The sequence below is a fragment of the Xanthomonas sp. AM6 genome, assembly GCF_025665335.1.
Taxonomy (GTDB): Bacteria; Pseudomonadota; Gammaproteobacteria; order Xanthomonadales; family Xanthomonadaceae; genus Xanthomonas_A.
On sequence record NZ_CP106869.1, the window covers coordinates 2,511,175 to 2,626,517 of the forward strand.

Sequence of the window (115,343 nt, forward strand, 5' to 3'; positions counted from 1 at the left end):
TGATCGGCGCGCAGGTGCGGGTCAGCCCGGCGGCGATCTCGCACGGCTCGCTGACCGTCACCATCAGCGAAGGCAGCCAGGTCAGCCAGCCCAACGCGCTGAGCAACGGCCAGACCGTGGTCGCGCCGAAATCGACCATCACCGCCACCAACGAGGGCAGCCGCATGTTCAAGTTCGAGGGCGGCACCTCGCTGGACCAGATCGTACGCGCGGTCAACGAAGTCGGCGCCGCGCCGGGCGACCTGATCGCGATCCTGGAAGCACTGAAGCAGGCCGGCGCGCTGAGCGCGGAGCTGGAGGTGATCTGACATGCGTATCTCGGCCTCTCCCATCGAACTGAACCCGACCACCCAGACCGATCCGGCCCGGATCGACAAGGTGTCGCGGCAGTTGGAAGGACAGTTCGCGAACCTGCTGGTCAAGAGCATGCGCGACGCCAGCTTCGGCGATTCCCTGTTCCCGGGCGAGAACCAGACCTTCCGCGACATGTACGACCAGCAGATGGCCAAGGCGCTGACCGACGGCAAGGGGCTTGGCCTGGCGGCGATGATCGCCAAGCAGCTGGGCGGCGGCAAGAGCGCCGAGGCGCCGCCGGTCAACACCGCGATCGGGGCCGCGCAGGCGGCCAAGGCGTATTCGCTGGTGTCCGGCCAGGGTGGCGGCGCTGCCGGCAACACCGCGGCCGCCGGCGCTTCCGCGCTGCCCGGGAGCGGCGCAGCGGCGGGCGCCCGCGCCTGGAACGGCACCGATGCGGCCGATGCGTCGCAGCAGCAGGTCGCGCGCGTGCTCGACATGATCGCCGGCCGCGAGACCAGCGCGATGCACGAGGCGATCGGCAGCAATCCCGCCGACGGCAGCGCCGCTGTGGCATGGACCGGCGGCGACGACCGCTGGCCGGACCTGGCCACTGCCGCGGCCGACGACGACAACGGCATCGACGCCAGCGCCGCCGCCGCGGCCAATGCCGCCGCGGCCAGCCTCGGCACGCGCACCCCGGAAGGCTTCGTCGCGCAGATCTGGACCCATGCGCAGAAGGCCGCCAAGGAACTGGGCGTGGACGCGCGCGCGCTGGTCGCGCAGGCCGCGCTGGAAACCGGCTGGGGCCGCCGCGGTATTTCCCGCGGCGACGGCGCCAGTTCCAACAACCTGTTCGGGATCAAGGCCACCGGCTGGAGCGGCGAGCGCGTCACCACCGGCACCCACGAGTACGTGGGCGGGGTCAAGCAGTCGCAGACCGCCGATTTCCGCGCCTACGCCTCGCCGGCCGAAAGCTTCGCCGACTACGTGCGCCTGCTGAAGACCAATCCGCGCTACCAGCAGGCGCTGAAGGCCGGCACCGACATCCGCGGCTTCGCGCAGGGCCTGCAGCGCGCCGGCTACGCCACCGATCCGTCCTACGCGGCCAAGATCGCCGCGATCGCCGGCGGCCCGACCATCGGCCGCGCCGTCGCCGCGATCGGCACCGCCGCCGCCAGCGGCATCGAGCGCGCGTTCGCCAGCACCTCCGATCCATCCAGCAGCGCCCTGCGCTGAGGTAGCCGTCCATGTCCGTCCTCTCCACCGGCACCAGCGCCCTCATCGCCTTCCAGCGCGCCCTGGCGACGGTCAGCCACAACGTCGCCAACATCAACACCGACGGCTACACCCGCCAGCGGGTGGCGTTCGCGACGACCACGCCGACCCGGTTCGGCTCGGACTACGTCGGCAACGGCACCAAGATCACCGACATCTCCCGCGTCGCCGACCAGCTGGCGATCTCGCGGCTGCTCGACAGCGGCGGCGAACTGGCGCGGCTGAAGCAGCTGTCGGCCCTGTCCGACCGCGTCGACGGGCTGTTCTCCGACACCGCCACCAACATCTCCGGCCAGTGGTCGAAGTTCTTCGACGCCAGCACCGGGCTGTCCGCCAACGCCTCGGCCACCGCCAGCCGGCAGAACCTGCTGGACAACGCCAACTCGCTGGTCACCCGCTTCAAGCAGCTCAACGGGCAGATGGACGCGCTCGGCAACGAGGTCAACAACGGCCTGCTGTCCGGCACCACCGAAGCCAACCGCCTGGCCGCCGAAGTGGCCAAGATCAACGGCCAGATCGGCAGCAACGCCGCCGCGGCCGCCCCGGACCTGCTCGACCGCCGCGACCAGCTGATCACCCAGCTGGTGGGCTACACCGGCGGCAGCGCGATCCAGCAGGACGGCGGCGCGATCAACGTCTATACCGCCGGCGGCCAGGCGCTGGTGGTCGGCACCACCGCCTCCACCCTGACCACGGTCACCGATCCCTACCAGCCCGGGCGCCTGCAGGTCGCGCTGCAGGCGCAAGGCAACACCATCACCCTGAGCAACGGCGCGCTGGGCGGCCAGATCGGCGGCCTGCTCGAGTTCCGCAACGACGTGCTGGATCCGACCAAGGCCGAACTGGGCCGCCTGGCCACCGGCCTGGCGGTCACCTACAACCAGCAGCACAAGGCCGGCGTCGACCTGTACGGCAACCTGGGCGGCGATTTCTTCTCGCTGTCGGCCCCCAGCGTCAACTCCAACGCCGCCAACACCGGCAGCGCCAGCTTCACCGCCGGCGTCGGCGACCTGAGCAAGCTCGACGGGCAGAACCTGCTGCTGAAGTTCGACGGCACCACCTGGACCGCCCGGCGCGCCGACACCGGCGCCAGCGTGGCGATGACCGGCAGCGGCAGCGGTGCCGATCCGTTCGTGGTCAACGGGGTGACCTTGCAGGTGTCCGGCACCGCGGCCGCCGGCGACAGCTTCCTGCTGCAGCCCACCGCCAACGCGGTCACCAACCTCGGCGTGGCGATCACCGACCCGTCGCGCATCGCCGCGGCCACGCCGATCACCGCCAAGACCGACCTGGACAACCTGGGCACCGGCAAGGTCAGCAACGTGCGCGCGACCGACGCCGCCAACCCCAACCTGCTGACGCCCTCCAGCATCGCCTTCATCGACGCCAACCAGTACACCATCGACGGCGCCGGCCCGTTCGCCTACACCGCCGGGCAGACCATCAGCGCCAACGGCTGGAGCCTGACCCTGGACGGCGCGCCGGTGGCCGGCGACACCTTCGCGGTCGGCCCCACCGGCGCCGGCTCCAGCAACAACGGCAACGCGCTGACCCTGTCCAACCTGGACGACGCCAAGGCGTTCAACGGCGGCACCATCACCCTCAACGGCGCGGTGTCCGGGCTGACCACCACGATCGGCTCGGCGGCGCGCCAGGCCAAGTACGCGGCCGACGCGCAGGACGTGATCCACACCAACGCGCAGGACGCGCGCGATTCGGTGTCCGGCGTCAACCTGGACGAGGAAGCCTCGGACATGTTGCGCCTGCAGCAGGCCTACCAGGCCGCCTCGCAGCTGATCTCCACCGCCGACACCATGTTCCAGTCCATCCTGGGTGCCATCCGATGAGCAACCGCATTTCCACCGGCATGATGTTCAGCCAGTCGGTCAACACCATGCTGGGCAAGCAGGCCAAGATCTCGCACCTGGAGGCGCAGCTGGCCAGCGGCAAGCGCCTGGTCACCGCCGCCGACGATCCGGTCGCCTCCGGCACCGCGGTCAACCTGGACCGCGCGGTGGACGAACTGAAGCGCTTCGGCGAGAACGCCAACAACGTGCAGAACCGCCTGGGCCTGCAGGAGAACGCGCTGTCCCAGGCCGGCGAGCTGATGGCGCGGGTCAGCGACCTGACCGTGCAGGCGAACAGTTCGGCGCTGACCACCGACAACCGCAAGGCGATCGCCTCCGAACTCAAGTCGCTGCACGCCAGCCTGCTCAGCCTGTCCAACAGCACCGACGGCAGCGGCCGCTACCTGTTCGCCGGCGCCGCCGACAGCACGGCGCCGTTCGCGGTGGTCAACGGCCAGGTGGTCTACAACGGCGACCAGACCCAGCGCAGCGTGGAGGTGGCGGCCGACACCCTGGTCGCCGACGCCCTGCCCGGCAGCGAGATCTTCATGCGCATCCGCACCGGCGACGGCACCGTCGACGCGCACGCGGCCGCCGCCAACACCGGCACCGGGCTGCTGCTGGACTTCAGCCGCGACGCGGCCTCCGGCACCTGGAACGGCGGCAGCTACAGCGTTGCCTTCACCGCCACCGACACCTATGAAGTGCGCGACGGCAGCGGCACCGTGGTCAAGACCGGCACCTACGCCGCCGGCGAGGACATCAGCTTCGACGGCCTGAAGATGCGCCTGGACGGCGCGCCGGCGGTCGGCGACAGCTTCCAGATCGGCGCGGCGACCAACAAGGACGTGTTCTCCACCATCAGCGCCCTGGCCGATGCGCTGAGCACCGACCCGATCACCGCCACCGACAAGGCCGCGTTGCAGAACACCCTGCAGTCGTCGATGCGCGACATCAGCCAGGCCTCGGCGAAGATGATCGACGCGCGCGCGTCCGGCGGCGCGCAACTGTCGGCGATCGACAACGCCGCCGAGTTGCGCGCCTCCAACGAAGTGACGCTGAAGACCACGCTGTCCTCGCTGCGCGACCTGGACTACGCCGATGCGATCGGCCAATACCAGCTGGAACAATCCGCGCTCAAGGCGGCACAGACCATCTTCACCCAGATGCAGTCGATGTCGCTGTTCAACATGATCCGCTGATCCCGATCAACGCTTATATAAGGTAAGGCCCGGAACGCGGCGGCGCTTCCGGGCCTTCGCCTTTTATACTGAGTTCGTCATCGCCGCCGGTCGCGCGCCGCGTCTGCGCCAATCCCTAAAGTTTGGCAAACCGCGGCCGAAACAACCTCTTCGCCGCGGGCGCCACAGGCTTGCGGTTCGCGCAATCGCGATAATTCTGCAGCGAATCGCTAAAGGTTGCTGGCCTCTCGCCGTTATTTATCTCAGCAGCGGCAACGGCCAATTGATGGCCCCCCTGCGGAGGCTCCAGGCACCGATGGGTTGCCGGATAAATCGCTTAGAGGAGATATCAAAATGGCACAGGTAATCAACACCAACGTAATGTCGCTGAACGCTCAGCGTAACCTCAACAGCACCAGCTCGAGCATGGCGACGACGATCCAGCGCCTGTCTTCGGGCCTGCGCATCAACAGCGCGAAGGACGACGCCGCCGGTCTGGCGATCTCCGAGCGCTTCACCACCCAGATCCGCGGCCTGGACGTCGCCTCGCGCAACGCCAACGACGGCATCTCGCTGGCCCAGACCGCCGAAGGCGCGATGGTCGAAATCGGCAACAACCTGCAGCGTATCCGCGAGCTGTCGGTGCAGTCGGCCAACGCCACCAACTCCGACACCGACCGCGAGGCGCTGAACTCGGAAGTCAAGCAGCTGACCTCGGAAATCGACCGCGTCGCCAACCAGACCAGCTTCAACGGCACCAAGCTGCTGGACGGCTCGTTCTCCGGCGCGCTGTTCCAGGTCGGCGCCGACGCCGGCCAGACCATCGGCATCAGCACCATCGTCGACGCCAACGTCGATTCGCTGGGCAAGGCCGGCTTCGCCGCCACGCAGACCGGTTCGGCCGCCCTGGCGTCCGGCACCGCGACCGCCAGCGGCAGCTTCTCCGGCATGTCGGTCAATGGCGTCAGCGTCGCTTCGGTCTCCGTGGCCATCGGCGACACCGGCACCGACATCTCCAAGAAGCTCGCTGCCGCGATCAACGACAAGCTGGACCAGACCGGCGTCTACGCCTCGGTCGACAAGACCACCGGCGCGCTGAAGCTGGAATCGCTGAAGGCCGGCAAGGACTTCTCGTTCACCGCAGGCTCGGCCACCGGCGCCACCGGCGTCACCTTCAGCAGCGCGGGCATCGCCACCTCGGCGGCCGTCACTGCCGGCACCACCAGCACCCTGACCAACCTGGACATCTCCACCTTCTCCGGGGCGCAGCGGGCGCTGGAAATCGTTGACAAGGCGCTGACCTCGGTCAACTCCTCGCGCGCCGACATGGGTGCGGTGCAGAACCGCTTCACCTCCACCATCGCCAACCTGAGCTCCACCTCGGAGAACCTGTCGGCCTCGCGTAGCCGCATCCGCGACACCGACTACGCCAAGGAAACCGCCGAACTGACCCGCACGCAGATCCTGCAGCAGGCCGGTACCGCGATGCTGGCGCAGGCCAAGTCGGTCCCGCAGAACGTGCTGAGCCTGCTGCAGTAACAGCCAGCTCGACACCAGCAACACCAAGAAGGCCCCTCCGCAAGGAGGGGCTTTTTTGCTTGGTCGCCGCGCCGGCACGGGATTTGCATCGGCGTCGGGACATTCCCGACGCGCGCAGCCGGCCTCAAGAACCGCCCTGCACCGCCGATACCCGTATCAACCGCTGGCCCTCTTCGTGCCCGCTACCGTAAGGACGCCCTTCCATGGCTACTTCATCGCTGTCTGCTGTCGGTTCCGGTATGGACGTGGCCGCAGTCGTCAAATCGTTGGTCGCCGCCCAGCGCGCGCCGCAGGAAAACCGGATCAACGCCGACGGCACCGCGTCCAGCGCCAAACTTTCGGCGCTCAGCACGATCAAGGGCGCACTGTCCAACCTGCAGACGGCGATGAACGCGATCGCCAAGAGCGCCGACAAGAGCGCGGTCAAGGCCACCGTCGCCGACGGCGCCGGCTACACCGCCAGCGTCACCGAGAGCGCCACCGCCGGCAACTACAGCGTCGAAGTGGTGAAACTGGCCGAACGGCAGAAGCTGACCTCGGCTGCCTATGCCGACAAGGCCGTGGTCGGCGACGGCACGCTGACGATCGGCTACGGCAGCAAGTCGCTGAACGTCACCGTGGCCGAAGGCAGCACGCTGAGCGACGTCGCCGCGGCGATCAACAAGGCCGCCGGCGGCAACGGCGTGACCGCCAGCGTGGTCAGCGCCGACGACGGCGATCACCTGGTGCTCAACGCGGTCGATTCCGGGACCAAGGGCGCGCTGACCATCACCAGTTCCGGCGGCAACGGCGGACTGAGTGCACTGACCTACGGCAGCGGCAACAGCGGCGGACTGACCCAGACCGTCGCCGCGGCCGACGCGATCGTGCGCGTGGACGGGTTCGAGCGCACCTCCAGCAGCAACGCGATCGCCGACCTCGTGCCCGGCGTCACCCTGAACCTGACCAAGGCGGCCGAAGGCACCAAGTACAGCCTGACCATCGCCAACGACAACACCAGCCTGAAGGCGAACATCACCGCGTTCGTGACCGCCTACAACACCACCAATACCCTGCTGAAGTCCTCCAGCGCCTACGACGCCGCCAACAACAAGGCTTCCGCCCTGACCGGCGACTCGATGGTGCGCGGGCTGCAGCAATCGCTGCGCAAGCAGGTCAGCGACAACGTCTACGATCTCAAGGCGCTCGGCGTCACCATCGACAAGAACGGGACGATGAGCTTCGACAGCGCCAAGTTCGACAGCGCCGCGGCCAGCGACCCGGCGGCGGCCAAGGCGATGTTCGGCACCGACGGCGCGTTCACCTCGGGCATGAGCACGCTGCTGAACAGCAACCTGGACGCCACCAGCGGCACCCTCACCCAGCGCACCGCGACGATCAACAAGCACATCACCGACTTGACCGACCAGCTCAGCGACCTGGACAAGCGGATGGAGACGTTGACCACCCAGTACACCGCCAGGTTCACCGCGATGGACACGATCGTGGCGAAGATGCAGTCGATCAGCGAAAGCCTCGCCAAGCAGTTCACCTAGCGGCGCCGGCAGCGGAATGAAAGGCGCCGCCGCGCTCAAGTCCGACCGGGCAGCGGCCGATATCTTCACCATCGACAGTCATTCCGGACTGGCAGCACGTCCCGCCGCCGCGGCGCCTTCGCCGATCGGCGCGGCGACGCGGCACCAGGCCACCCGAGGGAGTTTTCCATGCACGGTTCCAGCCGCCAATACGCCGAGCAATACCGCAAGATGAGCGTATCCACCAGCATCACCGATGCCGATCCGCACAAGCTGGTGGCCTTGCTGTTCGCCGGCGCGTGCCAGCGCATCCGCCAGGCCCAGGCCTGCCTGGCGCAGGGCGACCAGGCGCGCAAGGGCAAGGCGATCGGCGAGGCCTGCGCCATCGTCGGCCACCTCAACGGCTCGCTGGACCACGAGGCCGGCGGCGAGATCGCCAACAACCTCTCGGCGCTGTACGACTACGTGATGCACCGCCTCACCGAAGCCAACCTGCACAACGACGAAAGCGCGCTGGTCGAGTCGCTGGAACTGCTCAGCGAGATCGATGCGGCCTGGAACGCCATTCCCCTGCAGCAGCGCGAACTGGCCCCGGTCGCCGCGCTATGACCGTCAGCCTCGAATCGCTGCACGCCGAGCTGCGCCAGCTGCAGCAGGTGCTGGACACCGACGAGCACGCGCTGGCCGAACGCATGGTCGCCGAGCACGAGGAGCATCTGCGCGCCTACCTGCAGCAGGCCGGTGCCGACGCCGCGCGCGATGGCCTGGGCGCGCTGCTGCAACTGCAACAGGCGGTGATCGCGCAGATGCTCCAGGCGCGCGACGAAGCCGGCAACTGGCTGCGCGCCAACCGCCAATCCAACAATGCCGCCCGCGCCTATTCGCAGGCCGGATCGCTGAGATGAACGGCGCGCCCGACGGCACCGCGCACCATCCGGCCGACACCGAGCTGTTCCACGACACGCTCAGCTGCGAACTGGCGCTGCCGGCCGACTTCAAGCTCGGCAACGGCGTCGGCCGCTTCGGCGCCGGCGAGGCGTTGCTGCGCGGCCTGGCCCAGATCGAGGACCTGCGCAGCGACGACGGCAGCGAGGAACGCGGCGACCTGCCGCTGCAGCTGCAGCGCATGGACGCCAAGCTCGACCTGATGCTGGTGCTGCTCGGCCGCCTGGCCCGGCAGCACGAGGACAGCCTGCCGCTGCGCCCGCTGCGCTGGTCGCGACGCGGCCTGAGACTGGAACTGGGCTCGCGCTCCGGCGCCACTCCCGGCGCGGCCGGCCTGCTCCGCCTGCAACCCTCCGACTGGCTGCCCGACTACCTGGAACTGCCGGTCCAGGTGCTGGCCGAAGCCGCCGGCGGCGGCGGTTTCCACCTTTGGCTACGATTCGAGACACAGCCGGCAGGCATGGAAGAAGCCCTGGAACGGCACCTGTTCCGCCTGCACCGGCGCCAGATCGCCGACAACCGGCGCGCGGCCGAGCGGGCGCCGCCCGCGCCCTGAGCCGCGGCGAGGTTGGCGGCAGCGGCGCGCTCGGCTAAGGTGCGGGACTAGTAGAGAGGGACTTCCACCGTGCGAGTCATCATCGTCGACGATCACACCCTGGTTCGCGCGGGCCTGAGCCGGCTGTTGCAGGCGTTCGCCGACGTCGACGTGGTCGCCGAGGCCAGCAACGCGCAGCAGGCGGTGGACCTGACCACCCTGCACCGCCCCGACCTGGTGCTGATGGACCTGTCGCTGCCCGGGCGCAGCGGCCTGGACGCGCTGAGCGACGTGCTGCAGACCTCGCCCAAGACCCGCGTGGTGATGATGTCGATGCACGACGACCCGGTGCACGTGCGCGATGCACTGGACCGCGGCGCCACCGGCTTCGTGGTCAAGGACGCAGCGCCCCTGGAACTGGAACTGGCGCTGCGCGCGGCCAGCGCCAACCAGGTGTTCCTGAGCCCGCAGATCTCCTCGAAGATGATCGCGCCGATGCTCGGCCGCGAACGCCCGGTCGGCATCGCCGCGCTGTCGCCGCGGCAGCGCGAGATCCTGCGCCAGATCGGCCGTGGCCAGAGCAACAAGGAAATCGCCTCGGACCTGGGGATCAGCGTCAAGACCGTCGAGACCCACCGCGCGCGGATGATGGAGTCGCTGGGCTGCCGGCGCGCCAACGACCTGGTCCTGCTGGCCGCGCGCCACCAGAACGAACTGACCTGAGACGCGCGCAACGGAGACCCGACGCGCCGTGCTGGCATGGCGCTTGCCTTAACCGGTCAGCTGGCGCCGTGAACCCGTCGAGGCCCGCCAGCATTGACGCTGCGGCGTCGGCCTACCGGCACTCCCTACACGCATGTAGGGATTTTCCCGACAGACTGTCGGGAATTTGACTACCCCGCTCAGGAACCTCCCGATTCTGTTACCGTCGGATGGCAAGCACTATGCATTCCACGGGCGCCAGAGGCTTGGCGCCAAACCGAGGAAGTTCGCATGAAGCCGACCGTCTCCGCCCAGCTAGGCCAGCACCTCCACCTGACCCCGCAGTTGCTGCAGTCGATCCGGTTGCTGCAACTGGACGGGATGCAACTGGAACTGGAAATCCGCCGCGCGCTGGAAACCAATCCGCTGCTGGAACTGGAAGAGCCCGAAGGCGTGCTCGAGCCGGTGGTCGATCACGGCGACGCGAACGCGCTGGAAACCGCCGCGTTCGACGAGCTGCCTGAATCCTCGATGTGGGACATCCCCGCCGCCGGCTGGAGCGAGGGCGAGGACGACCGCATGCAGCGCATCGCCGCCGGCGAATCCACCGATCCGCAGGTGCGGGTGCTGCAGCGGCTGGCGCTGGAACTGGACGAGCGCGACCTGGAAGTGGCCGCGTTCTGGCTGGAGCACAGCGACGATGCCGGCTACCTCGACGGCGCGCTGGACACGCTGACCCTGCTCGCCTGCGCGCGGTTCGACCGGACCGCCGCGCAGGTGGAGGCGGTACGCCAGCGGCTGCTGCACGGCGATCCCACCGGCCTGGCCGCCTGCGACCTGCGCGAATGCCTGAGCGTGCAGCTGGCCGCCCTGCCCGGCCGCGTCGCCGGCCGCCACCTGGCCGCGCGCATCCTCGCCGGCGACCTGAACCTGCTCGCCAGCCACGACTACCCGCTGCTGGCGCGCCAGCTCGACGCCGAGGCCGACGACGTGCGCGAGGCGGTGCGGCTGATCCTGTCGCTGCAGCCGCGTCCCGGCGACAGCCTGCTGCCGGAGAACCTGGGCCACGTGATCCCCGACGTGGTCGCCTGGCACAGCGACGGCACCTGGCGGGTGGCGCTGAACCCGGCCACCACCCACCGCGTCACCGTCAACCCGATGCACGAGCGCGCCCTGGCCGAGGCCGGCGAGGCGGCCGCGCCGCTGCGCGAGATGCTGCAGGAAGCGCGCTGGCTGACCCGCGGCCTGTCGATGCGCTACGAGACCCTGCTGCGCACCACCCGCGCCATCGTCGAGCGCCAGGCTGCGTTCCTGGTCAAGGGCGAGGAAGCGATGGCGCCGCTGACCCTGAAGGAAGTGGCCGACGCGATCGGCATGCACGAATCCACCATCTCGCGCATCACCACCGGCAAATACCTGCAGACGCCGCGCGGCACCTTCGAACTGAAGCATTTCTTCGCCGTGCGCCTGGAAGGCGCCGCGGTCTCGGGCCAGGCGGTGCGCGCGATGGTGCGGCGCCTGATCGAATCGGAACCCGCCGGGCGGCCGCTGGCCGACGAGGCGATCGCCGGGCTGCTGTCGCGACAGGGCGTGAACGTGGCCAGGCGCACCGTGGCCAAGTATCGTGAACAACTGGATATCGCCCCCGCCCGCGAACGCCGTCGCGCCAAACCGCTGCTGGCCCGCGCAGGCTAAGGAAACCACGCAAATGAACAATAAATTGTCCGTGCTTCTGGTCGACGACCACGAAGGCTTCATCAATGCCGCGATGCGCCACTTCCGCAAGCTCGACTGGATGGAGGTGATCGGCAGCGCCGCCAACGGCCTGGAGGCGATCGAGCGCTCCGAGTCGCTGCGCCCGCAGGTGGTGCTGATGGACCTGGCCATGCCCGAAATGGGCGGCCTGCAGGCCACGCGCCTGATCAAGACCCAGGACCAGGCCCCGTACATCGTGATCGCCAGCCACTTCGACGATGCCGAGCACCGCGAGCACGCCATGCGCGCCGGCGCCGACAACTTCGTCAGCAAGCTGTCCTACATCCAGGAAGTGATGCCGATCCTGGAGGGCTTACGCACAGAGGGAGTACCGGCATGAGCGAGTCCCGGATCCTGGTGATCGACGACGACGCGGTCCGCGCCGAGCGCACGGTCAGCCTGCTCGAGTTCATGGACCTCAACCCGCGCTGGGTGACCGACGTGGCCGACGTCAATCCCGGCCGCCACCGCCAGAGCGAGTGGATGGCGATCCTGGTCGGCGGGCTCGACGACCAGGCCCAGGCCGACGCGTTCTTCGGTTGGGTCGCGCGCAGCCCGCTGCCGCCGCCGGTGCTGCTGCTCAACGGCGAGGCGCAGGCGTTCGCGCAGCGCCACGGCCTGCACGAAGCCAACGTCTGGCAACTGGAGGCGCCGCTGCGCCACGCGCAGCTGGAGACCCTGCTGCGCCGCGCCAGCCTCAAGCGCCTGGACGCCGAACACCAGGCCGGCGCGGTGCAGGACAGCGGTCCCACCGGCAACAGCGCCGCGGTCGTGCGGCTGCGCCGGCTGATCGACCAAGTCGCCGCGTTCGACACCACCGTGCTGGTGCTGGGCGAGTCCGGCACCGGCAAGGAAGTGGTCGCGCGCGCGATCCACCAGCAGTCGCCGCGCCGCGACGGCCCGTTCGTGGCGATCAACTGCGGCGCGATTCCGCCGGACCTGCTGGAAAGCGAGCTGTTCGGCCACGAGAAGGGCTCCTTCACCGGCGCGCTGTCCGCGCGCAAGGGCCGCTTCGAGATGGCCGAGGGCGGCACCCTGCTGCTCGACGAGATCGGCGACATGAGCCTGCCGATGCAGGTCAAGCTGCTGCGCGTGCTGCAGGAGCGCAGCTTCGAGCGCGTCGGCGGCAACGTCACCATCCGCTGCAACGTGCGGGTGATCGCCGCCACCCACCGCAACCTGGAAGAGCGCATCGCCGGCAACCAGTTCCGCGAGGACCTGTTCTACCGGCTCAACGTGTTCCCGATCGAGATGCCGGCGCTGCGCGAGCGCAGCGACGACCTGCCGGCGCTGGTCAACACCATCGCCGCGCAGCTGGCGCGCACCGGCCGCGGCGAAGTGCGGTTTTCCGAAGAAGCCTTGCAGGCATTGCGCGGCTACGACTGGCCGGGCAACGTGCGCGAGCTGACCAACCTGGTCGAACGCCTGGCGGTGCTGCACCCCAGCGGCCTGGTGCGGGTGCAGGACCTGCCGGCACGCTACCGCGGCGACTTCGCCTCCTCGATCGACGTGGCGGCGCCGCCAGCGCCGATCGCCGCGCAAGATCCGCGTCGCGTGCCCAACGTGGTCGACCTGCACGTCGGTCCCAAGGCGCTCGCCGATCCGTCCGAGTCCGCCGCGCAGGCCGCGGCGACGCTGCCGGAAAGCGGGTTGGACCTGCGCGGGCACATGGCCAACATCGAGCTGGCGCTGATCAACGAAGCGCTGGAGCGCACCCAGGGCGTGGTCGCGCACGCGGCGCAACTGCTGGGCCTGCGCCGCACCACGCTGGTGGAGAAACTGCGCAAGTACGGCATCGACCGCGACCAGACCGAACTGGCCAGCTGAGCGCGGTCGCCGCCTGCGCCGCAGCGCCTTCGCGTGCTGCGCTACGGAACGACCGCGGTCGGAAACTGAAGTACCCTCCTCTTGCATCGCTGGGCTTGCTGGACGCGCGTCCGGTCGGCCGGATGCGGCTGCGTCGCGCGCGTTGGGGACGTGCGCTCGCGTTCACTCGCGACGCAGTGGACACCTCTGTTGGCATATGGCTTGCTTTCAGAAATCCGAACCGCCGCAACGCTCCGCGTCGCGGACTCTTCACAGGCATCCACGCAGGCCACCATGCCCATTCCCGTCACCAGTCCGCTGCTGCCTCCCCTGGATGAGTTCGTGCCGTACCTGGAGAAGATCTGGAGCAGCCGCATCCTGACCAATGGCGGCGACATGCACCGGGCGCTGGAAAAGGCGCTGGCCGAGTATCTGGGCGTGGGCCATCTCGCGCTGCTGACCAACGGCACGCTCGCCCTGCTGACCGCGCTGCAGGCGCTGCGCATCACCGGCGAAGTGATCACCACGCCCTATTCGTTCGTCGCCACCGCGCATTCGCTACTGTGGAAAGGGATCAAGCCGGTGTTCGTCGACATCGACCCGGTCACGCTGAACCTGGATCCGCACAAGATCGAGGCGGCGATCACCCCGCAGACCACCGCGATCATGCCGGTGCACTGCTACGGTACGCCCTGCGACACCGCCGCGATCGAGCGCATCGCCGACACCTACAACCTCAAGGTCATCTACGACGCCGCGCATGCGTTCGGGGTCAAGGACGAAGGCGGCTCGATCCTGCGCCACGGCGACCTCAGCGTGCTGAGCTTCCACGCCACCAAGGTGTTCAACACCTTCGAGGGCGGCGCCATCGTCTGCCCGGACGAGAAGACCTACCAGCGCATCAGCCGGCTGAAGAACTTCGGCTTCGTCGACGAGACCACGGTGGTGGCCACCGGCATCAACGGCAAGATGAGCGAGGTGAACGCGGCATTCGGGCTGCTGCAGCTGCAGCACATCGATCGCGCCCTGGCGCAGCGGCAGGAGATCGACGCCGACTACCGGCGGCGCCTGGCGCACGTACCCGGCGTGCGCTGCCTGGCGCCGCGGCCGCCGGCGCTGGCCAACTACGCCTCGTTCCCGATCCTGATCGAGGACGGGTTCGCGCTGAGCCGCGACGGCCTGCACCAGCTGCTGCGCGAGCACGGCATCCTGGTGCGCCGCTACTTCTATCCGCTGATCAGCGACTTCCCGATGTACCGCGGCCTGCCCTCGGCGGCGCCGGCCGGCCTGCCGGTGGCGCGGCAGGCGTCCGAGCGGGTGCTATGCCTGCCGATCTATCCGGGCCTGGACGCCGGCGACGTGGCGCGCATCGCCGACCTGATCGCCGGCGCCGCCAACGCATCGGCGCCCGCTCCCGACCAAAGCCGCACTGCGGCGCTCCCCTCCTCCGCCCATCCCGTGGAACAAGAATGAGCCAAGACACGTTTATCGAGAACTTCCTGTCGGCGACCGACTTCCAGAATCCGGTCGAGGTGACCGCGGAGACCGTGCTGCGCGAGCTGCCCGAATGGGATTCGCTGGCCGCGCTCGGCGTCATCGTGATGTTCGACATGGAGTACGGCAAGACCATCACCGGCGAACACCTGGCCGCCGCCGTCACCGTCGGCGACCTCTACAAGCTGACCGAGGCGTAGCATGCCGACCTCCACGCTGCACAACGTGCGCTTTGCCGGCATGGCGACCTGCGTGCCCAAGCGCGTCGTCTCCAACCTGACCGATTGCCGGCCGCAGATCCGTTCCGAGCGCGAGCGGCTGGTGCGCAACATCGGCATCGAGACCCGACGCATGGCGCCCGAATGGCAGTGCTTTTCCGACCTGGCGTTCGATGCCACGCAGGTGCTGCTGGAACGGCTGCAATGGCAGCGCGAGGAGATCGACGCGCTGATCGTGGTCACCCAGTCGCCGGACTATCCGATCCCGGCCACCGCGATCATCCTGCAGGACCGCCTGGGCCTGTCGCACGCCACCGTCGCCTTCGACGTCAACCTGGGCTGCTCGGCCTACCCGTTCGGCATCAACCTGCTCGGCTCGATGATCGCCGCCGGCGGAGTCAAGAAGGGCCTGCTGCTGGTCGGCGACCGCAGTGCCACCCTGGACGACCCGATCTTCTCCGATTCCGGCACCGCCACCGCGCTGGAATTCAGCGCCGATGCGCCGCCGATGTATTTCGACCTCAACAGCGACGGCAGCGGCTACAAGGCGATCATCCTGCCGGTGGGCGGGCACCGCGAGCCGGTCGGCATCCAGCATCTGGTACCGTTCCGTGCCGACGAGAACGATTACTGGCACCGCGGCGTGGATCTGCAGCTGGACGGCGTGGCGGTACTGAGCTTCTCCACCCAGCGGGTACCGCCGGCGGTGCAGAAGCTGCTCGACTACACCGGTGTGCCCAAGGACCAGATCGACTACTTCGTGTTCCACCAGGCCAACCGGATGATCAACGAGACCATACGCAAGAAGCTCGGCCTGCCGGCGGAGAAAGTGCCCTCGACCCTGTCCGACTTCGGCAACACCAGCGGCGCCTCGCTGCCGGTGACCATGACCGCGCGCATCAACAAGGAACTGGAGTCGGGACGCAAGCGCGTGCTGCTGTGCGGCTTCGGCATCGGCCTGTCGTGGGGCAGCTGCCTGGTGGATATCGAGGGTGCGGTGTTTCCCGATCTGATCGAATCGTGACGATGGCGGCTTCCACCGAGGCATTCAGTCTGACGGACAAAGTCGTGCTGGTGACCGGCGCCTCCTCGGGCATCGGCGCCGCCACTGCCAGACTGTGCGCGCGCCTAGGTGCCAGACTGGTCATCACCGGTCGCGATGCCACGCGCCTGGCGGCCGTGGCCGACTCACTCGAAGGCGCCGGCCATGGCAGCGTGGTCGGGGATCTGACCGACGCGCAGACCCGGCAGCAGTTGCTCGATGCCGCCGACGGCTACCATGGCATGGTGTCCTGCGCCGGGGTCGCCGCACTGGTGCCGTTCCGCATGGCCGCTGAAGAGCATCTGCAGCAAATGCTGGCGGTCAACTACCTGGCGCCGATCACCTTGACCCAGCAGCTGCTGTTCAAGCGCCGCCTGCGCGACAACGCCTCGCTGGTGTTCGTGTCCGCGTTGTCGGCACGCGCCGCGCCGCAGGCGGCGGCGGGCTATGCGGCGTCCAAGGCCGCGCTGGAAGCGGCAGTGCGCACACTGGCGCTGGAGCAGGCAAAAAATGGCATCCGCGCCAACTGCATCGCGCCGGGCTATGTCGCTACGCCCATGCTGGAAAAACTCGGAACCGCGGCGGACATGGACGACAAGATCGGCCTGACCCCGTTGGGCCGCATCGATCCGGACGACATCGCCAAGGGGGCCGTGTATCTGCTTTCCGCCGCGAGCCGCTGGATCACCCGCAGCACCTTGACCATTGATGGCGGGATCTCCCTGCCGATCCGCCTATGACAGACCAAGCCTCTATGCCTTCCTTCGATGCCGCCTCCGCGCTCTTGCGCGGCATGTATGGCCTGCAGGGCAAGACGGTGCTGGTGACCGGCGCGTCCAAGGGCATCGGCCAGGCGGTCGCGCGCAGTTGCGCCGCCGCCGGCGCCAGCGTGCTGCTGGCTGGGCGCGATATGGCGCGCCTGGAAGCGGTGCTGGCGTCGCTGGACGGCAGCGGCCACCGGCTGTTCGCCGGCGACCTGAGCGATGCCGCCACGCTGCAGCGGCTGGCCGCGGAGAGCGGCAAGCTCGACGGCCTGGTGCACAGCGCCGGCATCCGCGGCCTGGCGCCGATGAAGCTGGTCGGCGAAGGTTTCCTCAAGGAAGTGCTGGACATCAACTACGTCGCGCCGATGATGTTGACCCGGCATCTGCTCGCGCGCCAGTCCATTCGCGCCGGCGGCTCCATCGTCTTCATCTCCTCCATTGCCGCGTTGACCGGAACCGTCGGCGTCGGTCCCTACGCCGGCTCGAAGGCGGCGCTGGTCGGCACGCTGCGGCCGCTGGCGCTGGAGCTGGCACGGCGCAACATCCGCGCCAACGCGCTGTGCCCGGGGCTGGTGGAGACCACGCTGATCACCGAGGACAAGAGCTGGTTCGAGGAAAGCCGCAAACGCTATCCGCTCGGCATCGGACAGCCGGATGACGTGGCCCTGGCCTGCCTGTACTTCCTGTCCGATGCCAGCCACAAGGTCACCGGACAGGCGTTCAGCATGGACGGGGGCGTGGAATTCGCGTGAACAGACCATCCTCGTTTGGCCATGTCTTGATCGTGGGCGCCGGTGGCTTCGGCAAGGGCGTTGCGGCCATAGCTTTTCACGACGATCCGGCGTTCGGCCGGGATTGGGACATCAAGGGTTTTCTGGACGATCGCGCCGAACTGGAGCAAACGACGCGATGGCCGATCATCGGTAGTCCGCACACCTATCAACCGGTAGAAGGCGACATTTTTGTTTGCGCGCTAGGCGACCCCGCAGTGCGCCGTCGCTACACCCAGGCCTTGCTTGAAAAAGGTGCGTACTTCATGGTGCTGCGTCCAGGCCTGCGCGAGGCATCAGCGACCCGGATCGGGCGCGGCAGCCTGTTCGAGCCAGGCGTGTCGATCGGCGCGGACAGCCAACTCGGCGAATTCGTCACCGTGCTCTCAACCACCATCATCGGCCACGACGTGACGATCGGCGACTACGTGCAGATCGGCAATTTCGTGTTCATCGGCGGGGGCGTCCGCATCGGCAGCGATGTGGTCATCCATCCGCATTCCACCCTGATCCCGGGGATCACGGTCGGCGACGGCGCGGTGATCGGTGCCGGCAGTGTGGTAGTCAGGGACGTTCCGCCCAACGTCACCGTGGCCGGCAATCCCGCGCGCACCATCTTCAGCAAATAGCAGGCCCCGCACCATGCCCCGCCATGCACTCGATGCCGAGCACTACATCAGCGAGCACAGCCTGCGGCTGGAACAGCAGAGGCTGTTCGGCAAGCTGTGGAACTTCGTCGGCTTTTCCTCGATGGTGCGCGAACGCAACCAGTTTTTCTCGCGCCAGGTGGGCGGCGTGCCGGTGTTGGTCCAGCGCACCGATGCGGGCATCCGCGCTTTCCTCAACCAATGCCCGCATCGCCAGTCGGCGATCCAGATCGAAGCGCAGGGCAAGCGCCCGCTGGTCTGCCCCTATCACGCTTGGTCGTTCGGCCCCGAGGGCGAGTTGCGCGGGATACCCAACTCCGGCCTGTACCAGTTCAGTGCCGAAGAGAAAGCCGGCATCTGCCTGACCCGATTTCACTTGGAACAGGTCGGCCAGTTGCTGTTCGTGAATTTTTCCGACGACCCGCTGCCGCTGGAGGAACAATTCGCGCCGGACTATCTGGAGAACCTGCGCAACGCGGCCTCGCACCTGGATACGCAGATCATCTACAGCTGCCACCGCGTGCGCTACAACTGGAAGTTGAACATGGAGAACGTCAAGGACTACAACCATGTCCCGTTCGTTCATCCCAAGACGTTCAGCCCACTGATGATGGAGGCGAGCAAGCCCTCCGCCGGCGTCGAGCGCGCCGCGGACGTGCCCTCCGCAGTGGTGCAGCTCCTACAGGCGTCTGCGTGCCCGGCGTTGAGCGAACTGAGCTTTCCGGTCAAGGCGCCAATCACGCCGCAGGACAACTGGTTCCGCGCGCTGTGCGACGTCTACGGCGAGGAATCGGCCTACTACAACTGGTTCGTCTATCCCAACGTGAACTTCTGCAGCGTGCGCGGCGAGTACTTCCTGCTGCAACAGTACGACCCGGTGTCGGCGCACGAAACCGACTACCACCTGTGGGTAATGACCGCGCGCCGAAAGAGCGAGCACACTGATTTCACCGCGCTGTTGAGCAACTTGATCCGCGGCGAGCGCACCGTCATCGCCGAGGACACGGTGCTGCTGGAACGCATGCAGGCCGGCTTCGGCGCGCATTCGCCGCGCTTCATGCACGGCGACTACGAAACGCAGCTGGTGCGGCAGCACCTGTGGTATCGCGCCAACGTGCTGGGAGAGCCGGCATGAAGTCGCTCGTGTTGCTGGGCGAAGGCGCCGCGTTGGAAGAGGCGCAGCGTACCGCGCACGACTGCGGACTGGCCCATGCGTGTCTGCAGCTGACCGCAGCCGACCACTACAACTTCGATCTCGGCGAATTGCTGGCGGGCTACGCCGCCGACGCCACCGAGGTATTCGTCGCGCTCGACGAACGCGCGGTCAACCATGCGCGCCACAAGTTACTGGCCGACGTACGCCTGGCCGGCTACCGCGTGATCGATCTGGTCTCGCCGCATGCCCACGTCGATGCCGGCGTGCGGCTGATGGGCAACGTGCATGTCGGGCCGGGCTGCAACCTGGCGTCCGGCACCCGCATCGGCCCCGGCAGCTGGCTGGAGCGGCAGGTGATCGTCGAACGGGACGTGCGCCTGGCTGCGTGCGTGACGCTGCATGCCGGCGTTCACCTCGGGCACGGCGTGGAGGTTGGCCAAGGCAGCACGCTAGGCCGCGGCAGCATCGCGCGGGATAAGGCGAAAGTGGGCCGGCACTGCGAATGGCTATTGCCTGGCGAGCTGCCAGACCTGTTGCCAGACCGCTGTTTCTACGACGCCCTGATGCCGCAGGGCGCGCAGATCCTGACTTGAGGACACCATGAATATCCTGACCCACCGTTGTAGCGAACCGGACCTGCTCGATGCCTGCACCAAGGCCGACGGCGTCTTGTTCCTGGCGCCCAGCTCCCATCTGGGCCGGATCTATGCCACGCGCGTGGCCACCGCGCTCGCCAGGTTGTCGCCGGGTACCAGGATGATCGCGCTGGACGACACGTTGCATGCGCAAGGCGCGGCGGCCGCAGGCTTCGACGAGGTGCTGCCGACGCAGGCCTACCGGACCGAGGCAAGGTTCGCGGACCTGCCAACGGTGAACTGCGCAAACTCACTTTCGGTCTGGCTGCACTTCGACGAGTTGTCGAGCGGCGGCAACGGCCGCCAAATCGACCTACCTGAACTGCTGTATGCGCTGGATATCACGCTTGTCTATCAGACCGGCCGGGTGACGCGCGAGCAGACGCTGGCGCATGCAATACAGTTCGCCGCCTTGCGCGGACGTTTTGCCGATGCGCTGAGCGCGCAGACGCTGGACGCATTGCTGCAGCTGCGGACGAACGGCGATCGACGTGCCTTGCTCGACGTCATCTGTCCGCTGGAGCAGGAATACTTCTCGGTATTCCGGGCCGACGCGCATCCGATCCGGCTCGGCGTCGACGAACACTATGTGGATATCGGCGCTTACGACGGCGATACGGTGAAAAAATTCAGGATCGCCAGCCGCCACGCCTACGCCTCCATCCATGCGTTCGAGCCCGACCCGGCCAATTTCGTCGCCATGCAGCGCAATCTGGTTGCCGATGGCGGCCGCACCGTCCTGCACAACCTCGCCGCGTCCGACTCCGGGCACCCGCTGGCGTTCTCGGCTAGCGGCAACATGGGCAGCCGCGTCGAAGCCGGCGGCAGCGTCCAGGTCCCAGGCGCGCGCCTGGACGATGTGCTCGACCAGGTCACTCTGCTGAAAATGGACGTGGAGGGCTTCGAGCCGCAGGTACTACGCGGTGCGGCGGAGTTGATCGGCAAATGCCGTCCGCGTATGGCCATCACCTGCTATCACCATGCCCTGGACCTGCTGGACATCGTCGCCGTGCTCGACCAGATCTATCCGAACGCGCGCCTACGGCTGCGCCACTACTCGATGTTCTTCTACGACACCATCCTCTACGTGGAGTGAGCCACCGTACAAGCCGACAGGTCTGGGGCCACCGGGCTGGAATGACCATCAGCAAGCTTGCGGTCGCATCGACTGCAACGCGGTGAACAGGCGGCCTCCCTAGGTGGATGCATTTGCCCTGAGCCGACACAGGCGGCGTCGCGCGGCGCACCATCTGCGGCATCCCAACAAACCATCGACAGGCATGAATCCTGCATCAGGGTTGCAGGCCCGCCCTCCATACCTTGCCCTGCGCCATTCCTTGAGCTTTCGGCAACATCGCAACACACTGCGGTGCGCCATCCACAATGGACCACCACGGATGACATTGAAAATTGTCCTGCTGCCAGATCTGATCAGGGAAACGCGCGCGTTCCCCGACGCATTCTTTGATCTAATCCGGGAGCCGATCCGCCAGGGCTGCGGCGTCGATATCGGCGCCCCCCCTGGCGTTGCGACGTCGGGCGGGCTGGGGCATGGGTTCGACGTCACCCGGTTCCGGCAGCTGGCACTGGAAGGCGGCGGCAACTGGCCCACGCGCTATCACCAGATCACCGTGCAGGCGCGCGACTACTTGTTGCAACACTTGCACGGCAGCGACCTGGTGCTTTCCTTCGAAATGCCGCCGTGGCTGGCCGACCTGTGCACGCAACAGCGGATCGCCTTCCTCGATATCCGCATCTCCCCGCTGCGCTTCGGGCGCGATCTGTACATCGCGCTGCGTGGCGCCGATCCGGCTCTGTCCCGACGTATCGCCGAGCATGTGGTGCTAGCAGAGGAGCTGCGCATGGAGGCCGCCGTGCTGTCCGCCAACGTGCGTATGCATCAGCGCAGGATGCGGGAACAACGCGGCTATGCCTTCCCCGAACTGGACGGGGCCATGCTGTTCGTCGGCCAGGTCCCTTACGACGCGTCGCTACTCACCACGGACGGCCGCTCGCTGCGTTGCGAGGATTTTGCCGAGCAGCTGAAACAGCTGTGCGCATCGCGGCGCTTGCTATACAAGCCGCACCCCTTCGCGGGTGAATTCGCCCAGCAAGAACGTACCGCGCTTGAGCGTATCACCGGCAAGGCCGCGAGCGTTTGCCTGCAGAATGCCTACCAGGTGCTGAGCACGCAGGACGATCTCGAACTGGTCGGCATCTCGTCCGGACTGCTCCAGGAAGCGGTTTGGTTCGACAAGAAGGCACATACCTTGTTCGAGCCGTTCGTGGCGCTTGCGCCAGCCGACGCAACCAGTACGCAGGACTACCAACAGATCCACTTCAAGTCGTTCTTGTCGCCTGGTTTTTGGCACCAAATCCTGGCCCCCGAGCGCGCGCCGCCGCGATTGAGCGAGCTGCCGGCGCTGATGCACCATCACGCGCGCGAAACCTTGGACCATTGGTGGGATTACTCCAAGGTCCTGACCTGGGAGCGTAGCTTTCCCTACGAGTCGTTCACTCGATCGGGCGGCGGACTGGTCCAACAGCGCGTCGAGCAGATCGAACAGGCGCTGGAAGGCGGCGCGATCGGCAATCAAACAAGCTTCAGGAAAGGCGCACAGCAGGAAGTAGAACTGCACAAGAAGCTGTCGATCGCACTCTATTCGCGCCTCGCCTCGACGTATCCATCCATCGACCAGGCGTTGCTCGAGAACAGTGCTCCCGCCGAATACATCGACAAAGTCCTGGATGCGGCGTATTACCAGAGCCTGCACGAGAACAACGCGCTGTTCCAGCGCAACAACTGGCTGATGCCGTATGCGAGCCTGCTCGCCGAACGCCGCTTCGCGCACGTGCGTGAGGTTGGTTGTGGTAACGGAGCCTTCGTTGCGGAGATCGCCAAGTCGGTGCCCCGCGTCATCGGCTTGGACTGGGCCAGGTCGCCGGATTTTCCGCAAGGTCACAACATCGAGTTCTGCCAACAGGATCTCACCAGTTCCTCCTTGGAACACGTCGACCTGAATTGCTCGGCAGACGTGCTGGAGCATATCCAGACTCGCGAGCTACCCACGTTGATACGTTCGTTGCACGACACCGCCCGTTTCAACTTCCACGTGATCGCGTGCTACGACGATGGTCACAGCCATGTCTCGATATTTCCGCCTGACGTGTGGCTCTACCTCTTCAGGCAACAATCGCCCGACTACCGGATCCTGGATCTTTCGATCCGGCACGGAAACGTCAGCCATGTCGTCTGTGCGATCACCAACCTATGAACGCGCCAAAGCTGCATATCGGCTGTGCCTCGATACGACTCGACGGCTACATCAACATCGACTCCCGGCAGACGCAGGCAACCGATCATGTCTGCCATGCCGGGGCTATCGCGATCGTCGCCCCCGGCAGCGTCGCCGAGATCTATTCGCGGCATATGCTGGAACACCTCGACCCGAACGAAGCGCGAGAAACACTGCGGCACTGGCACCAACTGCTTGCGCCGGCAGGCGTGCTTCACGTGGTGGTCCCTGACATCCTGTTCCACGCTCGCCAGTTGCTTGGCCTGGAGCGCAGCACCCTGGCAGACCAGAACTTGCATGCCTTCGCTGGTTTCTGGGGATGGCGCGACGAGGCGCGCGGCGGCGACCGGGAGGATGCGCATCGTTGGGGCTACAGCGAGCAATCCTTGACTGCCGTCCTCACTGACGTCGGCTTTGCCTCGGTGCGCAGGCTGCTGGACGGCCCGGACAGCGATCCCTGGCACCTGAACTTGATTGCGCGAAAGGACGCTGATCCTGGCGTTCGGGAAGCCGACGTTCCGGAAGCGTGATGGCGCGAGCGACCACTCGTGATCGTCGTCACGAGAGCGGCACTGACCGGTGGCGATGCCGCAACCTCGCAAGCGCTTGAGCTCGACCTGACACCTCCTCCGCTGCTGCACCGATGACACCGATGCCCGACGACGCCCCCTCTCTTCCAACGCCCTGGCCAGCATCGTCATGCTGACTACAAATTCCGCTACTTCAAGCGGACGCTGGACAGCGTGCTCGGGCAAACCTATCCGGCGCTGGAACTGGTGATCTGCGACGACAATCCCCATGGCACGATCGTCGCGGCGGTGGAGCACCGGCGCGGCGACGCGCGCTTCCCGATCCGCTACACGAAGAACCCGGTCCGCCTGGTGAGCTCGGCAGGACCATCAAGGGCATCGCCCTGGCCGAGGGCGAGTACGTCAAGTTCCTGCCCGATGATGACGTGCTGGGGCCGGCCTCCTCGCGCCGGCAGTACATCGACGGCGACGATGCGCCGCTGGCGGACATCCATGCCCCCCAGTTTTCCGTTCGCCGGCGATGTGCTCCTCGACGGCCCCGAACTGCCGTCCTTCCTCGCCGACCACACCATCAACTTCATCGGCGAGCCCAACTGCGTGCTGCGCCGGCGCCAGGCGTGCTGGACCTGGGCGATTCAAGTCTTTATGAGACCGAATAGCCACCGCGAGGTATGAATATCAGGAATAACTCCCGCCAGTATTAACGTTCCCGGCCACGCTTCCTGGAAATACATTTTGGCCTTTCCCGTTAACCCAAATCACCCCATTCGTATTGACTCCATACCGCTGGCCCGTGGCCGCTCCGGAGAACGTAAATACGAAGTCACCGCCATTTATGCTACCCAAACGACCAACGCTAGCGAAAGAACCAGTAAAAGCCGGCGTACCTATCAAGGTAACGTTAATGCCAAAATTAATTAGTTGACCGCCATCGACTACCAAATAATGGAAAGAACCACCTCCAGTGATACTGTAGTTGCCTGATACGATGCAAACACCATTGCGCGAGACGAGGATTTGGTTGCGGGTCATTGCTGCAAACACGTGACCGCCCTGGAAAGTACACAACGCTCTATTGGTGACCGAGATGCCGTTTACTGTGTCCCCTCCACCTAAAGTGAAACCAGAAACCTGAACCGTGTTACCGTCACCCAGCGTAAGGAGGTATCCCGCGGTATTACGCCAAATAGCAGATGTGCTACCTACAAACCGCACGACGCCACCTGTCACGCTACCCATCACAACATTTTCCACGTAGGTTCCGTCTGCGACATTGATAATTACCGTATATCCGCATAACAAATAACGTGTCCGCAGCACAGTCACAGCATGCTGTATCGTTTGGAATGCCGTCGCAGCGCTTAGCCCATCATTGGAATCACTGCCCGTGTTGGAGACGTACAAAGACAAATCCTGAGTCAAGGCAATGGCGTAAGTAATGTAGCTATTCGCGCTAGTACCCATCGCGAACCGACCTTCATCACTGATGAAATATGGCTCGCTGGCAGCGAGTTCACCAGCCGCCGCAGCAGCATCAAACTGCGCGCGCGTACCGCTTTTTACATAAATATTGGCGCCCGAGATTGCATCCGGCATGATATTAAACCCCTCAAATATTTAATTGCGAAGTGTATTATCCTAAAACTTACCTGCCACCATGACGATGATTGTAAAAACAAAAATTCTTCGGAAATTCATGAATCCTCCAATAGCGGAGAGTATCTTGGCCATGAATATTTAATAATGTCGGGATGTCGTCATTCTCCAGTGGCGATTTGCGGCCCAACTTACCATTGGCATTGATCGATTACTGAGAACCAACCCCCATTTGATGGTCGGCATCGGCGCAGCCGTTCGCGCCTCTGCGCATTTCAGGCTTGGCTGAACTCAGCAGCCTCGCGCCGAGCAATCAAAGTACGCATATTTCAAGTGACGGATCACGCTCCCGCCGATGCCTGTATGCGTGTGGCTGCCGAATCCTCGACAATGCCATGAGTCCCAGCTGTCCAACCCTCGAACACGGTCCGCCCTGCATGACTCCCACCCCCCTGGTCAGCATCGTCATGCCGGCCTACAAGTTCCGGTACTTCGAGCGAGCGCTGGACAGCGTGCTCGGGCAGACCTACGCGGCGCTGGAACTGGTGATCTGCGACGACAACCCCGATGGCACGATCGCCGCGGCGGTGGAGCGCAAGCGTGCCGCGGCGCGCTTCCCGATCCGCTACCAGCGCAACCCCAGCCGCCTGGGCGAGCTAGGCAGCACCATCAAGGGCATCGGCCTGGCCCAGGGTGAGTACATCAAGTTCCTGCACGACGACGATGTGCTGGAGCCGGACTGCGTCGCCGCGCTGGTCCACGCCATGCAGGCGGGCCCGAATGTGGTGCTGGCCTCGTCGCGCCGGCAGCGCATCGGCAGCGACGATGCGCCGCTGCCCGACATCCACGCCACCAGCTTCCCGTTCGCCGGCGACGTGGTGCTCGACGGCCCCGAACTGCTGTCCTTCCTCGCCGACCACACCATCAACTTCATCGGCGAGCCCAGCTGCGTGCTGTGCCGGCGCCAGGACCTGGTGGAGATCGGCGACCAGTTGATGATGCTCGATGGCCGCACGATCCACTGGGTCGGCGACCTGGCCCTGTACGCCAAGCTCCTGCACCGCGGCAACCTGGCGCTGCTGGCCAGGCCGCTGACCCGCTTCCGCGTGTCGCAGGAGCAATTCAGCCAGGCCGGCCGCGACCGGCCGGGGATCGGCGACCAGGGCCACGAGGATTTCCGCCGCGGCGTGCGTGCGATGGGCTGGTACCGCGGCGACGGCGACGCGCGCCTGGTCCGCGTCGCCGCGCTGGACGGCGGCGAGGCGCAGCCGGTCGACCTGCTGCAGGCGATCCAGGCCGCGTATGCGCGCGGCCGCGCGCAGCTGGCGTTGCTGGACTGGCAGGCGCGGCGGCAGCTGCCGCCGGCCAAGCAGGCGCTGCTGGAGGCGCGCCTGGCGGAACTGGGCGGCGGCGCGACGATCGCGGTGTTGCTCGATGCGCGCGGCGCGGACGCGGCCGCGCTGGAGGCGAGCCTGCGCAGCCTGCTGCTGGACGGTGTGGCCTTCGCCACGCTGCGCGTGGCCGTGCTCGGCGACCCGGCGGCCACGCCGTGGCCGGATGCGCGGGTCCGGCACCTGCCGCTGGCGCCCGGCCAGGACGCGGCGGGCCGCAACGCCGCGCTGGCCGGACTCGGCGACGCCGAGTGGTTCCTGCGCGCCAGCGCCGGCACCCGCTTCTGCGCCGGCGGCCTGCTGCGGCTGGTGCTGGAACTGGCGCAGCATCCGCAGTGCAGCGCGCTGTACGCCGACGAGTGGCTGGCGCTGGACGGGCAGACGCTGGCGCCGGTGCTGCGCCCGGATCCGGATCTGGACCTGCTGCTGGGCAATCCGCTGGCCACCGCCGGCCATTGGGTCTTCCGCCGCGCGCTGGTGCAGGAGCTGGGCGGATTCGATCCCGCCCACGACGGCGCCAGCGAACTGGAGCTGATCCTGCGCCTGTTCCTGCGCGACGCCGGCGCCGGCATCGCGCACCTGCCCGAGCCGCTGCTGATCGCGCCGCCGGCCGATGCCGCCGCCGGCGCCGAGGCACGCCGGCATGCGGTCGCCAGCCACCTGCAGGCACGCGGCTACGCCGACGCCAGGGTCGAGGTTCTGCCCGGCGGCCTGCATCGCATCGACTACGCCCACGCCCAGCAGGCGCCGGTCTCGATCGTGAGCATCGCCCAGGACAATCTGCCGGCACTGCAACGCCTCGTGGTCGGCCTGCTCGAGCACACCGCCTACCCCGCCTACGAACTGCTGCTGGTCGACAACGCCAGCACCTCGCCGGCGGTCGGCCAGTGGCTGCAGGCGGTGGCCGAGCTGGGCAACGGCCGCATCCGCGTGTTCGCGCTGGAGCAGCGGGTCGCGCCGGCCGAGGCGCGCAATCTCGCCGCGACCCAGGCGCAGGGCGACTACCTGCTGTTCCTGGATGCCGACAGCGCCGTGGTCCAGGGCCGCTGGTTGCACGAGCTGATGAACCACGCGCAGCGCCCGGAGGTCGGCATCGTCGGCGCCAAGGGCGTGTCCGCGGACGCCACCATCAGCCACGCCGGGCTGCTGCCGGGGCTGCTGCCCGGCGCCGGCCATGCCTTCGCCGGCGAGCCGATGGCGCAGGCCGGCTACCTGGGGCGGCTGCAGGTGGCGCACCGCTACAGCGCGGTGTCCGAGCGCTGCATGCTGGTGCGGCGCGAACTGTTCCAACGCCTGTCCGGGTTCGACGCGGCCGGCTTCGCCGACGGCGGCGCCGACGTGGACCTGTGCCTGCGCGCGGCGGCGCTGGGCGAATGGACGGTCTGGACGCCCGAGGCGCTGCTGCTGCAACCGCCGGCGCCGCCACGGCCGGAAAGCGCCGACGACGCCCTGCTGCAGCGCTGGCTGCCGGCGCTGGCGCACGACCCGGCGTACTCGCCGAGCCTGGGCCTGGAGCAGGCGGGCGGCTTCAAGCTGGGCGAATCGGAGTTCTCCTGGCAGCCGCTGTCGTGGAAGCCGTTGCCGCGGATCCTGGCGCACCCGGGCGACGCCTTCGGCAGCGGCCACTACCGGGTGATCCAGCCGTTCCAGGCGCTGGCCGAGGCCGGCCGGATCGACGGCGTCTACTACGCGCGGCTGCTCGATCCGGTGGAGATGGCGCGCGTCGCTCCCGATGCGGTGGTCGTGCAGCGCCGGGTCGGCGACGCGGAACTGGCGAAGATGGAACGCATGGGCCGCTTCTCCAGCGCGTTCAAGGTCTACGAACTGGACGACTACCTGCCCAACCTGCCGCTGAAGAGCGTGCACCGCGAGCAGATGCCCAAGGACGTGCTGCGCTCGCTGCGCCGCGCCGCCACGCTGGTGGACCGGGTGGTGGTGTCCACCCCGGCCCTGGCCGATGCCCTCGCCGGCCTGCATGCGGACATCCGCGTGGTCCTCAACCGGCTGGATCCGCGCATGTGGGGCGAGCTGCCCTTGACGGCCAGAACTGCCACCGGCGGCAAGCCGCGGGTCGGCTGGGCCGGCGGCGCCAGCCACACCGGCGACCTGGAACTGATCGCCGACGTGGTGCAGGCGCTGGCCGGCGAGGTGCACTGGGTGTTCATGGGCATGTGCCCGGAGCGGCTGCGCCCGCACGTGGCCGAGGTGCACCCGGGCGTGGACTTCGAACGCTACCCGCAGGCCCTGGCCGCGCTGCGCCTGGACCTGGCGCTGGCGCCGCTGGAAGACAACCTGTTCAACCGCTGCAAGAGCAACCTGCGCCTGCTCGAATACGGCGCCTGCGGCTACCCGGTGGTGGCCAGCGACCTGGCGCCGTACCAGGGCGCGCTGCCGGCGACCCTGGTCAAGAACCGCTTCCGCGACTGGGTCAACGCGATCCGCATGCACCTGGCCGATGCCCAGGCGCGTGCCGCGGCTGGCGCGGCGCTGCACGCGGCGGTGCGCCGCGACTGGATGCTGGACGGCGCCAACCTGCAGGCCTGGCGCGCGGCCTGGCTGCCGGACTGAGCACAGCCGCCGCCGGGAACGGCACCCGCATTGCATCGGCATCCTCGCCGGGCCCGCGCCGCATCGGCGCGTCAATCGGCCGGCACCGGCGGGTTCGGCGCCGCAGCCGCGCCGCGTCGGGAAGCCGACGCCGGCCGTTTCCGTCCGTCGCACGGCACGATGCGCCGCGCATTCGCCAATCCATGCAGGCCGCCGCCGGCGGCCTTGCAGTTTAGGCACACCGCTTGCATCCATCCCGGGTAGCCGCCCTGGCATGGACATCCCCGTATGAGCGACTCCATCAGTTCCATCCTCTCGCAGATCCGCAGCTACCAGAGCCAGGTCGGCCAGGCCGCGCCTGCGCAGGTGGCCGATGCCGGGCGCAGCAATGCGATCGAGGGCCTGACCGGGACCCAGGGCACGCAGGGCCCGAGCTTCAGCGAAACCCTGCGCAGCGCGATCAGCGGCGTCAACGAGACCCAGCAGAAGGCCGGCGATCTGGCCAAGGCCTTCGAAATGGGCGACCCCAACGCCGGCCTGGCCAAGGTGATGATGGCCGCGCAACAGTCCCAGGTGGCGTTCCGCGCCACCGTGGAAGTCCGCAACCGACTCGTCCAGGCGTACCAGGACGTGATGAACATGCCGCTGTAAGGTAGACGACGATGGCCCTTGCGCTCAGCAAAGAAACCCTCAACGGCGAAAAGGCAGGCGCCTGGTTCGATCGCCTGCAGAGCCTGCAGATCACCCGCCGCATCGGCCTGATGGCGATGATCGCGGTGGCGGTGGCCGCCGGCCTGTTCGTGTTCTTCTGGTCGCAGAAGCCGGCCTACACCCCGCTGTACACCGGCCTGGACGAAAAGGGCACGGCCGAGGCCACCGACCTGCTGCGCACCGCGCAGATCCCGTTCAAGCTCGACCCGGCCACCGGCGCGATCACCGTGCCGGAGGACAAGCTCTACGATGCGCGCCTGAAGCTGGCCGGCTCCGGCCTGACCGACACCGGCAACATGGGCTTCGAGGTGATGGAGAAGGACCCGGGCTTCGGCGTCAGCCAGTTCGTCGAGAACGCGCGCTACCAGCACGCGCTGGAGACCGAACTGGCGCGCACCATCGCCAGCCTGCGCCCGGTGCGCGAGGCGCGGGTGCACCTGGCCATTCCCAAGCCCAGCGCGTTCACCCGCCAGCGCGAGGTGGCCAGCGCCTCGGTGGTGCTGGAACTGCGCGGCGGCACCACCCTGGAACGCAACCAGGTCGATGCGATCGTCAACATGGTCGCCTCCAGCATCCCCGACCTGTCGCCGGAACGGGTCACCGTGGTCGACCAGAGCGGGCGCATGCTGACCATCGCCGACCCGAACAGCGACGCGGCCCTGAACGCGGCCCAGTTCGAGCAGGTGCGGCGCCAGGAAGCTTCTTATAACCAACGCATCCGCGAACTGCTGGAGCCGATGACCGGCCCCGGCCGGGTCAACCCGGAAGTCAGCGTGGACATGGACTTCTCGGTCACCGAGGAAGCGCGCGAGCTGTACAACGGCGAGCCGCCGAAGCTGCGCAGCGAGCAGGTCAGCGACAGCAGCACCGCCGCGGCCGGCCCGCAGGGCGTGCCCGGCGCGACCAGCAATTCCCCGCCCGGCGCGGCCGTGCCCGGCCAGCCGGCGCCTGCCGCAGGTGCCGCCGGCGCCGCCCCCGGCGCGACCCAGCAGGCCGCCGCCGCGACCCCGACCGAAAGTTCCAAGAGCGCGACCCGCAACTACGAGCTGGACCGCACCCTGCAGCACACCCGACAGCCGCCGGGCCGGATCAAGCGCGTGTCGGTGGCGGTGCTGGTCGACCACGTGCCGCGGCCGGGTGCCAAGGGCAAGACGGTCGAGCAGGCGCTCAGCGCCGCCGAACTGACCCGGATCGAAGGCCTGGTCAAGCAGGCGGTCGGCTTCGACGCCGAGCGCGGCGACACCGTGTCGGTGATGAACGCCCCGTTCGTGCGCGAAGCGCCGGAAGCGGCGGACAAGCCCGGTTGGTGGGAAGATCCGCGGGTGATGAACGCGTTGCGCCTGCTGCTCGGCGCGGCGGTGGTGCTGGCCCTGCTGTTCGGCGTGCTGCGCCCGGCGCTGCGCCAGATCGCCGGCCCGGCGCCGGCCAAGGGCAAGGACAAGTCCGAACCGCAGAACGCCGACGTGTCGATGCTGGACGATGAGGACCCGCTGCTGCCGTCGCTGGCCGAGGACACCGCGCGCATCGCCGGCGGCGCCCGTCCCGCGGCGATCGCCCTGCCCGACGCCTACGAGGAGCGTCTGCGCCTGGCGCGCGAAGCGGTCAAGCAGGATTCCAAGCGTGTTGCGCAAGTCGTGAAGGGATGGGTCGCCAATGAAGCCTGATGCGAACGCCGCGATGAACGGCACCCAGCGCGCCGCGGTGCTGCTGCTGTCGCTCGGCGAAGCCGACGCGGCCGAGGTGCTCAAGCACATGGACCCCAAGGAGGTGCAGAAGATCGGCATCGCCATGGCGACCCTGAGCGGCATCTCGCGCGACCAGGTCGAGAAGGTCATGGACGAGTTCAATTCCGAACTCGGCAGCAAGACCTCGCTGGGCGTGGGCGCCGACGACTACATCCGCAACGTGCTGGTGCAGGCGCTGGGCGCGGACAAGGCCGGCGGGCTGATCGACCGCATCCTGCTCGGCCGCAACACCACCGGCCTGGACACGCTCAAGTGGATGGACCCGCGCGCGGTCGCCGACCTGGTGCGCAACGAACATCCGCAAATCATCGCCATCGTCATGGCCCACCTGGACAGCGACCAGGCCGCCGAGGCGCTGAAGCTGCTGCCCGAGCGCACCCGCGCCGACGTGCTGATGCGCATCGCCACCCTGGACGGCATCCCGCCGAACGCGCTGAACGAGCTGAACGAGATCATGGAGCGGCAGTTCTCCGGCAACCAGAACCTGAAGTCGTCCAACGTCGGCGGGGTCAAGGTCGCCGCCAACATCCTCAACTTCATGGACAGCGGCCAGGACCAGGGCGTGCTGGCGGCGATCGGCAAGATCGACGCCGAGCTCAGCACCCGCATCCAGGACCTGATGTTCGTTTTCGACAACCTGGTCGAGCTGGAGGACCGCGCGCTGCAGACCCTGCTGCGCGAGGTCAGCGGCGACCGCCTCGGCCTGGCCCTGCGCGGCGCCGACATCAAGGTGCGCGAGAAGATCACCAAGAACATGTCCCAGCGCGCCGCCGAGATCCTGCTCGAGGACATGGAAGCGCGCGGCCCGGTGCGCCTGGCCGACGTGGAAGGCGCGCAGAAGGAAATCCTGGCGATCGTGCGCCGGCTGGCCGATGAAGGCGTGATCAGCCTCGGCGGCGCCGGTGCGGAGGCGATGGTATGAGCGGCAACGTGGTGCGCTGGCTGGCCCCGGAGCTCAACGTGGCGCCGCTGCCGGAGCCGCAGTTCGAGGAGCAGGCGCTGCCCGAGGAGCCGGTGCTGCGCCCGCCGAGCCTGGAGGACATCCAGGCGATCGAGGCCGCCGCGCAGCACGAGGGCTTCGAGCGCGGCCACGCCGAGGGCCTGGCCCAGGGCCAGGCCGAGATCCGCCGCCTGACCGCGCAGATCGAAGGCATCCTGGACAATTTCTCGCGGCCGCTGGCGCGGCTGGAGAACGAAGTGGTCGGCGCGCTCGGCGAACTGGCCGTGCGCATCGCCGGCAGCCTGGTCGGGCGCGCCTACGAGGCCGATCCGGCGCTGCTGTCGGACCTGGTCGGCGAGGCGCTGGACGCGGTCGGCGGCGCGCGCCGCGAGGTCGAGGTGCGGCTGCACCCGGACGACATCGCCGCGCTGACCCCGCTGCTGGCGCTGATGGCCGACGGCACCCGGCTGGTGCCGGACCTGACCCTGAGCCGCGGCGACCTGCGCGTGCACGCCGAAGCGGTGCGCATCGACGGCACCCTGGACGCGCGCCTGCGCGCGGCGCTGGAGACGGTGATGCGCAAGTCCGGAGCGGGCCTGTGAGCGCGCTGTCCGGCACCCATCCGGCCGACTGGCTGGACGCGCGCAACCTGCGCCTGGCCTCGCGCCTGGGCCAGCTCGATCTGGACGCGGCCGCCGGCCGCGGCCTGATCCGCGAAGGCATCCTGCGCCGCGCGGTCGGGCTGACCCTGGAAGCGGTCGGCTGCGAGGCGCCGATGGGCGCCACCTGCAAGGTCGAGGTCGACGGCGGCTGGGTCGACGCCGAAGTGGTCGGCTTCTCCGGCGACCGCACCTCGCTGATGCCCAGCGCCGAGACCTACGGCCTGCTGCCCAACGCGCGGGTGGTGCCGGTGCGCCGCCGCGGCGGCGTGGAAGTGGGCGAAGGCCTGCTCGGCCGGGTCATCGATTCGGACGGCGTGCCGCTGGACGGCAAGGGCCCGATCCGCGCCGAAGGTTCGGTGGGCATGGCCGGCGTGTCGATCAACCCGCTGGCGCGCGAGCCGATCACCACCCCGCTGGACGTGGGCGTGCGCGCGATCAACGCGCTGCTGCCGATCGGCCGTGGCCAGCGCGTGGGCCTGTTCGCCGGCTCCGGCGTCGGCAAGTCGACCCTGCTGGGGATGATGACCCGCTACACCGCCGCCGACGTGATCGTGGTCGGGCTGATCGGCGAACGCGGCCGCGAAGTGCGCGATTTCGTCGAGACCACGCTGGGCGAGGAAGGCCTGCGCCGCGCGGTGGTCGTCGCCGCCCCGGCCGATCGCCCGCCGCTGGCGCGCCTGCACGGCGCCTACCGCGCCACGGCGATCGCCGAATGGTTCCGCGACCAGGGCCTGAACGTGCTGCTGCTGATGGACTCGCTGACCCGCTTCGCCCAGGCGCAGCGCGAGATCGGCCTGTCGGTCGGCGAGCCGCCGACCACCCGCGGCTACCCGCCGTCGGTGTTCGCCAAGCTGCCGGCGCTGGTCGAGCGCGCCGGCAACGGCGCCAAGGGCCGCGGCTCGATCACCGCCTTCTACACCGTGCTGACCGAAGGCGACGATCCGCAGGATCCGATCGCCGACGCCGCGCGCGCCATTCTCGACGGCCACATCCTGCTGTCGCGCCGGGTCGCCGACAGCGGCCTGTACCCGGCCATCGACGTGGAATCCTCGGTCAGCCGCGTGGTCCAGGACATCGCCGACGAGCCGTGGCGGCTGCGCATCCGCGCGCTGAAGCGGCTGGTCTCGGCGTACTCGTCCAACCGCGACCTGATCACCATCGGCGCCTACCAGCGCGGCAACGATCCGGCGGTGGACGAGGCGCTGGAGCGGTGGCCGGAGATCATGGAATTCCTCGGACAGGACGTCGCCAAGGCCGCAGATCTGCCCCACAGCCAGGCCGCGCTGAAGCGGCTGGTCGAACGTGAGAACTAAGCCATGATGCAATCACAGCGTATCGATCCCCTGCTCCGCCGCGCCCAGCAGCACGAGGACGAGGTCGCCCGCGACCTGGCCGAGCGCCAGCGCGCGCTGGAGACCCACGAGTCGCGGCTGGAGGAACTGCGCCGCTACGCCGAGGAATACGCCAACAGCCAGATGGCCGCGACCAGCCTGGCGCAGCTGGCCAACCGCCGCGCGTTCCTGGACCGCCTGGAGAGCGCGGTGCAGCAGCAGTGCCAGACCGTGGACCGCAACCGCGAGAAGGTGGAGATGGAACGCAGCCGGCTGCTGCTGGCCAGCCGCGACAAGCAGGTGCTGGAGCAACTGGCGGCCAGCTACCGCGCCCAGGAACGCAAGGTCGACGACCGCCGCAGCCAGCGCGAGATGGACGACCTCGGCGCGCGCCGGGTGCGCCTGGCGGTGGCCGCGGCCGACAGCGACACCGAACACGGAGACAACCGATGAACAACGCGCTTTCCGCCCTGGGCGGCAACGGCCGCGCCAGCCTGCCCGGCGGCGGTGCCGACGCGCAGGGCCAGGACCGCAGCGGCGGCCAGGACTTCGCCAGGCTGCTCGGCAACGATGGCCCCGCGGCCGCGCCCAAGCCGGCGCCGAAGCCGGCCGCCAAGTCGCCGCAGGCCGCCGCCGACAAGGATGCCGCCGACAAGCGTCCCGAGGCGGCGGACGACAAGGCCAGCGAGCCGGCGCGCAGCGCGCAGGCCGGCACCCAGGCCGCGCGCGACAACGCCAAGGGCAGCGAGGAAACCAAGGCGCCGGCCAAGGACGCCAAGACCACCGACGCCAAGCAGGACGAGGACACCGAGGAAGACGCCGGCTGGCCGCCGGCCGGCCTGGCCGGCATCGGCCTGGGCCTGTTGCCGGCGCTGGGCGCGGCGCTGCCGGCGGCGAGCGCCGGCCCGCTGGGCGCGGCCGCCGGGCTGGCGATCGGCGTCGCCGGCGCCGCGGCCAAGGGCGTGGCCGCGCTGCTCGGCGGCGACGCGCCGGCCCTGCCCGGTACCGCTCCGGCGGGTGCTGCGGGCGCCGCCGCGGCCACGCCGGGCGCGGCCGGGGCCAGCGCCGCGGTCGCCGCCGGCAGCTTCGGCGGCATGCTGGCGCAGGTCGCCGGGGCCGCCGCGCAGGCGGTCGGCGGCGGCGACGCCGCGGCGCCGGTCGCCGCGCTGGCGGCGCTGGCCAGCGCCGTCGCGGACAAGGCCGGCGACAACGGCGGCGCTGCCGCCGGCACCGGCACCGATCCGATCAACCTCGTGGCGTCGCCGGGGATCCAGGCCCCGACGCGCACCGCCGACAGCGCCGCGCCGTTCACCGGCTCGCCGACCCCCACCCCGCAACTGCACGGCGACAACTTCGACGATGCGATGGGCGCGCGCGTGAGCTGGCTGGCCGACCAGAAGATCGGCCACGCCCACATCAAGCTCAGCCCCGCCGAGCTGGGCCCGGTCGAGGTGCGCCTGCACCTGAGCGGCGACCAGGTCAACGCCAGCTTCAGCAGCGCCCAGGCCGACGTGCGCCAGGCGCTGGAGAACAGCCTGCCGCGGCTGCGCGAGATGCTCGGCCAGCATGGCTTCCAGCTCGGCCAGGCCGACGTCGGCCAGCAGCACCAGCAGCCCGCGCAGAACGCCCCGCAGGGCGCCGTGGCGGGCGGCAGCGATGCCGCCGGCGATGACGTGCTGGGCAGCGTCGGGATTCCGTCGGTGGTGCTGCGCCAGCGCGGCCTGCTCGACGCCTACGCCTAGGCCGCTTCCTGCAGGAGGGGGTCGGCCCCTGTCGGGCCGCCCCGGGTCGGGGTCGAAACCCTTTCGGCACGGCCTTCGAAGGCCGCTGCGGCCGCCGTCAAATATCCGGCAAGCCCACCCCGCCGTTTCGGCACGCCGATTGCATCCCTAGGGGCAGAGACCCCCTAAGGAGCCATCCGTGGCCGCTGCCGCCGACAAATCGAAGAAACCCGCCGACGCCAAGGACGCCCCGGAGGGCGGCAAGTCGAAGAAGAAGCTGCTGATCATCGTCGTGGCCGCGGTGCTGGTGCTCGGCGGCGGCGGCGCCGGCGCGTGGTTCTTCCTGAAGAAGCCCGATGCCGCCCATGCCAAAGCCGCGGCCAAGACCGCCGAGCTGCCCAAGCCGGCGCAGTACTTCGCGATGGACCCGGCATTCGTGGTCAACCTCAACGGCAGCGCCGAGGACGGCCCGCACTACCTGCAGATGGAAGTGCAGCTGATGACCCGCGACCCGGAAGAACTGAAGCTGATCACCGAGAACGCCCCGGCGATCCGCGCGCACCTGCTGATGCTGTTCTCGCAGGTGCAGGCGCAGGACATCGCCGACATCGCCGGGCGCAAGAAGCTGCAGGCCGCGGCGCTGGCCGACGCGCAGAAGCTGATGACCGCCGAGACCGGCAAGAAGTGCATCGAAGAACTGCTGTTCACCAGCTTCGTGACCCAGTAAGGCGCCGCCCCGATGACCGACCTGCTTTCCCAAGACGAGATCGATGCGCTGTTGCACGGCGTCGACGTCGGCGTGGTGGACACCGAGCCGCCGCCGCCGGCGCCGGGCGAAGCGCGCCAGTACGATTTCTCCAGCCAGGACCGGATCATCCGCGGGCGCATGCCGACCCTGGAGATGGTCAACGAGCGCTTCGCGCGGCTGTGCCGCATCGGCCTGTTCAACCTGATCCGGCGCTCGGCCGACCTGTCGGTGCGCGGCATCGACCTGATCAAGTTCAACGACTACATGCACTCGCTGTACGTGCCGAGCAACCTCAACCTGATCAAGTTCAAGCCGCTGCGCGGCACCGGCCTGATCGTGTTCGAGCCGACCCTGGTGTTCACCGTGGTCGACAATTTCTTCGGCGGCGACGGCCGCTACCCCACCCGCATCGAAGGCCGCGAATTCACCCCGACCGAGATGCGCGTGATCCAGCTGATGCTCAAGCAGACCTTCGCCGACCTGCACGAGGCCTGGGCGCCGGTGATGGACGTGGAGTTCGAATACATCAACTCCGAGGTCAACCCGCACTTCGCCAACATCGTCACCCCGCGCGAGTACGTGGTGGTCAGCCGCTTCCATGTGGAACTGGAAGGCGGCGGCGGCGAGATCCACGTGACCCTGCCGTACTCGATGCTGGAACCGATCCGCGAACTGCTCGACGCCGGCATCCAGAGCGACCGCGTGGACCGCGACGAGAGCTGGAACATCATGCTGCGCGAACAGCTCAACACCGCCGAGGTCACCATCTCCAGCGTGCTGGCGCAAAAGCAGATGACCCTGCGCGAGCTGACCAAGCTGAAGATCGGCGACGTGCTGCCGATCGAGCTGCCCAAGCAGGTGCCGCTGTGCGTGGAGAACATCCCGCTGTTCACCGGCGAATTCGGCATCTCGCGCGGCCAGAACGCCGTGAAGATCACCTCCAACCAACCCCCCGGCGCGCTGCGCCGCCGCCCCGCCTTCCAGGAAGACGCGTCATGAGCCAGAACGAAATCCCCGAGGCCGTCCCGGCCCAGTTCGACAGCCTGCAGCCGGAGACCGAAGGCGGCGGCATCGGCAACGACCTGAACCTGGACATGATCCTGGACGTGCCGGTGACGCTGTCGCTGGAAGTGGGCCGCAACCGCATCCCGATCCGCAACCTGCTGCAGCTCAACCAGGGCTCGGTGGTGGAGCTGGAGCGCGGCGCCGGCGAGCCGCTGGACGTGTACGTCAACGGCACCCTGATCGCGCACGGCGAGGTGGTGACGATCAACGACCGCTTCGGCGTGCGCCTGACCGACGTGGTCAGCCCCACCGAACGCATCCGGAGACTGCGGTGAACCCATTGCTCGCCGCCGCCACCCAGGCGGCCAAGGCCGCCTCGGGGGTCGGCAGCGCCGCGCCGTCGCCGCCCAGCCTGTTCGGTGCGGTGCTGGCCCTGCTGCTGGTGCTGGGGCTGATCCTGGGCATGGCCTGGGTGCTCAAGCGCCTGCCCGGCAGCGGCTTCCGCCCGGCCGACGGCCTGCGCGTGGTGGCCAGCCTGGCGGTCGGCGCCAAGGAGCGCGTGGTGGTGGTCGACGTCAACGGCGAGCAGCTGCTGCTCGGCGTGTCGGCCGGCGGGGTACGCACCTTGCATCGCCTGCCCGAGCCGCTGCCGCAGGCGCCGGCGCCGTCGCTGCCGAACCTCAAGCAGCTCAAGAACCTCCCCGATTTCGCCCAGCTGCTGGCGCAGAAGCTGCGCAAGGACAAATGACCATGTTGCTTCGTTGGAACCGTTACGCGCGCGGTCTGCGCCTGGTGCTGATCCTGCTGACGCTGAGCCTGCTGCCGGCCCTGGGCTGGGCCCAGGCCGCGCCCGCCGCGCCGGCCGCGCCGGCGCCGGCCGCGCAGAACGCCGCCCCGACCCTGCCCTCGCTGCCGCAGGTCAACGTCGGCAAGGTCGGCGCGCAGCCGGTGAGCCTGCCGCTGCAGACCCTGCTGCTGATGACCGCGATCACGCTGCTGCCGTCGATGCTGCTGGTGCTGACCGCCTTCACCCGCATCACCATCGTGCTCGGCCTGCTGCGCCAGGCGATGGGCACCGGGCAGACCCCGTCCAACCAGGTGCTGATGGGCCTGGCGCTGTTCCTGACCGCGCTGGTGATGATGCCGGTGTGGGAAAAGGCCTGGGGCCAGGGCATGAGCCCCTACCTCAACGGCCAGATCGACTTCCAGACCGCCTGGACCCTGACCACCCAGCCGCTGCGCGCGTTCATGCTGGCGCAGGTGCGCGAGGCCGACCTGATGACCTTCGCTGGCATGGCCGGCAACGGCACCTACAGCGGCCCGGACGCGATCCCGTTCCCGGTGCTGGTGGCCTCGTTCGTCACCAGCGAACTGAAGACCGCGTTCGAGATCGGCTTCCTGATCTTCATCCCGTTCGTGATCATCGACCTGGTGGTGGCCAGCGTGCTGATGTCGATGGGCATGATGATGATGTCGCCGATGCTGATCTCCGCGCCGTTCAAGATCCTGTTGTTCGTGCTGGTCGACGGCTGGGTGCTGACCGTCGGCACCCTCGCCGCCAGCTTCAACGGAGTCTGAGCCGATGAGTCCCGAACTGGCGTTGACCGAACTGCGCGGCGGCCTGATCACCGTGCTGTGGGTAGCCGGCCCGCTGCTGCTGGCGATGCTGGTGGTGGGCGTGGTGATCGGCGTGTTCCAGGCCGCCACCCAGCTCAACGAGCCGACCATCGCCTTCGTCGCCAAGGTGGTCACCCTGACCGCGATGCTGTTCGCCACCGGCAGCATGCTGCTGGCGCACCTGGTCGAGTACACCACGATGCTGTTCCAGCGCATCCCGCATCTGATCGGCTAGCGCCGCTCGGCGCGACCGCCCGCCGCGCAACCCCACGGAACCCTCATGTCGACAAGCAAGCCCGCGATGACGCAGCGCGCTGTGCGCCCGGCCACGGCCGGGCGGCTTGCCGCGTGCGTTCCCTGCCGCGCCGACCGGAACTGACGGCGATGGATTCGGCCACGCAAATGGTCATCGATGGCCAGCAGGCCTTCGCGATGGTCGGCGCGATCCTGTGGACCATGCTGCGCATCGGCGCGATGCTGATGGTGATGCCGCTGGTTGGCACCCGCGCGGTGCCGGCGCGGATCCGGGTGATGCTGGCGGCGACGCTGGCGATGGCGCTGGCGCCGCTGCTGCCGCCGGTGCCGGACTGGGACGGCTTCGATGCCGGGGTGGTGCTGAGCGTGGCGCGCGAACTGGCGGTCGGAGCGAGCATGGGCTTCATGCTGCGGCTGATCTTCGAGGCCGGCGCGCTGGCCGGCGAACTGGTCTCGCAGAGCACCGGCCTGGGCTTCGCGCAGATGGCCGATCCGCTGCGCGGGGTCACCTCCGGGGTGATCGGGCAATGGTTCTACCTGGCCTTCGGCCTGCTGTTCTTCACCGCCAACGGCCACCTGGCGGTGGTGGCGCTGCTGGTGGACAGCTACAAGGCTTTGCCGATCGGCAACGCGCTGCCGGACGCGCAGGCGATGGCCTCGGTGGCGCCGGATTTCTTCATGAGCATGATGCGCGGCGCGGTGACCCTGGCGCTGCCGGTGATGGTGGCGATGCTGGCGGTGAACCTGGCGTTCGGCGCGCTGGCCAAGGCCGCGCCGGCGCTGAACCCGATCCAGCTCGGCCTGCCGGTGGCGGTGGTGCTGGGCCTGGCACTGCTGGCGGTGCTGGTCGGCGAGATGGGGCCGCCGGTGCAGCGCCTGTTCGATGCCGCCTTCGACGCCGCCCGGCAGGTGACCGCCTAGGCGCGGACGCGCCCGCCATCGCAGCGATTCAAGCCCTGCATCGCTGTGCCGATACACCTTTTCCAGGGTGTTGCAGGTGCAGCGCCCCCCGCCGCGCAGCGCCTTCCGGGGACGCCAGTCATCGCCGTGCCGATCAGCCACCCGCTGCCCTCGCCCTCACCGCCGCGCGGCATCGCGTGGCGGCTGCTGGCCGTGTTCGCGCTGTGCGCGTGGTTCGGCGCCGCGCTGGCGCAGGAGTACAGCTTCCGCGACTACGCGCAGTCCGACGGCCTGCAGGGCCTGAGCGTCAACTGCCTGTACGCCGACCGCCACGGCGTGGTCTGGGCCTGCACCGAGCTGGGCCTGCACCGCTACGAGCGCGAACGCTTCGAGCAGGTCGGCGCCGAGGCCGGCCTCGGCAGCCCGCTGGTCTTCGCGATCGCCGAGGACCGCCGCCAGCGCATGTGGGTCGGCGCCTCCAATGCGCTGTATGTCGGCGACGGGCGGCGCTTCGTCGCGGTCTCCGGCGCCGATGGACGGCGCCTGCCGATCGACCAGGGGCACTCCCTGACCGCGTACGGCGACGACCTCATCGCGCTCAGCGACAAGCGTCCGCTGCGGATCGCCGCAGGCGCCGACGGCGGCTGGCAGGTCACGCCGCTGCGCACCGCCGATGGCGCCACGCTGGCCGAGATCACCGCCGTCGCCGCGATCGACGGGGCGCTGTGGCTGGGTTGCGGCCGGCAGCTGTGCCGGCTGGATGCGCAGGGCCGCTTGCGCCGGCTCGGCCGCGCCGACGGCGTTCCCGACGACATCTGGCTGGCCCTGCTGCGCGGCCGCGACGGCACGCTGTGGGCGCGCGGCATCCACCATGTGCTGGCGTGGCCGGCCGGTGCAACGGGCTTCGTCGAACGCGTGCCGCCGCCGGGCAGCGGGCTGTCCACGCTGGCGGTGGGCATCAACCTGGTCGAGGACGCCGCCGGCCGCGTGCTGACCCGCAGCGATACCGGCCTGCTGCGCTGGGAACACGGCCAGTGGCGCGCGTTCGAACGCGCCCAGGGCCTGGGGGCGCTGGCGCCCAACATCTGCGCGCTGCTCAGCGACGGCCAGGGCCGCCTGTGGATGGGTACCCGCGGCCGCGGCGTGCAGCGCTGGCTCGGCTATGGGGTGATCCAGCACTGGGAGGAGCCGCAGGGGCTGGCCACCGGGCCGACCTGGTCGATCCTGCGCAGCCGCGGCGACGGCCGCCTGTACGTCGGCAGCGAAATGGGCGCCAACGTGCTCGACGCCGGCGGCCGCATGCGCCCGCTGACCGACCGCGACGGGCAGGCGCTGCGACAGGCGGTGCAACTGGTCGACGCGGCCGACGGCACCCTGTGGATGGGGCTGTCGTCGGGCCGGATACTGCGTCTGGACCGCGGCAGCGGCCGCATGCACGAGATGGCCAAGGTGCCGTCCTCGCTGAAGTGGATGTTCTTCGACGACGCCGGCACGCTGTGGCTGCTGACCACCCGCGGCACGTTCCGGCTGGCGCCGGGCGAACGCAGCGCGCAGCCGGCGCGCGACCTGCCGCGCGACCGCTTCACCGGCGGCGGCTACGACGCGCGACGCCGCCTGTGGCTGGTCGGCGACCATGGCCTGTACCTGCGCCAGGCGCAGGGCTGGCAACCGGTCCGCCTGCACGGCGCGGTGCCGGACGCGGAACTGGACAAGTTCACCATCGACGCCAACGACGAGGCCTGGCTGTCGTTCGGCGACGTCGGGGTGTGGCGCGGGCGCTTCGACCCGCGCGCGGCCGCCTTGTCCCTGCGCAAGGTCGACGATCCGCTGCTGGCGCGGATCGTGCCCTACGTGCTGCGCCAGGATCGGCACAAACGCGTGTGGGTCGGCAGCAGCCAGGGCCTGGACATGTGGGCGGGCGGGCGCTGGATCCGCGTGACCCAGGCCGAAGGCCTGCTGTGGGACGACACCTCCGAAGGCGCGTTCTTCGAAGATCGCGACGGCTCGGTGTGGATCGGCAACAGCAAGGGCGTCAGCCAGGTACTGGACCCGGCGCGGCTGTTCGCGGCGCGGCCGCTGCGCCTGCAGTTGCTGCGTGCCACCCGCGGCGGGCGCCCGGTCGTCCCCGGCGCGCAGCTGCCGTGGTCGCAGCAGCCGATCGAGATCGCCTTCGCGGTGCCCGGCGCGGTCGGCGGCAACGACACCCTCAGCTTCCGCTACCGGCTCGAGGGCCTGCAGGAACAATGGGCCGAGACCGGACAGGGACATCTCACCTACACCCTGCTCTCGCCCGGCCGCTACGCGCTGGAGGTGCAGGCGCTGGACGAACGCCAGCGCGCGCGCAGCGAGGTGGCGCGGCTGGAGTTCGAGATCCTGCCGCCGTGGTGGCGCAGCCCGCTGGCGTGGATGGCGTACGCGCTGGCCGCCGCGCTGCTGGTGACCGCGGTGTGGCGCTGGCGGGTGAAGCAGTTGCTGTCGCGCGAGCGCACCCTGGCGCGGCTGGTCGCCGAGCGCACCCGCGAACTGGAGCACGACAAGCGCGAACTGGAGATCGCCCGCGCCGCGCTGGCGCTGAAGGCGGTGCGCGACGACCTGACCGGCCTGCTCAACCGCGTCGGCATCCTCGATGCCCTGGCCGCGCAGATGCAGCACGGCCGCGGCGACGGCAGCCCGCTGGCGGTGGCGATGATCGACCTGGACCACTTCAAGCACATCAACGACCTGCACGGCCACCTGGTCGGCGATGCGGTGCTGGCGCGGGTCGGCCGGCGCATGAACGCGAACCTGCGCGGCGCCGACCTGATCGGCCGCTACGGCGGCGAGGAGCTGCTGGCGGTGCTGCCGGGCCTGGTGCCGCCGGCGCGGACCCGGCTGCACGCCCTGCACCAGGTGATCGGCGCCACGCCGTTCCTCACCGACGCCGGCATGCTCGAGGTCACCGCCTCGATCGGCGTGGCCTGGTACCGCCCGGGCGAGACCCTGCAGCAGTTGCTCAGCCGCGCCGACGACGCGCTGTACCGGGCCAAGCACGGCGGCCGCAACCGGGTCGAGCTGCACCTGGACGCGGTGCCGGGAGCGACCTTGCCGCGGTGAGCGGCATGAGCGGCAGCGACTCAAGCGCGGGCGCAGCGCGGCCGATACAGGCAGGGTGGCGCCCGGCTTGAACCATCGTGCGCCGTCCGCGATTGCGCCTGCCGCCCCTTCCCTTCCTCCTCGCCACGTGCCGCACGCCATGTCCGACTCCCCGCCAGTCCCCGCTCGTGACCGTCGCGGCATTCGCGGCGGCTGAGGGTCGGCGCCTGCGCGCTCGCCTGCGCCGCTGGCCGGCGCGCGGGGTCCTGCTGCTGTGGCTCGGCCTGGGCCTGGCCGGACTGGCACCGGGCGACCCCGCCCGCGCCCAGTCGATCCCGTTGCGCCGCTATGCGCACGACCAGGGCCTGCTCGGCCTGGCCGACACCTGCCTGCTGCAGACCGGCAACGGCAGCCTGTGGGTCTGCACCGAAAGCGGCCTGTATCGCTTCAACGGGCACCGCTTCGAACAGGTGCCGCTGCAGGGCCAGCGCGGGCATTTCATCAGCGCCGCGAGCGAGGACGCCGCGCACCGGCTGTGGGTGGCGAGCTTCGATGCGGTGTTCGTCGGCGACGGCAACCGGATGCGGCAACTGAGCGCCGAGGAAACCGGGCCGCTGCGCAAGAACGTGCTGCGCCTGGCCAGCCCGCGCTGGGGCACGGTGCTGCTCAACGGCCCGCAGGCGCTGCGTGCCGTGCCCCGCGGCGACGGACGCTGGCGGCTGCAGCCGCTGTTCGACGCGGCGACGCTGGCGCGGCTGCCGCAGCTCGGGCGGATCGGCGCGGCCCAGGCCGATGCGGACACGCTCTGGCTCGGCTGCGGCCAGGAGCTGTGCCGGGTCGCCGCCGATGGCGCGGTGACGGTCTACGGCCAGGCGCAAGGCCTGCCGCCGGACCGCTGGCGCGGCGTCGTGCGCGCCCGCGACGGCGCGCTGTGGGTGCGCGGCGACCAGCGCCTGATGCGCCTGCCGGCCGCGGCCGAACGCTTCGTCGAACAGCCCTGGCCCGATGCCGGCCCGCACAAGGTGAACGCGCACGCGCAGCTCCTGCTCGATCCGCAAGGGCGCGTGCTGATGCCCACCGGCCAGGGCCTGGCGCGCTGGGAACACGGCCGTTGGCGACGCTTCGGCCGCGGCAACGGCCTGCCCGACGGCGGCATCGTCGCGCTGCTGTTCGACCATGCCGGCGACCTGTGGATGAGCGTGGACGGCGAAGGCGTGGTGCGCTGGAACGGCTACGGCTGGATCGAGAACTGGGACGTGACCCAGGGCATGAGCAGCGCGCCGACCTGGACCGTCCAGCGCCACGGCGACGGCGCACTGCTGCTCGGCAACGAAGGCGGCGTCAACCGCCAGCGCGGCGCCGGCCAGCCGTTCCAGCCATGGCTGGCCGATGCCGGCGTGCAGACCGTGGGCATGCAGACCGCCGCGGACGGCTCGCTGTGGAGCATCGGCTCGCTGGGCGAACTGCACCACCACGACCGCGACGGCCGGCTGCTGCGCCGCTACCCGCGCCTGGGCAGCACGGCCAAGCGGCTGTATCTGGACGCGGCGGGCCGGATCTGGCTGCTGACCATGGAGGGCGTGTACCTGCTGGCGCGGCCGCAGTCGGGCGAGGTCCCGCAACGGGTGCAGGCGCTGCCGGCCAGCGACTACTCCGACATCCAGCAGCGCCGCGACGGCAGCCTGTGGCTGGCCGGCGCGTCCGGGGTGTTCCGGCTGCGCGGCGACACCTGGACCCCGATCCGGCTGCTGCTCGACGGCACGCCGGCGCAGCCCTGGGTCAGCAAGCTGCTGATCGAGGAGGATGGCCAGGTCTGGGCCGCGCTGTACCACCCGGGCGTGTGGCAGGGCCGGCTCGACGGCGACACCCTGCGCCTGCAGCGCGCCGCCCAGCCGCAGCTGCAGGAGCTGCAGATCTACCTGCTGCGGCGCACCGGCAACGGCTGGATCTGGATCGGCCACAACCAGGGCGTGGACATCCACGACGGGCGCCGCTGGTCGCGCCTGACCCAGTCGCAGGGGCTGCTGTGGGACGACATCTCCGAAGCGGCGTTCTTCGAGGACGCCGACGCGTCGGTGTGGATCGGCAACAGCAAGGGCGTCAGCCACGTGCTGGCGCCGCAGCGCCTGTTCCAGGAGCGCGCGCCGGTGCTGACGCTGGACCAGTTCACCCGCGGCGGCCATCCGATCGCCGCCGGCGCGCGCCTGTCCTGGAACCAGGAACCGCTGCACATCGAGGTCGGCGCGCCGGACCTGTACGACGACCGCAACCGGGTCTCGTTCCGCTATCGCTTCGCGGGCGTGCACACGCGCTGGATCGCCACGCCCAACTTCGAGATCGACCATCCGCCGCTGCCGCCCGGCGACTACGTGTTCGAGATCCAGTTGCTCGACGCCTACCGGCGCAGCGCCTCGGCGCCGGTGCGGGTGGCGTTCTCGGTGGCGCCGGTGTGGTGGCGCAGCCCGCCGATGCTGGCGCTGTACGCCCTGCTCGGCGGCGGCCTGGCGATCGCCGCGCTGCACTGGCGCGAGCGCCGCCTGCGCCAGCGCCAGCGCGAACTGGCCGCCCTGGTCGCGCTGCGCACCCAGGAGCTGGAACACGACAAGCGCGAACTGGAGATCGCCCGCGCCGCGCTGGCGGTGAAGGCCTCGCACGACGCCCTGACCGGCCTGCTCAACCGCGCCGGCATCCTCGATGCGCTGGCCGCGCAGATGCAGCGCAGCCAGGCCGAGCGGCAGCCGCTGGCGGTGGCGATGATCGACCTGGACCACTTCAAGCGCATCAACGACGCGCACGGCCACCTGACCGGCGACGCGGTGCTGGTCAAGGTCGCGCGGCGCCTCAACGCCAACCTGCGCGGCTCGGACCTGATCGGCCGCTACGGCGGCGAGGAACTGCTCGGCGTGCTGCCCGGCCTGCCGGTCCCCTCGCACGAGCGGCTGCAGCACCTGCGCGCGGCAATTGGCGACCAGCCGCTGCAGATCGGCACGCAGCGGCTGGCGGTCACCGCCTCGATCGGCGTGGCCTGGTACCGGCCGGGCGAGAGCCTGCAGCAACTGCTGGCCCGCGCCGACGAGGCCCTGTACCGGGCCAAGCACCTGGGCCGCAACCGGGTCGAACTGCACGCCTAGCGCTGCCCTGCCGGCCGCTCGGCCGGCGGTGCTCGGCACCGGCGCCGCCATGCCGCAGGCCCGCGCGGGCCGTCGTAACGCCGCACAGGCGGCCGCCGATGGAACGGAACGGTCCTTGCAGGACGCTGGATCGAATCCCCCTGCCCGGCTCGTCCCACGCCATGTCCGAAAACGAAGAAGGCACCGAAAAAACCGAACAACCTACCGAAAAACGCCTGCGCGAGGCCCGCGAGCAGGGCAACATCCCGCGCTCGCGCGAACTGGCGACGGCGGCGGTGTTCAGCGCCGGCATCTTCGCGCTGATGGGCATGTCCGGTTCGCTGACGGCCGGCGCGGTGACCTGGATGAAGGGCGCGCTGCGCCCGGACCCGAGCCTGTACGGCCACCCCGACGCCCTGTTCGGCCACTTCGGCGAACTGCTGCTGGGCCTGCTGTGGGTGGCGCTGCCGCTGGTCGGCATCTGCCTGGCGGCCGGGTTCGTCGCGCCGCTGGCGATGGGCAGCCTGCGCTTCTCCGGCAACGCGCTGGTGCCCAAGCTGGACCGGCTCAACCCGATGGCCGGGCTGACCCGGCTGTACGGCATGGAAAGCCTGGCCGAACTGTTCAAGTCGATCCTGCGCATGGCCTTCGTCGGCGGCGCCGCCGGCCTGTGCATCTGGAACAACATCGACGGCCTGCGCAGCCTGATGCGGCACCCGCTGGAACAGGCCATCGGCGACGGCCTGGGCTTCACCCTGCGCCTGCTGCTGTACACCGCCGGCGCGCTGGCGCTGCTGGCGGCGATCGACGCGCCGTACCAGAAGTGGAACCACATCCGCAAACTGATGATGACCCGCGACGAAGTGCGCCGGGAGATGAAGGAGAGCGAGGGCAGCCCGGAGGTCAAGGGCCGCATCCGGCAGATGCAGATGCAGCTGTCACAGCGGCGGATGATGGAGGCGGTGCCCAGCGCCGACGTGGTGGTGGTCAACCCCACCCACTACGCGGTGGCGCTGAAGTACGAGGGCGGGCGCATGCGCGCGCCGACCGTGGTGGCCAAGGGCGTGGACGAACTGGCCTTCCGCATCCGCGAACTCGGCGAGCAGCACCGCGTCGCAGTGGTGTCTGCGCCGCCTTTGGCACGCGCCTTGTATCGGGAAGGCGAACTCGGCAAGGAAATTCCCGTGAGACTGTATTCGGCGGTGGCGCAGATCCTCTCCTACGTGTACCAGCTGCGCGCCTGGCGCACTGGCCCGATGCCGCCGCTGCCGCCGCTGGACGTCGATGAATTCGCCCCGGGGAGCACGCCATGAGCCAGCCGGCCGCGCAGATGAACACGCGCAAGATGATGGACATGATCAAGCACGGCCTCGGCGCGCCGGTGATCGTGATGGCGATGCTGGCGATGGTGGTGGTGCCGCTGGCCGCGCCGGTGCTGGACGCCCTGTTCACCTTCAACATCGCGATCTCGCTGATGGTGCTGCTGGCGGTGGTGTACGTGAAGCGGCCGCTGGAGTTCAGCATCTTCCCGATCGTGCTGCTGATGACCACGATGCTGCGCCTGGCGCTGAACGTGGCCTCCACCCGCGTGATCCTGATCAACGGCCAGGACGGCCACGGCGCCGCCGGCAAGGTCATCGAGGCCTTCGGCGAGTTCGTGATCGGCGGCAACTACGCGGTCGGCATCGTGGTGTTCGCGATCCTGACCATCATCAACTTCGTGGTCATCACCAAGGGCGCCGGGCGCGTGTCGGAAGTGACCGCGCGCTTCATCCTCGACGCCATGCCCGGCAAGCAGATGGCGATCGACGCCGACCTCAACGCCGGCCTGCTGACCCGCGAGGAAGCCAAGGCCCGGCGCGAGGAAGTGCGCGAGGAAGCGGACTTCTACGGCTCGATGGACGGCGCCAGCAAGTTCATCCGCGGCGACGCCATCGCCGGCATCCTGATCCTGTTCATCAACCTCATCGGCGGCATGGCGGTCGGCGTCCTGCAGCACGGCATGCCGGTCGCCCAGGCTGCCTCCACCTACACCCTGCTGTCGATCGGCGACGGCCTGGTCGCGCAGCTGCCGGCGCTGCTGGTGTCCTCGGCGGTGGCGATGCTGGTCACCCGCGCCTCGCGCTCGCAGGACATGGGCGCCTCGATGATGGGCCAGGTGTTCGGCCAGCACAAAGCGCTGGCGGTGGCCGCGGCGATCCTGGGCCTGGTCGGCCTGGTCCCGGGCATGCCCAACGTCGCTTTCTTGACGCTGGCGCTGATCCTGGGCCTGCTGGCCTGGAAGATGTGGAAGCGCAGCCTGCTGCCGGAAGAAGCCAAGCCCGATCCGGTGCAACAGGCGGCCGCCGCCGGCGCGCAGGCCAACGCCGAGCTGGGCTGGGACGAACTGCGCCCGATCGACCCGCTGGGCCTGGAGGTCGGCTACCGGCTGATCCCGCTGGTGGACAAGGCCCAGGGCGGCGAGCTGATGGCGCGGATCAAGGGCGTGCGGCGCAAGCTGACCCAGGACATCGGCTTCCTGATCCCGCCGGTGCACATCCGCGACAACCTGGAACTGCCGGCCAACGCCTACCGCCTGCTGGTGCACGGCGTGCCGGTGGCCACCGCCGACATCCATCCGGACCGCGAACTGGCGCTGGACCCGGGCGGCGCGCTGGGCAAGATCGACGGCATCCCCGGCAAGGACCCCGCGTTCGGCCTGGACGCCATCTGGATCCAGCCGCACCAGCGCGCCCAGGCCGAGACCATGGGCTACACCGTGGTCGACCCGGCCACGGTGATCGCCACCCACCTGTCGCACCTGATCCGCGAGCACGCCCCGGAACTGCTCGGCCACGAGGAAGTGCAGCAGCTGCTGGCCACCCTGGCCAAGAGCGCGCCGAAGCTGGTCGAGGACCTCACCCCCAAGGCGCTGCCGCTGTCGGTGGTGGTGCGCGTGCTGCAGAACCTGCTGATCGAGAAGATCCCGGTGCGGCAGCTGCGCAAGATCGTCGAGGCGCTGGTCGAACAGGCCCCGCAGAGTCAGGAACCCGGCGTGCTCACCGCCGCGGTGCGCAATGCGCTGGGCCGGTTCATCGTCCAGGAAATCGCCGGCATGTCCGCCGAACTGCCGGTGTTCACCCTGGCCCCGCAATTGGAACGTGTCTTGCAGGACTCTACCCAGGGCAACGGTGCCGCGCTGGAACCCGGCCTGGCCGAGCGGCTGCATCAGAGCCTGGCGGACTGCGTCAGCAAGCAGGAAGCGCGCAACGAACCGGCCGTGGTGCTGGTCCCGGCGCAGGTCCGCGCCGCGCTGGCCAGGCTGGTCCGCCACAGCGTCCCCTCGCTGTCGGTGCTGTCCTACAGCGAGGTACCGGAAGACAAGCGGCTGAAGTTGGTCGGGACGATCAGCTGACAGGCAGGGATTGGTGATTTGGGATTCGGGATTCGCAACAGCGCACCCCGCGAGCGGAGAGAGACAGCAATGAAACGATCGAAGACAACCAGAGCAAGGCGACCGGATGCCAACCGCGCAATGGCGGCCTCCGCGACCCATCCCCACTCCCCACTCCCGAATCCCGGTTTCCACCCATGAAAATCAAACGCTTCGTAGCTCCCGACATGCGCACCGCGTTCCGCATGGTGCGCGACGAGCACGGTCCGGATGCGGTGATCCTGTCCAACCGGCGCACCGACGAGGGCATCGAGATCGTCGCCGCCAGCAACTACGACGAGGCGCTGGTGCAGCAGGCGCTGGACGCGGTGCGGCCGGACGAGACGGCGCGGCTGCCGGTGTCGGCCGCCAATCCGGCGCCGCGTGCGGCCAAGGCCGGCGCCGCCGGCAACTCGGCGATGGCGATGATGGCCGCGATCAGCGATCGCCGCAGCGCCCCGGCCGCCGCGGCGACGCAGGCCGCGCCGGCGCGGCCGCTGACCCAGCCTGCCGCGATCGCCGCCTCGGCGATGCCGGCCGGCACCGCGCCGGCGCCGAGCCGGCCCGCTGCCGCGCCGCGTGCCCCCGCTCCCGCCTCCGCGCCGGCGCCTGCCGAATTCCAGATTCCCGAGGACGTGTTCCGCAACGCGCCGATCAGCGTGCCGATGCCGAGCCCGTTCGCCGCTGCGGCCTCCGCGTCCAGCGCCGCCGCCAGCGCCGCCGCGGTGCCGGCCTGGCTCGAAGGCATCGCCGCGGTCTCGCTGACCCCGGCGGCCGCCACGGCTGCGCCGGCCGCCGAGCCGGCGCCGGTCGCGGCCAGCGCCGGGATCCCGGCGCCGCCGGCCCTGGCGCCGGTGCCGAGCTTCCCGGCCATGCAGAACGACGAACAATTGACTCAGCTGCGCGACGAACTGGCGCTGATGCGGCAGATGATCGAGCGCGAGATGAACCGGCTCACCGACGAACGCCTGCGCGGCTCGCCGGTCCGCGCCCAGGCGCTGGAGCTGATGGACGACTACGGCTTCGACAGCGGCCTGACCCGCGACGTGGTCATGCAGATCCCGGCCGACCTGGAACTGCACCGCGGCCGCGGGATGATGCTGGGGCTGCTGTCCAAGCGCCTGCCGATCGCCGCGCTGGATCCGATCGAGGAAGGCGGCGTGATCGCCCTGATCGGCCCCACCGGCGCCGGCAAGACCACCACCATCGCCAAGCTGGCCTCGCGCTTCCTGGAACGCCACGCCGCCCGCGACGTGGCCCTGGTCACCACCGACACCATCCGCGTCGGCGGCCGCGAACAGCTGCACAGCTACGGCCGCCAGCTCGGCATCGCCGTGCACGAGGCCGACAGCGACGCCGCCCTGCAACAGCTGCTGGAGCGCCTGCGCGACTACAAGCTGGTGCTGATCGACACCGCCGGCATGGGCCAGCGCGACCGCGCGCTGGTCGGGCAGCTGCACTGGCTGCGCGCCTCCAGAGTGGTCCGGTCCTTGCTAGTACTTCCTGCCAATGCCCATTTCTCCGACCTGGACGAGGTGGTGCGCCGGTTCGCCGGCGCCGATCCGCAGGGGGTGATCTTGACCAAGCTGGACGAAACCGGGCGGTTTGGAAGTGCACTGTCGGTGGTCGCGGACCACCGGCTTCCCATCACCTGGGTGACCGATGGTCAGCGCGTGCCGGACGACCTGCACCGCGCCAACGCCGCCAGCCTGGTACTGCGCCTTGAAGATTTGCGGCGCGCTGCCGATAAGCCCTGTACTCCGGAGCAGAACCATGCCGTCGCGTGATTACGCCAATCTGACCAATGCCTTCCCCCTGTCGGCAACGCGCAGCGAACCGCTGGGCCCGGTGCGCACGATCGCCGTGACCGGCGGCAAGGGCGGCGTCGGCAAGACCAACATCTCGGTCAACCTGTCGATGGCGCTGGCCGACATGGGCAAGCGCACCCTGCTGCTGGACGCCGACCTGGGCCTGGCCAACGTCGACGTGCTGCTCGGGCTGACCCCCAAGTTCACCCTGGCCGACCTGGTCGCCGGGCGCTGCACCCTGGAAGAAGTGCTGATCGACATGCCCAACGGGCTGATGGTGGTGCCCGCCGCCTCCGGCCGCCGGCACATGGCCGAGCTGCCGCCGGCCCAGCACGTGGGCCTGGTCAACGTGTTCTCCGAGCTGCAGCGCGAGCTGGACGTGATGATCATCGACACCGCCGCCGGCATCACCGACAGCGTGCTGACCTTCTGCCAGGCCGCGCAGGACGCGGTGGTGGTGGTCTGCGACGAGCCGGCCTCGATCACCGACGCCTACGCGCTGATCAAGGTGCTGTCGCGCGAACGCGGCGTGGACCGGGTGCAGATCGTGGCCAACATGGTCCGCGACCTCAACGAAGGCCGCCTGCTGTACGACAAGCTGAGCCGGGTGTGCGAGAAGTTCCTCGGCGACGTGTCGCTGAACTACCTGGGCTGCGTGCCGCAGGACGACTGGCTGCGCCTGGCGGTGCAGCGCCAGCAGCCGGTGGTCAAGGCCTACCCGTCCAGCCCGTCGGCGCAGGCGATCGCCGAGATCGCCCGGCGCACCGCGCGCTGGCAGGCGCCGACCGTGCCGCGCGGCAACGTCGAGTTCTTCGTCGAACGGATCATCCAGCGGGGGGTCGCCGCATGAACGCCGCCGCCCAGTACCGCGCCGTGCAGCGCAACAGTTCCAACGACTACATCGCCCAGCATTCGGACCTGGTGCGGCGCATCGCCCACCACCTGGCGGCGCGGCTGCCGGCCAGCGTGGAGATCGACGACCTGATCCAGGCCGGCATGATCGGCCTGATCGAGGCCTCGCGCAGCTACGACGCCGACCAGGGCGCCTCGTTCGAGACCTACGCCTCGATCCGCATCCGCGGCTCGATGATCGACGAGATCCGCCGCGGCGACTGGGTGCCGCGTTCGGTGCACCGCCGCGCCCGCGACGCCGCCTCGGCGATCCGCAGGATCGAGCAGAGCACCGGCCGCGCCGCCGCCGCCAACGAAGTGGCCGCGGCGATGGACATGCCGCTTCCCGAATACCTGCGATTGATGGAAGATGCCGCGCGCGGCCAGGTGCTGAGCCTGGAATCGCGGGTCGAGGACCACGGCGAGCTGGACACCATCGCCAAGGGCGGGCCCAATCCGCAGCAGATGCTGGAACGCAGCGAATTCGGCCGCGAGCTGGGCAAGGCCATCGCGCAATTGCCCGAACGCGAGCAGCTGGTGCTGTCGCTGTACTACGAACAGGAATTGAACCTGAAGGAAATCGGCGCGGTGCTCGGTGTCAGCGAGTCGCGCGTCTGCCAGATCCACGGCCAGGCCACGGTACGGTTGCGCGGGCGCCTGAAAGCGTTCGAAGCGGCGGACGCCGGCCTGGAAGACGAAGAATAAGACCCAAGGGAGTTAGCGGTGAACAAGAACATGCGGATTTTGATCGTGGACGATTTCTCGACGATGCGGCGCATCGTCAAGAATCTGCTCGGCGATCTGGGCTTCACCAACACTGCAGAGGCCGAGGACGGCAACAGTGCCCTGGCTGCACTGCGCTCGGCGCCGTTCGAGTTCGTGGTCACCGACTGGAACATGCCCGGCATGACCGGCATCGACCTGCTGCGCAACATTCGCGCCGACGACAAGCTCAAGCACCTGCCGGTGCTGATGGTGACCGCCGAGGCCAAGCGCGAGCAGATCATCGAGGCCGCGCAGTGCGGCGTGAACGGCTACATCATCAAGCCGTTCACCGCGCAGACGCTGCAGGAGAAGCTGGGCAAGATCTTCGAACGCCTGGGAGCGACCGCCTGATGGAAGCCACCGCCGAACGCAGCGCCCTGATCGAACGCCTGCAAGGTGCGCTGGACGCACTGGAAAAGGGCGACGAAGCCGGCTGGCGCAGGGAAATCGACACCCTCGCCGCCTGGCGCACGCGGCCGATGATGCAGGGCCTGAGCCGGCTGGCGCGCGACCTGGGCCAGGCGCTGGGCGAACTGCCGACCGTGCCCACCGAGGCCGGCGAGCTGGACGACGCCTGCTCGCGCCTGGACCACGTGGTGGCGATGACCGAAGAGGCCAGCCACCGCACCCTGGACCTGGCCGAGGAATGCCGCGCGCTGGCCGAACAGCTGCGCGCCGGCGGCCTCACCGGCGACCAGGGCGAGATCCTCGACAAGATCCGCCACAACCTCACCGAGATGGCCCTGGCGCAGAGCTTCCAGGACCTGACCGGGCAGATCATCCGCCGCGTCGCGGCGATCGTGCGCCGCGTGCACGAGGGCTTCGGCGCGCTGGGATTGCCGCCGAAGGAAGAGAAGAAACCCGATGGCAGCCTGGCCGGCCCCGCGCTGGCCGGACTGGACCGTCACGGCGTGTCGCAGAACGACGCCGACGACCTGCTGTCCGGACTGGGACTGTAATGCCATGAGCGCCGTACCCGACGACATCGCTGCCGACTTCATCATCGAAGCCCAGGAGATCCTGGACCGGCTCGGCGAGCAGCTGGTGTCGCTGGAGCAGGCGCCCGAGGACAGCGACCAGCTCAACGCGGTGTTCCGCGGCTTCCACACGCTCAAGGGCGGCGCCGGCTTCCTGGCGATCAACGCCATGGTCGAGCTGTGCCACGCCGCCGAGGACACCCTGGGCCAGGCCCGCGCCGGTCAGGCCACGCTGCAGGCGCGGCACTTCGACGCCGCGCAGCAGTCGCTGGACTACCTGCAGTCGATGCTCGACGCGTTCGGCAGCGGCAACGAGCCGCCGCGCGCGCCGCCGCAGCTGATCGCGCAGTTCGCGACCAGCGGCGAGGAGACCAGCGCCCCGATCGCCGCGCCCGTCGCTGCGGCGCCGGCCAAGGCGCCGGCCGCCGGCGGCAACGGCGAGATGATCGACGACGAGGAATTCGAAGCGCTGCTCGACCAGCTGCACGGCGCCGCCGCGCCGAGCGCGCTGCCGGTCGCGGCCGCCGCGCCGCGTCCGGCACCGGCCAAGCCGGCCGCCGCGCCGGCCAAGGCCGCCGAACCCGAACACACCGTGCGCGTGGACACCAAGCGCCTGGATGCGATCGTCAACCTGATCGGCGAACTGGTGCTGTCGCGCAACCGGCTCAAGACCCTGCGCGTGCGCCTGCGCGACGAAGAACTGGACCGCGCGGTCAGCAGCCTGGACATCGCCACCGCGCGCCTGCAGTCGGCGGTGATGCGCACCCGCATGCAGCCGGTCGGCAAGGTGTTCTCGCGCTTCCCCAAGGTGGCGCGCGACGTCGCCCGCTCCCTGAACAAGGAAGTGGACCTGGAACTGATTGGCGCCGACACCGAACTGGACCGCAACCTGGTCGAGGCGCTGGCCGATCCGCTGGTGCACCTGGTGCGCAACGCGATCGACCACGGCATCGAGACCCCGGCGCTGCGCGAGGCCACCGGCAAGCCGCGCGGCGGCCACGTGCGCCTGTCGGCGCAGCAGGAAGGCGACTACGTCAGCATCGAGGTGCAGGACGACGGCGCCGGCATCGACCCCGAGCGCCTGCGCCAGAAGGCGCGCGAGAAAGGCCTGATCGACCCGGAAGCCGCCGCGCGCCTGACCACCGAGGAGTGCCTGCACCTGGTGTTCCTGCCGGGCTTTTCGACCAAATCCGAGGTCACCGACATCTCCGGCCGCGGCGTCGGCATGGACGTGGTGCAGTCGCGCATCCGCGAACTCAGCGGGCAGATCCAGATCCAGTCCGAACTGGGCCGCGGCAGCCGCTTCCTGATCCGCGTGCCGCTGACCCTGGCGATCCTGCCGACCCTGCTGGTGCAGGCCGGCGACACCGTCTACGCGCTGCCGCTGGCGCGCGTGGTGGAAGTGCTGCACGCGCCGAGCCGCTCGCTGGGCTGGTTCGACGGCCGCGCCGTGCTCGACCGGCAATCGCACACGCTGCCGCTGGTGGACCTGCGCCAGTGGCTGAACATCGAAGCGCCGCAGCTGCCGCTGCTGACCGTGGTGGTGCTGCAGGCCGGCGAATCGCGCATGGGCCTGATCGTGGACCAGGTCCGCGGCCGCGAGGAAGTGGTGATCAAGCCGCTGCCGCGCGCCCTGCGCGGCCTGCCCGGCTACGCCGGCGCGACCCTGATCGGCGACGGCCGGCTGGCGCTGATCCTGGATGTGGACGGCCTGAAGAGCTGAGGGGCCGGGATTCGGGAGTGGGGAGCGGGGATTCGCAAGGGCGGTCCCGGTGCGGAGCGTTTGCGTGGCGATCCGATGCCCGAAGTGCCATGGACGTGGCGGCAAGTTCAGTGGCTGTCTCGGTCGCGCTTTGCTGTAGGAGCGGCTTCAGCCGCGACGCCTTATCGGCAAGGCGTCGCGGCTGAAGCCGCTCCTACAGAAGGCAGCGCATTCGCCGATCTGCGGCTCGGCAGCCGACGGCCAGCCGCCTCGAATCCCAATCCCGAATCCCCAATCCCCAATCCCGGCCCCATCAAGTCCCTCCCCGCGCTGCCGATAGTTCCTGCATGGACAAACTCAGTCTCATTGGCTTGCTGTTGGCGATCGCCTCGCTGGTCGGCGGCAGCATCCTCAAGGGCGCCGGCATCTCGGCGCTGTGGTCGCCGGCCGCGTTCGTGATCGTGATCGTCGGCACCGTGGCCGCGATCCTGGTGCATACGCCGCCGGCGGTGTTCAAGCGCGCGTTCCAGATCGCCAAGTGGATCCTGCATCCGCCGGCCAGCGACCGGCAGGCGCTGCTGCAGCAGATCGTGGAGTGGAGCAACATCGCCCGCCGCCAGGGCCTGCTCGGCCTGGAGAACCAGGTCCAGCACCAGAGCGACCCGTTCGTGCGCAAGGGCCTGCAGATGCTGGTGGACGGCGTGGAGCCGGAATCGATCCGGCACATGCTGGAGATCGACCTCGACGGCCAGGAGCACTGCGACCTGGCCGCGGCCAAGGTGTTCGAAGGCATGGGCATCTACGCGCCGACGCTGGGCATCATCGGCGCGGTGCTGGGCCTGATCGCGGTGATGAAGAACCTCGCCGACCCGAGCAAGCTCGGCCACGGCATCGCCGCCGCGTTCACCGCCACCATCTACGGCATCGCCTCGGCCAACCTGCTGTTCCTGCCGATGGCCAGCAAGCTCAAGAGCGTGATCAAGCACAGCAGCGGCGAGCGCGAAATGGTCATCGAAGGGCTCATCGCCATCGCCCAGGGCGAGAACCCGCGCAACATCGAATCGAAACTGGCCGGCTTCTTGCATTGACCCGACCACTATGGCCCGCAAGCACCAGCACGAAGATCACGTCAACCACGAGGCATGGGCCATCCCCTATGCCGACCTGATGACGTTGCTGCTCGCCTTCTTCGTGGTGATGTACGCGCTGTCCACGGTCAACGAGGCCAAGTACCGGGTCATGGCCGACGCGATGAGCACCGCCTTCGGCGGCGCGCCGCGGACCATGAGCCCGGTGCAGGTCGGCGAGCGCCTGATGCAGGGCCAGGGCGGCGCGCGCCCGACCCCGATCAAGTCCAGCCCGGCGCTGTCCCTGCCCGACCCGAACCGGCTGCCGTCGGCCTCGCCGCTGCGCGCGGCCAGCGCATTGCGCGACGAGGAACAGCTGCGGCGCGCGCAGCGCCAGCTCGACGGCATCGCCGACCGGCTCGGCGCCGCGCTGGCGCCGCTGATCGACAAGAAACTGATCAGCGTGCGCCACGCCGGGCTGTGGATCGAGGTGGAGATCAACAGCGACATCCTGTTCGGCTCCGGCTCCGCGTCGCTGGACCAGAGCGCCCGCGCCACCCTGGCGCAGCTGGCGCAGGTGCTGGTGCCGGTGCCCAACGGCGTGCGCGTGGAGGGCTATACCGACAACAGCCCGATCGCCACCTTGCAGTTCCCGTCCAACTGGGAGCTGTCGGCGGCGCGCGCGGCCAGCGTGGTGCACCTGTTCGCCGACCAGGGCCTGCAGCCGTCGCGGCTGTCGATGATCGGCTACGGCGAGTTCCGCCCGCGCGCCGACAACGACACCCAGGCCGGCCGCAACGCCAACCGCCGCGTGGTGCTGGTGATCCTGGCCGATGCCGGCGGCGCCGAAGCCAACGGCATCGACAGCGGGCGCAGCGCGGCACCCATCACCGCGGCCGCCGCCCCGGCGCCGCAGGACCGATTCAGCAATGCCGGCACCGCGCCGGCGACCCCGACCTACCCCGCCGCGGCGGCTGCCGGCACTGCCGGCGCGCCCCGCGCCGTACCTGCCGCAATTGAAGGAGTGAACTGATGCGCATCTGGGCGATTGCCAACCAGAAGGGTGGCGTGGGCAAGACCACGACCACGCTGGCGCTGGGCCGTGGCCTGGCCATGCTCGGCCACCGGGTGCTGATGCTGGATCTCGATCCGCACGCCTCGCTGACCCGCGCCTTCGACGTGCCGCAGGACCCGCCGCCGAGCGGCGTGCTCGACCTGTTCTCGACCCCGCCGGGCGAACTGGCGGCGCTGGCCCGCGACAGCGCCATCGAGCGCCTGAGCTACGTCTGCGGGCAGACCGCGCTGGCCACGCTGGAGCGGCGCAGCGCCAACCAGCCCGGGCTCGGCCTGGCGCTGCAGCAGGCCATGGCCCGCCACGTCGGCCAGCACGACTACATCCTGCTCGACTGCCCGCCGACCCTGGGCCTGCTGATGATCAACGCACTGGCCGCGGCCGACCGGGTGATCATCCCGACCCAGGCCGAGCCGCTGGCGCTGCACGGCCTGGCCAGCATGGTCCGCACCGTGGACATGGTCGAGCGCTCGCGCCGGCGCCCCCTGCCCACCTCGATCCTGCCGACGCTGTTCGACAAGCGCACCCGCGCCGGCAACGAGACCCTGCGGCAGATGCAGGACAGCTACGGCGAGCGGGTCTGGGAAGACGCGATCCCGGTCGACACCAAGATCTGCAACGTCAAGGCCTTGACGGTCGCCGGCGTGCCCGGCGACTACCCCGGCCGCGGCCTGGCCGCCTACCGCCGCGCGCTGGAATGGCTGGTCGCCAGCGACGCCACCCCGATGGAGCAGGCCGCATGAACACGCCCGGGGTCATCGACGACTATCTGGAAGGCCTGCTGCACGACGTGATCGCCGAGGAGCAGAACGAACGGCAGGCAACGCTCGCCGCCGCCAGCGCGACGGTGCCGGCGGCGCCTGTCGCCGAGCCAGCCGTACCCGCCGGCCCGACCCCGGAACAGATCGCGGCCGCGGTGCTGGCCGAAGCCGATTCCGACCCGGCCCTGGCCGGCATCATGTCGCAGCAGGCCCTGGCGCCCGCGCCCGCCGGCCCGACCCCGGAAGAGATCGCCGCCGCCGTGCTGGCCGAAGCCGACTCCGACCCGGCCCTGGCCGGGATCATGTCGCAGCAGGCACTGGCGCCCGCGCCGGCCGGCCCGACCCCGGAAGAGATCGCCGCCGCCGTGCTGGCCGAGGCCGACTCCGACCCGGCCCTGGCCGGCATCATGTCGCAGCAGGCCCTGGCGCCCGCGCCCGCCGGCCCGACCCCGGAAGAGATCGCCGCCGCGGTGCTGGCCGAAGCCGACTCCGACCCGGCCCTGGCCGGCATCATGTCGCAGCAGGCCCTGGCGCCCGCGCCGGCCGGCCCGACCCCGGAAGAGATCGCCGCCGCGGTGCTGGCCGAAGCCGACTCCGACCCAGCCCTGGCCGGCATCATGTCGCAGCAGGCGCCGCCCGATGCCGAACGCCAGGCCGACCTGGAAGTGGTCGCGGCGATGGAGATGCAGCGCACCCCGGTGACCCCGCGCAACCTGGCCGCCGACGATGACGCCGCCGCCGCGCGCGCGGTCAAGCGCCCGCCGATGGCGGTGCCGCCGGAGCGCCGCGCCGAGGCCGAACGCGCGCAGGCCGCCGGAGCGCAGGCCGGCGGCGCGCGGCTGCCGCCCAACCTGCAGGCGTTCATGGCCCCGAGCGTGGCCCACGAAGCCTCCCCGCACCAGCGCCGCGCGCCGGACCGCAGCACCCGCTGGCTGCGCTTGCGCTGCGGCGAACAGGCCTATGCGCTGGAACTGCTGAAGGTGCAGGAAGTGGTGCTGCCGGTGCCGCTGCTGGCGCTGCGTGGCACTCCGCCGGCGATGCTGGGGATCATGAACCTGCGTGGCCAGGTGGTGCCGGTGATCGACCTGGGCATCCACCTGGGCGCCGCCCCGATCGAGATGGACATGCTGACCCGGGTGGTGGTGCTGGAAGAGAACGGCGAGACCCTGGGCCTGCGCGTGTCCGCGGTCGAGGACGTGGCCAGCCTCACCGACCAGCAGATCGAACCGCCGGACAATGCCCGCATCTGCCGCATCTCCAACCACCTGTTCCGCGGCGTGGCGCGGCTGGCGCAGCAGCCGATGATCCTGCTCGACGCCGAGCAGCTGCTGCACTGACGCGCAGGGCGCGTCGACCCGGCCGGCACGCCCGCGCTCCTGTCTCGGCGCGCCGCGGGCAGGAACACGCATGCCGATCGGCGCGCCTGCCAGGGGCGCCGTGGCCGCGCCGGGCGGCTGCCGGGGCCGGTCGCGGCCACCGATCGCGCCACGCGCGCCGCGCGCGCCACGGCACCGCGGCGCGGCGACTGCCAACCCCGCCGCACTTTCCCGATGCGCCGCTAAAGCTTCCCGCGCATTGGCCGTTATCTGCGATAGAACCATTCGTGCGGAGCAATGATGAGCACAGTCACCCTTGGCGAAGATCTCGGCATCGAGACCAGCGCCGACCTGAAACAGCGGCTGACCCCGTTCCTGGCGTCGGCCGAGGAACTGCGACTGGACGCCGGCGAGGTCCGCCGCATCCACACCGCGTCCGTGCAGGTGCTGTGCGCATTCGTCGATGCACGCCGCCAGGACGGCAAACGCACCGTCTTCGAAGCCTGCAACGACACGTTCCGCGACGCGGCACGCCTACTGGGGGTCAGCGAATCGCTGGGCCTTCCCGCAACCCCTGACAACCTGAAATCTGTGGAGAACGCCGCATGAGCGCACGTATCTTGGTGGTGGACGATTCGGCGTCGATGCGCCAGATGGTCGCCTTTGCCCTTACCTCGGCCGGTTTCGCGGTGGAGGAAGCCGAAGACGGCCAGGTCGCCCTCGGCCGCGCCCAGGGCCAGCGCTTCAACGCGGTGGTCACCGACGTCAACATGCCGAACATGGACGGCATCTCGCTGATCCGCGCGCTGCGCCAGCTGCCGGACTACAAGTTCACGCCGATGCTGATGCTGACCACCGAGTCGGCGGCGGACAAGAAGTCCGAGGGCAAGGCCGCCGGCGCCACCGGCTGGCTGGTCAAGCCGTTCAACCCGGAACAGCTGATCGCCACCGTCCAGAAAGTCCTGGGCTGATTCCCTCTCCACCCTTTTTCCGGATTCCCCGCCCATGAGCATGGACCTGCAACGTTTCCACGCCACCTTCTTCGAGGAAAGCCGCGAAGGGCTGGACGCGATGGAAGCCGGACTGCTGTCGCTGGAAGAAGGCAACCGCGATCCCGAAACGATCAACTCGGTGTTCCGCGCCGCGCACTCGATCAAGGGCGGCGCGGCCACCTTCGGCTTCGAGGCGATGGCCGGGCTGACCCACGTGCTGGAGACGCTGCTCGACGAACTGCGCTCGGGCAAGCGCGACGTGGAAGCGCACGCGATCGATGCGATCCTGGGCTCGGTGGACGTGCTGCGCGCGCTGCTGCGCGAAGCCGAGCACGGCACCCTGGCCGATCCGGTCGCGGTCAAGGCCGTGCACGACCGCCTGCAGCAGGCCTTGAACGGCACCGCCGGCGCCGCGCCCGCGGCGACCCCGGCCGCCAACCAGCCGGCCGAGCCGGAAGCCTGGCAGATCGGCTTCACCCCGGCGCCGTCGCTGTTCATGAGCGGCAACGACCCGCTGCGCATCATCCGCGAACTCGAACACCTCGGCCCGCTGCAGATCGCCTGCCGCAGCGGCCGCCTGCCCGGCTTCAACGACCTCGACCCGCTCGAGGCCTATCTGGCGTGGGACCTGGGCCTGGTCGCCAAGGTGCCGCGCAGCGCGATCGAGGACACCTTCGCCTGGGTGATCGACGACTGCGAACTGGACATCCGCGCGGTGCCGCCGCCGAGCCTGGCCAATGCGCCGGCACCGGTGCTGGCGCAGGCCCCGGCCAGCGCCACCGCCGCGCCAGCCGCCGCCGTGGCCGCCAACGCGCCGGCCGGCAATGCCGCCGCCGCGCACGAAGCGGAAAGCTCGATCCGGGTCAGCGTCGACAAGGTCGATGCGCTGATCAACCTGGTCGGCGAACTGGTCATCACCCAGGCCATGCTCAAGCAGGTCTCCGGCGACCTCGACCCGGCCCATGCCGAACGCCTGTTCGCCGGCCTGGACCTGCTCGAACGCAACACCCGCGACCTGCAGGAAGCGGTGATCGGCGTGCGCATGCTGCCGGTGGACGCGGTGTTCCGCCGCTTCCCGCGCCTGGTCCGCGACCTGTCCAGCCGCCTCGGCAAGCAGGTGCGGCTGCGCACCATCGGCGAAGGCACCGAACTGGACAAGGGCCTGATCGAGAAGATCGCCGATCCGCTGGTGCACCTGGTGCGCAACTCGATCGACCATGGCTTGGAAATGCCGGAAGCGCGCCGCGCCGCCGGCAAGGACGAGACCGGCACCATCACCCTGGCCGCCTCGCACCAGGGCGGGCACATCGTCATCGAGGTCAGCGACGACGGCGCCGGCCTGAACCGCGAGCGGATCCTGGCCAAGGCCGCCGAACGCGGCCTGAGCGTGCCGGACAACCCGACCGACGCGCAGGTGTGGGACCTGATCTTCGCCCCCGGCTTCTCCACCGCCGACGCGGTCACCGACCTGTCCGGCCGCGGCGTGGGCATGGACGTGGTCCGCCGCAACATCCAGGGCCTGGGCGGCGAAGTGCAGCTGGAAAGCAATTCCGGCCGCGGCACCCGCGTGCTGATCCGCTTGCCGCTGACCCTGGCGATCCTGGACGGCATGACCGTGTCGGTCGCCGGCGAGACCCTGATCCTGCCGCTGGCCTACGTGCTCGAAGCGCTGCAGCCGCAGCCCGACGACATCCGCACCATGGCCGGCGAAGGCCGGGTGCTGCGGGTCCGCGGCGAATACCTGCCGATCCTCTCGCTCAGCGATTCCTACGGCTACGGCCGCACCGAGCAGAGCGATCCGCTGGTGGTGGTGGTCGAGGCCGACGGCCAGAAGATCGCGCTGGAAGTGGACGAACTGGTCGGCCAGCAACAGGTGGTGGTCAAGAACATCGAGAACAACTACCGGCGCATCGGCGGCATCTCCGGCGCCACCATCCTCGGCGACGGCCGCGTCGCGCTGATCGTGGACATCGGCGGACTGGTGCGTTCGCTGCGGGTGCCGCAAGCGGCCTGATCGCGTTCCACCCCGCGCCGCCTCGTGCGGCGCGACAGCAACCACAAGCCCCGGCAGCGATGCCGGGGCTTTTTGCGTTCTGCAGCGCAAGCGCGCCCCGCGCATGCAGGCACGCGGGAAGAGAGAAGCAGCGTCGTCCGCCATGCGCCGGTCGATGGCGCAACGAAGGCAGTCGCGGGCATCGGCCTGTCGCAACGCAACGGCGCAGCGCAGCGGACGGTTCTCCCGGATCGCCTCAGACCGTCGGACGATCAGCGAGTTCGGGAGGCCCGAACGGTGCCGCGACCTCATCGAAGCCTGTATCAACCGGTTTCTCCCCAACCATTGGCCTAGCCTATCTATTGAAATCAATAAATCGATTGAACATAACGATTCCGGCGCCGTTACAGAGGACATGGATCGCAGCGGCATCGCCGCGCTGCGGTCTCCTTCGCTAACCCGTTCCTCAACTCCGGGATCCAACGATGAAGACCAAGAACCTGCCCTTGTCCGCCCAGCTCGCCTTCGGCTTCGGCGCCGTCGTGCTGGTACTGCTCATCGTCGGGGCGATCAGCCTGCGCAGCCAGTTCCAGCTCAACGACGCGGTCGCCATCAACGAGCACACCTTCAAGGTGCTGGCCACCGGCCAGGGGATGCAGGCCAATGCCCTGAACGTGCAAACCAGCAGCCGGGGCTATCTGCTGTCCGGCAACAAGGACTACCTGCAGCCGTTCGCGCTCGGGCAGGCCGGCTTCGAAACCAACTTCGCCGAGGCCAGGCGCCTGACCGCGGACAATCCGCGGCAGCAGGCGCGTCTGGCGCAGTTGCAGTCCGCGTATCGGGAACTGCTGCAGGCCGAGCAGCACATCATTGCCCTGCGTGGGCGGCCCGATAGCCAGCAACAGGTGCTGGCCGTGTTCGGCGAAGGCCGCGACCGCAAGGCGATGGGCACGATCCGCGCGCTGCTGGGCGCGTTTGCCGAAGAGGAAAACGGTTTGCTGGCCAAGCGCAGCCAGCAGTTGGCGCTGGTGCGCGCGCAAGGCAAGTGGTCGGTCCTGCTCGGCAGCCTGGTCGCGGTGCTGGTCGCGGCCGGCATGGGCCTGCTGATCCGGCGCCAGTTGCGCAAGCGCCTGGGCCTGGCGATCGGGATCGCCGACGCCATCGCCTCGGGCAAGCTGGACAACGACATCGATACCCAGGCACGCGACGAGACCGGGCGCCTGCTGGCCAGCATGCGCATCATGCAAGACCAGCTGAGCGCGGTCCTGGCGGCGCAGACCGAAATGGCGCAACGCCACGACGCCGGCCAGATCAGCTACCGCATGGACGAGGCCGCGTTTCCCGGCGACTACGGGCGCATGGTCCGCGACAACAACGCACTGGTCGCGGCGCATATCGCGGTGAAGATGCGCCTGGTCCAGATCATGGGCCGCTACGCGATCGGCGACCTCAGCGAGGACATGGACACCCTGCCCGGCGAGAAGGCGCTGCTGACCCAGACCATGGATACGGTCAAGCAGAACCTCACCGCGATGAACGGCCAGATCAGCCAACTCGCCTCCGCCGCGGCGGCCGGCGACTTCAGCGTGCGCGGCGACGCGCAGCGCTTCCAGTACGACTTCCGTGCCATGGTCGAGAGCCTCAACCAGCTGATGGCCACCGCCGACGGCAACCTCGACGCGCTGTCCAAGCTGCTGCAGGCCATCGCCGCCGGCGACCTGAGCGTGCGCATGCACGGCGAGTTCCAGGGCGTGTTCGCGACCATGCGCGACGACGCCAACGCCACCGCCGAGCAACTGGCCGCCATCGTCGGCCGCATCCAGACCGCCGCGGCCAGCATCAACGGCGCGGCCAGCGAGATCGCCGCCGGCAACGACGACCTGTCGCGCCGCACCGAGCAACAGGCGGCCAGCCTGGAAGAGACCGCCGCCTCGATGGAGGAACTGACTGCCACGGTCAAGCAGAACGCCGAGCACGCGCGCCAGGCCAACCAGCTCGCGGTCGGTGCCGCGTCGGTCGCGTCGCAGGGCGGCGACGTGGTGAGCCAGGTGGTGGCGACGATGAGCGGCATCGAGGCGTCCTCGAAGAAGATCGCCGACATCATCTCGGTGATCGACGGCATCGCCTTCCAGACCAATATCCTGGCCCTGAACGCCGCGGTGGAAGCGGCGCGCGCCGGCGAACAGGGCCGCGGCTTCGCCGTGGTCGCCTCGGAGGTACGTACCCTCGCCCAGCGTTCGGCCAATGCAGCGAAGGAGATCAAGGGGTTGATCGACGATTCCGTCAGCCGTGTCAGCGATGGCTCGGCCTTGGTCGACCAGGCCGGGCGGACCATGCAGGAGATCGTGGCCTCGGTACGCCGCGTCACCGACATCATGGGCGAGATCTCCGCCGCTTCGCAGGAGCAGTCCGCCGGCATCGAGCAGGTCAACCAGAGCGTGACTCAGATGGATGAGACCACCCAGCAGAACGCCGCGCTGGTCGAGGAAGCGACCGCCGCCGCCCGCGCCATGGAGGACCAGGCCGGCCAGCTGCTCGGGGCCGTGGCGGTGTTCAAGATCGAGGCGACCGCCGCTGCGGCGCCGACCCCGCCTGCGCGGCGCGGGCTGCCGGGGTCGCCTGCGCAGGTCGGCCGGGTGCCGGCACCGCGGCCGGTGTCGGCCGGCGCAGCACTCCAATGGGAGGAATTCTGAGTCCGGACACCTGATCCGTTCACGATGTTCCGATCGGCCGCACCCCTGCGGCCGATTCAATTTGTGCGACGCAGTGCCGATAACAAGCAGGACGCAGACAACGCCGCTGCCGTCGCACCGCGACCGACGCCGCCACTGCAACGCAGGTGGCCGATCGATCCGCGCTCTCCACTTTCGCCAGCCGATGAACGCCATGAGCCCGACTCCCGCCTCCCGCTCCACCAGTGTCGCGACCCGCCTGATGGTCGGCGTGGCGTCGATCGCCGTGCTGTGCTTCGGCGTGACCGCCGCGATCATCTACGTGCGCAGCAGCGATGCGCTGCTGGCCTCGGCCAAGACCGGCATGACCGAAGCCGCGCATCTGGAGGCGCAACGCATTTCCAGCGATATCGGCGCGGCCTTCGTCTCCAGCCAGGCCTTCGCCACCAGCCTGCTGGCGCAGCGCCACCACGACAGGATGCGCGAGACGTTCAGCGACATCGTGCTGCGCGAGTTGCGCCAGCATCCGGACTGGACCGGCCTGGGCACGCTGTGGGAACCGCAGGCATTCGACGGCAAGGACGCGGCCTACGCCAATGCCGAAGGCCACGACGCCAGCGGCCGCTACATGGTGTACTGGGCCTGGCAAGGCGACAAGCAGGTGCGCGAGCCGCTGCGCGACTACGACGTCCCCGGCGTGGGCGACTGGTATCTGAAGGCGCGCCAGCAGCACCGTCCGACCGTGGTCGAACCCTACGTGTACGAGATCGGCGGCGCCAAGGTGCTGATGACCACGCTGACCACGCCGATCATGGAGGACGGCAAGTTCCTCGGCATCGTCAATGCCGACTTCGGCCTGGACAAGCTGCAGCAACGCCTGGCCAAGCTGCGCCCGCTCGGCGAAGGCCACGTGCGCCTGCTCTCGCCCGGCGGCGCGATCGTCGCCGATCGCGATGCGGCCCTGGTCGGCAAGAAACTGGACGACGCGGGCACGCGCGCGTTGCTGGCCGACATCGCCAAGGGCCAGAGCGTGACCCGCGAGGTCGCCGATGCGCGGACCGGCGCCACCGATGTCGAGGTCTACGTGCCGCTGCAGATCGGCCAGGCGCAGGAGCGGTTCGCGCTGGGCGTGGTGGTCCCGCGCGCCGTGCTGATGGCGCAGGCGCGCTCGCTGCTGTGGACCATCATCGCGGTCGGGCTGTGCGCGGCGCTGCTGCTCAGCGGGGGCCTCTACATCCTGTTGCGGCGGCTGGTGGTCAAGCCGCTGGCCGATGCCGTCGAGGTCTCCGGCGCGGTCGCTGCCGGGCGCCTGGACAGCCGCATCCAGTATCCGCGCAACGACGAGCTGGGCCGGCTGTTCGGCTCGCTGCAGCGCATGCAGGAACAGCTGCGCGCGGTGCTCGATGCGCAGAAGGAAATGGCGCAGCGCCACGACGCCGGCCAGATCAGCTACCGCATGGACGAAGCCGCCTTCCCCGGCGACTACGGGCGCATGGTCCGCGACAGCAATGCGCTGGCGGCCTCGCACATCGCGGTCAAGCTGCGCCTGGCGCAGATCATGGGCCGCTATGCGATCGGCGACTTCAGCGAGGACATGGACCGCCTGCCCGGCGAAAAGGCGGTGCTGACCGAGACCATGGACACGGTCAAGCAGAACCTGAGCGCGATGAACCGCGAGATCGGCCAGCTCGCCTCCGCCGCGGCGGCCGGCGACTTCAGCGTGCGCGGCGATGCGCAGCGCTTCCAGTACGACTTCCGCGCCATGGTCGACAGCCTCAACCAGCTGATGGCCACCGCCGACGGCAACCTGGAAGCCCTGTCCAGGCTGTTGCAGGCCATCGCCGCCGGCGACCTAACCGCACGCATGCACGGCGAGTTCCAGGGCGTGTTCGCGACCATGCGCGACGACGCCAATGCGACCGCCGAGCAGTTGGCCGGCATCGTCGGCCGCATCCAGACCGCGGCAGCCAGCATCAATGGCGCGGCCAGCGAGATCGCCGCCGGCAACGACGACCTGTCGCGCCGCACCGAGCAACAGGCGGCCAGCCTGGAGGAAACCGCCGCGTCGATGGAGGAACTGACCTCCACCGTCAAGCAGAATGCCGAGCACGCGCGCCAGGCCAATCAGCTGGCGGTCGGTGCAGCGACTGTCGCCTCGCAGGGCGGCGAGGTGGTCAGCCAGGTGGTGACCACGATGAGCGGCATCGAGACCTCCTCCAAGAAGATCGCCGACATCATCTCGGTGATCGACGGCATCGCCTTCCAGACCAACATCCTGGCCTTGAACGCCGCGGTGGAAGCGGCGCGCGCCGGCGAACAGGGCCGCGGCTTCGCGGTCGTCGCCAGCGAAGTGCGCACCCTGGCCCAGCGTTCGGCCAATGCCGCCAAGGAGATCAAGGGCCTGATCGACGAATCCGTCACCCGCGTCAGCGAGGGCTCGGCATTGGTCGGCAAGGCCGGTCAGACCATGAGCGAGATCGTGTCCTCGGTGCAACGCGTCACCGACATCATGGGCGAGATCTCCGCGGCCTCGCAGGAACAGTACGCCGGCATCGAGCAGGTCAACCAGACCGTCACCCAGATGGACGAGGCCACTCAGCAGAATGCCGCCCTGGTCGAGGAAGCCACCGCCGCCGCGCGCTCGATGGAGGAACAGGCCGGGCAGCTGACCGAGGCCGTGGCCTTGTTCAAGCTCGACAATGCGGTCGCCTCGGCCGTGGCCACGGCAGCCAGGCCCGCGGGCGCCACGCCCATCGCCAGGACGCCCGCCGCGAACGCCAGAAGCGCGCCGGCCAAGCGCAGCCAGTCGCCGATCCGTGCGGTGCCGAACAAACCCGCCAGCGCCAACGAAGCGCAGTGGCACGAGTTCTGAGCGACGGCTCCCAGGCGCTCCCGCCACAGCGCGGGCGCGCCGAGGCGGCACCTCGCCGCCCAGCACCATGGTGCGGCGCGACAAACGCGCCACGCGCACTGCCGCGCCCTTGTCTTTTTGGCGACACCCTCCGGCCATTGGTCGGACACATTTAAAGAAAACAGGAACCGGGCCGTTAGCCTGAGCACATCCTGCTAGCTGCACCGGGAAGCGCGATGGCCGGTCGACACGGACCCATGCGGCCACTCGCCGGACAGTGCAGCCACGCATCTGCGTTTCGAGATTGACCGTTCCTGGGGACCGCCATGAAGCCTATCGTTCTTGCCAGCTGCCTGACCTTGTTGGGCATCGCCAGCCTCGCGCACGCCGAGGAGGAGCCGATCGCCACCGATCGCCCCGACTTCGTCGAATCCAGCCTCACCGTCGGCGACCGCCGGCTGCAGGTCGAGACCAGCGTCGCCTGGGAGCGCGACGGCGACGTCGATGGCTACACCACCCCCACCCTGTTCCGCTACGGCCTCGGCCCGACCTGGGAACTGCGGCTGGAAACCGATGGCTGGCAGCATCTCGATGCGCCCGGCGATGCCGACGCCTACGGGTTCACCGACATCTCGCTCGGGGTCAAGCACCACCTGGCCGGTTCCGACGACGGCGGCGCCTCGCTGGCCTGGCTGGCGCACGTGGACCTGCCCAGCGGCGGCCGCGACGTGCGCGGCCGCGGCGCGCGGCCTTCGTTCCGGCTGGTCGCCGAATGGGAGCTCAGCGACAGCGTCTCGGCGGGGGTGATGCCCGGCGTGATCTGGGACGAAGACGACGACGGCCACCGCTACATGGCCGGCATCCTCGGCGTGGTGGTCGGCAAGGCATGGACCGAGCGCAGCCGTTCGTTCCTGGAAGTGGCGCTGCCGCAGATCGCCGACAGCGACGACGGCGGCACCGTCGCCGTGCTCGACGTCGGCTCGGCCTGGCTGCTGAGCAACGACGTGCAGCTGGACGCGGTCTACAGCTACGGCCTCAACGACCGTTCGCCGGACCACGCGCTCGGCGTGGGCCTGTCCTTCCGCTTCTGATCCGGTGACGCCGATGAAGATCATGCACATGCTCGCGATCCTGGTGCTGGTGGCGGTGCTCGCGCTGCTCGCGCTGGGCGGCGTCGGCTACAGCGCGCAGCAGGGATTGCTGGCCTCGGTCGCCGCGCAGGTCACCTCGTCCGATGCGCTGCGCAACCATATGCAGGCGGACATGATGCACGACGCCTTGCGCGGCGACGTGACCACCGCGCTGCTGGCCGGTTCGCGGCAGGACGACGCCGGGATCAAGGCCGCGCGCGCCTCGCTGGCCGAGCATGCCGCAGAATTCCGCCAGGCCCTGGCCGACAGCCGCAAGCTGCCGCTGGACCCGGCCTTGCGCACCGAGCTGGACGCGGTCGCCCCCGCCCTGCAGGGCTACATCGCCGCGGCCGACCAGGTGGTCACCCTGGTCGAGGCGCATGCGGACAGCGCCGCCGCCTATGCCGCCTTCAGCGAGAGCTTCGAACAGCTCGAGACCCGCATGGGCGCGATCAGCGAGCGCATCCTGGCGCTGAACCAGGCCAGCCGCAGCGCCGCCGAGCAGCACAACCGCAGCGCCACCTGGCAACAGGCCGGCGCCGTGGTGCTGGCGGTGCTGTGCCTGGGCCTGGCCGCCGGCTGGATCCTGCGCTCGGTGTCGCGCCTGCTCGGCGGCGAGCCGCGCGTGGCGATGGCCGCCGCCCAGCACATCGCCGAAGGGCGCCTGGACCAACCGATTCCGGTTGCCGCCAAGCACGCACACAGCCTGATGGCGGCGCTGGCGCGGATGCAGCGCGAACTGCGCGAACGGATCGAACGCGAGCGCAGCGTCGCCGCCGAGAACCTGCGCATCCGCACCGCGCTGGACAACGCCTCCACCGGCATGTACATCGCCGATCCCGACCTGAACATCGTCTACGCCAACGGCGCGCTGCAGAAACTGCTGCACACCTATGCCGAGGACATCCGCGCCTGCGCGCCGGCCTTCGACGGGTCGGCCAGCCTGCTCGGCCAGTCGGTGTCGCTGCTGGAAGTGGGCAACTCGCAGGACGCGGCGATCTACCAGCAGCTCGACCGCCAGGGCGCAGCGCAGCGCGAGGTGCGCTATCGCGGCGCGTGCATCGCCCAGGAGATTTCCGCGATCCGCAACGAGGCCGGCGTCCACGTCGGTTTCGTCTGCGAATGGCGCGACCGTACCGCCGAGGCCAAGGTCGAGGTGGAAGTGGCCGAAGTGGTGCGCAGCGCCGCTGCCGGCGACCTGTCCAGGCGCATCGACAGCGACGGCAAGCAGGGCTTCTTCCTGTTGCTGGCGCAGCAGCTCAACGGCCTGCTCGACGCCAATGCGGTCAGCATCGCCGAAGTGTCGCGCCTGCTCAGCGCCCTGGCCGACGGCGACCTGGGCGCACGCATGCACGGCGAGTTCCACGGCGTGTTCGCGACGATGCGCGACGACGCCAACGCCACCGCGGAACGGCTGGCCGGCATCGTCGGCCGCATCCAGCAGGCCAGCGGCAACATCCACACCGCCGCCAGCGAAATCGCGCAAGGCAACAGCGACCTGTCGCACCGCACCGAGCAACAGGCCACCAGCCTGGAGCAGACCGCCGCGTCGATGGAAGAGCTGACCGCCACGGTCAAGCAGAACGCCGAGCATGCGCGCCAGGCCAACCAGCTCGCCGTCGGCGCCGCGGCCGTCGCTTCGCAGGGCGGCGAGGTGGTCAGCCAGGTGGTGACCACGATGAGCGGCATCGAGACCTCGTCCAAGAAGATCGCCGACATCATCAGCGTCATCGACGGTATCGCCTTCCAGACCAATATCCTGGCGCTCAACGCCGCGGTGGAAGCGGCCCGTGCCGGCGAACAGGGCCGCGGCTTCGCGGTCGTCGCCAGCGAAGTGCGCACGCTGGCCCAGCGTTCGGCCAATGCCGCCAAGGAGATCAAGGGCCTGATCGACGACTCGGTCGGCCGGGTCGCCGAAGGCTCGGCGCTGGTCAACCGCGCCGGCCAGACCATGCAGGAAATCGTGTCCTCGGTGCAGCGCGTCACCGACATCATCGGCGAGATCTCCGCGGCATCGCAGGAGCAGTCGCAGGGCATCGAGCAGGTCAACCGCACCGTGACCCAGATGGACGAGACCACCCAGCAGAACGCCGCGCTGGTCGAGGAAGCCACCGCCGCCGCTCGCTCGATGGAAGAACAGTCGGCGCAGCTGAGCGATGCGGTGGCGGTGTTCCGGCTCGTGCAGCACGCCACGCGCAGCACAGGCATCCCTGCGCCTGCGGCGATCGCGACGCGCCACGTCGCCGTCCCCGAACCCGCGCGGCGCAGCCCCGCCCATGCGGACGCCCAGGCCATCGCCGACGCGATCGATGCGCAATGGCAGGCATCCTGAGCGTTCACCCAAGACAATCGTTCAGGATCGGCTATCGCCCTGAGTCCAACATCCCATCCATAACTCCCCAGCCGCGCCGATATTGCATTCAGGCGACGGCATGAACGTTGTAAAGCAGTCGAGTCCTTACTTCATTTGCCTACCGCCGCGTCGTGCCGTTCCAGGCATGCCTCTTCATAGAGGCGTTGCGCAACTGGAGCGTCATCGCCATCTTCGGTAATCAATGAGGTCAGCCATGAACTCGCTATTGCAACGCTACAACGTCGGACGCCGCCTGGCTGCGGCCTTCGGCCTGCTGATCCTGTTGTCCGCCCTGCTGGTCGCAGCGGGCCTGATCTCGATGTCCAGCGCCCGCAAGCAGCTGGACGGCATCGTCAAGACCAACATGGAGAAGATCCGCCTGTCCTCCGAGATGCTGGACGCGAACTCGGGCATCGCCGTGGCGGTACGCAACTCCACCATCGTCACCTCGCCCGAGGACAACCAGAAGGCGCTGGACACCTTCACCGCCGAGCGCAAGCGCTACAACGAGAACCGCGACGCGCTGTACGCGACCGCGACCGATGCCGAAGGCCAGAAGATTCGCGACACGATCAACGAGCGCCGCGAAAAAGTGCGCCTGCTGAACGACCGGGTCATCGCGCTTTCCAAGAACAACCAGAACAGCGAGGCGCAGGCGCTGCTGATCAGCGAAGCCGGCCCGGCGATGGAGAGCTGGCAGGACGCCATTCGCGCCAACGTCGCAATGCAGCGCAGGGTGAGCCAGGAAGCCTACGCCTCGGCGGTGACGGCGATGACGCGCGGCCGCAACGTGCTGATCGCCGGCGGCGTCATGGTGGTGATCGTCAGCAGCCTGCTCGCGTGGCTGATCACCCGCAGCCTGACCCAGCCGCTGAGCCTGGCCACCCGCGTGGCCGAGAACATCGCCGCCGGCAAGCTGGACGACGAGATCCGCAGCGACGCCCGCGACGAGACCGGCCGCCTGCTCGCGAGCATGAAGCGGATGCAGAGCCAGTTGCAGGCGGTGCTCACCGCGCAGCTGGAGATGGCTCGCCGCCACGACACCGGCCAGATCAGCTACCGCATGGACGAAGCCGCCTTCCCCGGCGACTACGGGCGCATGGTCCACGACAGCAACGCGCTGGCCGCCTCGCACATCGCGGTGAAGATGCGCCTGGCGCAGATCATGGGCCGCTATGCGATCGGCGACTTCAGCGAGGACATGGACCGCCTGCCCGGCGAGAAGGCGGTGCTGACCGAAACCATGGACACGGTCAAGCAGAACCTGAGCGCGATGAACCGCGAGATCGGCCAGCTGGCCGGTGCCGCCGCGGCCGGCGATTTCAGCGTGCGCGGCGACGCGCAGCGTTTCCAGTACGACTTCCGGACCATGGTCGACAGCCTCAACCGGCTGATGGCCACCGCCGACGGCAACCTGGAAGCCCTGTCCAAGCTGTTGCAGGCCATCGCCGCCGGCGACCTGACCGTGCGCATGAGCGGCGAGTTCCAGGGCGTGTTCGCCCGGATGCGCGACGACGCCAACGCCACCGCCGAGCAGCTGGCCGATATCGTCGGCCGCATCCAGACCGCGGCCTTGAGCATCAACGGCGCGGCCAGCGAGATCGCCGCGGGCAACGACGACCTGTCGCGCCGCACCGAGCAGCAGGCCGCCAGCCTGGAGGAAACCGCCGCCTCGATGGAAGAACTGACCTCCACGGTCAAGCAGAACGCCGAGCATGCGCGCCAGGCCAACCAGCTGGCGGTCGGCGCGGCAACAGTCGCCTCGCAAGGCGGCGAAGTGGTCGGCAAGGTGGTGAGCACGATGAACGGGATCGAGACCTCGTCGAAGAAGATCGCCGACATCATCTCGGTGATCGACGGCATCGCCTTCCAGACCAACATCCTGGCGCTCAACGCGGCAGTGGAAGCGGCGCGCGCCGGCGAGCAGGGCCGCGGCTTCGCCGTGGTCGCCTCGGAGGTACGTACCCTCGCCCAACGCTCGGCCGGTGCGGCCAAGGAGATCAAGGGCCTGATCGACGAGTCGGTCACCCGTGTCGCCGAAGGCTCGGTGCTGGTCGACCAGGCCGGCCGCACCATGCAGGAGATCGTGTCCTCGGTGCAACGCGTCACCGACATCATGGGCGAGATTTCCGCCGCCTCGCAGGAACAGTACGCCGGCATCGAACAGGTCAACCAGAGCGTGACCCAGATGGACGAGACCACCCAGCAGAACGCCGCCCTGGTCGAGGAAGCGACCGCCGCGGCGCGATCGATGGAGGAGCAAGCGGTGCAACTGCGCGAGGCGGTCGCCGTGTTCAAGATCGACGGCACCGCCGCGCCGCAGGGCAAGCGTCCCGTCGCCGCCGCGACCGTCGCGGCGGTGGTCAAGGCGCAGGTGGCGGCCGCAACGCGCGCGGTGCGCAACGTCCCCGGGCGGTCGGCGACAAGCGGCAACGACGCGACCTGGCAGCAGTTCTGAGTCCTGCAGTCGCCACACCGCACGGTGTGGCGACTGCCCGCTCCCAAGCAGGCAGGCAAGGCCTGTCGAAAAAATGTCGGTGCGCATCTCCCGACGACACCATGGTTCTGCGAGGCAACGAGCGGCCCGCAGCCCCGCCACCTGAACCAGCGCGCTCGCGCCGCGACGTCCTTGCACACCCACGCTCTCGGACTCCGACATCGCCGCGGATGCGAGTGTTGCCGGCTGCCGATCGCGAGCAAACGGCCCGTTTCGCATCGCTCGAACACGCATCGGCCATGGTCCGATAGTCGCAATCCTGTAGTGCCGCGCGCTGATCGGCGCCTTGGCACCGTGGCGCATCGCCTGAAACCGGCACGCGCATATCGCGCGACCACTGCCATGCCCGCATCCGCGATGTCGTCAGGCGCCGCAATTGGCTGCGGCCAGTGGCATGAGAATCATTCGCGCGCGTCACACGAGCAACGGGCGAGTGCAGCGCATCCACACGGATTCGGGACCCAGAATTTTTCTGTTCGTCCCTAAAGTCCATCCAGCCGTGGCCGCTAAAAGTCTCAATATGAGAATTTGTCTAAAAAATACTACTAAAGTTTTCCCGCTTCCTTGTTAGCGGTCGCTGCCGACGCATCGATACCGCCTTTCGCGGCGAGGTGAACAGAGCCAGCGATTTCCCCGCGTGTGCGCCATGTCGGTCGGCTCCCAGCCATGCCGACGCCCTCGCCCGGCCGCCCATGCGGCGGGCTGCACTACCTTCACCGCTCGCTCGCCGTCACCCTGCCCGGTAAAAGCCCCAATGAAATCCAAAAATCTGACCATCTCTACCCAGCTCGCGATCGGCTTCGGCGCCGTGGTGCTGGTCCTGCTCATCGTCGGCGCCATCAGCCTGAACAGCCAGTCCCGGTTGAATGGCGCGATGCGGCTCAGCGAGCACACGTTCAAGGTGCTGGGCACCGGCGAACTGATGCAGGCGAACGCGCTGAATATCGAAACCGGCACGCGTGGTTACCTGCTCTCCGGCGACAAGAAACACCTGCAGCCGTTCAGCAAGGGCCAGGCGGGATTCGAGAAGAGCTACGCCGAAGCCAAGCAGCTGACGGCGGACAACGCCGGGCAGCAAGCGCGCCTGGCCGAACTGGACAAGGCGTACCGGCAGTTGCTGGCGGTCGAAAACGACGCCATCGCCCAGCGCGAGACCGCCACCAGCGTCGAGCAGGTCGTGCCGATGTTCCTCCAGGGCCGCGACCGCGCCGCGATGGGCAGCATCCGCTCGCTGCTCGGCGATTTCGCCGATGAAGAGCACACGCTGCTGGCCAAGCGCAGCGCGGAACTGGAAGCAGTGCGCACCCGCGGCAAGTGGTCGGTGCTGATCGGCAGCCTGGTCGCGATCCTGGTCGCCGTAGGCATGGGCCTGATGATCCGCCGCCAGTTGCTCAAACGCCTGGGCCAGGCCATCTCGGTCGCCGATGCCATCGCCTCGGGCAAGCTCGACAATGCCGTCGATACCCAGTCGCGCGACGAAACCGGCCGCCTGCTGATCAGCATGGACAAGATGCAGGCCCAGCTGCAGGCGGTCATGGCCGCGCAGACCGAAATGGCGCAACGCCACGACGCCGGCCAGATCAGCTACCGCATGGACGCCAAGGCATTCCCCGGCGAATACGGCCGCATGGTGCACGACAGCAACGAACTGGCCGGTTCCCATATCGCGGTCAAGCTGCGCCTGGCACAGATCATGGGCCGCTATGCGATCGGCGACCTCAGCGAAGACATGGACCGCCTGCCCGGCGAGAAGGCGGTGCTGACCGAGACCATGGACACGGTCAAGCAGAACCTGAGCGCGATGAACGGCCAGATCAGCCAGCTCGCCTCCGCCGCCGCGGCCGGCGACTTCAGCGTGCGCGGCGATGCGCAGCGCTTCCAATACGACTTCCGCGCCATGGTCGAGAGCCTCAACCAGTTGATGGCCACCGCCGACGGCAACCTCGACGCACTGTCCAAGCTGCTGCAGGCCATCGCCGCCGGCGACCTGACCGCGCGCATGCACGGCGAGTTCCAGGGCGTGTTCGCGACCATGCGCGACGACGCCAATGCGACCGCCGAGCAGTTGGCCGCCATCGTCGGCCGCATCCAGATCGCGGCGGCCAGCATCAATGCCGCGTCCGGCGAGATCGCCACCGGCAACGACGACCTGTCGCGCCGCACCGAGCAGCAGGCCGCCAGCCTGGAAGAAACCGCCGCCTCGATGGAGGAACTGACCTCCACCGTCAAGCAGAACGCCGAGCACGCGCGCCAGGCCAATCAGCTGGCGGTCGGCGCCGCTTCGGTCGCCTCGCAGGGCGGCGACGTGGTCAGCCAGGTGGTGACCACGATGAGCGGCATCGAAACCTCTTCCAAGAAGATCGCCGATATCATCTCGGTGATCGACGGCATCGCCTTCCAGACCAATATCCTGGCGCTCAACGCCGCGGTGGAAGCAGCCCGTGCCGGCGAACAGGGCCGCGGCTTCGCCGTGGTTGCCAGCGAGGTGCGTACCCTCGCCCAACGCTCGGCGAATGCCGCCAAGGAGATCAAGGGCCTGATCGACGAGTCCGTCACCCGCGTCAGCGAGGGCTCGGCCTTGGTCGGCAAGGCCGGTCAGACCATGCAGGAGATCGTGTCCTCGGTGCAACGCGTCACCGACATCATGGGCGAGATCTCCGCCGCCTCGCAGGAGCAATACGCCGGCATCGAACAGGTCAACCAGACCGTCACCCAGATGGACGAGGCCACCCAGCAGAACGCCGCCCTGGTCGAGGAAGCCACCGCCGCGGCGCGCGCGATGGCCGAACAGGCCGGGCAGCTGACCGAGACCGTCGCCCTGTTCAAGATCGACGCCACGCCTGCCGTGGCGCCGCAGCGGTCCCACCCTGCCCCGGCGTCCAAGTCACCGGCGAGCGCGCCGTCCGCGGCGACCAAGCGCAAGCCGCAACCGGCGCGGGCCAGCCACGGCAATGCCGCGGTGGCCGAGGCGCAGTGGCACGAGTTCTGACGGCACCAGCCACTGCGTCGACCGGCATCGGCCGCGGAGCGTCTCCGCGGCCGATGCCGTTTGTGCGGCGCTCGGGGGCGGTAGCGGCGCGGATACCGATGGCATATCGCCAGCCCCTCTCGTCCTCTCGGCATCCGGATCGGGACTTCCCCAAGGCCGGTCACCACGGTCGCGGGCAATCGCGTCATCGGCGCTAAAGCCTCGCCTTCACCCGTCGATAACGTGAAGAGCCGGTGATTGCCGGCGCAGTGCCCGCCAGGATGCCGATGCACGATGCCACCAGCGCCGAGGCGAATCGCCCGCGACCACCGTCGCCGCTGCCGATCGGCCTGCTGTTGCTCGCCTTGTGGGCGGCCTGGTCGGGCGCCAGCCTGGTGTTCCTCGGCAAGCCGCCGGCCACGGCCAGCGCCGACGCCATCGGCCGGCAATTGCAGGCCTTCGTGTCGGCCATGCCGGCGCGCGGCCAGGCCGTAGCGTTCCAGCTGCGCGTGCCCGGCTGCGGCTGCGAGCCCCGCGGCCCCGCCTCCGCGCTGCCGGGCCTGCTCACCGTCGACCTGCGCGACCGGCCGGCGCCCAAGGCGCTGCCGTACGCGCTGATCGTGCTGGATGCCGACGCGCGCCTGGTCTACGCCGGTCCGTCGCGCATCGAAGGCTGCGGCAGCGCCATTCCCGCCGCATCGCTGGTCCCGCGCCTGCTCGCGGCCGGCAACGCATCGCCGCTGGTCCTCCTCACCCACTGTGCATGCCCCAAGGAATCATCCGCATGAGCGCGTCCAACACCCAGGGAAGCTTCCTCGTAGGCAAAGAGCGCTACGTCTATCTGCAGAAACTGGCAGCGGAGGCCGACCGGCTGTTCCTGGCGGTGGCCGCGTTCGCCGGCCTCGTCAGCCTCGCCGCCGCCTGGCGCCAGGGCGTGTGGGCGCCGTGGCTGGCGGTGACGCTGCCGACCCTGGCGGTCGTCGCCCTGCAGGTGAAGCTCTATCCGGGCACCCTGCTGAGCCGCTGCACCGTGGCGCTGGGCCTGATGGTGCTGGCCGCGGTGCTGATCCAGCAGGCCGGCGGCATGACCGAGATCCACTTCGGCGTGATCGTGCTGATCGCGCTGCTGCTGTACTACCGCGACTGGCGGCCGATCGTGGTCGCCTCGGCGGCCATCGCCGTGCATCACCTGCTGTTCTTCTGGCTGCAGCATCGCGGCCTGCCGCTGCGGGCGTTCGCGGCCGACGCCGGGATCGGCATCCTGGCCATCCACGCGGGCTACGTGGTGGTCGAAGCCGGCATCCTGGTGGCGATGGCCGTGCAGATGCGCAAGCAGCTGCTGGACGTGGGCCATGACCCGCGCGACCTGGCGCTGCTGGCGCGCGCCATGGCCCACCAGCAACCGCTGCCGGCCTCGATCCGCGGCCTGGCCCTGCCGGAAGGCTCGATCGCCCACACCCTGGTCGTGGCCAGCGAGCAGTTGCTGAGCAGCCGCGAACAGGAAGCGGAGGTGCAGCGCGAGAGCCTGCGCATCCGCACCGCCCTGGACAACGTCACCGCCAACGTGATGATCGCCGACGCCGGGCGCAACATCGTCTACGTCAACAAGCCGCTGGCGCGCATGCTGTCGGCGGCGCAGGACGACCTGCGCCGCGAGCTTCCCGGCTTCGATGCGGACACCCTGTTGGGACGCAACATCGACGTCTTCCACAAGCGGCCCGAGCACCAGGCCAAGCTGCTGGCGGCGCTGCAGCAGACCCATACCGCGCAGATCCGGGTGGGCGGGCGCACCATGCGCCTGATCATCAACCCGATCGTCAGCAGCGCGTCCGAGCGCCAGGGCTTCGTCGTGGAGTGGGCCGACCGCACCGACGAGATCCACGTGGAAGAGGAAGTGACCCAGATCGTGCGCGCGGCCGCCGCCGGCGACCTCGACAGCCGCATCGGCCTGGACGGCAAGCAGGGCTTCTTCCTGTTGCTGGCGCAGCAGCTCAATACGCTGCTGGACAACAACGCCGACGGCCTGGCGCGCGTGTCCCGGCTGCTGTCGGCGCTGTCGCAGGGCGACCTCACCGCGCGCATGGACGGCGACCTGCATGGCGTGTTCGCCCGGATCCGCGACGACGCCAACGCCACCGCGACCCAGCTGGCGGCGATCGTGCGCCAGATCCAGGGCGCCTCGGATGCGATCAACACCGCCGCCGGCGAGATCGCCGCGGGCAACGACGACCTGTCGCGGCGCACCGAGCAGCAGGCCGCCAGCCTGGAGGAAACCGCCGCGTCGATGGAAGAGCTGACCGCCACGGTCAAGCAGAACGCCGAGCATGCGCGCCAGGCCAATCAGCTGGCCGTCGGTGCGGCGACTGTCGCCTCGCAGGGCGGCGACGTGGTCAGCCAGGTGGTGACCACGATGAGCGGCATCGAAACCTCGTCCAAGAAGATCGCCGACATCATCTCGGTGATCGACGGCATCGCCTTCCAGACCAACATCCTGGCGCTCAACGCCGCGGTGGAAGCGGCCCGTGCCGGCGAGCAGGGCCGCGGCTTCGCCGTGGTCGCCTCGGAGGTGCGCACCCTGGCCCAGCGTTCGGCCAATGCCGCCAAGGAGATCAAGGGCCTGATCGACGACTCGGTCGGCCGGGTCGCCGAAGGCTCGGCGCTGGTCGACCGCGCCGGCCAGACCATGCAGGAGATCGTGGCCTCGGTGCAGCGCGTGACCGACATCATGGGCGAGATCTCCGCCGCCTCGCAGGAGCAGTCCGCCGGCATCGAGCAGGTCAACCAGACCGTCACCCAGATGGACGAAGCCACCCAGCAGAACGCCGCCCTGGTCGAGGAAGCCACCGCCGCGGCGCGCGCGATGGAGGAACAGGCGCGCCAGCTCAACGACACCGTCGCGATCTTCAAGATCGACGGGCACTCCGCGACGGCGCGTCGCCCTGCGCCCGGCGCACCGGACGTGGCCGCCGTGGTCCGGGCACAGGTGGCAGCGGCGACCCGCGGCGTGCGCACCGCGCCCGAGCGCGCGACCAGCGCCGGCGACGCCAGCTGGCAGGAGTTCTGACGCTGCTGCCGCCATGCCGCTTCGGCATGGCGGCTGCGCGAGGCGTGGCATGGGTGAAGACAGGCCGGAGGCGGGGCCGAAGGCGGCAGTTCGCGGGATCCGATCGGTCGCCATCCGGGGCGCTGTCCTTGGTTCTGTCCTCAATGTCCCGGGTCATCTGCGATCGTCGTCGAAAAAGCGGACAACCACTGATGACGCCAATCAATTTTTCATGATCGCTGCCGATAGGGAATTCACGCGCCCGTCACGCCGGCGCGCCGTTCCGTTCCCCAAGGCCCCCATGAAAAATTTCAGCCATCTCTCGGTCGGCACCAAGCTGTCCGCGCTGCTCACCGTTGCGGTCAGCGTGGCGCTGGTCCTGCTCGCTACCCTGATCTACCGCCAGTCCGCCGCCAGCCATGAGACCCAGGCGCTGGAGGAGATCGCGTCGGCCACTGCGCTGATGAACCAGTCGGTGGGAATGTACGACCGGGTGCTGAGCGAAGAAACCGAGCGGATGGGGCAGCTGTTCGCGACGATGCTGCCCGCCGGCGAGCCGCAGCTGGAGCCCGCCGAGACGGTGCAGATCGGCGACGTGCAGACACCGACGCTGCGCCTCGGCACGCACGTGCTGAACCTCGACTTCGCCTCGGTGGACCACTTCGCCAAGGCCAGCGGCGGGGTGGCGACCGTGTTCGCGCGCAGCGGCGACGACCTGGTGCGGATCGCGACCTCGCTGCACGACCAGGCCGGCGCGCGCGTGATCGGCACCGTCCTGGACCATGCGCATCCGGCCTATGCGCTGCTGCAGCGGAACCAGGCCTACACCGGCCCGGCGCACCTGTTCGGCAACGACTACATGACCCACTACCAGCCGCTGCGCAACGCGCAGGGCGAACTGGTCGGCGCGCTGTTCGTCGGCCGCGACTACACCCAGGGCCTGGCCGCGCTGCAGGAGCGCCTGCGCAGCACGCGCATCGGCGAAGACGGCCACTTCATCGCGGTCGACGTGCATCCGGCGCGGCGCGGGCGCCTGCTCACCCATCCCACGGCCAAGGCCGCCGGCATCGAGGACCTGGTCGTGGACGCGGACAAGCCGTTGCTGCAGGCGTTGCTGCAGGGCCAGCAGGCCAGCGCGACGCTGCACCTCAAGCGCGACGCCGGTGCCGGCGCGCCGGCCGCGCCGTTCCTGGTCACCGCGCAGGCCTACCAGCCATGGCAATGGGTCCTGCTCGGCGTGCAGTCGCGCAGCGCCATCGAGGCGCCGCTGCACGCCTTGATGCGCAACATCCTGCTGTTCTCCGCGCTGATGCTGGCCGGCTGCGCGGCGCTGGTGTTCGTGCTGGCGCGGCGCATGGTGTCGCGCCCGCTGGCGGTGGTCGAACAGGTCGCCGACGACATCGCCGCCGGGCGCCTGGAGGGCCACATCGAGGTCGGCACGGGCCAGGACGACGTGAGCCGGCTGCTGCACGGCATGCGCCGCATGCGCGACGACCTGCGCGAGCGGCTGCGCACCGAGCGCGTGGTGGCCGCGGAGAACCTGCGCGTGCGCACCGCGCTGGACGACGTCAGCACCAACGTGATGATCGCCGACGCCGAGCGCCGCATCGTCTACGTCAACCGCCCGCTGCTGCAGATGCTCGGCGACGTGCAGGACGACCTGCGCCGCGACCTGCCGCAGTTCGACGTGCAGACCCTGATCGGCAACAGCATCGACGTGTTCCACCGCCATCCCGAGCACCAGGCGCGGCTGCTGGCCGAGCTGAAGGGCACCTACCGTGCGCAGATCCGCGTCGGCGGCCACACCATGCGCCTGATCGTCAACCCGGTGATCGACGGCGACGGCCAGCGCCTCGGCTTCGTCGTGGAATGGGCCGACCGCACCGACGAAGTGGCGGTGGAAGAGGAAATCGCCGGCATCGTGCGCAGCGCGGTCGCCGGCGACCTCGGCGGCCGCGTGCGCCTGGACGACAAGCAGGGCTTCCTGCTGCAGCTGGCCGAACAGATCAATGCGCTGCTGGAAGCCAGTTCCTCCGGCCTGGCGCACATCCAGCACATGCTGCAGGCGCTGGCCGAGGGCGACCTGTCCACCCGCATCGACGCCGACCTGCAGGGCGTCTACGCCGGCATGAAGGACCATGCCAACACCACCGCCGAACAGCTGGCCACGATCGTGCGCCAGATCCAGGGCGCCTCGGACGAGATCAACACCGCCGCCGGCGAGATCGCGGCCGGCAACGACGACCTGTCGCGGCGCACCGAGCAGCAGGCCGCCAGCCTGGAGGAGACCGCCGCGTCGATGGAAGAACTGACCGCCACGGTCAAGCAGAACGCCGAGCATGCGCGCCAGGCCAATCAGCTCGCCGTCGGCGCCGCGGCCGTCGCCTCGCAGGGCGGCGAGGTGGTCAGCCAGGTGGTGTCCACGATGAGCGGCATCGAGACCTCCTCCAGGAAGATCGCCGACATCATCTCGGTGATCGACGGCATCGCCTTCCAGACCAACATCCTGGCCCTGAACGCGGCGGTGGAAGCGGCCCGTGCCGGCGAACAGGGCCGCGGCTTCGCCGTGGTCGCCTCGGAGGTACGTACCCTCGCCCAGCGCTCGGCCAACGCCGCCAAGGAGATCAAGGGCCTGATCGACGACTCGGTCGGCCGGGTCGCCGAAGGCTCGGCGCTGGTCGATCGCGCCGGCCAGACCATGCAGGAGATCGTGGCCTCGGTGCAGCGCGTCACCGACATCATGGGCGAGATCTCCGCCGCCTCGCAGGAACAGTCCGCCGGCATCGAGCAGGTCAACCAGACCGTCACCCAGATGGACGAGGCCACCCAACAGAACGCCGCCCTGGTCGAGGAAGCCACCGCCAGCGCCCGCTCGATGGAGAGCCAGGCGGGCGCGCTGGCGCGCGCGGTCGCCTCGTTCACCCTGGAGCAGCGGCCGCCGGCCGGCGCCGCAGGCAACGTCGCCATGTTGCATCCAGGCTACAAAAAAGCCCGGCACGGCCGATAGGGTTCGTGGGACGGGGTGAAATGCGCCGCCCCGTCCCATTCCACCACCCTTATTGCCCACTATGGCCGAAGGCATTTCCAGCGACTCCACCACACCGTCCCCGCACGAGGCGACGGAACAGGACGACCGCTTCCTGCTGACCAACGCGCGCCAGATCCGGCAATTGCTGCAATCGCTGATCAACCAGCGCTCCCAGGTCAGCGCGCATCCGGGCGGCCGCGACCACGCGTTCTCGACCGCGCTGCTGGAACTGGACGAGCACGCCCTGCTGCTGGACCTGAGCGTCAACGAGGCCAACAACCGCCTGGCCGAGCAGGCCGAGTACCTGCTGTGCTTCGCGCAGCTGGACAAGGTCCGGCTGCGCTTCCGCATCACCGGCCTGGAGCGGGTGCACAGCGGCGGCGTGAGCGGCCTGCGCGCCGCGCTGCCCGACGCGCTGTACTACCTGCAGCGCCGTGAGCATTTCCGCCTGGAGACGCCGATCACCGAATCGCCGATGTGCATCCTGCGGCTGGACGATGCCAGTCCGCCCGCCGAGCTGGTGTTGCGGGTCATCGACATCAGCGCCGGCGGCGTGGCGGTGGCGCTGGTCCCGGGCCAGCCATTGCCGCAGAACCAGCAGAGCTACCCGCGCTGCGTGCTGCAGCTGCCCGACGCCGACGCGATTCCGTTGACCTTGCAGGTCTGCAACACGCACGTGCACAAGCTGGCCAACGGCCAGGAGACGCTGCGGGTGGGGCTGCGCTTCGCCGACCTGCCGCGCGGCGCCGACGCGGCGATCCAGCGCTACATCTTCCGCATCGAACGCCAGCGCAGCGCCCGCAAGAGCGGCGTGCTGTCGTGAGCCGTCCCTTGCCCGGGCCGCTAAAGTTCCCGGCCCGCACGCCGATCTTGTGCATGAGCCGCGCTTTCCCCTTCCCGCCTTCCCTCCGCAATCCCGTGCGCACCAGGAGCACACGATGAACGACAAGAACACCTCCGCCTCCGGCGCCACCGGCGGCGAATTCCTCAGCTTCACCCTCGGCGAAGAGCATTACGGCGTCGACATCCTGAAGGTGCAGGAGATCCGTGGCTACGACTCGGTCACCCGGGTCCCGGACGCCCCGGAGTACATCAAGGGCGTGATCAACCTGCGCGGCACCATCGTGCCGGTGATCGACCTGCGCCTGAAGCTGCGGCTGAAGGAAGCGCGCTACGACGCCTTCACCGTGATGATCGTGCTCAACGTCGAGGACCGCGTGGTCGGCATCGTCGTGGACAGCGTCTCCGACGTGATCCCGCTCAACGAGGAGCAGATCCGGCCGACCCCCGAATTCGGCGCCGCGGTGGACACCCGCTTCATCTCCGGCATCGGCACCCAGGACGACAAGATGCTGATCCTGCTGGACATCGAGACGCTGCTCGACAGCGCCGACCTGAGCCAGCACGCGCACGTCGACGAAGCCGCCTGAGCTTCGTGAGCCGCGCGCGCCGCGGCACGCACTCCCGACCCGCCGCTCACCGGCGGGTTTTTTTTCGGAAATGCGAACTGCTTATCACTTGCAACGATCAAGTTAGTCGTTACCGCGCCGATAGCTGATACGTGGCCCGACGCAGCACCGGGCCGACCATTTGCCCATCCCTAAGGAGTTGTCCCCCATGAAGCCGAACTTCCCCCTGCTGCTGGTCCTGCTGCTTGCCGCCAGCCCGAGTGCCTTCGCCCAGTCGCAGCAGATGATCCCGCCGGAAATGGCGTCCCGTTTCGTCGGCAAGGACGGCATGGTCTGCGGCAAGGTCGAAAAGGCCAAGTACGCGCAGAACTCCGAAGGCGAGCCGACCTTCCTGTACATGGGCGGCATGTTCCCCCGCCACACCTTCTCCGCGCGCATCGCCGGCGCCGACCGCGGCAAGTTCGGCTTCGCGCCGGAAACCCTGGAAGGCAAGGACGTGTGCGTGATCGGCAAGATCGAACGCGACAGCTCGCGCGCCGAGATCCAGGTCAGCGCGCCGTCCAGCCTGAAGCTGGCCACGATCAAGTAAGACCGGAGCGCCGCCGCGCCGGGCGCCTTCGCGCTCCCGGCATGGCGGCGCTTTTGTGTTTCCGTGCTTTGCCGACGTCGTCGAACCAAGGGGAAATGCGTTCATGGAATGGATAAAGAATCTGAAGCTGATGCCGAAGCTGATGCTGGCATTCGGCCTGGTACTCGCCATCATGCTGGTGCAGGGACTGGCGGCCTACAACGGCCTGCACGCACTCAATGGCGTGGCCGACAACGTGTCCAGGCAGGTGGTGCCCAGCGTGCGCATCAACGGCGAGATGCGCGGCATCCTGGGCGAGTACCGCAGCGCGGCCTACCAGAGCCTGATCCGCAGCAGCGATGCGGTCAAGAAGGAAGCCGAAACGCGCAAGCTCGCGTTGCACAAGCGGATGGACGAGATCATCGCCACCTATCCGCCGATGATCGGCAGCCCGCAGGAGCGCGCGATCTACGAGCGCACCGCGGCCGACTGGAAGAAGGCGACCGCCTCCTACCAGTCCGTTGAGGAGATGCTGCAGCTGGAACTGCACGACGATGCGATCGACACCTTCACCGGCGAGACCCGCACCCTGCACAACAAGGTCGTCGCCGACGTGGTCGACCTGATCGCCGAGAACGATCGCCAGGCGAAGGTCGCCGCAGCCGCCGCCGGCAGCACCTACAGCAAGGCATCGGCCATGCTGCTGGTCTGCGTGCTGATCGGCACCGTCGGCGCCGTGGGGCTGGCCTGGCTGTTCGGGCGCATGCTGCGCAACAACGTGGGCAGCGCGGTCAAGATCGCCAACGAAGTGGCCGGCGGCAAGCTCGATGGCCACATCGACGCCAGCGGCAAGGACGAGATCGGCGAACTGATGCAGGCGCTCAAGCGCATGCAGCAGGACCTGCGCGAGCGCACCGAGCGCGACGCGGCGGTGGCCGCCGAGAACCTGCGCATCCGCACCGCGCTGGACAACTCCTCCACCGGCATGTACATCGCCGACCTGGACTACACCATCGTCTACGCGAACCCGTCGATGCAGGGCATCGTCGACAAGTACGCCGACCAGATCCACAGCGTCGCCCCCGCCTTCGATTCGAGCATGCCGCTGGTCGGCTCCTCACTGTCGGTGCTGGAACACGGCAACCAGATCGATACCCGGACCATCGCCGCGATCGAGAAGCAGGGCATCGCCGAGCGCGAGATGGCCTACGGCCATGCCCGCATCGCCCAGATCGTCTCCAGCATCCGCGACGTGCACGGCAACCATGTCGGCTTCGTCTGCGAATCGCGCGACCGCACCCTCGAGGCCCAGGTCGAAGAGGAAGTGGCCAGGATCGTGCAGGCCGCCGCCGACGGCGACCTGTCCGGGCGCGTGGCCACCGACGGCAAGCACGGCTTCTTCCTGCAACTGGCGCAGCAGCTCAACGGCCTGCTGCAGGCCAACGGCGACAGCATCGGCGAAGTCTCCAAGCTGCTGACCGCGCTGTCGCATGGCGACCTCACCGCGCGCATGCACGGCGAGTTCAACGGCGTGTTCGCGACCATGCGCGACGACGCCAACGCCACCGCCGAGCAGCTGGCCGCCATCGTCGGCCGGATCCAGACCGCGGCGCTCAGCATCAACGCCGCCGCCGGCGAGATCGCCGCCGGCAACGACGACCTGTCGCGCCGCACCGAGCAGCAGGCGGCGAACCTGGAAGAGACCGCGGCCTCGATGGAGGAGCTGACCTCCACCGTCAAGCAGAACGCCGAGCATGCGCGCCAGGCCAATCAGCTGGCGGTCGGCGCGGCGGCAGTCGCCTCGCAGGGCGGCGAGGTGGTCGGCCAGGTAGTGACCACGATGAGCGGCATCGAGACCTCCTCCAAGAAGATCGCCGACATCATCAGCGTCATCGACGGCATCGCCTTCCAGACCAACATCCTGGCGCTCAACGCCGCGGTGGAAGCGGCGCGCGCCGGCGAGCAGGGCCGCGGCTTCGCGGTCGTCGCCTCGGAAGTGCGTACCCTCGCCCAACGCTCGGCCAACGCCGCCAAGGAGATCAAGGGCCTGATCGACGCCTCGGTCGGCCAGGTCGCCAACGGTTCGGCGCTTGTGCGCCAGGCCGGCCAGACCATGAGCGAGATCGTGTCCTCGGTGCAGCGCGTCACCGACATCATGAGCGAGATCGCCGCGGCCTCGCAGGAGCAGTCGGCCGGCATCGAGCAGGTCAACCAGACCGTCACCCAGATGGACGAGACCACCCAGCAGAACGCCGCGCTGGTCGAGGAAGCGACCGCCGCCGCACGCTCGATGGAAGAGCAGGCAGGCCAGCTGACCGAGGCGGTCTCGATCTTCCGCCTGGAGCAGTCCACGGCCAGCGCGCCGGTGGCCAAGCCGGTGCAGGCGCAGGTGCACCCGATCCGGCCGGCGGCGAAAAAGCCGGTCGCGGTGGCGTCGAGCAAGCCGGCCCCGGCCGCGCGCAGCAAGAAGTCCGAACCGGCCCTGGCCGATTCGGACTGGCAGGAGTTCTGAGGCGCCGGCGACGGCGGCCTTGCGGCACTTCCGATCCCCGGCCCCGCGCCGGGGATTTTTTTGCGGTGCATCCACGACGCCGGCCAGGGCCGCGCGTTCAGCACCGATGCGGTGCATGTCTCAACTTTGTCACATCTGCGCCGTTAAGACTTTCGAGACAACTCGAAGGCCTCCCTCATGTCGTATACGTCGCTCGTTGCCCGCCTGTCGGATCTTCCGCTGCGCCGCAAGTTCGTCTGGCAAACCCTGCTGCTCGGCGGCGGGATCGTGCTGCTGGCGATCATCGCCGCGCGGATGCAATACGTGGATATCCGCAACACCCGCGAGCAGGCGCTGAAAAGCCAGATCGAACTGGCGCTGGGCGTGGTGCAGGCCTATGCGGCCAAGGCCGACGCCGGGCAGATGCCGCTGGCCGATGCGCAACGCACCGCGCTGGCCACGCTCGAATCGATGCGCGCCCGCGACGGCGTGGACTACTTCTACGTGCACGACATGCACCCGACCATGCTGATGCACCCGACCCGGCACGACCTGGTCGGCAAGGACATCGGCGGCGTGCTCAGCGCCGACGGCAAGCCGATCTTCCGCCAGTTCGCCGCGGCGGCGGCTGGCGGCGGCGGCTACGTGGACTATCTGTGGCCCAAGCCCGGCAACGACAAGCCGGTGGAGAAGGTGTCCTACAACGCCCCGTTCAAGCCCTGGAACTGGGTCATCGGCACCGGCGTGTACATGGACGACGTGCAGGCGCAGGCGCTGCTGTTCACCGGCGTGATGACCGTGGCCGGCGGCGTGCTGGTGCTGATCACCTTCGGCATCAACTGGCTGATCGGCAGCTCGGTGCTGGTGCCGGTCGCGCGCACGCTGCAGGCGATCCGCGCGGTGTCCCGGGGCGACCTGAGCGTGCGCATCGACAATCCCGGGCGCGACGAGACCGGGCAGATGCTGCGTGCCACCGCCGAGATGATCCAGATGCTGGAGCGTTTCTCCAGCGAGACGGCGAAGATGGCGCTGCTGCATGCGGACAAGGACATGGCGCACCGCATGCCGCAGGACTTCCCCGGCGTGTACGGCGAGCTGAGCCAGGGCATCAACACGATGATGTTCGAGCACCTGGACGCGATCGTCGATGCGATCGCGGTGCTCAACGAATACGCCAACGGCGACCTGCGCCGCGACGCCCGGCGCCTGCCCGGCAGCCGCGCGGTGCTGCACCAGTCGATGGACGCGGCCAAGGCCAGCCTGCTGGCGATCAACACCGAGATCAAGCGCCTGGCCGCCGCGGCGGCGGCCGGCGATTTCAGCGCCCGCGGCGATGCCGACCACTTCCAGCACGATTTCCGGCTGATGGTGCAGGATCTCAACGCGATGATGGAGGTCAGCGACCGCAACCTCGGCAAGCTCTCCGCGCTGCTGCAGGCCATCGCCGCCGGCGACCTGGGCGCGCGCATGCACGGCGAGTTCAACGGCGTGTTCGCCAAGATGCGCGACGATGCCAACGCCACCGCCGATCAACTCGCCGACATCGTCGGCCGCATCCAGTCGGCGGCGCTGAGCATCAATACCGCGACCACCGAGATCGCCGCCGGCAACGACGACCTGTCGCGGCGTACCGAGCAGCAGGCCGCCAGCCTGGAGGAAACCGCCGCGTCGATGGAGGAACTGACCTCCACCGTCAAGCAGAACGCCGAACACGCGCGCCAAGCCAACCAGCTCGCCGTCGGCGCCGCGGCCGTCGCTTCGCAGGGCGGCGAGGTGGTCAGCCAGGTAGTGACCACGATGAGCGGCATCGAGACCTCGTCCAAGAAGATCGCCGACATCATCTCGGTGATCGACGGCATCGCCTTCCAGACCAACATCCTGGCGCTCAACGCCGCGGTGGAAGCGGCGCGCGCCGGCGAGCAGGGCCGCGGCTTCGCGGTCGTCGCCTCGGAGGTGCGCACCCTGGCCCAGCGTTCGGCCAATGCCGCCAAGGAGATCAAGGGCCTGATCGACGAGTCCGTCACCCGCGTCAGCGAGGGCTCGGCACTGGTCGGCAAGGCCGGCCAGACCATGAGCGAGATCGTGTCCTCGGTGCAGCGCGTCACCGACATCATGGGCGAGATCTCCGCCGCCTCGCAGGAACAGTCCGCCGGCATCGAGCAGGTCAACCAGACCGTCACCCAGATGGACGAGGCCACCCAGCAGAACGCCGCCCTGGTCGAGGAAGCCAGCGCATCGGCGCGAGCGCTGGAGGAGGAAGCCCGCCGACTGGGCGAGGCCGCGGCGGTATTCCGGCTCGGCACTGCGTCCGGCGCTGCCGTGGCCGCGCCGACGCGTGCCGCGACGGCCGTGCCCGTGCGCGGCCCGTCGCGGCCTGCTGCCGCGGCCAAGCCGGCCCGGCCCGCCGTGCGGGCGCCAGGCACGCGCGCGGCGGCGGTCGAAACGGACTGGGCGGAATTCTGACCCGGTCGGTTCCCGCGGCTGGGAACCGTATTGGCATCCCAATTGCATGGACGCACTGGACGAGACGGCTCAAGCGACGCGCTTCGCCGTCGATATCTAGTTAACGACGCATGAACGCACTTCCTTGCGGTCCATGGCGTCACCGCCTTCGCTTCGGGAGCATGAGATGCCACGCTACACCGATCTGAAATCGTCCCTGCTCGCCTCGCTGCTGTGCCTGCTCGGCTGCGCCGCGGTGATCGCGGTGGCGCAGCTGAGCACCCGCACGGTCGATGCCTCGCGCGATCACCTGCTGCGCCTGCAGACCCAACAGGCGCCCTCGGCCATGGCATTGCGCGAACTGCGTGCGCATCTGGCGGAACTGCGGCTGTACCAGCTGTCGCTGATCGCCGCGACCGGCAATGCCGCGGAAGTGGCCGACTACGACCGGCGCATCGCGCAGTCGCTGCGCGGCGCGCGCAAGCAACTGGCGCTGTACAGCGCCACGGCGCCCAGCGGCGAGGAAGGCCGCCGCTTCGCCCAGGTCCAGGCCGAGCTGGACGCCTACCTGCACTTGCATGGGCAGCTCAGCGCCGCGGTGCATGCCGGCGACCGCGACCGCGCCAGCCGGCTGTCCACGCAGCAGGCGCTGCCGCTGCGCCGAGCCCTGTTCGCCGACCTGCTGGAACTGGACCACATCAACGCCCGGCGCGCACTGGAAGCGGAGGCCGCTGCGCGCACCTACGCCGCGCGCTAGCCCGGCAGCCGCACCGCATCGTCATCTTCTTCGGCCATCCCGTCCGCACGGAAACGTCAATGAACTTCTTCAAGCAATTGAAAATCCGCGACAAGCTGATCTTCGCATTCGCGCTGACCACGCTGCTGACCGTGGTCCTGGGCGTGTTCACCTATTCGCGGACCACCTTGGCGATGACCGAACTGCGGCGCATCGAGGTCGACTGGGTGCCGGCCACCCAGGCGCTGGCCGAGGTCCGCGCGCAGCTGGGCGAGTTCCGCACCTACGAACTGGCGCAGATCGCGCGCGCCGGCGACCCGGAGGCGGTGGCCGACTACTTCAAGCGCATGCAGAAGGTGCGCACCGAAGTGGCCAAGAACCAGGTCATCATCGAACGGGTGATGCAGCAGAAGCAGCAGGCGCAGATGTACGCCGGAGTCAAGGAAAAGCTGGACGCGTACCTGAGCAGCAACAGCCAGATGGGCGATGCCCTGCGTGCCGGCGACGTCGCCGGCGCCCAGGCCATCTCCGACAAGCAGTCGCGGCCGCAGCGGCGCGAACTGTTCGAGCGGATCGTGGCGCTGACCGATTACAACGTCGCGCAGCTCAACCAGGAAATGGACACCATCAACGCGCAACTGGCGCGCACCAAGCTGCTGATCCTGACCTTGCTGGCCCTGACCGTCGCGGCCGCGTCCGGCATCGGCTGGCTGATCGCGCGCGGCATCGCCCGGCAGCTCGACGCGGCGCGGCAGCTGTCGCAGGCCATCGCCCGCGGCGAACTGGACAGCAGCGTGCGCGCCCGCTCCAGCGACGAGATCGGCCAGCTGATGGGCGACATGCTGGACATGCGCGGCCGCATCCGCGAGGTGATCGACGCGCAGAACCAGATGGCGCAGCGCCATGAACAGGGCACGATCAGCTACCGGATGGACGAGGCCGCCTTCCCCGGCGACTATGGGCACATGGTCAAGGCGACCAACGACCTGGTCGCCTCGCACGTGGCGGTGAAGCTGCGCCTGGTGCAGATCATCCAGCGCTACGCGATCGGCGACCTGAGCGAAGACATGGAGCGCCTGCCCGGCGAGAAGGCGGTGCTGACCGAGGCGATGGACACCGCCAAGGCCAACCTGACCGCGATGAACGTGCAGGTCAAGCAGCTCGCCGAAGCCGCCGCGGCCGGCGACTTCAGCGCCCGCGGCGACGCCGGGCAGTTCCAGTACGACTTCCGCGCGATGGTGCAGAACCTCAACGCGATGATGGAAGTCAGCGACCACACGCTCGGCGAGCTGTCGCAGCTGCTGCAGGCCATCGCCGCCGGCGACCTGAGCGTGCGCATGCACGGCGAGTTCAACGGCGTGTTCGCGAGGATGCGCGACGACGCCAACGCCACCGCCGAACAGTTGGCCGCCATCGTCGGCCGCATCCAGACCGCCGCGGCCAGCATCAACGTCGCCTCGTCGGAGATCGCTGCCGGCAACGACGACCTGTCGCGCCGCACCGAGCAACAGGCCGCCAGCCTGGAGGAAACCGCGGCCTCGATGGAAGAGCTGACCTCCACCGTCAAGCAGAACGCCGACCATGCGCGCCAGGCCAACCAGCTCGCCGTCGGCGCCGCGGCCGTCGCTTCGCAGGGCGGCGAGGTGGTCAGCCAGGTGGTGGCGACGATGAGCGGCATCGAGGCGTCCTCGAAGAAGATCGCCGACATCATCAGCGTCATCGACGGCATCGCCTTCCAGACCAACATCCTCGCGCTCAACGCGGCGGTGGAAGCGGCGCGCGCCGGCGAGCAGGGCCGTGGCTTCGCCGTGGTCGCCAGCGAAGTGCGCACGCTGGCCCAGCGTTCGGCCAATGCAGCGAAGGAGATCAAGGGCCTGATCGACGAGTCGGTCACCCGCGTCACCGAAGGGTCGGTGCTGGTGCGCCAGGCCGGCCAGACCATGAACGAGATCGTGTCCTCGGTGCAACGTGTCACCGACATCATGGGCGAGATCTCCGCCGCCTCGCAGGAGCAGTCCGCCGGCATCGAGCAGGTCAACCAGACCGTCACCCAGATGGACGAGGCCACCCAGCAGAACGCCGCCCTGGTCGAGGAAGCCACCGCCGCGGCGCGCACGATGCAGACCCAGGCCAACCAGCTCAGCGCCACCATCGCCGAGTTCAAGCTCGATCCGCACGGCAGCGCGCCGGTGCAGGCCGCGCCTGCCGCGCTGGCGGCGGCGCCGGTCCGGGCCAAGCCCAGGCCGGCGGCGCCCGCGCCGCGCCCGGCCGCGCGCGTGCGCAGCGCGGCGGGCGCGGCCGCCGAGGACCAGTGGCAGGAGTTCTGATCCGGCGGCGGCGGCGCCGGCCGCGTCTCCTCCCGGCGTCAATTTCATTCGGCGCCGGCCGATAACCCGTTAGACCGATCACCGCTGCGAACCATGGCCACTCCAACGTCCTCCCTGCCCCATCCCGGTTCCGACAATCGCGACTTCGAATTCAGCGACCGCGATTTCAAGCGGGTCTGCGACCTGATCTACCAGAAGGCGGGCATCGCGCTGGCGCCGGCCAAGCGCGACATGGTCTACGGCCGCCTGTCGCGGCGCCTGCGCACGCTGGGCCTGCGCTCGTTCCGCGAGTACCTGGACTGGCTGGAGCGCGACGGCGGCGACGAGTGGGAGGCGTTCACCAACGCGCTGACCACCAACCTGACCTCGTTCTTCCGCGAGCCGCACCACTTCGAGCGCCTGCGCGAGGAACTGCAGAAGCACGCCGCCTCGGCGCCGGTGAAGATCTGGTCCTGCGCCGCGTCCACCGGCGAGGAGCCGTACTCGCTGGCGATCACCGCCTGCGAGGCGTTCGGCACGCTGACCCCGCCGGTGCGGATCCTGGCCACCGACGTGGACACCCAGGTGCTGGCCACCGCCTCGCGCGGCGTGTACGCGATCGATCGCATCTCCAGCCTGGACCCGGCGCTGAAGCGCAAGTACTTCCAGCGCGGCAGCGGCGCCAACGAGGGCCAGTGCCGGGTGCTGCCGGCGCTGCGCGACCTGCTCGAGTTCCGCCAGTTGAACCTGCTGGAACCGCGCTACGACGTCAGCGGCCCGTACCTGGCGCTGTTCTGCCGCAACGTGATGATCTATTTCGACAAGCCGACCCAGCGCGGCATCCTGTCGCGGCTGATCCCGCACCTGGACGACGAAGGCATGCTCTATACCGGCCATTCGGAGAACTACCTGCATGCGGCCGACCTGATCCAGCCCTGCGGCCGTACCCTGTACCGACGCGCCGGCAAGGCACGCGCATGAGCGCCGCGTCCATGGCCATGGACCAGCAGGTGATGCGTTACCACGACACCCGCTTCCAGACCCTCGCCGCCAAGCTGCTGCCGACCCAGTACCTGGTGGTGGACGACGATACCGCGCTGACCACCATCCTCGGCTCGTGCATCGCCGCCTGCATCCGCGATCCGCTGCTGAAGATCGGCGGCATGAACCACTTCATGCTGCCCGACGGACAGGCCGGCGACGGCGCGCCGGCGCGCTACGGCAGCTACGCGATGGAAGTGCTGATCAACGACCTGCTCAAGCGCGGCGCCAGCCGCGGCCGCCTGGAGGCCAAGGTGTTCGGCGGCGGCAACGTGCTCAAGGGCTTCACCAACAATCCGGTCGGCACCCGCAACGCCGAGTTCGTGCTGAACTACCTGAAGGCCGAACGGATCCCGGTGCTGGCCGAGGACCTGCGCGGGATCCATCCGCGCAAGATCTGGTTCTTCCCCGCCACCGGCCGCGTGGTCGTGCAGCGCCTGCCGCACGCGCACGAGGAAGCCGAAGTCGCCGCCGCCGAATCGGCGGTGCGTGCCCGCCTGTCCAAAGCCCCGGTCACCGGGGCCGTGGAGTTGTTCGAATGAGTGCAGAAATCCCTTGCCGCGTCCTGATCGTCGACGACTCCGCGGTCGTGCGGCAGATGCTGACCGAGATCCTGTCGCGCGCGCCCGGCATCGAGGTGGTCGGTTCGGCCGCCGATCCGATCCTGGCCCGCGAGAAGATCAAGCGGCTGAATCCGGACGTGATCACCCTGGACGTGGAAATGCCGCGCATGGACGGCCTGGCGTTCCTGGAGAACCTGATGCGGCTGCGGCCCACGCCGGTGGTGATGATCTCCTCGCTGACCGAACGCGGCGCCGACACCACGCTGCAGGCGCTGGCGCTGGGCGCGGTCGACTTCATCTCCAAGCCCAAGCTGGACGTGGCGCGCGGCCTGGAGGAATACGCCGAGGAGATCGTCGGCAAGGTCAAGGCCGCGGCCAAGGCCAAGGTCCGCGCGCTCGACCGCCCGGCCGCGCCGCGTCCCGGCGGCAGCGTGCCGGCGCCCAGCGCCGCGTCCACGCTGAAGTTCCGCACCACCGACCGGCTGATCGCGATCGGCGCCTCCGCCGGCGGCACCGAGGCGCTGCGCGTGGTGCTGGAAGGCATGCCGGCCGACGCGCCGGCGGTGGTGATGACCCAGCACCTGCCGGCCGGCTTCAGCACCGCCTTCGCCGACCGCCTCAACCGGCACTCGGCGATGGCGGTGCGCGAGGCCAGCGAGGGCGAAGCGATCCTGCCCGGCCACGCCTACCTGCCGCCCGGCGGCAAGCACCTGCAGGTGGTGCGCGACGGCGCCCGCTGGCGCTGCAAGATCGACGACGGCCCGCCGGTCAACCGGCACAAGCCGGCGGTGGACGTGCTGTTCCAGTCGGTGGCGCGCAATGCCGGCGCCAACGCGATCGGTGCGGTGCTGACCGGCATGGGCGACGACGGCGCGCGCGGCCTGCTGGAAATGCTGCAGGCCGGGGCCAGCACGCTGGTCCAGGACGAGGCCACCAGCGTGGTCTGGGGCATGCCCGGGACCGCATTCCGGCTCGGCGCCGCGCAGGAAGTGCTGCCGCTGGACCGGATCGCCGAACGCCTGATCGCGTTGTCCAGCCAAGCGCGCTAGGCTGTGGCGACGCAACCTGGGTAGGCGACGCGCGCGCAGGCGCGCGGGCAAGCAACAACGGGGGAACTCATGTCGATCAGCGAGCCAGTGATGACGCCGCACGCGGGCGCGGGCACGTCCTTGCGGACTGTCCCAGCCGCCGTCCAGACCGCCGCGCGCGGCCTGGCCAGGCCCTGACGCCATGCCGCACCGCGTCCGCACGCCGATCGCGTCGGGCAATGCCATCACCGCCCCGGCGCTGGCCACGCTGGCCGCGCCCGAGCAGGCGCTGCTGAGCTGCCTGCAGCAGGCGCCCGACGGCGTGGTGGTGATCGACGCGAACGCGCGCATCCTCGCCTTCAACCGGACCGCCGAAGCGTTGTGGGGGTTGACCCAGGCCCAGGTGCTGGGGCGTCCGTTCGGCGAGCTGGTGGCCGACGAGGCGCGGGCGAACTTCCTGGCCCGGTGCATGCAGGACGGCAGCTGCGCGCCCGGCGACAGCCACGCGCTGCAGCTGCCCGGCAACGACGGCGTGCAGCGCTGGGTGGCGGTGAGCGCGACCACGGTGCCGCAGGAACGCGCGCCGCTGTACGTGGTGTTCGTGCGCGACATCAGCGCCGAACGCGAGCGCGACGCCAAGACGCGGCTGCTGTCGCTGGCGCTGGACCGCAGCGACAACGCGATCGTGGTCTGCGACCCGCAACTGGCCATCCTCTACGTCAATGCCGGCTTCGTGCGGATGTTCGGCTACGCCGCCGACGAGGTGCGCGGGCGCCTGCCGAGCAGCGTGCTGCCCGGCGCCGGCAGCGACGTGCAGGTGATACGGCAGATCCGCGAACGCGTGGTCGGCGGCCAGGGCCACCAGGCCGATCTGCTGGTCTACCGCAAGGACGGCTCGCCGCTGTGGACCACGATCGTGGCCAACCCGATCGCCGACGAGGACGGCGGCATCCAGCACTACGTGCTGTCGTTCACCGACATCACCCAGAGCAAGATGCACGAGATCCTGCACAAGAACGTGCTCGACGCGCTGGTCCGCGAACAGCCGCTGGTCGACGTGGCCGCGCTGATCTGCAGCGAGGTCGAGCGCATCGCCCCGCAGCTGGTGGCCTCGATCATCAGCGTCAACGGCGACGGGATGCTGCACCCGCTGGCCTCGCCGAGCCTGCCGACCTCGTTCAACGCGGCGGCCGAACGCCTGCGCATCGGCCCCACCGCCGGCGCCTGCGGCGCGGCGATCTGGCGCGGCAAGCAGGTACTGGTGCGCGACACCGCCACCGATCCGGTGTTCGCCGACCACCGCGCGCTGGTGGCCGAGCTCGGCCTGCGCAGCTGCGTGGCCAGCCCGATCAAGTCCAGCGGCGGGCGCGTGCTGGGCAGTTTCGCGCTGTACTACCGCGAGGTGTGCGAACCGCAGCCCTGGCACCTGCGCCTGGTCGAACTGTGCCTGCACCTGTGCGCGCTGGCGCTGGAGCGCGAGCAGACCAAGGCGCGCGTGCACCAGCTGGCGTTCTACGATTCGTTGACCGGCCTGCCCAACCGGGTGATGTTCAGCGCCCGCGCCGAGCAGGCGCTGGCCGCCGCCGAGTACCACGAGTTTCCGGTGGCGATCCTGTTCGTCGACATCGACCGCTTCAAGCGCGTCAACGAGACCCAGGGCCATGCCGCCGGCGACGGCCTGCTGCGGGACATCGCGCGGCGCCTGGGCGAGATCCTGGGCGTGGCCGACCTGATCGGCCGCCAGGCCGGCGACGAGTTCGTGCTGATGCTGCCGCAATGCGGCGCCGAGCAGGCCGCCGGCGTGGCCGAGCGCCTGTTGCTGGCGCTGGCCGAGCCGCTGGTGGTCGGCCACGTGACCCTGCACCCCAGCGCCAGCATCGGCGTGGCGATGTTCCCCGACGACGGCCGCGACATCGAGACCCTGCTGCGCCATGCCGACCTGGCCATGTACCGGGCCAAGCACGAGGGCGGCGGCAGCTTCCGCTTCTTCAGCGCCGACATGAACCGCATGGCGCAGGAACGCGTGGCGATGGAGACCGCGCTGCGCGAGGCGCTGCGCCGCGACCAGCTGCAGTTGCACTACCAGCCGCAACTGCACAGCCAGCCGCCCTACCCGCTGTACGGTGTGGAAGCGCTGTTGCGCTGGCAGCACCCGCATCTGGGCGACATCTCGCCGGCGCGCTTCGTGCCGATGGCCGAGGAATGCGGGCTGATCGACGAGCTCGGCCACTGGGTGCTGCGCCAGGCCTGTCGGCAGATGGCCGACTGGCGCCTGCGCGGCGTGCGGGTGCCGCGCGTGGCGGTCAACCTGTCGGCCAGCAACTTCGCCGACGCGCAGCTGCCCGCACGCGTGGCGCAGCTGCTGAGCGCGCATGCGCTGGCTCCCAGCGACCTGGCGCTGGAGATGACCGAGAGCGTCATGCTGTCCAACGCACCGGCGGTGCTGGCCAATCTGCGTCAGTTGCAGGCCAGCGGCGTGCGCCTGTCGCTGGACGATTTCGGCACCGGCTATTCCAGCCTCAGCCATCTGCACCAGTTGCCGGTCAACGAACTCAAGCTGGACATGAGCTTCGTGCGCGACCTGGAACACAGCGAGACCGCACGCGCGCTGACCACCTCGGTGCTGCGCATCGGCGAGAGCCTGCGCCTGCATACGGTGGCCGAAGGCGTCGAGACCGAGGCGCAGCGGGCGTTCCTGGCCGCGCTCGGCTGCGACGTGCTGCAAGGTTTCCTGTTCGCGCCGGCGTTGCCGGCGACGACGCTGGAACGCTGGCTCGGCGCGCACCCGGCCGCCGCGGACGCGCAGACACCGCCAACGGGATCCGACGGCGCCAGCCCGTAGCGGATTGCGGCACAGATATTGCTTGATCCGGATCACTTTTTTACCCCTGTCGCGCAATGCCGATCCGCTTCCTGCTGTCGTTGCTGCTGCTGTCTGCCAGTGCCGCGCTCGCCGCGCAGACGCTGCGGCCTGCCTATCCCGAGGTCGTGCGCCGCTTCTCCACCCACGACGGCCTGCCGCAGAATTCGGTCAACGCGATCGTGCAGGACCGCGACGGTTACCTGTGGCTGGGCACCTTCGGCGGACTGGCGCGCTTCGACGGCAGTGCGTTCAGCGTCTATCGCAGCCTGGCCGACAGCGGCCCGTCCAGCGACCGGATCCTGCAGCTGTTGGAGGACGCGCGCGGCCAGTTGTGGATCGGCAGCGAGGACGCCGGGGTCAGCGTCTATCGCGATGGCCGCTTCCTGCGCCTGGACGTGTGCGGCGGCCGTTGCCTGATCCGCCGCTTCGTCGCCGCCGCCGACAACAGCGTGTGGGTGTTGAGCAGCGCCGGCGCGTACCGGATCGACCCGCGCACGCTGCGCACCCTCGAGCACCAGCCGCAGGCGCTGGACACGGTGGCCGCGCTGGGCGGCGATGCGCAGCTCTACCTGGGCGGGCAAGGCCTGTGGCGGCTGCGCCAGGGGCGCCGCGAGGCGGTGCCGCTGCCGGCCGCAGAAACCCGGGTCACGTCCCTTTCCAGCGAAGGCAGCGTGCTGTGGGTGGGCACCGGCGGCACCCTGCACCGCTACGACACGGTGCGCCGGCTGTGGCTGCCGGCGCCGGCGCCGGTGCGCGGCGCGCAGGCGCTGGCCCGCGATGCGCAGCAACGGTTGTGGGTGCTCGACGTCGATGGGCAGGTGTTCCGCGACGACGACGACGGGGCCGGGCTGCGTCCGCTGGCCAACCCGGCATTGCCGGCCGCGCACAGCCTGCTCCGCGACCGCGACGGCAACCTGTGGCTGGGCAGCAACGCGCGCGGCCTGCTGCGCATCGCGCGCTCGCGCATCGGCCTGCTCGACGACGCGCAGCAGGGCATGGACCTGCCCGGCCTGCCGGTGATCGGCGACGGCAGCGGCGGGCTGTGGCTGGGCACCGTCTGCGGCGGCCTGCGGCACTGGGACGCGCCCAGCGGGCGCCTGCGCCGCTGGTCGCTGCAACCCACGCTCGGCAACGAATGCGTGTGGTCGCTGCACCGCGACGAGGCGGGCGGGCTGTGGATCGGCACCGTCGACGGCCGCGTCGGCTACCTGTCGCCCGACGCGCAGGACGACCGCGCGGAACGCGACAGCGACGACTACCGCGGCCAGGCGCTGCGGCTGGTCGCGCAATGGCCGGATCAGTTGCCGATCCGCGCCCTGTACCGCACCGCCAAGAACAAACTCCTGGTCGCCAGCGGGCACGGCGTCTATGCCATCGCGGTCGGCGCCGGCGGCGAGACCGGCACCCCGCAGGCGATCCCGGGATTGCCCGGCAGCGTCACCCTGATCCAGCCGGCGCAGCAGGGCGGGCTGTGGCTGGCCGGCGGCGAAGGCGTGGTGCGCTGGCGGCGGCAGCAGGTGGTGGAACGCTGGAGCACCGCCAACGGCCTGTCCAGCCGCTTCGTGCGCTCGCTGTACGAACAGCCCGACGGCACGCTGTGGATCGGCACCTACGGCGGCGGCCTCAACCGCATCGCCGGCGGCCGCGTGCAGCGCTTCGATCGCGCCAGCGGTCTGTTCGACGACGTGGTCTCGTGCATGGTCGCCGACGAGAACGGCGGACTGTGGCTCAGCGGCAACCGCGGCATCTCGCTGCTGCCGCCGGAGCAACTGGCCAAGGCCGCCGCCGGCAGCCAGGAACTGAGCGCGATCGGCTTTTCCGAAAGCGACGGACTGGAGCCGGCCGAGACCAACGGCGGCGGCCAGCCGGCGTGCCTGCGCGACAGCGCCGGCAAGCTGTGGTTCCCGCTGATCTCCGGCTTCGCCGAGATCGACCCGCTGGCGCTGGGCCGGCGCCGCGCGCAGGCGCCGCCGGTGCGGATCCAGTCGCTCGGCGTCGGCGGCCGCAGCATGCCGCTGGCGGCGGAACTGCGCCTGCCGCCGCGCAGCCGCGACATCGAAGTGGACTTCACCGCGATCAACCTCAGTGCGCCGGAGAAGACCCGCTTCCGCTACCGCCTGACCCGTCCTGGCCAGAACCCGGCATGGATCGACATCGGCGCCCAGCGCAGCCTGCACTTCCCGCTGCTGCCGTGGGAGGACAGCACGCTGGAAATCATCGCGCGCAGCGACACCGGCGTCTGGTCGGCCACGCCGACGCGCCTGCGCTTGCGCCAGCCGTTGCCGTGGTACCTGTCGCCGCTGGGCTGGGGCACGGCGGCGGTGCTGTTGCTGGCGGCGCTGCTGATCGGCTGGCGCGTGCACGGCTACCGGCTGCGCCGCCACCGCGACCTGCTGGCGCAGCTGGTGCGCACGCGCACCCAGGAACTGGAACAGGCCAACCGCCGCCTCGCCGACCAGGCGCAGCGCGACCCGGTCACCGGCATCGCCAACCACCGCCATTTCGTCGAAAGCCAGCAGCGGCTGTGGCAGCAGATGCAGGCGCAGCAGCGGCCGTTGTCGCTGCTGATGATCGACATCGACGAGTTCAAGCGCTTCAACGACCACTACGGCCACCTGGCCGGCGACGAGTGCCTGCGCACGGTGGCGCTGGCGATGGCCGCGCAGCTGCGCGAGGACGGCGTGCTGGCGCGCTACGGCGGCGAGGAGTTCGTGGCGCTGCTGCCCGGCTGCGATGCCGAGGCGGCGCGCGCGGTCGGCGAACGCCTGCGCCAGACGGTGCTCGACTGTGCGGTGGCGCATGCCCCGGGCGCACGCCACCGGCTGGTGACCGTCAGCATCGGCTGCGCCAGCAAATGGCCGAGCGCCAGCCTGTCGAGCACGCGCCTGACCGACCTTGCCGACCAGGCCCTGTACCGGGCCAAGGAACTCGGCCGCAACCGGGTGGAAAGCGCCTGAGCGGCGGCGTGCTGCGCTCGCGTGCCGGCCTCGCCAAGTAGGCTGCGGATCGGGTGGTCGCGGAGCGCGGCAGGGAACTGGCCGGGATCGGTGCAGTCGGGACTGAAGTCCCTCCCACAAGTGCCGTCGCGCTGCCGTCCTTCGCTGCCGAACCGTCGCACCGCCACTCCCTGCAGGAGCGACTTCAGTCGCGACGAACGCAGTCCGGAACTACCACGGCTTCGGCGACTTCCGCGGCTGACGTCCTGCCGACCAAGCCCCAGCAGGCTAACCGCAAGCCCCCTGTGGGAGCGACTTCAGTCGCGACGAACGCAGTCCGGAACCACCACGGCTTCGGAGACTTCCGCGGCTGACGTCCTGCCGACCATGCCCCAGCAGGCTAACCGCAAGCCCCCTGTGGGAGCGACTTCAGTCGCGACGAACGAAGCAGCGAACTCGCCGCGACTGGAAGGCATCGGCGCCGATGCCCCAGCCTGCAGGCGTTCGCGCCCGCATGCGCTTGCGCGAGCGGCTCCGGCCGGCCTCGGCCGAACGCCGCCAATCCGCGATCGGCAACGGCTCGCACCGCGCCTGCGGCACGGCGCGATCGACCCGCGCCACAAACGAAGAAGCCCGGCATCGCCGGGCTTCTTCGTCGCAACCGCCGACCGCCTGGATCAGGCGGCGACCGTATCGGCCACGTCCTGGTATTCCTGGATCTGGTCGAAGTTCATGTAGCGGTAGATCTGTTCGCCGCTGGTCTTGATCACGCCGACGTCGGCCATGTACTCGTCCTTGGTCGGGATGCGGCCCAGGCGCGAGCAGATCGCCGCCAGTTCCGCCGAGCCCAGGTACACGTTGGTGTTGCGGCCCAGGCGGTTGGGGAAGTTGCGGGTGGAGGTGGAGAACACCGTGGCGCCCTCGCGCGCCTGCGCCTGGTTGCCCATGCACAGCGAGCAGCCCGGCATCTCCATGCGCGCGCCGGCCGCGCCGAAGGTGCCGTAGTGGCCTTCCTTGGTCAGCTCGGAGGCGTCCATCTTGGTCGGCGGCGCGACCCACAGGCGGGTCGGGATGTCGCGCTTGCCTTCCAGCAGCTTGGCCGCGGCGCGGAAGTGGCCGATGTTGGTCATGCACGAACCGATGAACACCTCGTCGATCGCCGCGCCGGCGACCTCCGACAGCGTCTTGACGTCGTCCGGATCGTTCGGGCAGGCCACGATCGGCTCGTGGATGTCGGCCAGGTCGATCTCGATCACCGCCGCGTACTCGGCATCGGCATCGGGCTCGAGCAGCTGCGGGTCGGCCAGCCACTCTTCCATCTTCTTGATCCGCCGCGCCAGCGAACGCGCGTCGGCGTAGCCTTCGGCGATCATCCACTTCAGCAGGGTGATGTTGCTGTTGAGGTATTCGATGATCGGCGCCTTGTCCAGGCGCACCGTGCAGCCGGCGGCCGAGCGCTCGGCCGAGGCGTCGGACAGTTCGAACGCCTGCTCTACCTTCAGGTGCGGCAGGCCTTCGATCTCCAGGATGCGGCCGGAGAAGATGTTCTTCTTGCCCTGCTTGGCCACGGTCAGCAGGCCATCCTTGATCGCGTACAGCGGGATCGCGTTGACCAGGTCGCGCAGGGTCACGCCCGGCTGCATCTGCCCCTTGAAGCGCACCAGCACGCTCTCGGGCATGTCCAGCGGCATGACCCCGGTGGCCGCGGCGAACGCGACCAGGCCGGAGCCGGCCGGGAACGAGATGCCGATCGGGAAGCGGGTGTGCGAGTCGCCGCCGGTGCCCACGGTGTCCGGCAGCAGCATGCGGTTGAGCCAGCTGTGGATCACGCCGTCGCCCGGACGCAGCGACACGCCGCCGCGGGTGGAGATGAATTCCGGCAGGGTGTGGTGGGTCTTGACGTCCACCGGCTTCGGGTAGGCCGCGGTGTGGCAGAACGACTGCATCACCAGGTCGGCGGAGAAGCCCAGGCAGGCCAGGTCCTTCAGCTCGTCGCGGGTCATCGGCCCGGTGGTGTCCTGCGAGCCCACCGAGGTCATCTTCGGCTCGCAGTAGGTGCCCGGACGCATGCCCTTGCCTTCCGGCAGGCCGCAGGCGCGGCCGACCATCTTCTGCGCCAGCGAGAAGCCCTTGCCGGTATCGGCCGGCACCATCGGCAGGCGGAACAGGTCCGAGGCCGGCAGGCCCAGGAACTCGCGCGCCTTCGCGGTCAGGCCGCGGCCGACGATCAGCGGGATGCGGCCGCCGGCGCGCACTTCGTCGAACAGCACGTCCGACTTCATCGCGAACTCGGCGATCACCTGCCCGTTCTTCAGCGCCTTGCCCTCGTACGGGCGCAGCTCGACCACGTCGCCGTGCTCCATCTGCGACACGTCCAGTTCGATCGGCAGCGCGCCCGCGTCTTCCATCGTGTTGTAGAAGATCGGCGCGATCTTCGAACCCAGGCACACACCGCCGAAACGCTTGTTGGGGATGTACGGGATGTCCTCGCCGGTCCACCACAGCACCGAGTTGGTCGCCGACTTGCGCGAGGAACCGGTGCCGACCACGTCGCCGACATAGGCAACCAGGTGACCCTTGGCCTTCAGGTCGGCGATGGCCTGGATCGGCCCGCGCTTGCCGTCTTCTTCCGGCTCGAACGCGGCGCCGTCGCGCCTGTTCTTCAGCATCGCCAGCGCGTGCAGCGGGATGTCCGGGCGCGTGGTCGCGTCCGGCGCCGGCGACAGGTCGTCGGTGTTGGTCTCGCCCGGCACCTTGAACACGGTGACGGTCAGGCTCTGCGGCACTTCCGGCTTGCTGGTGAACCATTCGGCGTCGGCCCAGCTCTGCAGCACCGCCTTGGCGTGCGCATTGCCGGCCTGGGCCTTTTCCTGCACGTCGTGGAACGCATCGAAGATCAGCAGCGTGTGCTTCAGGCCTTCGGCCGCCACCGCGCCGAGTTCGGCGTTGTCCAGCAGCTCGATCAGCGGATGGATGTTGTAGCCGCCGAGCATGGTGCCGAGCAGTTCGGTGGCGCGCGTGGGGCTGATCAGCGGGGTCTTCTCGGTGCCGAAGGCGACCGCGGCCAGGTACGAGGCCTTGACCTTGGCGGCGTCGTCGACGCCGGCCGGCACGCGCTGGCTGAGCAGCTCGACCAGGAACTGTTCCTCGCCGGCCGGCGGGTGCTTCAGCAGCTCGATGACCTCGGCGGTCTGCTGCGCGCTCAGCGGCAGCGGCGGGATGCCGAGCGCGGCGCGCTCTGCGACGTGGTGGCGATAGGCTTCCAACATGCGGGTTCTCCGGGGAAATGCGGTGGGGATGGGCGGTAAGCGGCGGGCGCGGCGTCAGGCCGGCTTGGGGACGATGATCTTCAGGCCCTTGAAGTAGTCGCGGAAGAAGCCGTCGTCGCGGGTGATCAGGCCGTCGCACTGCAGCAGCGCATGGGCGCCGATCAGGAAATCGGCCACCACCCGTTCGCGCTTGCCGCCACGCGCGCGGAAGCGGCGCTGCATCTCGCCGGCGCGCAACGCCGACTTGGCTTCCAGCGCGTTGAAGCGGATGCTCATGTCCTCCAGCACCGACAGCGCCTCGGCGCCGTCGCGCAGCGCGCTGCACACCTCGGCCAGGACGATGTCGCACACCACCACCGGGCCGGTGCTCAGGCACTGGCGCAGGCAGGCTTCGGCGGCATCGGCCTGCGGGCCGTCGGCCAGCAGGTCTACCAGCACCGAGGAATCGATCGCGATCATGCCTTGGCGTCGGGCTCGAACGGATCGCCCGGCGCGCGGCCGCGGATCGCGCGCATCGCCTCGTCGGTGCTGGCGAAGCCGTCGAGCTGGAAGCGCCCGCGCGCGCGCGAGATCGCATCGTCCACGCTCTTGCGCAGGATGATGCGGCCGCCGTCCAGTTCCACTTTCAGGATGGTGCCCTTGGTCAGGCCCAGCGCGTCGCGCACGGCCTTGGGCAAGGTGATCTGGCCGCGTTCGGCGACGGTGGCTTCCATGGGTGGCCTCCACAAGGTATGCACGAATTTTACATACTTGAAGCGTCATACTCAAGCCCGCATACAGCGTCGGTAACACCCTCCATACACACTGAATGGGTCAGAATGATCGCAGTCCCTACAGCCGCGATGCCATAGGAGTTCCGTGATGAGCGATTCCTTTTCCACCCGTACCTCGCTCGAGGTCAACGGCAAACGCTACGCCTACTACAGCCTGCCCAAGCTCGCCGAGCGCTTCGACATCGGCCGCCTGCCCTACTCGCTGAAGATCCTGCTGGAGAACCTGCTGCGCCACGAGGACGGCGGGGTGACCGTGGGCAAGGACCACATCGAGGCGGTGGCCAAGTGGGACCCCAAGGCCGAGCCGGACACCGAGATCGCGTTCATGCCGGCGCGGGTGGTGCTGCAGGACTTCACCGGCGTGCCGTGCGTGGTCGACCTGGCGGCGATGCGCGACGCGGTGGTCAAGCTCGGCGGGCGCCCGGAGCAGATCAACCCGCTGATCCCCTCGGAACTGGTGATCGACCATTCGGTGCAGGTGGACGTGTTCGGCAAGGCCGACGCGCTCGACCTCAACGGCAAGATCGAGTTCCAGCGCAACCAGGAACGCTACGGCTTCCTGCGCTGGGGCCAGAAGGCCTTCGACAACTTCAAGGTGGTGCCGCCGAACACCGGCATCGTGCACCAGGTCAACCTGGAGCACCTGGCGCGGGTGGTGATGACCGCCGAGCGCGACGGCGAGGCGATCGCCTATCCGGACACGGTGTTCGGCACCGACAGCCATACCACCATGATCAACGGCATCGGCGTGCTCGGCTGGGGCGTGGGCGGCATCGAGGCCGAAGCGGCGATGCTCGGCCAGCCCTCGTCGATGCTGATCCCGCAGGTGGTCGGCTTCAAGCTGACCGGCAGGCTGCCCGAAGGCGCCACCGCCACCGACCTGGTGCTGACGGTGACGCAGATGCTGCGCAAGCACGGCGTGGTCGGCAAGTTCGTCGAGTTCTTCGGCGAGGGCCTGCAGCACCTGCCGCTGGCCGACCGCGCCACCATCGGCAACATGGCGCCCGAATACGGCGCCACCTGCGGCATCTTCCCGGTCGACGCCGAATCGCTGACCTACCTGCGCCTGTCCGGGCGCAGCGAGGAGCAGATCGCGCTGGTCGAGGCCTACGCCAAGGCGCAGGGCCTGTGGCACGACGCCGACACCGCGCACGCCGACTACAGCGCGACGCTGGAGCTGGACATGGGCCAGGTCAAGCCGTCGCTGGCCGGCCCCAAGCGCCCGCAGGACCGGGTGCTGCTGGAAGACATGCAGCGCAACTTCCGCGACAACCTGGTGCCCTTCGCCGAGGCGCGCCACAAGCGCCGCAGCGACCTGAAGCAGGAGGACCGGCTCAAGAACGAAGGCGGCGGCGGCACCGCGGTCGGCGCCAAGGCCTCGCAGGCCGAGACCAGCGAAGACAGCGGCGCCGGCTGGCAGCTGCGCGACGGCTCGGTGGTGATCGCCGCGATCACCTCCTGCACCAACACCTCCAACCCGGCGGTGATGCTCGGCGCCGGGCTGCTGGCGCGCAACGCCGTGGCCAAGGGCCTGAAGGCGCAGCCGTGGGTCAAGACCTCGCTCGGGCCGGGCTCGCTGGTGGTCACCGACTACCTGAAGAAAGCCGGGGTGATGGACGACCTGGAGCGCCTCGGTTTCTACGTGGTCGGCTACGGCTGCACCACCTGCATCGGCAACTCCGGCCCGCTGCCGGAGGACGTGTCGGCGGCGATCGCCCGCGAGGACCTGGTGGTGGCGTCGGTGCTGTCGGGCAACCGCAATTTCGAAGGCCGCGTGCATCCGGAAGTGAAGATGAACTACCTGGCCTCGCCGCCGCTGGTGGTCGCCTACGCCATCGCCGGCACCACCGACATCGACCTGAGCCGCGATCCGCTCGGCACCGGCAGCGACGGCCAGCCGGTCTATCTGCGCGACATCTGGCCGAGCAACAAGGAAATCGGCGACACCATCGCCGCCACCGTCGGCCCGGAGATGTTCAAGCAGAACTACGCCGACGTGTTCAAGGGCGACAGCCGCTGGGCCGCGATCGCCTCGCCCGACGGCGACCTGTACGCGTGGGACGGGGCCTCCACCTACATCAAGAATCCGCCCTACTTCGATGGCATGACCATGCAGGTCGGCAGCATCGACGACGTGCACGGCGCGCGCGTGCTCGGCCTGTTCGGCGACTCGATCACCACCGATCACATCTCCCCGGCCGGCAACATCAAGAAGGACTCGCCGGCGGGCCGCTTCCTGCAGGAGCGCGGCGTGCAGCCGGCCGACTTCAACAGCTACGGCAGCCGCCGCGGCAACGACGACGTGATGGTGCGCGGCACCTTCGCCAACATCCGCATCAAGAACCTGATGTTCGGCGGCGAGGAAGGCGGCAACACCCTGTACCGCGGGCCGGGCAACGCGCAGCCGGAGAAACTGGCGATCTACGATGCGGCGATGAAGTACAAGGCCGACGGCGTGCCGCTGGTGGTGATCGCCGGCAAGGAGTACGGCACCGGCTCCTCGCGCGACTGGGCGGCCAAGGGCACCAACCTGCTCGGGGTCAAGGCGGTGATCGCCGAGAGCTTCGAGCGCATCCACCGCTCCAACCTGGTCGGCATGGGCGTGCTGCCGCTGCAGTTCCTGGACAACGAGAACGCGCAGTCGCTGGGCCTGGACGGTTCGGAGGTGTTCGACATCACCGGGCTGCAGGACGGCGCCAGCAAGCGCGCCACCATCGATGCGAAGAAGGCCGACGGCAGCGTCAAGCAGTTCCAGGTCAAGGTACTGCTGCTCACGCCCAAGGAAGTGGAGTACTTCAAGCACGGCGGCCTGCTGCAGTACGTGCTGCGTCAGCTGGCGGCACGCAAGGCGGCCTGAGGCCGCGACGGCGGGCGGCGTCCTGCATGGGCGCCGCGTCGCCCTGCAAGTGCACCGCCGTGCACGATGCGTTTCGTGGGCACCGCGCCAAGCGCGGTCCCCGTTTTGCACCGATGGCGAAGGCCCTGTTCTCCAACAGGGCGAATGCCGTTCAACGCATGCGCATGCCGCACGCCGCTACGGCGGCGCGCTCCATTGCGCATGCCGCAGCTGCCACCGCCCGTCCTTCTCGCGCCAGCCGCTGACCACGCTGTAGCGCTGCATCCGTTCCGGCAACACGCGCCCGTCGCCGCCGCTGAGCACCGCCTCGAAACGCACCGTGGCGTCCTCGCCCTGCAGCTGGATCGACAGCGGCCCGGTGCTCACCCCGATCCGCGCATTGGCCAGGAATTGCGCGCGCAACAGGTTGTGCAGCGCAGCACGATCCATCCCCGCCTCGCCCCCGAAATCGTCGGCCACGCCGTCCATCGCATCGCGCAGGCGATGTTCCTCCACCGCCTCCTGCATCGCGGCAATGTCCTTGCGCAGCCGCTGTTCGGCCGAATCGCGCTGGCATCCGGCCAAGGCCAGCAGCAGCGCACATCCCCAACCCCATGCCGGCATTCCTCGCATCGGACCCTCCTCGGCTTCGCCTTTGCCATGCGGAACGGTATGCTGCCACTTGCCGCGCCGCAGCGTCGCGTCGGCGTGCGGCACGCATTCCACAAGAGGGGGGCACATGAGTCAGGAACGTCCATGGTTGCAGAGTTATCCGGCCGGCATTCCCGCCGAGATCGACGTCAGTGAGTACCGATCCGTCGCGGCGGTGTTCGAAACCTCCGTCGCCAAGTTCGGCGACCGTCCGGCCTACTGCAACTTCGGCAAGATCCTGACCTACCGCGAGGCCGGCGAACTGGCCCGGCACTTCGCCGCCTACCTGCTGGGCGAGCTGCAGCTCAAGAAGGGCGACCGCGTCGCGCTGATGATGCCCAACTGCCTGCAGTACCCGATCGCCACCTTCGGCGTGCTGCTGGCCGGCATGACCGTGGTCAACGTCAATCCGCTGTACACGCCGCGCGAACTGCGCCACCAGCTGATCGATTCGGGCGCCAGCGCCATCGTGGTGATCGACAACTTCGGCAAGACCGTGCAGGAAGTGCTGGCCGACACCCCGCTCAAGCAGGTCATCACCACCGGCCTGGGCGACATGCTCGGTTTCCCGAAGGGCGCGCTGGTCAACTTCGTGCTGAAGTACGTCAAGAAGCTGGTGCCCGACTACGACATCCCCAACGCGGTCCGCTTCCGCGACGCGCTCACCCTGGGCCGCCTGCACACGCTGCCGCAGCTGGACATCGAGCCGGAGGACATCGCCTTCCTGCAGTACACCGGCGGCACCACCGGGGTGGCCAAGGGCGCGATGCTGACCCACCGCAACCTGGTCGCCAACATGCTGCAGGCCGGCGCCTGGATCGCCGCGACCGGCAAGCTGGAGGAAGGCAAGGAAGTCATCATCACCGCGCTGCCGCTGTACCACATCTTCGCGCTGACCGCGAACGGCCTGGTGTTCATGAAGCTCGGCGGCCTCAACCACCTGATCAGCAACCCGCGCGACATGCCCGGCTTCGTCAAGGAGCTGAAGAAGACCCGCTTCACCGCCTTCACCGGGGTCAACACGCTGTTCAACGGCCTGCTCAACACCCCCGGCTTCGAGGACGTGGACTTCTCGGCGCTGAAGTTCACCCTGGGCGGCGGCATGGCGGTGCAGCGCGCCGTGGCCGAACGCTGGAAGCAGGTGACCGGGGTGACCCTGGTCGAGGCCTACGGCCTGACCGAGACCTCCCCCGCCGCCTGCATCAACCCGCTGACGCTGGAGGAATACAACGGCGCCATCGGCCTGCCGATCCCCTCCACCGACGCCTGCGTCAAGGACGACCAGGGCCAGACCCTGGCGCCCGGCGAGGTCGGCGAGCTGTGCATCAAGGGTCCGCAGGTGATGAAGGGCTACTGGCGCCGCCCCGAGGAGACCGCCGGCGCGGTCGATGCCGACGGCTGGCTGCATACCGGCGACATGGCGCGGATGGATCCGCAGGGCTTCTTCTACATCGTCGACCGCAAGAAGGACATGATCCTGGTCTCGGGCTTCAACGTGTACCCGAACGAGGTCGAGGACGTGATCGCGATGATGCCCGGCGTGCTGGAAGTGGCCGCGGTCGGGGTGCCGGACGAGAAATCCGGCGAGGTGGTCAAGGTGGTCATCGTCAAGAAGGACCCCAACCTCACCGCCGAGGACGTCAAGGCCCACGCCCGCGCCAACCTGACCGGGTACAAGCACCCGCGCATCGTCGAGTTCCGCAAGGAGCTGCCCAAGACCAACGTCGGCAAGATCCTGCGGCGGGAGCTGCGCGACAGCGCGGCGCAGTGATCGCATCGTACGGCAGGCGCCGGCTCAGGGCCTGCCGTACCAAGGCTTTCGCCAAACGCTGGGGTCAAAGATCCAGGTGTAGCATCGCCCGGGTGGAATCGCACTCGCCCGCTGCGCCACGTCATCTCGCGGGCGTTCTTCCTCCGAGAACCCTGCCATGAGCACGATCGACACGCTACCCCGCACCCGCTCCTATTCCACCATCCGCGTCGATTCGGACGGGGCCGACAACAGCCACTGGCTGTACATGCATTCAGGTACCGGTACAAGCCGTAGGCCGTGCTTTCATCCAACCTTGATGCGCGAAATGCATGCCTACCTGGACTCCATTTCGCATCTTGGCCACCAGCCGCAAGGACAGCTCAACAGCTTGGTGCTGGCATCGGACAGCAGCGCCTTCAACCTCGGCGGAGATCTGGAGCTGTTCGGCCAATACATCCGCCGACGCGACCGCTCCGGCTTGCTCGCCTATGCGATGAGCTGCATCGAAGGCGTCCACCAGTTCCATCAGGGACTGGACGGCAGCTTCCGCACGATCGCGCTGCTGCAGGGCGACGCGCTGGGTGGCGGCCTGGAAATGGCGCTTTCCTGCCACCTGATCGTGGCGGAAGAGGACGTCGGCATGGGACTGCCGGAAATCCTGTTCGGGTTGTTTCCCGGCATGGGCGCGTATTCGTTCCTGAGTCGGCGAGTCACCCCGAACCTTGCGGAAAAGATCATCCTCGAAGGGCGCGTCTACAGCAGCCAGGAAATGCACCGGATGGGCATTGTCGACGTCCTCGTCCCCAAGGGCCAAGGCGTGGCCGCGGTGCAGGAGCTGATCCACCAGCAGCATCGTGCGCCGCTGGCGCATCTGGCGATGAACGCCATGCGCAATGTCGTGCAACCGATCCGGCGTGAGGAACTAGTCGCGGTCACCGGGATATGGGTGGACGCGGCGTTGGCGTTGGGCGAAAAATCATTGCGCACGATGGATCGACTGGTGCGGGCGCAGACCCGACGGGCGCAGGCGGGCGTCGCTGCCTAACCTCGCCATCTGTGCCGGTATGGGGGGCCGGCCCGGCTACACGCCGGGCTTCCCTTAGCGCAATTCCTCGCCGTCTTGTGCCGCGCTTCGCCTGGCGCGCAGCGCCAGCGCTTCGCGGCCCTCGGTCAGACTGGCATTGAGCGCCATCAGCCGCTGCCGCCACTCGCTGCGCATCTGCCACTCCGCCATCTGCATCAGTTCGCCCCCCAAGCTGGCCAGCTTCATCAAGCCCAGGTTGCTCGCCACGCCCTTGATCGCATGCGCATGCTCGCGCAGACGCTCCCAGTGCTCGGCCTCGCCGGCGACATGCATGCCGCCGAGACAACCTTCGGCGTCGTTGAGGCACTGCGAGATGAACTCGCGCTCAAAGCCATCCCCCATCCCCAGCCCGGCCAATTCGTCGAGCACGGATCGATCCAGCACGCCTTCGAACGATGACGCAGCCGACCGTGCCTGCAGTTCGCTGGCATCGCGCAGCCTGCCGTCTGTGGCGATGTCCGTCAGCGTGTCCAGCAACCGGTTCGCCACCACCGGCTTGGCCAGGAAGGTGTGCGCACCGGCCTGCTCGCAGCGCCGGATCGATTCAGGCGTGACGTCGGCACTGAGCACCACCACCGGCGTGCGCGGCCCGCCGGCCTGCATCACCCGCAGCTGCTTGAGCATGTCCAGCCCGCTCATGCCCGGCATGTGCAGGTCGACGATCACCGCGTCGAATTCGCTTTCGGCCAGCGCATCGAGCACCGCCTCGGCGCCATCGACGCAGATCGCCCGGTGACCCGCCTTCTGCAACATGCGCTGCAGCACCATGCGATTGGCGGCATGGTCGTCGGCGACCAGGATACGCATTCCGCGAACCCGCGCGCGATGGCGCAGGAAAGGATCGGAAAAGGCTATGACGTTGCCGCTCGGATCGAACTCGTCGGCCGGTACGGCTGCGCCAGCCGGCGACCCTGCTGCCGCTGCCTGTCCAGTCCCGGGCACGTACGGCAGCTCGAACCAGAAATGGCTGCCGCGCGGCGGATTTTCCTGGTAGCCGATGCTGCCATCCATCGCCTCGACCAGCCCCTTGGCGATGGTGGTGCCAAGGCCGGTGCCTTCATAGCGACGCGACAGGCCGACATCGGCCTGCTCGAAGGCCTCGAACAGCCGCGGGCGCATCTCCATTGGCACGCCGATGCCAGTATCGACGATGTCGAAGCTCAGGCGCTGCGGCTGGTTCTGCTCGTTCTTCTGTATTCGAATGCGTATGTCGACCCTGCCCATCTCGGTGAACTTGATCGCATTGCCCGCCAGATTGAGCAACACCTGGCGCAGGTGCCCGGGATCGCCACTCAGGTTGTCGGGCACGTCGGCGGCTACATCCACGTGGTAGGCCAAGTTCTTGGCACGCGCTTGCGGCTGCAGGATCAGGCTGATTCCTTCCAGCGTCTCGCGCAACGAGAAGTCCCGCTTGTCCAGGCGCAGTTTGCCCGCCTCGATCGCCGAGATGTCCAGCACTTCCTCGACCAGGGACAACAGACTGCGCGCCGAGGCTTGGATGGTGTTGACGCACTCGCGCTGCTCCGCATCCAGGCGCGTGGTCGCTAGCACCTCGGTCATGCCCGATAGGCCATTGAGCGGCGTACGGAACTCGTGGCTCATGTTGGCCAGGAAGCGGCTCTTGGCCTCGCTGGCGCGGCGCGCTTCGGCGGTGGTGCTGGTCAATTGCCGTAGCAGCCCGGACAGATACAGCGGAATCGCCGCCAGCCCGACCAGCAAGCCGATGCCCAGGCCGCGATTGGCGATCCAATAGCTGCTGGTCAGCAAGGTCACGCTGAAACTGGCCACCGCCATTGCCACGGCCAGATACAGGTATCCGTTGCCGTAGCGCAGTCCGTTTCCGATCGTCACCCACATGATGACGACGTAGATGCACGCCATCGGTTCGCCGATCGCGCTCATCGCCATTGACATCAGGCCGTAGTCGGCGATCATGCCGATCACCCGGCGCACGTCGGAACGTTGCGGTCGGATCAGAATCCAGGTCAGTACTGCCA

85 protein-coding genes and 2 pseudogenes (2 of these 87 only partly in view) are annotated in these 115,343 nt (G+C 69.2%); 81 read left to right on the forward strand and 6 right to left on the reverse strand.

Annotated features, from left to right (window positions below; translation table 11 throughout):
• The 25 genes and pseudogenes from OCJ37_RS10565 to OCJ37_RS10685 all read left to right on the forward strand — a co-directional run.
• Positions 1-308, forward strand: the final stretch of a protein-coding gene (locus OCJ37_RS10565) for a flagellar basal body P-ring protein FlgI (protein WP_263109358.1). The gene continues 811 nt to the left of window position 1, outside the view; only the last 308 of its 1,119 coding nucleotides appear in the window; its start codon lies off the left edge, out of view; it ends in the stop codon at positions 306-308.
• A gap of 1 nt (position 309) precedes the next feature.
• A complete protein-coding gene (flgJ, locus tag OCJ37_RS10570; RefSeq protein ID WP_263109359.1) occupies positions 310-1,533 on the forward strand; it encodes a flagellar assembly peptidoglycan hydrolase FlgJ in 1,224 nt (407 codons plus the stop codon).
• An 11-nt stretch (positions 1,534-1,544) separates the two neighbouring features.
• A complete protein-coding gene (gene flgK, locus OCJ37_RS10575) occupies positions 1,545-3,419 on the forward strand; it encodes a flagellar hook-associated protein FlgK (protein WP_263109360.1) in 1,875 nt (624 codons plus the stop codon).
• On the forward strand, positions 3,416-4,621 hold the full coding sequence (flgL, locus tag OCJ37_RS10580) for a flagellar hook-associated protein FlgL (protein ID WP_263109361.1): 1,206 nt from the start codon (positions 3,416-3,418) through the stop codon (positions 4,619-4,621). Before flgK ends, flgL begins: the two co-directional genes overlap by 4 nt.
• Positions 4,622-4,954: 333 nt before the next feature.
• Positions 4,955-6,139, forward strand: a complete 1,185-nt coding sequence (locus tag OCJ37_RS10585) for a flagellin (protein ID WP_263109362.1) — start codon at positions 4,955-4,957, stop codon at positions 6,137-6,139.
• A 203-nt stretch (positions 6,140-6,342) separates the two neighbouring features.
• Complete coding sequence (fliD, locus tag OCJ37_RS10590) at positions 6,343-7,674, forward strand: flagellar filament capping protein FliD (RefSeq protein ID WP_263109364.1); 1,332 nt, start codon at positions 6,343-6,345, stop codon at positions 7,672-7,674.
• Between the two features lie 168 nt (positions 7,675-7,842).
• A complete protein-coding gene (gene fliS, locus OCJ37_RS10595) occupies positions 7,843-8,262 on the forward strand; it encodes a flagellar export chaperone FliS (protein ID WP_263109365.1) in 420 nt (139 codons plus the stop codon).
• Positions 8,259-8,558 carry a hypothetical protein gene (locus OCJ37_RS10600; protein ID WP_263109366.1) on the forward strand — a complete coding sequence of 100 codons (300 nt, stop codon included), beginning with the start codon at positions 8,259-8,261 and terminating at the stop codon, positions 8,556-8,558. The genes fliS and OCJ37_RS10600 overlap by 4 nt, the downstream gene beginning before the upstream one ends.
• A complete protein-coding gene (locus OCJ37_RS10605; protein WP_263109367.1) occupies positions 8,555-9,154 on the forward strand; it encodes a PilZ domain-containing protein in 600 nt (199 codons plus the stop codon). Before OCJ37_RS10600 ends, OCJ37_RS10605 begins: the two co-directional genes overlap by 4 nt.
• Before the next feature lie 69 nt (positions 9,155-9,223).
• A complete protein-coding gene (locus OCJ37_RS10610) occupies positions 9,224-9,856 on the forward strand; it encodes a response regulator (RefSeq protein WP_263109368.1) in 633 nt (210 codons plus the stop codon).
• A 270-nt stretch (positions 9,857-10,126) separates the two neighbouring features.
• The gene (rpoN, locus tag OCJ37_RS10615; RefSeq protein ID WP_263109369.1) at positions 10,127-11,530 is read left to right on the forward strand and encodes an RNA polymerase factor sigma-54; all 1,404 of its coding nucleotides are present in this window, start codon (positions 10,127-10,129) and stop codon (positions 11,528-11,530) included.
• A 13-nt stretch (positions 11,531-11,543) separates the two neighbouring features.
• Complete coding sequence (locus OCJ37_RS10620) at positions 11,544-11,930, forward strand: response regulator (protein ID WP_263109370.1); 387 nt, start codon at positions 11,544-11,546, stop codon at positions 11,928-11,930.
• Positions 11,927-13,417, forward strand: coding sequence for a sigma-54 dependent transcriptional regulator (locus tag OCJ37_RS10625; protein WP_263109371.1), 1,491 nt, complete (start codon positions 11,927-11,929; stop codon positions 13,415-13,417). The genes OCJ37_RS10620 and OCJ37_RS10625 overlap by 4 nt, the downstream gene beginning before the upstream one ends.
• A gap of 273 nt (positions 13,418-13,690) precedes the next feature.
• Positions 13,691-14,869, forward strand: a complete 1,179-nt coding sequence (locus OCJ37_RS10630; protein ID WP_263109372.1) for a DegT/DnrJ/EryC1/StrS family aminotransferase — start codon at positions 13,691-13,693, stop codon at positions 14,867-14,869.
• Positions 14,866-15,090, forward strand: a complete 225-nt coding sequence (locus tag OCJ37_RS10635; RefSeq protein ID WP_263109373.1) for an acyl carrier protein — start codon at positions 14,866-14,868, stop codon at positions 15,088-15,090. The genes OCJ37_RS10630 and OCJ37_RS10635 overlap by 4 nt, the downstream gene beginning before the upstream one ends.
• A gap of 1 nt (position 15,091) precedes the next feature.
• Positions 15,092-16,132, forward strand: coding sequence for a ketoacyl-ACP synthase III (locus OCJ37_RS10640; protein ID WP_263109374.1), 1,041 nt, complete (start codon positions 15,092-15,094; stop codon positions 16,130-16,132).
• A gap of 2 nt (positions 16,133-16,134) precedes the next feature.
• Positions 16,135-16,890 carry an SDR family NAD(P)-dependent oxidoreductase gene (locus OCJ37_RS10645; protein WP_263109375.1) on the forward strand — a complete coding sequence of 252 codons (756 nt, stop codon included), beginning with the start codon at positions 16,135-16,137 and terminating at the stop codon, positions 16,888-16,890.
• A 14-nt stretch (positions 16,891-16,904) separates the two neighbouring features.
• On the forward strand, positions 16,905-17,666 hold the full coding sequence (locus tag OCJ37_RS10650) for an SDR family NAD(P)-dependent oxidoreductase (RefSeq protein WP_263109376.1): 762 nt from the start codon (positions 16,905-16,907) through the stop codon (positions 17,664-17,666).
• Entirely contained in the window at positions 17,663-18,313 is a 651-nt protein-coding gene (locus OCJ37_RS10655) for a NeuD/PglB/VioB family sugar acetyltransferase (protein ID WP_263109377.1), read from the forward strand. Before OCJ37_RS10650 ends, OCJ37_RS10655 begins: the two co-directional genes overlap by 4 nt.
• A 13-nt stretch (positions 18,314-18,326) precedes the next feature.
• The gene (locus OCJ37_RS10660; protein ID WP_263109378.1) at positions 18,327-19,466 is read left to right on the forward strand and encodes an aromatic ring-hydroxylating oxygenase subunit alpha; all 1,140 of its coding nucleotides are present in this window, start codon (positions 18,327-18,329) and stop codon (positions 19,464-19,466) included.
• Positions 19,463-20,080: an LbetaH domain-containing protein gene (locus tag OCJ37_RS10665; protein WP_263109379.1), complete on the forward strand. Its 618-nt coding sequence runs from the start codon at positions 19,463-19,465 to the stop codon at positions 20,078-20,080. Before OCJ37_RS10660 ends, OCJ37_RS10665 begins: the two co-directional genes overlap by 4 nt.
• A 7-nt stretch (positions 20,081-20,087) precedes the next feature.
• A complete protein-coding gene (locus OCJ37_RS10670; protein ID WP_263109380.1) occupies positions 20,088-21,218 on the forward strand; it encodes an FkbM family methyltransferase in 1,131 nt (376 codons plus the stop codon).
• A gap of 301 nt (positions 21,219-21,519) precedes the next feature.
• The gene (locus OCJ37_RS10675; protein ID WP_263109381.1) at positions 21,520-23,397 is read left to right on the forward strand and encodes a class I SAM-dependent methyltransferase; all 1,878 of its coding nucleotides are present in this window, start codon (positions 21,520-21,522) and stop codon (positions 23,395-23,397) included.
• Complete coding sequence (locus OCJ37_RS10680; protein WP_263109382.1) at positions 23,394-23,948, forward strand: class I SAM-dependent methyltransferase; 555 nt, start codon at positions 23,394-23,396, stop codon at positions 23,946-23,948. Before OCJ37_RS10675 ends, OCJ37_RS10680 begins: the two co-directional genes overlap by 4 nt.
• Positions 23,949-24,117: 169 nt before the next feature.
• Positions 24,118-24,560, forward strand: a pseudogene (locus OCJ37_RS10685) (glycosyltransferase); the annotation flags it as partial.
• Positions 24,561-24,626: 66 nt separating this feature from the next.
• Here OCJ37_RS10685 and OCJ37_RS10690 read toward each other — a convergent pair.
• Positions 24,627-25,544, reverse strand: coding sequence for a hypothetical protein (locus OCJ37_RS10690; protein WP_263109383.1), 918 nt, complete (start codon positions 25,542-25,544; stop codon positions 24,627-24,629).
• A gap of 467 nt (positions 25,545-26,011) precedes the next feature.
• Between OCJ37_RS10690 and OCJ37_RS10695 the strand changes: the two genes are divergently transcribed.
• From OCJ37_RS10695 to OCJ37_RS10955, 53 genes and pseudogenes are all read left to right on the forward strand, one after another.
• On the forward strand, positions 26,012-29,503 hold the full coding sequence (locus OCJ37_RS10695; RefSeq protein ID WP_263113650.1) for a glycosyltransferase: 3,492 nt from the start codon (positions 26,012-26,014) through the stop codon (positions 29,501-29,503).
• A gap of 267 nt (positions 29,504-29,770) precedes the next feature.
• A complete protein-coding gene (gene fliE, locus OCJ37_RS10700; protein WP_263109384.1) occupies positions 29,771-30,133 on the forward strand; it encodes a flagellar hook-basal body complex protein FliE in 363 nt (120 codons plus the stop codon).
• 11 nt (positions 30,134-30,144) lie between these two features.
• Positions 30,145-31,857, forward strand: coding sequence for a flagellar basal-body MS-ring/collar protein FliF (gene fliF / locus OCJ37_RS10705; protein ID WP_263109385.1), 1,713 nt, complete (start codon positions 30,145-30,147; stop codon positions 31,855-31,857).
• Between the two features lie 13 nt (positions 31,858-31,870).
• Positions 31,871-32,860 carry a flagellar motor switch protein FliG gene (fliG, locus tag OCJ37_RS10710; RefSeq protein WP_263113651.1) on the forward strand — a complete coding sequence of 330 codons (990 nt, stop codon included), beginning with the start codon at positions 31,871-31,873 and terminating at the stop codon, positions 32,858-32,860.
• Positions 32,857-33,480 carry a FliH/SctL family protein gene (locus OCJ37_RS10715; RefSeq protein WP_263109386.1) on the forward strand — a complete coding sequence of 208 codons (624 nt, stop codon included), beginning with the start codon at positions 32,857-32,859 and terminating at the stop codon, positions 33,478-33,480. Before fliG ends, OCJ37_RS10715 begins: the two co-directional genes overlap by 4 nt.
• A complete protein-coding gene (locus OCJ37_RS10720; RefSeq protein WP_263109387.1) occupies positions 33,477-34,853 on the forward strand; it encodes a FliI/YscN family ATPase in 1,377 nt (458 codons plus the stop codon). Before OCJ37_RS10715 ends, OCJ37_RS10720 begins: the two co-directional genes overlap by 4 nt.
• Before the next feature lie 3 nt (positions 34,854-34,856).
• Entirely contained in the window at positions 34,857-35,324 is a 468-nt protein-coding gene (fliJ, locus tag OCJ37_RS10725) for a flagellar export protein FliJ (protein ID WP_263109388.1), read from the forward strand.
• Complete coding sequence (locus OCJ37_RS10730) at positions 35,321-36,613, forward strand: flagellar hook-length control protein FliK (RefSeq protein ID WP_263109389.1); 1,293 nt, start codon at positions 35,321-35,323, stop codon at positions 36,611-36,613. The genes fliJ and OCJ37_RS10730 overlap by 4 nt, the downstream gene beginning before the upstream one ends.
• Positions 36,614-36,791: 178 nt before the next feature.
• Positions 36,792-37,319, forward strand: a complete 528-nt coding sequence (locus OCJ37_RS10735) for a flagellar basal body-associated FliL family protein (RefSeq protein WP_263109390.1) — start codon at positions 36,792-36,794, stop codon at positions 37,317-37,319.
• A 12-nt stretch (positions 37,320-37,331) separates the two neighbouring features.
• The gene (gene fliM, locus OCJ37_RS10740) at positions 37,332-38,339 is read left to right on the forward strand and encodes a flagellar motor switch protein FliM (RefSeq protein ID WP_263109392.1); all 1,008 of its coding nucleotides are present in this window, start codon (positions 37,332-37,334) and stop codon (positions 38,337-38,339) included.
• On the forward strand, positions 38,336-38,680 hold the full coding sequence (fliN, locus tag OCJ37_RS10745; RefSeq protein ID WP_263109393.1) for a flagellar motor switch protein FliN: 345 nt from the start codon (positions 38,336-38,338) through the stop codon (positions 38,678-38,680). Before fliM ends, fliN begins: the two co-directional genes overlap by 4 nt.
• Positions 38,677-39,093 (forward strand): flagellar biosynthetic protein FliO, encoded by a 417-nt coding sequence (fliO, locus tag OCJ37_RS10750; RefSeq protein ID WP_263109394.1) that lies wholly within the window; start codon positions 38,677-38,679, stop codon positions 39,091-39,093. Before fliN ends, fliO begins: the two co-directional genes overlap by 4 nt.
• A gap of 2 nt (positions 39,094-39,095) precedes the next feature.
• Entirely contained in the window at positions 39,096-39,923 is an 828-nt protein-coding gene (fliP, locus tag OCJ37_RS10755) for a flagellar type III secretion system pore protein FliP (protein ID WP_263109395.1), read from the forward strand.
• Between the two features lie 4 nt (positions 39,924-39,927).
• On the forward strand, positions 39,928-40,197 hold the full coding sequence (locus OCJ37_RS10760) for a flagellar biosynthetic protein FliQ (RefSeq protein WP_263109397.1): 270 nt from the start codon (positions 39,928-39,930) through the stop codon (positions 40,195-40,197).
• Positions 40,198-40,346: 149 nt separating this feature from the next.
• Positions 40,347-41,138 (forward strand): flagellar biosynthetic protein FliR, encoded by a 792-nt coding sequence (gene fliR / locus OCJ37_RS10765; protein WP_263109398.1) that lies wholly within the window; start codon positions 40,347-40,349, stop codon positions 41,136-41,138.
• Between the two features lie 126 nt (positions 41,139-41,264).
• On the forward strand, positions 41,265-44,210 hold the full coding sequence (locus OCJ37_RS10770) for a ligand-binding sensor domain-containing diguanylate cyclase (RefSeq protein ID WP_263109401.1): 2,946 nt from the start codon (positions 41,265-41,267) through the stop codon (positions 44,208-44,210).
• 167 nt (positions 44,211-44,377) lie between these two features.
• Entirely contained in the window at positions 44,378-47,320 is a 2,943-nt protein-coding gene (locus tag OCJ37_RS10775) for a ligand-binding sensor domain-containing diguanylate cyclase (RefSeq protein WP_263109402.1), read from the forward strand.
• A 161-nt stretch (positions 47,321-47,481) separates the two neighbouring features.
• Complete coding sequence (flhB, locus tag OCJ37_RS10780; protein ID WP_263109403.1) at positions 47,482-48,612, forward strand: flagellar biosynthesis protein FlhB; 1,131 nt, start codon at positions 47,482-47,484, stop codon at positions 48,610-48,612.
• 17 nt (positions 48,613-48,629) lie between these two features.
• Positions 48,630-50,693, forward strand: coding sequence for a flagellar biosynthesis protein FlhA (flhA, locus tag OCJ37_RS10785; protein WP_263113652.1), 2,064 nt, complete (start codon positions 48,630-48,632; stop codon positions 50,691-50,693).
• A 176-nt stretch (positions 50,694-50,869) separates the two neighbouring features.
• Positions 50,870-52,498, forward strand: a complete 1,629-nt coding sequence (gene flhF / locus OCJ37_RS10790) for a flagellar biosynthesis GTPase FlhF (RefSeq protein WP_263109405.1) — start codon at positions 50,870-50,872, stop codon at positions 52,496-52,498.
• Positions 52,485-53,369, forward strand: a complete 885-nt coding sequence (locus OCJ37_RS10795) for a MinD/ParA family ATP-binding protein (protein WP_145708120.1) — start codon at positions 52,485-52,487, stop codon at positions 53,367-53,369. Before flhF ends, OCJ37_RS10795 begins: the two co-directional genes overlap by 14 nt.
• Positions 53,366-54,115, forward strand: a complete 750-nt coding sequence (locus tag OCJ37_RS10800; protein WP_263109407.1) for an RNA polymerase sigma factor FliA — start codon at positions 53,366-53,368, stop codon at positions 54,113-54,115. The genes OCJ37_RS10795 and OCJ37_RS10800 overlap by 4 nt, the downstream gene beginning before the upstream one ends.
• 18 nt (positions 54,116-54,133) lie before the next feature.
• Positions 54,134-54,526, forward strand: a complete 393-nt coding sequence (gene cheY / locus OCJ37_RS10805; RefSeq protein WP_010341542.1) for a chemotaxis response regulator CheY — start codon at positions 54,134-54,136, stop codon at positions 54,524-54,526.
• Positions 54,526-55,134 carry a protein phosphatase CheZ gene (locus OCJ37_RS10810; RefSeq protein ID WP_263109410.1) on the forward strand — a complete coding sequence of 203 codons (609 nt, stop codon included), beginning with the start codon at positions 54,526-54,528 and terminating at the stop codon, positions 55,132-55,134. The genes cheY and OCJ37_RS10810 overlap by 1 nt, the downstream gene beginning before the upstream one ends.
• Positions 55,135-55,138: 4 nt before the next feature.
• Entirely contained in the window at positions 55,139-56,875 is a 1,737-nt protein-coding gene (locus OCJ37_RS10815; protein WP_263109411.1) for a chemotaxis protein CheA, read from the forward strand.
• Positions 56,876-57,201: 326 nt separating this feature from the next.
• Entirely contained in the window at positions 57,202-57,942 is a 741-nt protein-coding gene (locus OCJ37_RS10820) for a flagellar motor protein (RefSeq protein ID WP_263109412.1), read from the forward strand.
• Positions 57,943-57,952: 10 nt separating this feature from the next.
• Positions 57,953-58,954 (forward strand): flagellar motor protein MotD, encoded by a 1,002-nt coding sequence (gene motD, locus OCJ37_RS10825; RefSeq protein ID WP_263109414.1) that lies wholly within the window; start codon positions 57,953-57,955, stop codon positions 58,952-58,954.
• Positions 58,954-59,736: a ParA family protein gene (locus OCJ37_RS10830; protein WP_263109415.1), complete on the forward strand. Its 783-nt coding sequence runs from the start codon at positions 58,954-58,956 to the stop codon at positions 59,734-59,736. Before motD ends, OCJ37_RS10830 begins: the two co-directional genes overlap by 1 nt.
• Positions 59,733-61,091, forward strand: a complete 1,359-nt coding sequence (locus tag OCJ37_RS10835; RefSeq protein ID WP_263109416.1) for a chemotaxis protein CheW — start codon at positions 59,733-59,735, stop codon at positions 61,089-61,091. Before OCJ37_RS10830 ends, OCJ37_RS10835 begins: the two co-directional genes overlap by 4 nt.
• Positions 61,092-61,370: 279 nt before the next feature.
• Positions 61,371-61,679, forward strand: a complete 309-nt coding sequence (locus OCJ37_RS10840) for an STAS domain-containing protein (RefSeq protein ID WP_263109417.1) — start codon at positions 61,371-61,373, stop codon at positions 61,677-61,679.
• Positions 61,676-62,041 carry a response regulator gene (locus OCJ37_RS10845; protein WP_263109418.1) on the forward strand — a complete coding sequence of 122 codons (366 nt, stop codon included), beginning with the start codon at positions 61,676-61,678 and terminating at the stop codon, positions 62,039-62,041. Before OCJ37_RS10840 ends, OCJ37_RS10845 begins: the two co-directional genes overlap by 4 nt.
• A 34-nt stretch (positions 62,042-62,075) precedes the next feature.
• On the forward strand, positions 62,076-64,076 hold the full coding sequence (locus OCJ37_RS10850; protein ID WP_263109419.1) for a chemotaxis protein CheA: 2,001 nt from the start codon (positions 62,076-62,078) through the stop codon (positions 64,074-64,076).
• 464 nt (positions 64,077-64,540) lie between these two features.
• Complete coding sequence (locus OCJ37_RS10855; RefSeq protein WP_263109420.1) at positions 64,541-66,748, forward strand: methyl-accepting chemotaxis protein; 2,208 nt, start codon at positions 64,541-64,543, stop codon at positions 66,746-66,748.
• A gap of 193 nt (positions 66,749-66,941) precedes the next feature.
• Positions 66,942-69,599 (forward strand): methyl-accepting chemotaxis protein, encoded by a 2,658-nt coding sequence (locus tag OCJ37_RS10860; protein WP_263109421.1) that lies wholly within the window; start codon positions 66,942-66,944, stop codon positions 69,597-69,599.
• Positions 69,600-69,904: 305 nt separating this feature from the next.
• Positions 69,905-70,669, forward strand: a complete 765-nt coding sequence (locus OCJ37_RS10865; RefSeq protein WP_263109422.1) for a transporter — start codon at positions 69,905-69,907, stop codon at positions 70,667-70,669.
• A 13-nt stretch (positions 70,670-70,682) separates the two neighbouring features.
• Positions 70,683-73,040, forward strand: a complete 2,358-nt coding sequence (locus OCJ37_RS10870) for a methyl-accepting chemotaxis protein (protein WP_263109423.1) — start codon at positions 70,683-70,685, stop codon at positions 73,038-73,040.
• 235 nt (positions 73,041-73,275) lie between these two features.
• Entirely contained in the window at positions 73,276-75,519 is a 2,244-nt protein-coding gene (locus tag OCJ37_RS10875) for a methyl-accepting chemotaxis protein (protein ID WP_263109424.1), read from the forward strand.
• 793 nt (positions 75,520-76,312) lie between these two features.
• Positions 76,313-78,547 carry a methyl-accepting chemotaxis protein gene (locus tag OCJ37_RS10880; RefSeq protein WP_263109425.1) on the forward strand — a complete coding sequence of 745 codons (2,235 nt, stop codon included), beginning with the start codon at positions 76,313-76,315 and terminating at the stop codon, positions 78,545-78,547.
• A 266-nt stretch (positions 78,548-78,813) separates the two neighbouring features.
• A complete protein-coding gene (locus OCJ37_RS10885; RefSeq protein ID WP_263109426.1) occupies positions 78,814-79,314 on the forward strand; it encodes a hypothetical protein in 501 nt (166 codons plus the stop codon).
• Positions 79,315-80,021: 707 nt separating this feature from the next.
• Positions 80,022-81,590 (forward strand): annotated as a pseudogene (locus tag OCJ37_RS10890) (methyl-accepting chemotaxis protein); the annotation flags it as partial.
• 280 nt (positions 81,591-81,870) lie between these two features.
• Complete coding sequence (locus OCJ37_RS10895; protein ID WP_263109428.1) at positions 81,871-84,576, forward strand: methyl-accepting chemotaxis protein; 2,706 nt, start codon at positions 81,871-81,873, stop codon at positions 84,574-84,576.
• A 61-nt stretch (positions 84,577-84,637) separates the two neighbouring features.
• Entirely contained in the window at positions 84,638-85,420 is a 783-nt protein-coding gene (locus OCJ37_RS10900; protein ID WP_263109429.1) for a flagellar brake protein, read from the forward strand.
• Positions 85,421-85,535: 115 nt separating this feature from the next.
• Positions 85,536-86,027, forward strand: coding sequence for a chemotaxis protein CheW (locus tag OCJ37_RS10905; RefSeq protein ID WP_003467814.1), 492 nt, complete (start codon positions 85,536-85,538; stop codon positions 86,025-86,027).
• A 187-nt stretch (positions 86,028-86,214) separates the two neighbouring features.
• The gene (locus OCJ37_RS10910) at positions 86,215-86,595 is read left to right on the forward strand and encodes a hypothetical protein (protein ID WP_263109434.1); all 381 of its coding nucleotides are present in this window, start codon (positions 86,215-86,217) and stop codon (positions 86,593-86,595) included.
• A 103-nt stretch (positions 86,596-86,698) separates the two neighbouring features.
• Entirely contained in the window at positions 86,699-89,086 is a 2,388-nt protein-coding gene (locus tag OCJ37_RS10915) for a methyl-accepting chemotaxis protein (protein WP_263109435.1), read from the forward strand.
• 177 nt (positions 89,087-89,263) lie between these two features.
• Positions 89,264-91,528: a methyl-accepting chemotaxis protein gene (locus OCJ37_RS10920; protein WP_263109436.1), complete on the forward strand. Its 2,265-nt coding sequence runs from the start codon at positions 89,264-89,266 to the stop codon at positions 91,526-91,528.
• A gap of 166 nt (positions 91,529-91,694) precedes the next feature.
• Entirely contained in the window at positions 91,695-92,264 is a 570-nt protein-coding gene (locus tag OCJ37_RS10925) for an MCP four helix bundle domain-containing protein (protein WP_263109437.1), read from the forward strand.
• Between the two features lie 59 nt (positions 92,265-92,323).
• A complete protein-coding gene (locus tag OCJ37_RS10930; RefSeq protein ID WP_263109438.1) occupies positions 92,324-94,570 on the forward strand; it encodes a methyl-accepting chemotaxis protein in 2,247 nt (748 codons plus the stop codon).
• Between the two features lie 93 nt (positions 94,571-94,663).
• The gene (locus OCJ37_RS10935; RefSeq protein ID WP_263109439.1) at positions 94,664-95,530 is read left to right on the forward strand and encodes a CheR family methyltransferase; all 867 of its coding nucleotides are present in this window, start codon (positions 94,664-94,666) and stop codon (positions 95,528-95,530) included.
• A gap of 11 nt (positions 95,531-95,541) precedes the next feature.
• Positions 95,542-96,132 carry a chemoreceptor glutamine deamidase CheD gene (gene cheD, locus OCJ37_RS10940; protein ID WP_263113653.1) on the forward strand — a complete coding sequence of 197 codons (591 nt, stop codon included), beginning with the start codon at positions 95,542-95,544 and terminating at the stop codon, positions 96,130-96,132.
• On the forward strand, positions 96,129-97,202 hold the full coding sequence (locus OCJ37_RS10945) for a protein-glutamate methylesterase/protein-glutamine glutaminase (protein WP_263109440.1): 1,074 nt from the start codon (positions 96,129-96,131) through the stop codon (positions 97,200-97,202). Before cheD ends, OCJ37_RS10945 begins: the two co-directional genes overlap by 4 nt.
• Before the next feature lie 181 nt (positions 97,203-97,383).
• Complete coding sequence (locus OCJ37_RS10950; RefSeq protein ID WP_263109441.1) at positions 97,384-100,023, forward strand: sensor domain-containing protein; 2,640 nt, start codon at positions 97,384-97,386, stop codon at positions 100,021-100,023.
• Between the two features lie 56 nt (positions 100,024-100,079).
• The gene (locus OCJ37_RS10955) at positions 100,080-103,001 is read left to right on the forward strand and encodes a ligand-binding sensor domain-containing diguanylate cyclase (RefSeq protein ID WP_263109442.1); all 2,922 of its coding nucleotides are present in this window, start codon (positions 100,080-100,082) and stop codon (positions 102,999-103,001) included.
• A gap of 656 nt (positions 103,002-103,657) precedes the next feature.
• Here the strand turns inward: OCJ37_RS10955 and acnB are convergent.
• Genes acnB through OCJ37_RS10970 form a run of 3 tightly spaced genes read right to left on the reverse strand, consistent with a single transcriptional unit; the run spans position 103,658 to position 106,962 of the window.
• Positions 103,658-106,249, reverse strand: coding sequence for a bifunctional aconitate hydratase 2/2-methylisocitrate dehydratase (gene acnB / locus OCJ37_RS10960; protein ID WP_263109443.1), 2,592 nt, complete (start codon positions 106,247-106,249; stop codon positions 103,658-103,660).
• A 54-nt stretch (positions 106,250-106,303) separates the two neighbouring features.
• Positions 106,304-106,708 (reverse strand): type II toxin-antitoxin system VapC family toxin, encoded by a 405-nt coding sequence (locus OCJ37_RS10965; RefSeq protein ID WP_263109445.1) that lies wholly within the window; start codon positions 106,706-106,708, stop codon positions 106,304-106,306.
• Complete coding sequence (locus OCJ37_RS10970) at positions 106,705-106,962, reverse strand: AbrB/MazE/SpoVT family DNA-binding domain-containing protein (RefSeq protein WP_263109446.1); 258 nt, start codon at positions 106,960-106,962, stop codon at positions 106,705-106,707. The genes OCJ37_RS10965 and OCJ37_RS10970 overlap by 4 nt, the downstream gene beginning before the upstream one ends.
• Positions 106,963-107,110: 148 nt before the next feature.
• On the opposite strand from OCJ37_RS10970, the gene acnA reads away from it, so the two are divergent.
• Positions 107,111-109,879: an aconitate hydratase AcnA gene (acnA, locus tag OCJ37_RS10975; RefSeq protein ID WP_263109447.1), complete on the forward strand. Its 2,769-nt coding sequence runs from the start codon at positions 107,111-107,113 to the stop codon at positions 109,877-109,879.
• Positions 109,880-110,056: 177 nt separating this feature from the next.
• Here the strand turns inward: acnA and OCJ37_RS10980 are convergent, their stop codons facing one another.
• Entirely contained in the window at positions 110,057-110,482 is a 426-nt protein-coding gene (locus tag OCJ37_RS10980) for a Cif family virulence factor (protein WP_263109448.1), read from the reverse strand.
• Between the two features lie 115 nt (positions 110,483-110,597).
• Between OCJ37_RS10980 and OCJ37_RS10985 the strand changes: the two genes are divergently transcribed.
• Positions 110,598-112,280 (forward strand): fatty acyl-CoA ligase RpfB, encoded by a 1,683-nt coding sequence (locus OCJ37_RS10985; RefSeq protein ID WP_263109449.1) that lies wholly within the window; start codon positions 110,598-110,600, stop codon positions 112,278-112,280.
• A gap of 157 nt (positions 112,281-112,437) precedes the next feature.
• Positions 112,438-113,307: a crotonase/enoyl-CoA hydratase family protein gene (locus OCJ37_RS10990; protein WP_263109450.1), complete on the forward strand. Its 870-nt coding sequence runs from the start codon at positions 112,438-112,440 to the stop codon at positions 113,305-113,307.
• A 54-nt stretch (positions 113,308-113,361) separates the two neighbouring features.
• Here OCJ37_RS10990 and OCJ37_RS10995 read toward each other — a convergent pair whose 3' ends face one another.
• Positions 113,362-115,343, reverse strand: partial view of an ATP-binding protein gene (locus OCJ37_RS10995; RefSeq protein WP_263109451.1) — the 3' portion only. The gene runs 196 nt beyond the window's last position; only the last 1,982 of its 2,178 coding nucleotides appear in the window; its start codon lies beyond the right edge, outside the window; its stop codon occupies positions 113,362-113,364.

Bases quoted from the DNA above. Each gene is read 5' to 3' on its own strand.
- flgJ (WP_263109359.1), top strand. From the start codon at position 310: ATGCGTATCTCGGCCTCTCCCATCGAACTGAACCCGACCACCCAGACC.
- flgK (WP_263109360.1), top strand. From the start codon at position 1,545: ATGTCCGTCCTCTCCACCGGCACCAGCGCCCTCATCGCCTTCCAGCGC.
- flgL (WP_263109361.1), top strand. From the start codon at position 3,416: ATGAGCAACCGCATTTCCACCGGCATGATGTTCAGCCAGTCGGTCAAC.
- OCJ37_RS10585 (WP_263109362.1), top strand. From the start codon at position 4,955: ATGGCACAGGTAATCAACACCAACGTAATGTCGCTGAACGCTCAGCGT.
- fliD (WP_263109364.1), top strand. From the start codon at position 6,343: ATGGCTACTTCATCGCTGTCTGCTGTCGGTTCCGGTATGGACGTGGCC.
- fliS (WP_263109365.1), top strand. From the start codon at position 7,843: ATGCACGGTTCCAGCCGCCAATACGCCGAGCAATACCGCAAGATGAGC.
- OCJ37_RS10600 (WP_263109366.1), top strand. From the start codon at position 8,259: ATGACCGTCAGCCTCGAATCGCTGCACGCCGAGCTGCGCCAGCTGCAG.
- OCJ37_RS10605 (WP_263109367.1), top strand. From the start codon at position 8,555: ATGAACGGCGCGCCCGACGGCACCGCGCACCATCCGGCCGACACCGAG.
- rpoN (WP_263109369.1), top strand. From the start codon at position 10,127: ATGAAGCCGACCGTCTCCGCCCAGCTAGGCCAGCACCTCCACCTGACC.
- OCJ37_RS10620 (WP_263109370.1), top strand. From the start codon at position 11,544: ATGAACAATAAATTGTCCGTGCTTCTGGTCGACGACCACGAAGGCTTC.
- OCJ37_RS10625 (WP_263109371.1), top strand. From the start codon at position 11,927: ATGAGCGAGTCCCGGATCCTGGTGATCGACGACGACGCGGTCCGCGCC.
- OCJ37_RS10630 (WP_263109372.1), top strand. From the start codon at position 13,691: ATGCCCATTCCCGTCACCAGTCCGCTGCTGCCTCCCCTGGATGAGTTC.
- OCJ37_RS10635 (WP_263109373.1), top strand. From the start codon at position 14,866: ATGAGCCAAGACACGTTTATCGAGAACTTCCTGTCGGCGACCGACTTC.
- OCJ37_RS10640 (WP_263109374.1), top strand. From the start codon at position 15,092: ATGCCGACCTCCACGCTGCACAACGTGCGCTTTGCCGGCATGGCGACC.
- OCJ37_RS10645 (WP_263109375.1), top strand. From the start codon at position 16,135: ATGGCGGCTTCCACCGAGGCATTCAGTCTGACGGACAAAGTCGTGCTG.
- OCJ37_RS10650 (WP_263109376.1), top strand. From the start codon at position 16,905: ATGCCTTCCTTCGATGCCGCCTCCGCGCTCTTGCGCGGCATGTATGGC.
- OCJ37_RS10660 (WP_263109378.1), top strand. From the start codon at position 18,327: ATGCCCCGCCATGCACTCGATGCCGAGCACTACATCAGCGAGCACAGC.
- OCJ37_RS10665 (WP_263109379.1), top strand. From the start codon at position 19,463: ATGAAGTCGCTCGTGTTGCTGGGCGAAGGCGCCGCGTTGGAAGAGGCG.
- OCJ37_RS10670 (WP_263109380.1), top strand. From the start codon at position 20,088: ATGAATATCCTGACCCACCGTTGTAGCGAACCGGACCTGCTCGATGCC.
- OCJ37_RS10675 (WP_263109381.1), top strand. From the start codon at position 21,520: ATGACATTGAAAATTGTCCTGCTGCCAGATCTGATCAGGGAAACGCGC.
- OCJ37_RS10680 (WP_263109382.1), top strand. From the start codon at position 23,394: ATGAACGCGCCAAAGCTGCATATCGGCTGTGCCTCGATACGACTCGAC.
- OCJ37_RS10690 (WP_263109383.1), bottom strand. From the start codon at position 25,544: ATGCCGGATGCAATCTCGGGCGCCAATATTTATGTAAAAAGCGGTACG.
- OCJ37_RS10695 (WP_263113650.1), top strand. From the start codon at position 26,012: ATGCCGGCCTACAAGTTCCGGTACTTCGAGCGAGCGCTGGACAGCGTG.
- fliE (WP_263109384.1), top strand. From the start codon at position 29,771: ATGAGCGACTCCATCAGTTCCATCCTCTCGCAGATCCGCAGCTACCAG.
- fliF (WP_263109385.1), top strand. From the start codon at position 30,145: ATGGCCCTTGCGCTCAGCAAAGAAACCCTCAACGGCGAAAAGGCAGGC.
- fliG (WP_263113651.1), top strand. From the start codon at position 31,871: ATGAACGGCACCCAGCGCGCCGCGGTGCTGCTGCTGTCGCTCGGCGAA.
- OCJ37_RS10715 (WP_263109386.1), top strand. From the start codon at position 32,857: ATGAGCGGCAACGTGGTGCGCTGGCTGGCCCCGGAGCTCAACGTGGCG.
- fliJ (WP_263109388.1), top strand. From the start codon at position 34,857: ATGATGCAATCACAGCGTATCGATCCCCTGCTCCGCCGCGCCCAGCAG.
- OCJ37_RS10730 (WP_263109389.1), top strand. From the start codon at position 35,321: ATGAACAACGCGCTTTCCGCCCTGGGCGGCAACGGCCGCGCCAGCCTG.
- fliM (WP_263109392.1), top strand. From the start codon at position 37,332: ATGACCGACCTGCTTTCCCAAGACGAGATCGATGCGCTGTTGCACGGC.
- fliN (WP_263109393.1), top strand. From the start codon at position 38,336: ATGAGCCAGAACGAAATCCCCGAGGCCGTCCCGGCCCAGTTCGACAGC.
- fliP (WP_263109395.1), top strand. From the start codon at position 39,096: ATGTTGCTTCGTTGGAACCGTTACGCGCGCGGTCTGCGCCTGGTGCTG.
- OCJ37_RS10760 (WP_263109397.1), top strand. From the start codon at position 39,928: ATGAGTCCCGAACTGGCGTTGACCGAACTGCGCGGCGGCCTGATCACC.
- fliR (WP_263109398.1), top strand. From the start codon at position 40,347: ATGGATTCGGCCACGCAAATGGTCATCGATGGCCAGCAGGCCTTCGCG.
- flhB (WP_263109403.1), top strand. From the start codon at position 47,482: ATGTCCGAAAACGAAGAAGGCACCGAAAAAACCGAACAACCTACCGAA.
- flhA (WP_263113652.1), top strand. From the start codon at position 48,630: ATGAACACGCGCAAGATGATGGACATGATCAAGCACGGCCTCGGCGCG.
- flhF (WP_263109405.1), top strand. From the start codon at position 50,870: ATGAAAATCAAACGCTTCGTAGCTCCCGACATGCGCACCGCGTTCCGC.
- OCJ37_RS10795 (WP_145708120.1), top strand. From the start codon at position 52,485: ATGCCGTCGCGTGATTACGCCAATCTGACCAATGCCTTCCCCCTGTCG.
- OCJ37_RS10800 (WP_263109407.1), top strand. From the start codon at position 53,366: ATGAACGCCGCCGCCCAGTACCGCGCCGTGCAGCGCAACAGTTCCAAC.
- OCJ37_RS10810 (WP_263109410.1), top strand. From the start codon at position 54,526: ATGGAAGCCACCGCCGAACGCAGCGCCCTGATCGAACGCCTGCAAGGT.
- OCJ37_RS10815 (WP_263109411.1), top strand. From the start codon at position 55,139: ATGAGCGCCGTACCCGACGACATCGCTGCCGACTTCATCATCGAAGCC.
- OCJ37_RS10820 (WP_263109412.1), top strand. From the start codon at position 57,202: ATGGACAAACTCAGTCTCATTGGCTTGCTGTTGGCGATCGCCTCGCTG.
- motD (WP_263109414.1), top strand. From the start codon at position 57,953: ATGGCCCGCAAGCACCAGCACGAAGATCACGTCAACCACGAGGCATGG.
- OCJ37_RS10830 (WP_263109415.1), top strand. From the start codon at position 58,954: ATGCGCATCTGGGCGATTGCCAACCAGAAGGGTGGCGTGGGCAAGACC.
- OCJ37_RS10835 (WP_263109416.1), top strand. From the start codon at position 59,733: ATGAACACGCCCGGGGTCATCGACGACTATCTGGAAGGCCTGCTGCAC.
- OCJ37_RS10840 (WP_263109417.1), top strand. From the start codon at position 61,371: ATGAGCACAGTCACCCTTGGCGAAGATCTCGGCATCGAGACCAGCGCC.
- OCJ37_RS10845 (WP_263109418.1), top strand. From the start codon at position 61,676: ATGAGCGCACGTATCTTGGTGGTGGACGATTCGGCGTCGATGCGCCAG.
- OCJ37_RS10850 (WP_263109419.1), top strand. From the start codon at position 62,076: ATGAGCATGGACCTGCAACGTTTCCACGCCACCTTCTTCGAGGAAAGC.
- OCJ37_RS10855 (WP_263109420.1), top strand. From the start codon at position 64,541: ATGAAGACCAAGAACCTGCCCTTGTCCGCCCAGCTCGCCTTCGGCTTC.
- OCJ37_RS10860 (WP_263109421.1), top strand. From the start codon at position 66,942: ATGAGCCCGACTCCCGCCTCCCGCTCCACCAGTGTCGCGACCCGCCTG.
- OCJ37_RS10865 (WP_263109422.1), top strand. From the start codon at position 69,905: ATGAAGCCTATCGTTCTTGCCAGCTGCCTGACCTTGTTGGGCATCGCC.
- OCJ37_RS10870 (WP_263109423.1), top strand. From the start codon at position 70,683: ATGAAGATCATGCACATGCTCGCGATCCTGGTGCTGGTGGCGGTGCTC.
- OCJ37_RS10875 (WP_263109424.1), top strand. From the start codon at position 73,276: ATGAACTCGCTATTGCAACGCTACAACGTCGGACGCCGCCTGGCTGCG.
- OCJ37_RS10880 (WP_263109425.1), top strand. From the start codon at position 76,313: ATGAAATCCAAAAATCTGACCATCTCTACCCAGCTCGCGATCGGCTTC.
- OCJ37_RS10885 (WP_263109426.1), top strand. From the start codon at position 78,814: ATGCACGATGCCACCAGCGCCGAGGCGAATCGCCCGCGACCACCGTCG.
- OCJ37_RS10895 (WP_263109428.1), top strand. From the start codon at position 81,871: ATGAAAAATTTCAGCCATCTCTCGGTCGGCACCAAGCTGTCCGCGCTG.
- OCJ37_RS10900 (WP_263109429.1), top strand. From the start codon at position 84,638: ATGGCCGAAGGCATTTCCAGCGACTCCACCACACCGTCCCCGCACGAG.
- OCJ37_RS10905 (WP_003467814.1), top strand. From the start codon at position 85,536: ATGAACGACAAGAACACCTCCGCCTCCGGCGCCACCGGCGGCGAATTC.
- OCJ37_RS10910 (WP_263109434.1), top strand. From the start codon at position 86,215: ATGAAGCCGAACTTCCCCCTGCTGCTGGTCCTGCTGCTTGCCGCCAGC.
- OCJ37_RS10915 (WP_263109435.1), top strand. From the start codon at position 86,699: ATGGAATGGATAAAGAATCTGAAGCTGATGCCGAAGCTGATGCTGGCA.
- OCJ37_RS10920 (WP_263109436.1), top strand. From the start codon at position 89,264: ATGTCGTATACGTCGCTCGTTGCCCGCCTGTCGGATCTTCCGCTGCGC.
- OCJ37_RS10925 (WP_263109437.1), top strand. From the start codon at position 91,695: ATGCCACGCTACACCGATCTGAAATCGTCCCTGCTCGCCTCGCTGCTG.
- OCJ37_RS10930 (WP_263109438.1), top strand. From the start codon at position 92,324: ATGAACTTCTTCAAGCAATTGAAAATCCGCGACAAGCTGATCTTCGCA.
- OCJ37_RS10935 (WP_263109439.1), top strand. From the start codon at position 94,664: ATGGCCACTCCAACGTCCTCCCTGCCCCATCCCGGTTCCGACAATCGC.
- cheD (WP_263113653.1), top strand. From the start codon at position 95,542: ATGGCCATGGACCAGCAGGTGATGCGTTACCACGACACCCGCTTCCAG.
- OCJ37_RS10945 (WP_263109440.1), top strand. From the start codon at position 96,129: ATGAGTGCAGAAATCCCTTGCCGCGTCCTGATCGTCGACGACTCCGCG.
- OCJ37_RS10950 (WP_263109441.1), top strand. From the start codon at position 97,384: ATGCCGCACCGCGTCCGCACGCCGATCGCGTCGGGCAATGCCATCACC.
- OCJ37_RS10955 (WP_263109442.1), top strand. From the start codon at position 100,080: ATGCCGATCCGCTTCCTGCTGTCGTTGCTGCTGCTGTCTGCCAGTGCC.
- acnB (WP_263109443.1), bottom strand. From the start codon at position 106,249: ATGTTGGAAGCCTATCGCCACCACGTCGCAGAGCGCGCCGCGCTCGGC.
- OCJ37_RS10965 (WP_263109445.1), bottom strand. From the start codon at position 106,708: ATGATCGCGATCGATTCCTCGGTGCTGGTAGACCTGCTGGCCGACGGC.
- OCJ37_RS10970 (WP_263109446.1), bottom strand. From the start codon at position 106,962: ATGGAAGCCACCGTCGCCGAACGCGGCCAGATCACCTTGCCCAAGGCC.
- acnA (WP_263109447.1), top strand. From the start codon at position 107,111: ATGAGCGATTCCTTTTCCACCCGTACCTCGCTCGAGGTCAACGGCAAA.
- OCJ37_RS10980 (WP_263109448.1), bottom strand. From the start codon at position 110,482: ATGCCGGCATGGGGTTGGGGATGTGCGCTGCTGCTGGCCTTGGCCGGA.
- OCJ37_RS10985 (WP_263109449.1), top strand. From the start codon at position 110,598: ATGAGTCAGGAACGTCCATGGTTGCAGAGTTATCCGGCCGGCATTCCC.
- OCJ37_RS10990 (WP_263109450.1), top strand. From the start codon at position 112,438: ATGAGCACGATCGACACGCTACCCCGCACCCGCTCCTATTCCACCATC.